The organism is Idiomarina sp. MD25a (genome assembly GCF_001870515.1).
In the GTDB taxonomy this organism is placed as follows: domain Bacteria; phylum Pseudomonadota; class Gammaproteobacteria; order Enterobacterales; family Alteromonadaceae; genus Idiomarina.
This window is the reverse complement of record NZ_MDGT01000003.1, coordinates 1-115,343: the sequence shown is the minus strand read 5'-3', so window position 1 is coordinate 115,343 and position 115,343 is coordinate 1. Positions and strand designations below refer to the sequence as shown.

At 46.8% G+C, this 115,343-nt stretch carries 109 protein-coding genes, 1 tRNA gene and 1 pseudogene (1 of these 111 running past the window's edge); 70 read left to right on the top strand and 41 right to left on the bottom strand.

Annotated features, from left to right (window positions below; translation table 11 throughout):
- From BFR57_RS04645 to BFR57_RS04635, 3 genes are all read left to right on the top strand, one after another.
- Positions 1–333 carry the 3' portion of a hypothetical protein gene (locus BFR57_RS04645; protein WP_071462877.1) on the top strand. 66 nt of this gene lie to the left of the window's left edge, so 333 of the gene's 399 nt are visible here — the last part of the coding sequence; its start codon lies beyond the left edge, outside the window; its stop codon occupies positions 331–333.
- A gap of 135 nt (positions 334–468) precedes the next feature.
- Positions 469–2,061, top strand: a complete 1,593-nt coding sequence (locus tag BFR57_RS04640) for an ABC-F family ATPase (protein ID WP_071462876.1) — start codon at positions 469–471, stop codon at positions 2,059–2,061.
- Between the two features lie 137 nt (positions 2,062–2,198).
- Positions 2,199–5,405: a S41 family peptidase gene (locus BFR57_RS04635; protein WP_071462875.1), complete on the top strand. Its 3,207-nt coding sequence runs from the start codon at positions 2,199–2,201 to the stop codon at positions 5,403–5,405.
- A gap of 64 nt (positions 5,406–5,469) precedes the next feature.
- On the opposite strand, the gene BFR57_RS04630 is transcribed toward BFR57_RS04635, so the two are convergent.
- The 4 genes from BFR57_RS04630 to BFR57_RS12975 form a co-directional block, all read right to left on the bottom strand.
- Complete coding sequence (locus BFR57_RS04630) at positions 5,470–6,225, bottom strand: hypothetical protein (protein ID WP_071462874.1); 756 nt, start codon at positions 6,223–6,225, stop codon at positions 5,470–5,472.
- A gap of 84 nt (positions 6,226–6,309) precedes the next feature.
- The gene (locus BFR57_RS04625) at positions 6,310–6,672 is read right to left on the bottom strand and encodes a DUF6768 family protein (RefSeq protein ID WP_071462873.1); all 363 of its coding nucleotides are present in this window, start codon (positions 6,670–6,672) and stop codon (positions 6,310–6,312) included.
- 5 nt (positions 6,673–6,677) lie between these two features.
- Entirely contained in the window at positions 6,678–7,214 is a 537-nt protein-coding gene (locus BFR57_RS04620) for an RNA polymerase sigma factor (RefSeq protein ID WP_071462872.1), read from the bottom strand.
- A 199-nt stretch (positions 7,215–7,413) separates the two neighbouring features.
- Entirely contained in the window at positions 7,414–7,605 is a 192-nt protein-coding gene (locus BFR57_RS12975; protein WP_083405037.1) for a DUF805 domain-containing protein, read from the bottom strand.
- Positions 7,606–7,696: 91 nt separating this feature from the next.
- Between BFR57_RS12975 and BFR57_RS12880 the strand changes: the two are divergent.
- The 6 genes and pseudogenes from BFR57_RS12880 to BFR57_RS04600 all read left to right on the top strand — a co-directional run.
- Positions 7,697–7,801 (top strand): annotated as a pseudogene (locus BFR57_RS12880) (ATP-binding protein); the annotation flags it as partial.
- Between the two features lie 41 nt (positions 7,802–7,842).
- On the top strand, positions 7,843–8,109 hold the full coding sequence (locus BFR57_RS04615) for a helix-turn-helix domain-containing protein (protein WP_071462871.1): 267 nt from the start codon (positions 7,843–7,845) through the stop codon (positions 8,107–8,109).
- 38 nt (positions 8,110–8,147) lie between these two features.
- Entirely contained in the window at positions 8,148–8,306 is a 159-nt protein-coding gene (locus BFR57_RS12970) for a HipA N-terminal domain-containing protein (protein WP_367158747.1), read from the top strand.
- Positions 8,307–8,395: 89 nt separating this feature from the next.
- Positions 8,396–8,743: a DUF3024 domain-containing protein gene (locus tag BFR57_RS04610; RefSeq protein ID WP_071462870.1), complete on the top strand. Its 348-nt coding sequence runs from the start codon at positions 8,396–8,398 to the stop codon at positions 8,741–8,743.
- A 123-nt stretch (positions 8,744–8,866) separates the two neighbouring features.
- A complete protein-coding gene (locus BFR57_RS04605; protein WP_071462869.1) occupies positions 8,867–9,637 on the top strand; it encodes a type IV toxin-antitoxin system AbiEi family antitoxin in 771 nt (256 codons plus the stop codon).
- Positions 9,634–10,533, top strand: coding sequence for a nucleotidyl transferase AbiEii/AbiGii toxin family protein (locus BFR57_RS04600; RefSeq protein ID WP_071462868.1), 900 nt, complete (start codon positions 9,634–9,636; stop codon positions 10,531–10,533). Before BFR57_RS04605 ends, BFR57_RS04600 begins: the two co-directional genes overlap by 4 nt.
- Positions 10,534–10,586: 53 nt before the next feature.
- Here BFR57_RS04600 and BFR57_RS04595 read toward each other — a convergent pair.
- Positions 10,587–10,663, bottom strand: a tRNA-Arg gene (locus BFR57_RS04595).
- A 216-nt stretch (positions 10,664–10,879) separates the two neighbouring features.
- Here BFR57_RS04595 and BFR57_RS04590 point away from each other — a divergent pair.
- On the top strand, positions 10,880–12,415 hold the full coding sequence (locus tag BFR57_RS04590) for a M17 family metallopeptidase (RefSeq protein ID WP_071462867.1): 1,536 nt from the start codon (positions 10,880–10,882) through the stop codon (positions 12,413–12,415).
- Positions 12,416–12,472: 57 nt separating this feature from the next.
- Here the strand turns inward: BFR57_RS04590 and BFR57_RS04585 are convergent, their stop codons facing one another.
- Complete coding sequence (locus BFR57_RS04585; protein ID WP_083405036.1) at positions 12,473–14,062, bottom strand: serine hydrolase; 1,590 nt, start codon at positions 14,060–14,062, stop codon at positions 12,473–12,475.
- Between the two features lie 214 nt (positions 14,063–14,276).
- Between BFR57_RS04585 and BFR57_RS04580 the strand changes: the two genes are divergently transcribed.
- Both BFR57_RS04580 and BFR57_RS04575 read left to right on the top strand, forming a co-directional pair.
- Positions 14,277–16,379, top strand: coding sequence for a TonB-dependent receptor (locus BFR57_RS04580; protein WP_071462866.1), 2,103 nt, complete (start codon positions 14,277–14,279; stop codon positions 16,377–16,379).
- 6 nt (positions 16,380–16,385) lie between these two features.
- The gene (locus BFR57_RS04575; protein ID WP_071462865.1) at positions 16,386–17,420 is read left to right on the top strand and encodes a PepSY domain-containing protein; all 1,035 of its coding nucleotides are present in this window, start codon (positions 16,386–16,388) and stop codon (positions 17,418–17,420) included.
- Here the strand turns inward: BFR57_RS04575 and alr are convergent.
- A complete protein-coding gene (gene alr / locus BFR57_RS04570; RefSeq protein ID WP_071463835.1) occupies positions 17,417–18,529 on the bottom strand; it encodes an alanine racemase in 1,113 nt (370 codons plus the stop codon). The genes BFR57_RS04575 and alr overlap by 4 nt on opposite strands.
- Before the next feature lie 147 nt (positions 18,530–18,676).
- Between alr and BFR57_RS04565 the strand changes: the two genes are divergently transcribed.
- From BFR57_RS04565 to BFR57_RS04555, 3 genes are read left to right on the top strand one after another with little or no spacing between them, the layout of a single operon-like run.
- The gene (locus tag BFR57_RS04565) at positions 18,677–20,716 is read left to right on the top strand and encodes a S9 family peptidase (protein ID WP_071462864.1); all 2,040 of its coding nucleotides are present in this window, start codon (positions 18,677–18,679) and stop codon (positions 20,714–20,716) included.
- 7 nt (positions 20,717–20,723) lie between these two features.
- The gene (locus BFR57_RS04560; RefSeq protein WP_071462863.1) at positions 20,724–21,542 is read left to right on the top strand and encodes a prephenate dehydratase domain-containing protein; all 819 of its coding nucleotides are present in this window, start codon (positions 20,724–20,726) and stop codon (positions 21,540–21,542) included.
- Between the two features lie 8 nt (positions 21,543–21,550).
- Positions 21,551–22,201 (top strand): dienelactone hydrolase family protein, encoded by a 651-nt coding sequence (locus BFR57_RS04555; protein ID WP_071462862.1) that lies wholly within the window; start codon positions 21,551–21,553, stop codon positions 22,199–22,201.
- On the opposite strand, the gene BFR57_RS04550 is transcribed toward BFR57_RS04555, so the two are convergent.
- The gene (locus tag BFR57_RS04550; protein WP_006954092.1) at positions 22,198–23,289 is read right to left on the bottom strand and encodes an ATP-grasp domain-containing protein; all 1,092 of its coding nucleotides are present in this window, start codon (positions 23,287–23,289) and stop codon (positions 22,198–22,200) included. The genes BFR57_RS04555 and BFR57_RS04550 overlap by 4 nt on opposite strands.
- Positions 23,286–23,777 (bottom strand): 5-(carboxyamino)imidazole ribonucleotide mutase, encoded by a 492-nt coding sequence (purE, locus tag BFR57_RS04545; RefSeq protein ID WP_006954093.1) that lies wholly within the window; start codon positions 23,775–23,777, stop codon positions 23,286–23,288. The genes BFR57_RS04550 and purE overlap by 4 nt, the downstream gene beginning before the upstream one ends.
- 181 nt (positions 23,778–23,958) lie before the next feature.
- On the opposite strand from purE, the gene BFR57_RS04540 reads away from it, so the two are divergent.
- From BFR57_RS04540 to BFR57_RS04530, 3 genes are all read left to right on the top strand, one after another.
- Complete coding sequence (locus BFR57_RS04540; RefSeq protein ID WP_071462861.1) at positions 23,959–24,504, top strand: hydrolase; 546 nt, start codon at positions 23,959–23,961, stop codon at positions 24,502–24,504.
- 177 nt (positions 24,505–24,681) lie between these two features.
- Entirely contained in the window at positions 24,682–24,888 is a 207-nt protein-coding gene (locus tag BFR57_RS04535; RefSeq protein ID WP_006954095.1) for a cold-shock protein, read from the top strand.
- 122 nt (positions 24,889–25,010) lie between these two features.
- On the top strand, positions 25,011–26,582 hold the full coding sequence (locus BFR57_RS04530) for a PAS domain-containing methyl-accepting chemotaxis protein (RefSeq protein WP_071462860.1): 1,572 nt from the start codon (positions 25,011–25,013) through the stop codon (positions 26,580–26,582).
- Here the strand turns inward: BFR57_RS04530 and cysE are convergent.
- The 5 genes from cysE to BFR57_RS04505 form a co-directional block, all read right to left on the bottom strand.
- Positions 26,579–27,394 carry a serine O-acetyltransferase gene (gene cysE / locus BFR57_RS04525; protein WP_071462859.1) on the bottom strand — a complete coding sequence of 272 codons (816 nt, stop codon included), beginning with the start codon at positions 27,392–27,394 and terminating at the stop codon, positions 26,579–26,581. The genes BFR57_RS04530 and cysE overlap by 4 nt on opposite strands.
- Before the next feature lie 12 nt (positions 27,395–27,406).
- A complete protein-coding gene (locus BFR57_RS04520; protein ID WP_071462858.1) occupies positions 27,407–27,862 on the bottom strand; it encodes a DUF2489 domain-containing protein in 456 nt (151 codons plus the stop codon).
- The gene (gene yihI, locus BFR57_RS04515; RefSeq protein ID WP_071462857.1) at positions 27,862–28,317 is read right to left on the bottom strand and encodes a Der GTPase-activating protein YihI; all 456 of its coding nucleotides are present in this window, start codon (positions 28,315–28,317) and stop codon (positions 27,862–27,864) included. The genes BFR57_RS04520 and yihI overlap by 1 nt, the downstream gene beginning before the upstream one ends.
- A gap of 55 nt (positions 28,318–28,372) precedes the next feature.
- Entirely contained in the window at positions 28,373–29,020 is a 648-nt protein-coding gene (locus tag BFR57_RS04510) for a class I SAM-dependent methyltransferase (protein WP_071463834.1), read from the bottom strand.
- Between the two features lie 493 nt (positions 29,021–29,513).
- Entirely contained in the window at positions 29,514–30,140 is a 627-nt protein-coding gene (locus tag BFR57_RS04505) for a c-type cytochrome (protein WP_071462856.1), read from the bottom strand.
- A 194-nt stretch (positions 30,141–30,334) separates the two neighbouring features.
- Here BFR57_RS04505 and yihA point away from each other — a divergent pair, with 194 nt between their 5' ends.
- Positions 30,335–30,982, top strand: a complete 648-nt coding sequence (gene yihA, locus BFR57_RS04500; protein WP_071463833.1) for a ribosome biogenesis GTP-binding protein YihA/YsxC — start codon at positions 30,335–30,337, stop codon at positions 30,980–30,982.
- Positions 30,972–31,895 carry an EamA family transporter gene (locus BFR57_RS04495; protein ID WP_071462855.1) on the top strand — a complete coding sequence of 308 codons (924 nt, stop codon included), beginning with the start codon at positions 30,972–30,974 and terminating at the stop codon, positions 31,893–31,895. The genes yihA and BFR57_RS04495 overlap by 11 nt, the downstream gene beginning before the upstream one ends.
- A gap of 124 nt (positions 31,896–32,019) precedes the next feature.
- On the opposite strand, the gene polA is transcribed toward BFR57_RS04495, so the two are convergent.
- Positions 32,020–34,794, bottom strand: a complete 2,775-nt coding sequence (gene polA, locus BFR57_RS04490) for a DNA polymerase I (protein WP_071462854.1) — start codon at positions 34,792–34,794, stop codon at positions 32,020–32,022.
- A 408-nt stretch (positions 34,795–35,202) separates the two neighbouring features.
- On the opposite strand from polA, the gene BFR57_RS04485 reads away from it, so the two are divergent.
- Positions 35,203–36,825, top strand: coding sequence for a VRR-NUC domain-containing protein (locus BFR57_RS04485; protein ID WP_071462853.1), 1,623 nt, complete (start codon positions 35,203–35,205; stop codon positions 36,823–36,825).
- Here BFR57_RS04485 and aroE read toward each other — a convergent pair.
- From aroE to dprA, 6 genes are read right to left on the bottom strand one after another with little or no spacing between them, the layout of a single operon-like run.
- Positions 36,808–37,629, bottom strand: a complete 822-nt coding sequence (gene aroE, locus BFR57_RS04480; RefSeq protein WP_143441045.1) for a shikimate dehydrogenase — start codon at positions 37,627–37,629, stop codon at positions 36,808–36,810. The two genes, BFR57_RS04485 and aroE, sit on opposite strands and share 18 nt — an antisense overlap.
- On the bottom strand, positions 37,622–38,551 hold the full coding sequence (gene hemF / locus BFR57_RS04475) for an oxygen-dependent coproporphyrinogen oxidase (protein WP_071463832.1): 930 nt from the start codon (positions 38,549–38,551) through the stop codon (positions 37,622–37,624). The genes aroE and hemF overlap by 8 nt, the downstream gene beginning before the upstream one ends.
- A 13-nt stretch (positions 38,552–38,564) precedes the next feature.
- Complete coding sequence (locus BFR57_RS04470; protein ID WP_071462851.1) at positions 38,565–39,119, bottom strand: Sua5/YciO/YrdC/YwlC family protein; 555 nt, start codon at positions 39,117–39,119, stop codon at positions 38,565–38,567.
- Positions 39,120–39,153: 34 nt separating this feature from the next.
- Positions 39,154–39,672 (bottom strand): topoisomerase DNA-binding C4 zinc finger domain-containing protein, encoded by a 519-nt coding sequence (locus BFR57_RS04465; protein ID WP_071462850.1) that lies wholly within the window; start codon positions 39,670–39,672, stop codon positions 39,154–39,156.
- A gap of 21 nt (positions 39,673–39,693) precedes the next feature.
- The gene (locus BFR57_RS04460) at positions 39,694–40,167 is read right to left on the bottom strand and encodes a DUF494 family protein (RefSeq protein ID WP_006954110.1); all 474 of its coding nucleotides are present in this window, start codon (positions 40,165–40,167) and stop codon (positions 39,694–39,696) included.
- 2 nt (positions 40,168–40,169) lie between these two features.
- Positions 40,170–41,213, bottom strand: a complete 1,044-nt coding sequence (gene dprA / locus BFR57_RS04455; RefSeq protein ID WP_083405033.1) for a DNA-processing protein DprA — start codon at positions 41,211–41,213, stop codon at positions 40,170–40,172.
- Between the two features lie 54 nt (positions 41,214–41,267).
- On the opposite strand from dprA, the gene def reads away from it, so the two are divergent.
- From def to trkA, 4 genes are read left to right on the top strand one after another with little or no spacing between them, the layout of a single operon-like run.
- A complete protein-coding gene (gene def / locus BFR57_RS04450; protein WP_071462849.1) occupies positions 41,268–41,789 on the top strand; it encodes a peptide deformylase in 522 nt (173 codons plus the stop codon).
- Between the two features lie 4 nt (positions 41,790–41,793).
- Complete coding sequence (fmt, locus tag BFR57_RS04445) at positions 41,794–42,768, top strand: methionyl-tRNA formyltransferase (protein ID WP_071462848.1); 975 nt, start codon at positions 41,794–41,796, stop codon at positions 42,766–42,768.
- Positions 42,758–44,071, top strand: a complete 1,314-nt coding sequence (rsmB, locus tag BFR57_RS04440; protein ID WP_071462847.1) for a 16S rRNA (cytosine(967)-C(5))-methyltransferase RsmB — start codon at positions 42,758–42,760, stop codon at positions 44,069–44,071. Before fmt ends, rsmB begins: the two co-directional genes overlap by 11 nt.
- Entirely contained in the window at positions 44,068–45,444 is a 1,377-nt protein-coding gene (gene trkA / locus BFR57_RS04435) for a Trk system potassium transporter TrkA (protein WP_071462846.1), read from the top strand. The genes rsmB and trkA overlap by 4 nt, the downstream gene beginning before the upstream one ends.
- Here trkA and BFR57_RS04430 read toward each other — a convergent pair.
- Together BFR57_RS04430 and BFR57_RS04425 are read right to left on the bottom strand one after the other, a co-directional pair.
- On the bottom strand, positions 45,415–46,047 hold the full coding sequence (locus tag BFR57_RS04430) for a YigZ family protein (RefSeq protein WP_071462845.1): 633 nt from the start codon (positions 46,045–46,047) through the stop codon (positions 45,415–45,417). The two genes, trkA and BFR57_RS04430, sit on opposite strands and share 30 nt — an antisense overlap.
- A 14-nt stretch (positions 46,048–46,061) precedes the next feature.
- Positions 46,062–48,023 (bottom strand): transglycosylase SLT domain-containing protein, encoded by a 1,962-nt coding sequence (locus BFR57_RS04425; protein WP_071462844.1) that lies wholly within the window; start codon positions 48,021–48,023, stop codon positions 46,062–46,064.
- A gap of 134 nt (positions 48,024–48,157) precedes the next feature.
- Here BFR57_RS04425 and fadB point away from each other — a divergent pair, with 134 nt between their 5' ends.
- The 3 genes from fadB to tusA all read left to right on the top strand — a co-directional run bounded on the left by fadB (position 48,158) and on the right by tusA (position 51,816).
- Complete coding sequence (gene fadB / locus BFR57_RS04420; RefSeq protein WP_071462843.1) at positions 48,158–50,314, top strand: fatty acid oxidation complex subunit alpha FadB; 2,157 nt, start codon at positions 48,158–48,160, stop codon at positions 50,312–50,314.
- A gap of 18 nt (positions 50,315–50,332) precedes the next feature.
- Complete coding sequence (gene fadA / locus BFR57_RS04415; RefSeq protein WP_006954125.1) at positions 50,333–51,496, top strand: acetyl-CoA C-acyltransferase FadA; 1,164 nt, start codon at positions 50,333–50,335, stop codon at positions 51,494–51,496.
- Between the two features lie 80 nt (positions 51,497–51,576).
- Positions 51,577–51,816, top strand: coding sequence for a sulfurtransferase TusA (gene tusA, locus BFR57_RS04410; protein ID WP_071462842.1), 240 nt, complete (start codon positions 51,577–51,579; stop codon positions 51,814–51,816).
- Between the two features lie 22 nt (positions 51,817–51,838).
- Here the strand turns inward: tusA and BFR57_RS04405 are convergent, their stop codons facing one another.
- Together BFR57_RS04405 and BFR57_RS04400 are read right to left on the bottom strand one after the other, a co-directional pair.
- Positions 51,839–52,318 carry a GNAT family N-acetyltransferase gene (locus tag BFR57_RS04405; protein WP_006954128.1) on the bottom strand — a complete coding sequence of 160 codons (480 nt, stop codon included), beginning with the start codon at positions 52,316–52,318 and terminating at the stop codon, positions 51,839–51,841.
- 1 nt (position 52,319) lies between these two features.
- The gene (locus BFR57_RS04400) at positions 52,320–52,934 is read right to left on the bottom strand and encodes a DNA-3-methyladenine glycosylase I (protein WP_071462841.1); all 615 of its coding nucleotides are present in this window, start codon (positions 52,932–52,934) and stop codon (positions 52,320–52,322) included.
- Between the two features lie 90 nt (positions 52,935–53,024).
- Here BFR57_RS04400 and glyQ point away from each other — a divergent pair, with 90 nt between their 5' ends.
- Together glyQ and glyS are read left to right on the top strand one after the other, a co-directional pair.
- Complete coding sequence (glyQ, locus tag BFR57_RS04395) at positions 53,025–53,945, top strand: glycine--tRNA ligase subunit alpha (protein ID WP_071463830.1); 921 nt, start codon at positions 53,025–53,027, stop codon at positions 53,943–53,945.
- A gap of 2 nt (positions 53,946–53,947) precedes the next feature.
- On the top strand, positions 53,948–56,014 hold the full coding sequence (gene glyS, locus BFR57_RS04390; RefSeq protein ID WP_071462840.1) for a glycine--tRNA ligase subunit beta: 2,067 nt from the start codon (positions 53,948–53,950) through the stop codon (positions 56,012–56,014).
- Positions 56,015–56,089: 75 nt separating this feature from the next.
- Here glyS and gyrB read toward each other — a convergent pair whose 3' ends face one another.
- Genes gyrB through dnaA form a run of 4 tightly spaced genes read right to left on the bottom strand, consistent with a single transcriptional unit; the run spans position 56,090 to position 62,109 of the window.
- Complete coding sequence (gene gyrB / locus BFR57_RS04385) at positions 56,090–58,510, bottom strand: DNA topoisomerase (ATP-hydrolyzing) subunit B (RefSeq protein WP_071462839.1); 2,421 nt, start codon at positions 58,508–58,510, stop codon at positions 56,090–56,092.
- Positions 58,511–58,512: 2 nt separating this feature from the next.
- A complete protein-coding gene (recF, locus tag BFR57_RS04380; protein ID WP_071462838.1) occupies positions 58,513–59,601 on the bottom strand; it encodes a DNA replication/repair protein RecF in 1,089 nt (362 codons plus the stop codon).
- A 7-nt stretch (positions 59,602–59,608) separates the two neighbouring features.
- Positions 59,609–60,712: a DNA polymerase III subunit beta gene (gene dnaN / locus BFR57_RS04375; protein ID WP_071462837.1), complete on the bottom strand. Its 1,104-nt coding sequence runs from the start codon at positions 60,710–60,712 to the stop codon at positions 59,609–59,611.
- 32 nt (positions 60,713–60,744) lie between these two features.
- A complete protein-coding gene (dnaA, locus tag BFR57_RS04370) occupies positions 60,745–62,109 on the bottom strand; it encodes a chromosomal replication initiator protein DnaA (RefSeq protein WP_071462836.1) in 1,365 nt (454 codons plus the stop codon).
- Between the two features lie 344 nt (positions 62,110–62,453).
- On the opposite strand from dnaA, the gene rpmH reads away from it, so the two are divergent.
- The 7 genes from rpmH (at position 62,454) to BFR57_RS04340 (ending at position 68,438) form a co-directional block, all read left to right on the top strand.
- Positions 62,454–62,588: a 50S ribosomal protein L34 gene (rpmH, locus tag BFR57_RS04365; protein ID WP_040487621.1), complete on the top strand. Its 135-nt coding sequence runs from the start codon at positions 62,454–62,456 to the stop codon at positions 62,586–62,588.
- A gap of 19 nt (positions 62,589–62,607) precedes the next feature.
- Positions 62,608–62,979, top strand: a complete 372-nt coding sequence (gene rnpA / locus BFR57_RS04360; RefSeq protein ID WP_071462835.1) for a ribonuclease P protein component — start codon at positions 62,608–62,610, stop codon at positions 62,977–62,979.
- A complete protein-coding gene (yidD, locus tag BFR57_RS12700) occupies positions 62,934–63,212 on the top strand; it encodes a membrane protein insertion efficiency factor YidD (protein WP_083405032.1) in 279 nt (92 codons plus the stop codon). Before rnpA ends, yidD begins: the two co-directional genes overlap by 46 nt.
- A 24-nt stretch (positions 63,213–63,236) precedes the next feature.
- Entirely contained in the window at positions 63,237–64,901 is a 1,665-nt protein-coding gene (yidC, locus tag BFR57_RS04355; protein ID WP_083405031.1) for a membrane protein insertase YidC, read from the top strand.
- 123 nt (positions 64,902–65,024) lie between these two features.
- A complete protein-coding gene (gene mnmE / locus BFR57_RS04350; RefSeq protein ID WP_071462834.1) occupies positions 65,025–66,428 on the top strand; it encodes a tRNA uridine-5-carboxymethylaminomethyl(34) synthesis GTPase MnmE in 1,404 nt (467 codons plus the stop codon).
- Between the two features lie 5 nt (positions 66,429–66,433).
- Entirely contained in the window at positions 66,434–68,149 is a 1,716-nt protein-coding gene (locus BFR57_RS04345) for an FUSC family protein (RefSeq protein ID WP_071462833.1), read from the top strand.
- The gene (locus BFR57_RS04340) at positions 68,112–68,438 is read left to right on the top strand and encodes a DUF2007 domain-containing protein (protein ID WP_071462832.1); all 327 of its coding nucleotides are present in this window, start codon (positions 68,112–68,114) and stop codon (positions 68,436–68,438) included. Before BFR57_RS04345 ends, BFR57_RS04340 begins: the two co-directional genes overlap by 38 nt.
- Here BFR57_RS04340 and BFR57_RS04335 read toward each other — a convergent pair.
- On the bottom strand, positions 68,428–68,733 hold the full coding sequence (locus tag BFR57_RS04335; RefSeq protein WP_083405030.1) for a GIY-YIG nuclease family protein: 306 nt from the start codon (positions 68,731–68,733) through the stop codon (positions 68,428–68,430). The two genes, BFR57_RS04340 and BFR57_RS04335, sit on opposite strands and share 11 nt — an antisense overlap.
- A gap of 20 nt (positions 68,734–68,753) precedes the next feature.
- Here BFR57_RS04335 and gloA point away from each other — a divergent pair, with 20 nt between their 5' ends.
- On the top strand, positions 68,754–69,305 hold the full coding sequence (gene gloA / locus BFR57_RS04330; protein WP_071462831.1) for a lactoylglutathione lyase: 552 nt from the start codon (positions 68,754–68,756) through the stop codon (positions 69,303–69,305).
- On the opposite strand, the gene BFR57_RS04325 is transcribed toward gloA, so the two are convergent.
- The gene (locus BFR57_RS04325) at positions 69,285–69,773 is read right to left on the bottom strand and encodes a sulfur transferase domain-containing protein (protein ID WP_171903938.1); all 489 of its coding nucleotides are present in this window, start codon (positions 69,771–69,773) and stop codon (positions 69,285–69,287) included. The genes gloA and BFR57_RS04325 overlap by 21 nt on opposite strands.
- Before the next feature lie 56 nt (positions 69,774–69,829).
- Between BFR57_RS04325 and BFR57_RS04320 the strand changes: the two genes are divergently transcribed.
- From BFR57_RS04320 to glmS, 16 genes are all read left to right on the top strand, one after another.
- Complete coding sequence (locus BFR57_RS04320; protein WP_071462829.1) at positions 69,830–70,291, top strand: flavodoxin domain-containing protein; 462 nt, start codon at positions 69,830–69,832, stop codon at positions 70,289–70,291.
- 454 nt (positions 70,292–70,745) lie between these two features.
- Positions 70,746–72,641, top strand: coding sequence for a tRNA uridine-5-carboxymethylaminomethyl(34) synthesis enzyme MnmG (gene mnmG / locus BFR57_RS04315; RefSeq protein ID WP_071462828.1), 1,896 nt, complete (start codon positions 70,746–70,748; stop codon positions 72,639–72,641).
- A 3-nt stretch (positions 72,642–72,644) separates the two neighbouring features.
- Complete coding sequence (gene rsmG / locus BFR57_RS04310) at positions 72,645–73,292, top strand: 16S rRNA (guanine(527)-N(7))-methyltransferase RsmG (protein ID WP_071462827.1); 648 nt, start codon at positions 72,645–72,647, stop codon at positions 73,290–73,292.
- 20 nt (positions 73,293–73,312) lie between these two features.
- Positions 73,313–74,110, top strand: a complete 798-nt coding sequence (locus tag BFR57_RS04305; protein WP_071462826.1) for a ParA family protein — start codon at positions 73,313–73,315, stop codon at positions 74,108–74,110.
- Between the two features lie 31 nt (positions 74,111–74,141).
- Positions 74,142–75,038 carry a ParB/RepB/Spo0J family partition protein gene (locus BFR57_RS04300; protein WP_071462825.1) on the top strand — a complete coding sequence of 299 codons (897 nt, stop codon included), beginning with the start codon at positions 74,142–74,144 and terminating at the stop codon, positions 75,036–75,038.
- A gap of 161 nt (positions 75,039–75,199) precedes the next feature.
- Positions 75,200–75,586 (top strand): ATP synthase subunit I, encoded by a 387-nt coding sequence (locus BFR57_RS04295; protein WP_071462824.1) that lies wholly within the window; start codon positions 75,200–75,202, stop codon positions 75,584–75,586.
- Between the two features lie 12 nt (positions 75,587–75,598).
- On the top strand, positions 75,599–76,396 hold the full coding sequence (gene atpB / locus BFR57_RS04290; protein WP_071462823.1) for a F0F1 ATP synthase subunit A: 798 nt from the start codon (positions 75,599–75,601) through the stop codon (positions 76,394–76,396).
- A gap of 54 nt (positions 76,397–76,450) precedes the next feature.
- Positions 76,451–76,708 (top strand): F0F1 ATP synthase subunit C, encoded by a 258-nt coding sequence (gene atpE / locus BFR57_RS04285; RefSeq protein ID WP_006954753.1) that lies wholly within the window; start codon positions 76,451–76,453, stop codon positions 76,706–76,708.
- A 37-nt stretch (positions 76,709–76,745) separates the two neighbouring features.
- A complete protein-coding gene (gene atpF, locus BFR57_RS04280; RefSeq protein WP_071462822.1) occupies positions 76,746–77,216 on the top strand; it encodes a F0F1 ATP synthase subunit B in 471 nt (156 codons plus the stop codon).
- 17 nt (positions 77,217–77,233) lie between these two features.
- On the top strand, positions 77,234–77,767 hold the full coding sequence (gene atpH, locus BFR57_RS04275; protein WP_071462821.1) for a F0F1 ATP synthase subunit delta: 534 nt from the start codon (positions 77,234–77,236) through the stop codon (positions 77,765–77,767).
- Positions 77,768–77,781: 14 nt separating this feature from the next.
- Positions 77,782–79,323 carry a F0F1 ATP synthase subunit alpha gene (atpA, locus tag BFR57_RS04270; protein ID WP_071462820.1) on the top strand — a complete coding sequence of 514 codons (1,542 nt, stop codon included), beginning with the start codon at positions 77,782–77,784 and terminating at the stop codon, positions 79,321–79,323.
- 55 nt (positions 79,324–79,378) lie between these two features.
- Positions 79,379–80,245, top strand: coding sequence for a F0F1 ATP synthase subunit gamma (gene atpG, locus BFR57_RS04265; RefSeq protein WP_071462819.1), 867 nt, complete (start codon positions 79,379–79,381; stop codon positions 80,243–80,245).
- Positions 80,246–80,286: 41 nt separating this feature from the next.
- Positions 80,287–81,672: a F0F1 ATP synthase subunit beta gene (atpD, locus tag BFR57_RS04260; protein WP_071462818.1), complete on the top strand. Its 1,386-nt coding sequence runs from the start codon at positions 80,287–80,289 to the stop codon at positions 81,670–81,672.
- Between the two features lie 17 nt (positions 81,673–81,689).
- On the top strand, positions 81,690–82,106 hold the full coding sequence (locus BFR57_RS04255) for a F0F1 ATP synthase subunit epsilon (protein WP_071462817.1): 417 nt from the start codon (positions 81,690–81,692) through the stop codon (positions 82,104–82,106).
- A gap of 112 nt (positions 82,107–82,218) precedes the next feature.
- Positions 82,219–83,586 (top strand): bifunctional UDP-N-acetylglucosamine diphosphorylase/glucosamine-1-phosphate N-acetyltransferase GlmU, encoded by a 1,368-nt coding sequence (gene glmU / locus BFR57_RS04250; protein WP_071462816.1) that lies wholly within the window; start codon positions 82,219–82,221, stop codon positions 83,584–83,586.
- A 2-nt stretch (positions 83,587–83,588) separates the two neighbouring features.
- Positions 83,589–85,421: a glutamine--fructose-6-phosphate transaminase (isomerizing) gene (gene glmS, locus BFR57_RS04245; RefSeq protein WP_071462815.1), complete on the top strand. Its 1,833-nt coding sequence runs from the start codon at positions 83,589–83,591 to the stop codon at positions 85,419–85,421.
- Between the two features lie 964 nt (positions 85,422–86,385).
- On the opposite strand, the gene BFR57_RS12790 is transcribed toward glmS, so the two are convergent.
- The gene (locus BFR57_RS12790; protein WP_143441043.1) at positions 86,386–86,793 is read right to left on the bottom strand and encodes a hypothetical protein; all 408 of its coding nucleotides are present in this window, start codon (positions 86,791–86,793) and stop codon (positions 86,386–86,388) included.
- 345 nt (positions 86,794–87,138) lie between these two features.
- On the bottom strand, positions 87,139–87,456 hold the full coding sequence (locus BFR57_RS04235; RefSeq protein ID WP_071462813.1) for a hypothetical protein: 318 nt from the start codon (positions 87,454–87,456) through the stop codon (positions 87,139–87,141).
- Between the two features lie 189 nt (positions 87,457–87,645).
- Here BFR57_RS04235 and BFR57_RS04230 point away from each other — a divergent pair, with 189 nt between their 5' ends.
- Positions 87,646–88,530, top strand: coding sequence for a cation diffusion facilitator family transporter (locus BFR57_RS04230; RefSeq protein ID WP_071462812.1), 885 nt, complete (start codon positions 87,646–87,648; stop codon positions 88,528–88,530).
- Between the two features lie 14 nt (positions 88,531–88,544).
- Positions 88,545–89,120, top strand: coding sequence for a glutathione S-transferase family protein (locus BFR57_RS04225; protein WP_071462811.1), 576 nt, complete (start codon positions 88,545–88,547; stop codon positions 89,118–89,120).
- Here BFR57_RS04225 and BFR57_RS04220 read toward each other — a convergent pair.
- Together BFR57_RS04220 and BFR57_RS04215 are read right to left on the bottom strand one after the other, a co-directional pair.
- Complete coding sequence (locus BFR57_RS04220; RefSeq protein ID WP_071462810.1) at positions 89,117–90,763, bottom strand: acetolactate synthase large subunit; 1,647 nt, start codon at positions 90,761–90,763, stop codon at positions 89,117–89,119. The two genes, BFR57_RS04225 and BFR57_RS04220, sit on opposite strands and share 4 nt — an antisense overlap.
- A 114-nt stretch (positions 90,764–90,877) precedes the next feature.
- The gene (locus BFR57_RS04215; RefSeq protein ID WP_071462809.1) at positions 90,878–91,264 is read right to left on the bottom strand and encodes a DUF4168 domain-containing protein; all 387 of its coding nucleotides are present in this window, start codon (positions 91,262–91,264) and stop codon (positions 90,878–90,880) included.
- A 163-nt stretch (positions 91,265–91,427) separates the two neighbouring features.
- Between BFR57_RS04215 and BFR57_RS04210 the strand changes: the two genes are divergently transcribed.
- Genes BFR57_RS04210 through BFR57_RS04200 form a run of 3 tightly spaced genes read left to right on the top strand, consistent with a single transcriptional unit; the run spans position 91,428 to position 94,974 of the window.
- Entirely contained in the window at positions 91,428–92,909 is a 1,482-nt protein-coding gene (locus BFR57_RS04210; protein WP_253183603.1) for an ATP-binding protein, read from the top strand.
- A complete protein-coding gene (locus BFR57_RS04205; RefSeq protein WP_071462808.1) occupies positions 92,899–94,245 on the top strand; it encodes a sigma-54 dependent transcriptional regulator in 1,347 nt (448 codons plus the stop codon). The genes BFR57_RS04210 and BFR57_RS04205 overlap by 11 nt, the downstream gene beginning before the upstream one ends.
- A gap of 42 nt (positions 94,246–94,287) precedes the next feature.
- Positions 94,288–94,974 (top strand): type 1 glutamine amidotransferase domain-containing protein, encoded by a 687-nt coding sequence (locus BFR57_RS04200; protein WP_071462807.1) that lies wholly within the window; start codon positions 94,288–94,290, stop codon positions 94,972–94,974.
- A gap of 22 nt (positions 94,975–94,996) precedes the next feature.
- On the opposite strand, the gene BFR57_RS04195 is transcribed toward BFR57_RS04200, so the two are convergent.
- Positions 94,997–97,012, bottom strand: coding sequence for a TonB-dependent receptor (locus tag BFR57_RS04195; RefSeq protein ID WP_071462806.1), 2,016 nt, complete (start codon positions 97,010–97,012; stop codon positions 94,997–94,999).
- A gap of 2 nt (positions 97,013–97,014) precedes the next feature.
- Entirely contained in the window at positions 97,015–98,148 is a 1,134-nt protein-coding gene (locus BFR57_RS04190) for a PQQ-dependent sugar dehydrogenase (RefSeq protein ID WP_071462805.1), read from the bottom strand.
- Between the two features lie 149 nt (positions 98,149–98,297).
- On the opposite strand from BFR57_RS04190, the gene BFR57_RS04185 reads away from it, so the two are divergent.
- Positions 98,298–98,723 carry a hypothetical protein gene (locus BFR57_RS04185; RefSeq protein ID WP_071462804.1) on the top strand — a complete coding sequence of 142 codons (426 nt, stop codon included), beginning with the start codon at positions 98,298–98,300 and terminating at the stop codon, positions 98,721–98,723.
- Positions 98,723–100,237, top strand: coding sequence for an FMN-binding glutamate synthase family protein (locus BFR57_RS04180; protein ID WP_071462803.1), 1,515 nt, complete (start codon positions 98,723–98,725; stop codon positions 100,235–100,237). Before BFR57_RS04185 ends, BFR57_RS04180 begins: the two co-directional genes overlap by 1 nt.
- Before the next feature lie 2 nt (positions 100,238–100,239).
- Here BFR57_RS04180 and BFR57_RS04175 read toward each other — a convergent pair whose 3' ends face one another.
- A complete protein-coding gene (locus BFR57_RS04175; protein WP_006954718.1) occupies positions 100,240–101,154 on the bottom strand; it encodes a hydrogen peroxide-inducible genes activator in 915 nt (304 codons plus the stop codon).
- Positions 101,155–101,281: 127 nt separating this feature from the next.
- Here BFR57_RS04175 and BFR57_RS04170 point away from each other — a divergent pair, with 127 nt between their 5' ends.
- The 6 genes from BFR57_RS04170 (at position 101,282) to BFR57_RS04145 (ending at position 106,918) form a co-directional block, all read left to right on the top strand.
- Positions 101,282–101,827 carry a peroxiredoxin gene (locus tag BFR57_RS04170; protein ID WP_006954714.1) on the top strand — a complete coding sequence of 182 codons (546 nt, stop codon included), beginning with the start codon at positions 101,282–101,284 and terminating at the stop codon, positions 101,825–101,827.
- Between the two features lie 62 nt (positions 101,828–101,889).
- The gene (locus tag BFR57_RS04165) at positions 101,890–102,420 is read left to right on the top strand and encodes a carboxymuconolactone decarboxylase family protein (protein WP_241971648.1); all 531 of its coding nucleotides are present in this window, start codon (positions 101,890–101,892) and stop codon (positions 102,418–102,420) included.
- A 140-nt stretch (positions 102,421–102,560) separates the two neighbouring features.
- A complete protein-coding gene (locus BFR57_RS04160; RefSeq protein ID WP_071462802.1) occupies positions 102,561–103,790 on the top strand; it encodes a Zn-dependent hydrolase in 1,230 nt (409 codons plus the stop codon).
- Between the two features lie 62 nt (positions 103,791–103,852).
- The gene (ccoG, locus tag BFR57_RS04155; RefSeq protein ID WP_071462801.1) at positions 103,853–105,277 is read left to right on the top strand and encodes a cytochrome c oxidase accessory protein CcoG; all 1,425 of its coding nucleotides are present in this window, start codon (positions 103,853–103,855) and stop codon (positions 105,275–105,277) included.
- 6 nt (positions 105,278–105,283) lie between these two features.
- Entirely contained in the window at positions 105,284–106,270 is a 987-nt protein-coding gene (locus BFR57_RS04150; RefSeq protein WP_071462800.1) for a serine/threonine protein kinase, read from the top strand.
- Positions 106,271–106,297: 27 nt separating this feature from the next.
- Positions 106,298–106,918 (top strand): thiol:disulfide interchange protein DsbA/DsbL, encoded by a 621-nt coding sequence (locus tag BFR57_RS04145; RefSeq protein WP_071462799.1) that lies wholly within the window; start codon positions 106,298–106,300, stop codon positions 106,916–106,918.
- A gap of 48 nt (positions 106,919–106,966) precedes the next feature.
- Here the strand turns inward: BFR57_RS04145 and BFR57_RS04140 are convergent, their stop codons facing one another.
- Positions 106,967–108,238 carry a mechanosensitive ion channel family protein gene (locus BFR57_RS04140; RefSeq protein ID WP_071462798.1) on the bottom strand — a complete coding sequence of 424 codons (1,272 nt, stop codon included), beginning with the start codon at positions 108,236–108,238 and terminating at the stop codon, positions 106,967–106,969.
- Positions 108,239–108,249: 11 nt separating this feature from the next.
- Positions 108,250–109,164, bottom strand: a complete 915-nt coding sequence (locus BFR57_RS04135; protein WP_071462797.1) for an acyltransferase — start codon at positions 109,162–109,164, stop codon at positions 108,250–108,252.
- Between the two features lie 125 nt (positions 109,165–109,289).
- Here BFR57_RS04135 and BFR57_RS04130 point away from each other — a divergent pair, with 125 nt between their 5' ends.
- From BFR57_RS04130 to BFR57_RS04120, 3 genes are read left to right on the top strand one after another with little or no spacing between them, the layout of a single operon-like run.
- Positions 109,290–109,886 (top strand): hypothetical protein, encoded by a 597-nt coding sequence (locus tag BFR57_RS04130; RefSeq protein WP_006954698.1) that lies wholly within the window; start codon positions 109,290–109,292, stop codon positions 109,884–109,886.
- Entirely contained in the window at positions 109,883–111,298 is a 1,416-nt protein-coding gene (locus BFR57_RS04125) for a DNA polymerase Y family protein (protein ID WP_083405029.1), read from the top strand. Before BFR57_RS04130 ends, BFR57_RS04125 begins: the two co-directional genes overlap by 4 nt.
- Positions 111,298–114,381 carry an error-prone DNA polymerase gene (locus BFR57_RS04120; RefSeq protein ID WP_071462796.1) on the top strand — a complete coding sequence of 1,028 codons (3,084 nt, stop codon included), beginning with the start codon at positions 111,298–111,300 and terminating at the stop codon, positions 114,379–114,381. The genes BFR57_RS04125 and BFR57_RS04120 overlap by 1 nt, the downstream gene beginning before the upstream one ends.
- A gap of 13 nt (positions 114,382–114,394) precedes the next feature.
- On the opposite strand, the gene BFR57_RS04115 is transcribed toward BFR57_RS04120, so the two are convergent.
- The gene (locus tag BFR57_RS04115) at positions 114,395–114,943 is read right to left on the bottom strand and encodes a gamma carbonic anhydrase family protein (protein ID WP_071462795.1); all 549 of its coding nucleotides are present in this window, start codon (positions 114,941–114,943) and stop codon (positions 114,395–114,397) included.
- Between the last annotated feature and the right edge of the window lie 400 nt (positions 114,944–115,343).

The following is a 115,343-nucleotide window of genomic DNA, read 5'->3' as shown; positions in this document are numbered from 1 at the left end:
GTGATGTTTATTTGGGCAGTTGATAAGCTGGTAAACCCAAGTCACGCGGTGGCCGTGTTCGAAGGCTTTTACGGCATTAGCGGATTATCAACAAACCTTACTAACGTCATGGGTGTCTTACAAATTGTGTTAACACTGGCGTTTTTGGTAGGACTTTGGAAAACACTCACATATGGTGTGATTCTGGTAATGCATGGCATGTCGACATTTTCTTCGTTTGCACAATACCTCGACGCCTTTAATAACTTGTTGTTCTTTGCCGCATGGCCAATGTTAGCGGCGTGTATCGCGCTATTTATGTTGCGCGAATACGATACGAAGCTGTCGTTTTGATACTATCAAAGGTCGCTCAAAACGCGCGACCTTTTTATTTTGTGTTATTTGTACGCCTTGTAATGCAATCTTCCTTTGTCATTTGCCGCCAAAACGCGTAGATTACGCGCCTATTTTTTATTCAGGTGCGTAAACGTGATTTCTGCTTCAAACATCACCATGCAATTTGGTGCAAAACCTCTATTCGAAAACATATCAGTGAAATTTGGCGAAGGTAACCGCTACGGTCTGATCGGCGCCAACGGCTGCGGTAAATCGACGTTTATGCGCATCCTCAGCGGCGACCAAGAGCCCTCGTCTGGCAATGTATCCACTGATCCAAACATGCGCGTCGGTAAATTGAGGCAGGATCAGTTCGCTTATGAGCAATTCAGTGTCGTTGATACCGTTATCATGGGTCACGAGGAACTGTGGCAAGTAAAATCAGAACGCGATCGTATTTACAGCTTATCTGAAATGAGCGAAGAAGACGGCATGCGTGTTGCTGACCTTGAAGTCGCATTTGCCGAAATGGACGGTTATACAGCAGAGTCACGCGCGGGCGAACTGTTACTCGGTGTCGGTATTCCGCTCGAAGCGCACTTTGGCTTGATGAGCGAACTTGCACCGGGTCTTAAATTGCGGGTTTTGCTCGCACAGGTCTTGTTTTCAGAACCTGATATTATGTTACTGGACGAACCGACCAACAACTTGGATATCAATACGATTCGTTGGCTAGAAACGGTACTCAATGAACGCCAAGCGACGATGATCATTATTTCGCACGATCGGCACTTCCTAAACAGCGTGTGCACCCACATGGCTGACATCGATTACGGCGAGTTACGCGTGTATCCAGGTAACTACGACCAGTACATGTTCGCCGCAACACAGGCACGCGAACAACTGCTGAATGAGAATGCGCGTAAAAAGGATAAAATCGCCGAACTGCAACAGTTTGTCAGCCGATTCTCTGCTAACGCATCAAAAGCCAAACAAGCGACCTCGCGGGCAAAACAGATCGAGAAGATTCAATTAGCCGAAGTCAAAGCATCGAGCCGAGTGAGCCCATACATTTGTTTCGAGCAAGAAAAGAAACTATATCGCTTAGCACTCGAGATCGAGGGACTCAATAAGTCCTTTGGTGACTTACACGTATTAAAAGATTTGAACGCCATGGTCGAAGTCGGCGAAAAGGTCGCCATACTCGGCGCTAACGGTATCGGCAAAACCACGCTGCTGAAGTGTTTGGTCGATCAATACGCAGCTGACGATGGCATCATTAAGTGGTCTGAAAACGTTAATATAGGTTACTATGCACAAGACCATGCCGACTGGTTCAAACAGGAAATGACCGTATTTGATTGGATGAGCCAGTGGAAGCAACCACACCATGATGAGCAAGCAATTCGCGGTGTATTGGGTCGCATGTTGTTCTCTCAGGACGATATCAAAAAGCCAGTGTCGATTTTATCGGGTGGTGAAAAAGGACGTATGATCTTCGGCAAGCTCATTATGCAGCGTCCCAACGTATTAGTGATGGATGAGCCGACCAACCACTTGGATATGGAATCAATTGAAGCACTCAACCTAGCACTCGAAAACTACGATGGAACAGTACTTTTCGTCAGTCATGACCGCGAATTTGTATCGTCACTGGCATCTCGTATTATTGAATTAACCGACAAAGGCATGCGTGACTTCTCGGGAAGTTACGACGACTATTTGAAACAACTTCAATCCGCTTAAGTTAATTAATTAAAAATGGTACGTCGCGCAAAATGCGCGACCTACCGAGTAATGAGCTGAACCTCCGTACCCGACCTCATATTTTTGCTACCATCAACAAAATTTTAATAATTCTAACTAAAATAGGTAGTTAAACTATGAAACGACTGGTAACCAGCCTGCTTGTTTCTGCGGCCTTTGGCGCCTCTGCGTCAAACGGAGCTCCAGAACGACCGCTAATCATGCAACCCGAAATCAGCCCCGATGGCACCCAAATCGCCTTCAGTTATCAAGGTGATATCTGGACCATGTCAACGTCGGGTACCCATCCCAACCGTTTAACCATCCACGAGGGCTATGAGAGCTCACCAAAGTGGTCAAAAGACGGTAAAACCATCGCATTCAGTAGTGACCGATTTGGTAATGACGATGTGTTTGTGATGCCTAGCCAAGGCGGTCGACCCGATCGTTTGACCTATCATAGTGCGCCTGATCGTGTGCTTGGGTTTGGTCACGACAACCAAGTGCTATTTAATACGCGTCGCTTATACGCTGAAGTTGAGCGTGAGTGGGAAGTTTACGGCGTTGCGCCCAGTGGCGATGCGACCGAAGCCCGCTTTATGGATGCGCTCGGTTTTGACGCGGTGGTATCGCCTGACGGCAAAAAAATTGCTTTTGTTCGAGGCACATGCCGTATTTCACGCGAAGATTATCGCGGTCCGGCAAACCGCAATATCTGGATTTACGATACCGAAACAGGTGAATACGAGCAATTGACCGACTTTGATGGCAACGACTTTATGCCACAATGGTCTAGTAACAATGAGCTGTATTTTATTTCATCGCGCGCGGGCAAATACAACGTGTTTAGGCAGAAGTTGGGTTCAAACCGCGCCGAGCAAATTACTGATGAGCGCGAGTTTGGCGTCGAGCACTTCAGCATCGATAAGCAGGCCAATCACCTCGTTTATCAAGCCGCCGATAAAGTACAGTTAATAGCCGGTAGCAAGCGCCAATCACTCGACCTATCGATTCCTACAGACTTTCGTTTTGACCCGGTCACCAACAAGTCAACCACCAACGCTTTGGATGAGTACAGTGTCTCACCCAACGGTAAATTGATTTCTTATGTTGTGCGCGGCGACGTATTTGTTAAGCGCAACGATAAAGAAGATAAGCGCTCGGTCAGACTCACCACGGGTGCCGCACGCGACAGAGATGTTGCTTGGTTAGACGACAACACCGTGTTGTTTGTTTCTGACCGCGATGGTCAAAATGATATTTTTGCAGTGACATCAGCGGATTCTGAAGAGCCAAACCTATTTAGGTCGTTAAAGCATTCAGTTAAACCGGTAACGCGCACAGATGCCGAAGAACATGAGCCTTTGGTCTCGCCGGATGGTAAAAAAGTGGCTTACCGTGAAGGTCGTGGAAAACTCATTGTCGCGGATGTAGCCGATGATCAGTCACTGACCAACCCCGTGGTGCTATTAGACGGCTGGGCAACACCGAGCGGTGTCAGCTGGTCGCCAGACAGCCAGTGGTTAGCCTACGCTAAATCTGACTTATCATTTAACAGCGAAATCTTTATTCATGCGGCGGATAACTCTCAAGAACCCGTTAACGTCAGCATGCATCCAAAAGGCGATTACAGCCCAGTCTGGTCTCCGGATGGCAGCAAGTTAGGCTTTAGTTCCATGCGGAACAATGGCGATTACGACATTTGGTTTGCATGGTTAAAAGAAAGCGATTGGCAACGCTCGCAAGAGGAGTGGAAACGCGACGAGTTTGTTGAGGAAACTGCGGATGCCAAAGAATCTGAAGACGATTCGGACGCTGCGGAAGACGCCGTTGAGCCTATGCAGATTGATTTGGACGGCATCTATAAACGGCTTGTTCAAGTAACACGTTTTGCAGGTAACGAATCCGGTTTAGCGTTCGACAAAGAAGGCGAGCACGTTTATTATACCATCGGTGGTGCCGGTCGCCAGAACTTCGAGATGGACCAAGACCTGTTCAAAATTAAGTGGAATGGCGAAGACAAAGAGCACATTATTAAAGGTGACCAAAGCCCTCGCAGCTTATCGCTAAGTACCGATGGCAAAAGCCTTTTTGCACTTGTCGAACGCGGCACTTTAGTCAAGGTAGATACCAAAAAGGACGAACCAGAAACCTTATCGACGGTATCTCAACAAACCATCGAGCATATGGCCGAACGGGCGCAGATCTTTGATGAGGCGTGGCAAGCGCTGAATGCAGGTTTCTATGACCCTGAATTTCACGGTAACGACTGGCAAGCGCTGAAAGAAAAATATCGTCCACTGGCGTTAAAAGCATCAACGAAAGAAGACTTTCAGTACATCTTTAACTTGATGCTTGGCCAAGTGAACGCAAGTCACATGGGCTTATATCGTGGTGAAAATCCGAAAGACACCCAAGAAACCCGCACCGGTTTGCTCGGTGTTGAAGTCGTGCCCACTGAAGATGGCTTAAAAGTAACGTCTGTCTTGGATAAAAGCCCTGCCGCCCGTGATGAGAGCCGCCTACAAGTGGGCGATGTCATCACACAGGTCAACCAACAGTCGGTTAAAAGCGCGAACTTTTATCAGTTGCTGAACGGTTATGCTAACCAACGCGTGTTGCTCGATATTAAGCGAGCCGACCAGCCAACCGAAGTGGTACTTTGGCCAACCACAAGTTTAAGTGACGAGAAGTACGACAACTGGGTCGAAACACGTCGTAAGCTAACCGAAGAGTATTCTAATGGTCGTCTGGGCTATTTGCATATTCGCGGTATGAACTGGACCAGCTTCGAACGTTTTGAGCGCGAACTAATGGCCGCCGGTTACGGCAAAGACGGTATCGTCATTGACGTACGCTACAACGGTGGTGGCTGGACAACCGACTACCTCATGGCCGTATTGAACGTAGAGCAACACGCTTACACGATCCCGCGCGGTGCGACTGACAATCTGGACAAAGACCAGAAGAAATTCAGAGATAAATACCCCTACTCTGAACGTTTACCTTTGTCAGCATGGACCAAACCATCGATTGCCATGAGCAACGAAAACAGCTACTCAAACGCTGAAATTTTCGCTCATGCGTATAAGTCATTAGATATTGGTAAGCTCGTTGGTCGCCCGACCTTTGGCGCGGTTATCAGTACCGGCGCTGAGCGCTTGGTCGATGGCTCCATTATCAGAATGCCGTTTAGAGGCTGGTGGGTAAAAGAGTCCGACGCCAACATGGACTTTACCCCAGCACAACCTGATATTGAGGTCTTTAATCCACCGGCGTATAAAGCTAAGAACGTGGATCCGCAATTAGAACGTGCCGTTGAAGAGTTGTTGAAGACGCTTTAAGCCGTTTTAAGGGTGGTTTAATAAAAGGCGGGCTCTGTTTGGAGCTCGCTTTTTTTGTGGGGTTTCACAGTTTTTTACAAAACTGTACCGCCTCCGGACACTCAATCATAATCGGCTCATGAACATCGGCCGGCATCTCAAACAAAAACCGGAGCTCCCGTTGGGGTTTGTATTTGTTCATCTTTATTAAGTACTTTGATATGCCTAACAAATCTGCATACTCAGAGGAAATTCTCGATCGGTCAATTACTCTTCTCGGGCGACCAATAATAGCTTTTCCGTTATGGTAGATACAACGACCAAAGTTATAAGAACGAGCATTTAATTTAGCCGCGATTGCCCTAGCGAATGCTTGTGGATTACTCACCTCAAATGCAGAGTCATAACCGAATGAATTGACTGTAGCTGGATTGACGTCACCGATAGCAGCACAGAATAGATAATAGTTATAACCGGTGCGGTATTTACCGATCATGGTGCCCCAGTTAGCTGTTACGACTAAAGTTACGAGTCCTTCCTCATGGTCACCTATTTCAGGATTTGGATGGTGCTGGTATTCGTGAAAAGTACCCAGTTTTAAGGTTCCTTTTTCGAAAAATTCGTCAACATATCGGCGTTGCGACAATTTAATAATTGGAGCTTGAGGAGGAACATCAATATAGAAGTCCTCTTCTTTAATAGGGGCAACGAGTTGATTAGGCATGACACTGCGTTCAAAGTCCAAGTCGTGGACCATGCTTCCGCAAACTCCTTTAATCTCAAAATCTGTAAGTTGGCGATCGATCCACATGTGCTTATACAGCTGAAATTTTCTGGGCATACTAACACCTAGTAATACTTAAATTGTTTGGTTGCTATAAAATTAAGTTATTCAATCTTATGCTCATGACTGAGAGAACTCAGATTATGCTTGTTCCCTGTCTTTCAGTCGTAGCTCCATCAAACGAATTTCTTTGGCGATAAAGTTGCGATTACTTTGTGAGAAAATCCACAGTTTGGTGGCAACTTGTGCATTGAAACTCAATATCAGGCAAACGCCCCAAAAGACTTGGCCATCGGGCATGGCGGTGAAGAATTTGTAGCCCGTAAAAAACATCAACAACGTCAGGACAATCGCTAGGGCATAACCTAACTTCACCAATTTGCCGGTAGAGGATTGAAACCCAAGCTTTAAATACCCTGTAATTCCTTCGTTTTCACTCATCAGTTCATCAAGTTCACGAGAGGCAGTATGCAGTTCTTTTTTGATTCGTTCATCATTTGTCATGGTCGTTACTCCGATTGTTCAAATAGTTGCTTTAGCTTCGAACTTGCCCTTGATAGGCGAGACTTTACTGTGCCTTCCGGTAACGTCATTGCCAGGGCTGTCTCGCTAAGAGTTAGGTCATTCAAGTAAAACAGCTCGACGACATCGCGCTCGTCTTCACTCAACTGCTTTATTAGTTTGGGTAAATCGCTTAATCCACTATCCGCTGGTTGCACTTCAGGCTCCGGTGGCGCTTGATAGGACAACTTCTGCTGTGCTCTCAGCCAGTCAGTTATCTCCCACCGCAATGCACGATAAAGCCAGCTTCGAAAAAGGCTGACATCTTTTAAATGAGCCAATCGTCGATCCACTTTTGTCCAGACATTCTGAACAAGATCCTCGGCTATCATCACATCACCCACACGCAATAAGGCGAATCGCTTCATCGGGCGATGAAACTCCTGATACAACTTAGAGAGCGCAGATGTCCGCCCCTCTTGGGCTGCCAAGACTAATAGCTCAACCAGTTCCGGTTTCATGCGGACGCCCTTTTGTTCTGCCATTCAACTGATTGTCCTTAATAGCCTACCGATTAATGCTGTGACGGCTGCAACACTGACAGCGCTCACTACAAGGGTAGCGCAAAGACAGGAAGTCGCTCGTAAAGTCGTCATGATGAAGCACAAGTTAGGAATTATGTAGAAAAGACGAGCGAAGTACGGGTTGGGTTCTCGGGAATGGAATTTTCTTCCTTTAACTGCTCTAACGTTTCGGGGACATTTCAGACCGCTTTAAACTTGGCATAGTCATCAAATACAGCACGACTAACACACCAAATGGCACTAGATACATCCATTGCCACCATATGCTTTGTCCTGCATCTCGCAACCGACGGGTGGAAACCGCCAAAAAAGGAACTAACAATATAATGACGACAATAGTGGCTAAGATCATGTGTATTGCTTCGACTCATTAAGTCGTTTGGCGATTATGACTTTGAGTTTGCCACCGGTGCACCCAGGCAGTAGCAAAAAGTCAGGGGCGGTTGGATAGGCTGCTACATCACTCGAATATTGTGCAAATCAGTGGTGAAGGTTATCGATTAAAAGGCAAGAAGACTGCAGGACTGGTCCCGATGATACAAATTTAGTATAAATTAATTTTATTCAATATTTTGTATAAAAAGCTGACATGAAAATAAATACGCCAAAAGATCTAAGCACCGTCATCAGGGACAATCGAAAACTCAAAGGCTGGACCCAAGCCGATTTGGCCAAACGTATCGGAGTATATCAAAGAGATATTTCTAACTGCGAAACCAAGCCTGAAAAGGTCTCTGTCGATATGCTCATCAAACTGTGTGCGGCACTCGAATTGGAGTTTAAGATCGCCAACCTGCCCAAGAATGAAGTGTCCACGCCGACTAATTCACTTGCGAAAAAATCATTGAGATTCTAGTGGGACGAAAATCGCATACCCGAACGCTTTATTGCTCCATGAACGGATTTCCAGTAGGTGAGTTGTACTTAAAAAAAGGCCGTATGAGCTTTAAGTACGCCACAGAGTGGTTAGAAGTAGACGGTGGCCGTGCTATATCCCTAAGCGTTCTATCAGACATTTATGAAAAACCTCGGTTTGAATGTCGCAAATTGTGAAATTGCGCAGTTTGAGGATCAGCTTCCTGTATAAATCGGGTATTTTTGGTTAAAATTCTGCTTCCTTTTCCAGCTTTAGGTAATCTGCCATGGCACTCAATGAGTTCGAAATTAAGAAATGTGAGAAAGAACTTGAATCGTTCATGGCGATACGAAGACCGCCCGTGCACATACGACCAGAGCTTGACCTTGGTTACCGAATTGAAAATCAGAGTATTGAGATTTTCGAGATCAGACCGCAATGGCAAAATCCTACTGAAACCATGGAACTGCCGGTAGCAAAAACAACCTACGTAAAAACGCAAAATTGCTGGAAAGTGTATTGGCAACGCGCTGATTTGAAATGGCATGCTTATGAGCCAAAGCCTAAAGTGAAGCGACTTAGTGAGTTCTTAGAGCTTGTGAAAGAAGATCGGTATGCTTGTTTCTTTGGTTGAGCATCAATCTACAACCAGCTCAGCAGTTTAAAATTTAATTTATTCAGGTACTAATAGCGCCAAAATATAAAATAATATAAACTAACGGTTAATTTGGTTTATAAATTACAGTAGGTTGGCACTATGAGTACCGAATCATCATCTAAATTAAACAAGCTGCTCAGAGCCCAACCCACCGGGGTTGTGCTTTGCTCGTCCTGGCTTGCTGATAATGGTTACAGCGTTAACTTGCAGCAACGTTATAAAAAAAGTCGTTGGTTTGAATCTGTCGGTACGGGTGCATTGATCCGCTTCGGCGACCAGGTCGATTATCTGGGGGCTGTATATGCACTGCAAACCCAACTGGGTCTATCCGTCCATCCAGGGGGTAAGACTGCATTAGCGTTGCAGGGCAAATCACACTACTTAGAGCTCTCTCCAAAACATGCGCAACTGTTTGGTGACCAGGGTGAGCATTTACCGCTTTGGTTTAAAAAGCGGGATTGGGGCGTGAACATAAAATGCACGCTCACCAACTTCTTACCCCCAGAGCTTGGCTTAACCGAACTATCGCATAAGCAATTTAAAGTGAAGGTATCCGACCCTGCACGCGCAATCATGGAATGTTTATACCTCGCACCAAAGTCACAATCATTAACGGAAGTCTTCGAGTTAATGGAGGGACTGAATAACCTGCGGCCGGCATCCGTGCAAAAACTGCTTGAGGCCTGCAAATCAATCAAAGTGAAACGCCTATTTCTTTATATAGCTGACAAAGCGAATCACGACTGGGTGCGTTACCTCAATTTAGACAACGTGGACCTGGGCTCCGGCAAGCGCTCGATAGTAGCTGATGGGGTTTATGTAGCGAAGTACCAAATCACTGTACCGAAAGCATTGGAGGCTATGGCATGAATGACGCTTATAAAAGGCAGGTAAAGCTGCTTCTGGATGTGTTGCCGGAGGTTGCTAAAGAGGAATGTTTTGCGATGCATGGCGGTACGGCCATCAATTTGTTTCTGCAGAACATGCCAAGATTGTCCGTAGACATCGACTTAACTTACGTCGAAATAGCTGAGCGAGCTGAAACGATGGATGCCATCAATGCCGCCCTTTTGCGCACAAAAGGGCGCATAGAAAACTTGAGCGGATCCATACGCATTCAGCATAAACCGAAGGTTTGTAAACTTCAGATTAGTCAGCACGGCGTTCAAATTAAGATTGAAGTGAATATGGTTGGGCGCGGTTTATTGGAACCAGCAACAAAAACGGCATTATGTGCATCTGCACAAGAGCAATACAACGTATTCTGTGCCATGCCGATAGTCCCGCTTGGTCAGCTTTATGGCGGCAAACTCTGTGCAGCGCTTGACCGCCAGCACCCAAGAGACCTTTTCGATACGAAGCTCTTGTTGGAAGGTACTGGCTTTACGGACGAAATAAAACGTGGCTTTATATTCGCCCTCATCAGCAGCAACCGACCCACGCATGAGATGCTCGAGCCAAACTTGCTTGACCAGCAAGCAGCCTTTGAAAACCAGTTCGAGGGAATGAGTGACCTTGCGTTCAGTTATGCCGACTATGAAGCCACCAGAGGCATCCTCATTGATACGATAAGAAGAAATTTGAACGAGTCGGATAAGCAGTTTTTGTTAAGCTTTAATAGACTAAAGCCTGACTGGTCTGTATACGACTATCAGCGCTTTCCATCCGTTAAGTGGAAACTGTTCAACTTGGCCAAATTCAAGGAAGACAATCCAGAGATCTATCAACGACAACTTCATCGACTTGAAGCGTTATTGGCAAGCTGACTTATCGCTCTGGCGAAAGAACATATTGTCGCGCAAAATGCGCGACCTACGAATGGCGCACCCTATAGGAGTCGAACCTATGACCTTTGCCTCCGGAGGGCAACGCTCTATCCAGCTGAGCTAAGGGTGCGCATGCGACAGAAAAGCGAGGGCATTATATGGATTTGGCCGCGCGCTGTCCAGCGCTGACCTTCGGTTCAAACTCCCACGCTTTTATTAATAGTTATTTTAGAACCTCTTAAACACATCTCTTTTTTTAGATAATTGGTCTTATACATGTTGTTGGCAGGGCCGGTCGAGATATAGTGCAGGTAGAACAATCTGTCTTTTAATAAAAGGAACAACTATGTCTCTACAACGAGCGATATCAACGCTTGCTATCTCAGCGGCGTTAGCTTTGCCGGCGGCGGCAAGCGACTATTTATCCACCAAAGTGCGTTTTACAAGTGATAACGCGCCGGCTTCAACGCGGGTTGTCTTTGTGCCTGAAAATCAATCGATTGCTATTGAGGGCTGGACTGCTGAACAAAATCAAGCGGTCGCGCGCGCAGCCGGCATTGAGGCGTTTACCGGTGCGGCGTCGCAGCACGTCACTTTGATTGCGCCAGAGGGTACGCAGGCGGATCACCTGATGCTGGCGGGCGTGGGAAATCCTGCTGAATTATCACGGTTTAATGCTGAAAAGTTAGGCGCGGCGATTGCGGCTGCATTAAAGCCTGAGCTAACGGATGTTGTTTTTGATACTCGGTTAATTTCTAACCCGGGTGTCGCAGCCGAAATCAGCGCACAGGTTGCGCATGGTATCGACCTGCGCAATTATCGCTTTGACCGTTACCAGTCAGAGCCCAAAGCACGTCCTGAGACCACTTATCACTGGGTGACACAGTCACCGCAGGTGGCTGAACGACACTATGAAGATTACCGTGCTATCGCCGAGGGCGTGTTTGTGGCGCGTGATATTACCGCGTTACCAGGCAGCGATGGCTACCCTGAGGCGATCGTTGAGCTTGCTAAGCAAGCCATGAGCGATTTAGATATTGAGCTCACCATTATCACGCCTGAGCAAGTCAAAGAAATGGGAATGGGCTTGCTTGAGAGTGTGAGTGCGGGCAGCCAACACGGTTCTTACCTGTTAGCGGCGCATTACAAAGGCAGTGATGAGGCGCCGATTGCACTGGTGGGCAAAGGTAACACCTTTGATACCGGCGGCTACAACCTTAAAACCAGCTCATCGTCGATTCTTCGCATGCAAACCGACAAAGCCGGTGCAGGTGCTGTCATTGGTGCGGTCATGGCACTTGCCAAGCAACAGGCGCCTGTTAACGTGGTCGCGATTGCCCCGCTTTCGCACAACCTAATTTCGGGTTCAGCAACATTACCGGGAGACGTGGTTAAAGCCGGTGACGGTACGCTGGTTGAAATCGCCAATACCGATGCGGAAGGTCGCTTAATTTTAGGTGACGCGAACTGGTATGCGAACGATGCGTTCAAACCACGCGCTATCGCTAATATTGCGACGTTAACAGGCTCTAAAGTCGGTGCGTTGGGTACCGGTTATGCGGCGATGTTTGCTTCGGCGGATGATCTTCGTGCCGCTATTATTGAAGCCGGCAAGGTCACGGATGAAAAGGTATGGGAACTCCCGTTAGAGGGTTACCCCGGCATTATCGACAGCCCTTTAGCCGATATCCGTAATATTGGTTCGCCAGGCACCCAAGCGGGTGCAGCGTTCTTAAAACACTTTGCGGGCGATACGCCGTGGATCCACATTGATATGGCCGCTGATGCAATGGTCAGCAGCCCAACCGGTATTCACCCGGCAGGTCCTACAGGCTTTGGTGTTCGCTTACTAACCGAGTGGGTACACCAACTGAATAAATAGCGCCCATAAAAAAGCACGGCCTCAGTGCCGTGCTTTTTTCACCTACTGCCTGTCACACTACTGACGCACCAGCGTCAGGTTATGAAAATCAAAACTGAAGTCGGTAAATGGCGCAACCGCTTTCATGGTTGCCTGTTTTACTGAGTCGTCCTCGTTCAATTCAAAACGCACATAGGCATCGGCTTCCAGCAAGGGTTCATCCCAATGTACGATAAACGTATCACCGTTGTAATGTTCTAAGGTGCCTTTGAGCATCGGGGTATGAGTGAAGTCCAAGCGTAACTCATCGCCCTGCATACGAATATCGATATCGCCATACCACGCATCGGTATAAGTACCGGCGTATGCTTGCTTAGCTAACGTGGCGTCTTCTTCAGTGTCGGGTTTGGGTATTTTAAAGTCCGTTTTGCGTTGCATAAACTGGCGATAATTCTCTGACTGCTCAGCAACCCAATCTTGGTCAGGTAGATTAAGTACTTGTTCAAGTGCTTCTTGCGTAATTGCTGTCAGACCGCCAAAAGCTTGTTGGTTACTCACCACGGTAATCCCAAAATTTTCTTCTGGGATGAGTGTGGTTAATGACAACATGCCCAAGATACCGCCACTATGATAAACCTGTTTAACACCGTGGTAGTCTTTTACGAACCAACCTAAGCCATAGCCTTGGAAGAACGTACCCTGCTCAGCGGCTTTATCCGAAACGCCAATGGGGGTGGTTAATTGCCACATTTGATGCTGTGACTCGGGCGAAAAGACCTGCTCGCCCGATGGGCTTTTACCATGCTGTAACTGTGTAATTAACCAGTTGCCCATGTCATCAACACTCGCGGCCGTTGCCCCCGCGCCGCCAAAGTCTTCAAGAAAATCGAGTGGAAAGCGATGTAATTCGCCGTCCTTCTCGATGGTACCGACCGCGACATTGTCGTTCGCTGCCGGAATGTTAGAGAAGCCAACAACGCTCTCGTCCATATTAAGCGGTTCGAAGAACGTCTGCTCAATGTAGTCAGAGTAAGGTATACCGGTTACCTGATGAATGAGTTCGCCTGCTGTTAAAAACATCAAGTTATTATAGGCAAATTGCGTTCTAAACCCGTGGTCCATCGGCACGTTAGCGAGGCCAGCAATAATCTCATCGACCGACTTATCAGTATTCGGCCAGATCATTAAGTCGCCGGCGCCTAAGCCCAAGCCAGAACGGTGGCTTAGTAAATCACGAATGGTGAGGCGATGAGTCAACTCCGGATCGGATAACTTAAACTCCGGTAGATATTCAGTGACTTTGTCATCCCAATCCAGTTTACCCTGGTCGACAAGGTGGGCAATCGCGGCAGCGGTAAACGCCTTGGTATGCGAGGCGATACCAAACAAGGTATTTTTGGTGACCGGTTCTTGGCTTTCGATATCACGGACGCCGAAGCCTTCGGCTAAAATCACTTTGCCATCTTTTACAGCGACAACGGCAAGTCCGGGAATGTTAAATGCCTTAAGCGTTTGCTGCGCTGTAGTGCGGATCTTTTCATCCAGTGCAACAGTTTGCTGTAGGCTTTGGCTTGTCGCTTCCTTTTTTGTCGTTGTTTGTGGTTCTGAGCAACCTGCAAGCAGCGCCACACTAATGACGGCACTTAACAAACTGATGCGTGTTTTCATATCTCGTTTCTCTCTCGGCTCGACGTTAATGTAGAGAACTCTATTAAGTACCATAATGCCGAGAAAACTTCTATTTCAGCCCTGTATGCCTGCCGTACAACAAATTGAACGATAGCCGATACGTTTTTCTTAAAAGAAAATTAAAATAAGTAGTTGACTATGTAATGAGAACAATTATCATCTGCGCCACTTATAGAAAATGATAAGGATTCTCATGTCCAAGAAGCTGCTATCTCTTTTAATTGCATCCATTGTATCCGGTCAGGCATTGGCCCAAGACGAAGTTAATCGTACAGGTGTCGATGAGACCATCGAAATTACCGCAACACGGACTAAAATCCCTCAAAGCGCGATTCCAGCTACGGTGACCGTCATTGATGGAGAGCAATTGCGCCAGCAAATGATGGTTGCAGAGTCGCTTTCTGATGTCCTCGGCAAGTTGATTCCTGCATTTTCTCCCTCGCGTCAAAAGTTAACCTCATCGGGCGAGACATTACGCGGCCGCCAACCACTTTACTTAATTGATGGCGTGCCTCAGTCCAACCCATTACGGGATGGTTCACGCGCGGCGTATACCATTGACCCGTTCATGATTGAACGTGTAGAAGTCATCCATGGCGCCAGCGCTATTCAAGGTTTAGGCGCAAGCGGCGGTATTATTAATATCGTGACTAAGCAGGCACAAGAAGGCACCACGCAAGAAGTAAACGCCGGTTTCACAGCACCCGATAGCGAAATCTCAGAAGGGCTCAGCTACGAAGCGGGCTATTTAGTACGTCACGCCGAGGGCGATTGGAAGTTTGTTGCTGGTGCACAATACCGCGATACCGGTATGTACGTGGATGGTAAGGGTCAGTTAATTGGTGTCGATACCACACAAGGCGACACCATGGACTCGAAGAGCTACGACGTGTTTTTCAAAGGTGAATACCGCATTGATAGCACTCAGTCACTGGCGTTAATGGTCAATCACTTTGATATGGCGGGTAATGGTGATTACTTTGCTACTGTAGGTAACCGCGAACTGGGCGTTCCTGCTCTATCGGTCGAAGGTGAATACCCAGGCGATGCACCAGAAAACGAAGTCACCACCAGTAGTTTGACATATAAAAACACCGATATTTTAGGTGCTGACCTCAACTGGCAGCTGTTCTTGCAAGACTTCTCCGCACTTTATGGTGGCGGCAACTATGCTACCTTCCAAGATCCGCAGTACGGCGATGATATCTTTGACCAGTCTCGCAATGACTCGCGTAAGTATGGTTCTCGCATTACCATGAACTGGGCAAAAGTTGCTGACCTGCCTGTTGATGTAACAGCAGGTGTCGACTTCATGAACGATAAGACGTTCCAAGAGCTCGCACAAACCGGTCGTAAGTGGGTACCGGAGACTGAATTTGAAAACTGGGCGCCGTACGCACAGTTGAGCTATCAAGCCAACGGACTCACACTGAGTGGTGGTTTACGTTACGAATACGGCAAGCTCAAAGCGGATAGCTTCACCACCCTCGCTTCTTACGGCAGTGTGTTTGTCGAAGGCGGCGAACCGAGCTTCAATGAATTGCTCACCAACTTAGGCGCAGTTTATGCGTTGAACGATAACTGGCGTGTATTCGCGAGTTACTCTGAAGGCTTTAGCATGCCAGACGTAGGGCGTGTGTTGCGCGGTATCTCAACACCGGGTTTAAGTGTGAGCAGCTTCTTAGACTTACAGCCAGTACTTGCTGATAACGAGGAAATCGGCGTCGAGTTCAACAACAACGCATGGCGCGCTTCAATCAGCTACTACCGTTCTGAATCGGATTTAGGCGCTCGTTTGCAAGCGGATGCTGATGGCATTTACTCGGTTAAACGTGAACGCACTGAAATCGACGGTATCGAGGCTAGTGCAGAATATGCGTTCTCAAACGATACGGCATTTGGTTTGAACTACGCTGATACTGACGGGGAGTTTGACAGTGATGGCGATAACCAAGTCGATACGCAGCTTGGTGGTCGTAATATCGCCCCAAAACGCGCGAACCTGTACTGGTCACAACAATGGACTGGACAAGTTTCGAGCCGGGTACAGTGGAACAAGTTCTTTGACCGCGACATCTACTCAGGTGCCGAAGCCATTAATAACTTTGATGGCTATAACACCATCGATGCATCGGTCTTGCTTGAAACTCGCGACTATGGTCAATTTGCACTCGGTATCGAGAACTTATTCGATGAGTACTACTTCACCTACTATGCACAAACCGTCGGTGGTGATAACCGTAACTTTACCGGTCGCGGACGTACTATCAGCTTAAACTGGAACTATGCTTGGTAGTCATACGTGAGGCGCATTAAGCTACCGTCACTGACACAGTGGCATCGCTGGCTTGGCCTTGTGCTGAGTGGTTGGGTACTGCTCATGGCAGTGACGGGCTCAATGCTGTTATTCAAAAATCAGTGGCTGATGTGGCAATACCCCAGTCTGCGACTCGACAATCCCGTGTCGCACGCGACATCAGCAACTATTGCCGATCGCTATACGGCAGGGTACGCGTATCTTCCTACTGACGACCGTCCCTGGTTTGAGCTGGTTGATGGTGACGGTAACCATCACTATTTTGGCCCTCAAGGTGAGCAACTGCTTACTCGAGCGCCCTACGCTGACACGGTGAGCTGGTTTGTCGAACTGCACCATCATCTTGCGCTTGATGAGTTCGGCAAGGACATCCTCGGAGTATTGTCGCTACTTGCCTTGGTATTGATTACCACCGGCCTAGTACGCTGGTGGCCTAAGCGACAATGGCGCTGGAAAAACCTCGCCGTACGCTTTTATAACCCGTTCTCGGCTAAAGGCATGCAAACCTTATGGCAATTGCACCGCAGCACCGGTGCTATCGTCTTTATCCCGGTGGCATTACTGATGCTTACTGGTAGTGCGATTATGTATGCGAGCACGGTCAAAGGCGGTTTAACCACCCTATTACCGATGACCGATTCACGGATACACCACTCAGTACCCGAACGCTCAGCAACACACTGGCAGGAACGCTTTGAAGTCGCCCGTACCGTCCTACCTAACGCCGATATTCGCTTAATTTATTTAGACTCAGGGCGCATGCGCTTAAAATGGCCTGATGAATGGCATCCGAATGGTCGTAATTACATTGCGTTTGATGAAACAGGGACACTTTCCAGCATTACGGATGTGCGGACACGCCCCTTAGGTGAGCAAGTGTCCCATATGATCTATCCGCTGCATGTGGCGGCTGTCGGTGGCACCGCCATGACCCTGGTTATTTTGGCAGGGGGGATTGCGCTATTACTACTACCTATGACCGGTGTTTGGTTTTACCTAAAACGTCGCAACAAACGTTAGTCTGCATAAACGCGTGGCACGCGACGTGTCACTTGAGCAAATAGCTCGTAAGTGATTGTCCGCGCTTGATCGGCAATCACTTGTATCGGTAGACGCTCACCCCAGAGTTCAACATTATCGCCGAGCTCAATACCCTCAATATCGGTCACATCGACCGTAATCATATCCATCGAAATACGACCGACTAAACAGCCTACTTGATCATTAATAATCATCGGTGTGCCATCGGGTAAGCTACGCGGGTAGCCATCGGCGTAACCTATTGCCACCGTCGCGATACGGCTCTCTCGTTGTGCTCGCCAGCGACTCCCATAACCTACGGTTTCACCTGGCTGAATTGTGCGTAACGCGATCACGGGCGCTTCAAGCACCATGGTTGGTTTGAGTAGTTCAGCATCGCTTAATTCAACCTGAGAGGGGTTTTGCCCATACAGCGCAATCCCAGCCCGAAACCATTTAGTCAGGCCCATCGCATCCAGTACATCGTCACCCAACATAAAGGCACTGTTTGCCACGCTAACACCATCTATTTTATCACGCACCGCATGGAGTACCGCGTAAAAGCGTTCTAACTGCATCGCGGTCAACGGGCTCTCAGGATTATCCGCCTCAGCAAAGTGAGTCATCAGCACAATGTGGTTGATCTGCGCATGCGCGCGAAGCTGTCCTACCGCCTCTTCGACGTCATCGGCAAAAAAGCCTAATCGGTGCATACCTGAGTCTTGCTTCAGCCAAACGTTAACCCGATTGGTTTCCGAAGTAATTTCGCTCAGAAACTCAATTTGCTGCGCGTTGTGTATCACGGGTTCAAAATGCTGCTCAGCGCATATCAACCAGTCTTCAGTGCTGTATACCCCCTGCAAAATGACGATGGGCTTGTCGATACCTGAGTCGCGTAACGCAATCGCTTCATCAATAAAAGCAACGGCGTATTTTTCGACGTAATCCGCGATGGCATGCGCCACTTCTGTCGCGCCATGACCGTATCCGTCCGCTTTTATAACGCCTAGCATCGGCTGCTGGTCGATATACGACTTTAATTGTTTGGCATTGTCCCGTAAATTTGTCAGTAAGATACGAGCGCGGGTTTGTCGATGCGGCTGAGACATGCAGGCGATCCAAAGCTCAAATAGGTAAATGATAGCGAACATTTAATCATGTTCGTGACTTGGCTTCGAGCGTTTTAGCGCGGTTTCAATGATGATTTTTCGAAGCGTTTACAGAACACCCGTTAGAATAAAAATTAAGGACGCATTATGTGGTTAAAAACATCCGCTCTGGTAATTGGGCTTGCAACGTTATCACCGTCTACTAACGCACAAACCAATGACTATTTTGCTATCGACGATATCTTTCAGCTCGAGTATGCGAATGATGTAAGCATCTCGCCTGATGGACGCTATATCGCCTACATTCGTAATCGCTTTAACGATATGAAGGACAACACCGAGCGTTCGGTCTGGATCCTTGATACGGCATCAAATCAACACTATCCACTCTTTGATGAGGGCGACGCCTACGGCAACTTAACGTGGTCACCTGACAGTCAACGGCTAGCATTAACATCCAATCGCAAGGACAGTTATCAGGTTCATGTGTATTGGCTTAATCAAGACAAGCACGCAGAGATTACCCATGTGCATGAATCGCCAAGTCAATTAGCTTGGTCACCTGATGGTGAGTCGATCGCTTTCTTAATGGATGTGCCGGCAGAAAAAACGGCCTTTGAAAAGAAAGTAAAACGTCCCACTAAACCGGAGGGCGCCGACTGGGGTGGGCAACCGATTGTTGTGCAAGAAGCTTATTATCAAAGCGATGGCCAAGGTGTGCTAAAACCCGCACATGCACAAATTTTTACTGTTCCAGCGACCGGTGGCAGTGTACAGCAATTAACCACGGGGGCGTTCCGCCATTCTGGGCCACTGACTTGGAGTCACGATGGCGAGTCGATCGTGTTTTCCGCTAACCGCGACAAAGACTGGGCCTATGAGGTGAATGACAGTGACCTTTATGCCGTTAATGTGAAAACTCAGCAGCTCACGCGCATCACTCAGGCGCCGGGTCAGGAATACGCGCCACAGTTTTCACCCGATGGTGAGCGTTTGGTTTATTTACACAGTAGCGATGAGCCGGTTCCTTATCACAAAGGTGAACTGTGGGTCATGGACTGGGCCTCGAAACAAAAACGCGAGCTGCAAAGCGAATTAGATCGCTCGTTTGCCAACCCACAGTGGAATGGCGAGGACGCGATTGCGGTGCAATTTGCAGACCGCGGTAAAACCGTGATTGCCAACGTCAGTCTAGACGATGAATTAACCCGCCGTGTTGATGATGTGTCAGGTACCTATGTCAGTCGCCCGTATACGATGGGCAGTTTCAGCGCATCGAACAATGGCGCTATCGCTTATACGCAAGGTACTCCTTACCGTCCTGCCGATGTCGGTTATCAAGCGTCTGGGGATGAAACACACACGTTGACTCAGCTTAACGAAGACGTGTTGGGCAACAAAAAGCTCGGCAAGGTACACGAAATCACATACAACTCGAGCTACGATGATCAGCCGATTCAGGGTTGGTATATCACCCCCCCGGACTTTGACGAAGATAAAGAGTATCCGCTGATCGTTGAAATTCATGGCGGTCCGCATCTTTCTTACGGTCCTCATTTTGCCGCCGAGCATCAGCGCTACGCAGCTGAAGGCTACGTCGTTCTGTACGTAAACTACCGTGGTAGCACCTCTTACGGAAAAGACTTCGCGATGCTACTCGATGGCAACTACGCTTCAGAGTATGACTTTGCTGATCATATGAGTGGTGTTGATGCGATGATTGATAAGGGCTTTGTTGATGCAGACAACTTATTTATTGCCGGCGGCTCGGCGGGCGGTATTGCCACAGCCTATGCGGTAGGCTTAACCGACCGATTTAATGCAGCAGCGGCCACTAACCCTGTGATTAACTGGGTCAGTAAAGTACTCACGGCAGATAGTTCCATTGGGCAAATTACCAATCAGTTTCCGGCGATGCCATGGGAGGATTTAGACCATTATTGGAAACGCTCACCATTGTCACTTGTAGGAAACGTCTCGACGCCTGTATTGTTATTTACTGGTGAAAATGATCGTCGCACGCCTATCTCAGAGACTGAACAGTTCTACCAAGCGCTGAAGTTGCGCCACGTCGATACTGCCATGGTCCGAGTGCCTGGCGCGTCTCACGGCGTAACCTACCGTCCTTCACATATGATTGCCAAGATCGAACACGCGTTGGCCTGGTTCGAACACTATAAGAAGTAATGGTTTTATGATTGAACAGTTAGTGACGCTTGGTCCTGCCGGCACGTTCTCGGAGCGTGCCGCGCAGCACTTTCAGCAACAGTTAGGCGACTCAGTGCCCATTGTGTTTAAAAGCACGTTGCCAGATGTCCTACACAGCGTAAATGACACACAACTTGCGGTCGTTCCTATCGAGAACCTAATTGATGGTTTCGTGTCGCCCGTTGTCGACCATTTTGCACACCATCCATTGTATATTCACGCAGAATATCGACTGCCCATTCAGTATCATTTGCTCGCTAACAGTCAGCATCCAGAGCAAGTATGGGCGCAATTTGTGGCTGCCGGGCAGTGTCATCACGCGTTAAATACCCTGTCATTACCGATTGTGCATACCGCAAGCAACACCGCTTCGTTGAATGAGTTAGTCGCTGCGGATAAACCGTCGGCCGCCGTTGTCCCGAGCCATATACCCTGCCCAGAACAGTTGCATTGTATTCAGCGTACTATCGCCGATAGCCACAAAAACCAAACCCGCTTTGTGTTACTATCCGCGCACGCCGAGCCCTTGCTGGCACTGCAAGATAGCCGTTGGAAAAGTAGTGTGATGCTGATCGACGATAATGACCACCCGGGCTTACTCGTTGATAGTTTAAAAGCGTTTGCCGAGCAAGGCATTAACTTAACCTCGATTGTTTCACGTCCGACCGGGGATGGTTTTGGCCAGTATCACTTTTTCATCGATTTTGATGGTCATGAACAGGATCTTTCGGTACAGAAGGCGCTCAAAAAGCTCGCTGAGTTGAATCAAATTAGCTGGTTGGGTTCGTATCCAGCCTTTAATTAGGAGATTTTATGCAGTTAGAAGTAATCAAACACGATCCAAGCGAACCCGCCGATGCGGTCATTATCTGGTTGCACGGACTGGGCGCCTCGGGAAACGACTTCGTCCCCATGGTTGAACACTTAAATTTAGCCCCGGCCCACGTACGTTTCTTATTCCCTCACGCGCCACGTATTCCGGTCACCATTAATCAAGGTATGGTGATGCCCGCTTGGTATGACATCACAGCGATGACCATTGATCGTGAGATTGATGCGACCCAATTACGCGCTTCTGCTGCCGCGATTCATCAAATGATCGATGAGCAAATAGAGCAAGGCATTGATAGCAAACGCATTATTATTGCTGGCTTTTCACAAGGCGGTGCAGTCAGCTATGAGGCCGCGTTAACCTACCCCAAACCCTTGGGTGGTTTGATGGCACACTCGACTTATTTCGCAACGCAAGGTGACATAAAACCTGCCGAGGCAAATCGTTCACTGCCGATTTTAGTACAACACGGTACGCAAGACCCCGTTGTTCCTGAAACGCTCGGTCAACGGGCTGTGGCGCAGTTAAAAGAGATGGGTTACGAAGTGACTTATCAAACCTACCCCATGCCGCATTCACTATGCATGGAGCAGGTTGAGGATATGCAGAAGTGGTTACTCGAGCGCCTTTAAGCGTCTTTTAACACTTGTAGCTCGTCGCACCATTGGTCGGCGAGCTTATGAGCACGCTCAGCACTGTCGACCATTAGGTTGACGTGGCCCACTTTACGACCGGGGCGCGCGTCTTTGCCGTACCAATGACAATCAGCGGCACCGGCTTCCCATAACACTTCCGGAAAACCGTCAATGCCAATGGCATTTAGCATTAATGTGGGAGCAACGAGTAAATCTGGTGTGGGTAACCCCGTAATTGCGCGCATGTGCAGATTAAACTGGTCACAATTCGAACCACTCATCGTCCAGTGACCCGAGTTATGAACACGCGGCGCAATTTCGTTGACCAATAATTGTTGGTCGTCACCCTCGCCCACCACAAAAAACTCGATAGCTAACACACCAATATAATCGAGTTCATCGGTCAGTTTTTGGTGATACGCCTGCGCCTGACGCTCCAGTGCTTCGGAAAAACTCTGTGCACCGGCAATGCTATAAGCCAGAATGCCTTTGCGATGGACATTCAACGTCAATGGATATCCGCGCTGTTCACCATGATGATCGCGTGCTGCGACAACTGAGACTTCATCGCTAAAGTCGATCATATCCTCGACGATACCCGGACGTTGTCCCGCCTCGGCGATAATGTCATCTTTTGCCTGACCGGGCTTCCAGCGCCACTGACCTTTACCATCATAGCCGCCCTTCGCTGATTTAATGACAACCGCGCGGTCACAGTCAGCCAAAATGCTCTCGAGCTCAGCAGCGTCATTAAAAGGTTGCCATTCAGACGTTGGAATCTCTAGCGTGTCACAAAGGGCTTTTTGCGTGCGACGGTCGGTTAGTTGACGGAATAGACTGGCTTTTAATAACCACTTATCTGCCGTCGCATCAATCAGATCATCGGCAAGGTGTTCATGTTCCCAAGTGACAACGTCAGCCCACTCTTTTGCTTCTTCCAAGGTTAAAGCCAGTGCTTGCTGGCTACCCAGTGCCTTCACTTGATGGTCGCGGTCGCTGTACAAAATACATTCATGACCTTGCTGGATAGCCGCTTTACCCAGCATCTGCCCCAACTGTCCGTTACCTAAAATCAGTACTTTCATTCTGGTAACTCCAAATCCGCGTTCGCCATTACTTTATCGCGCTGTTGGTTGCGAAACTCGGTCACACGCTGACGCACGGTCGCGTCGAATGAGCCGACAATTTGTGCTGCGAGTAAGCCGGCATTAGCCGCACCTGCGTCACCGATCGCCAAAGTACCTACCGCTACGCCTTTGGGCATTTGCACAATAGAAAGCAAACTATCAAGTCCTTTAAGCTGTTTGCTCGATACCGGTACACCCAGCACAGGAATCGACGTGTGTGCGGCAAGCATGCCGGGTAGGTGAGCGGCACCACCCGCACCTGCGATGACTACCTTTACGTCATCCTTTTCTGCTTGCTCCATAGACGATTTGAGCAAATCGGGCGTACGGTGTGCTGAAACCACTTTTGCTTCCCAGCTTACGCCCAAGTCTTTGAGCATATAGGCTGCTTTCTGCATGGTTGGCCAGTCAGATTGCGAACCCATTAAGATCAGTACGGTAGCCATGTATCACCTTTTTGAAAGAGAGGGGGCTGAAAAGGCCGAAATTGTAGCGATCAGGGGACAAAACTGCAAATATTCTGCGGTTTTTTTGACCGTTAGCAAACCCCGTTGCGACCAAAGCACTATGTACATAATACGCCTTTTCGGTAGTATGGTTATAAACGCTTAATTTAAGGTCAATCCTATGTTGTTAAAACGCGATGAATCCATCATTTTGGTTGTCGATGCACAAGAGCGTATTACGCCAGCCATTCATCAACGCGACATTGTTACCTCACGCATGCGTTGGCTCGGTGAAATAGCATTGCAGCTCGATGTACCGGTACTGATAACGGAGCAGTATCCTAAAGGGTTGGGTTATACCGTTTCGGCACTACAAGAAATTATTGAAGCTGCTCGTGTTGTTGAAAAAACCCATTTTAGTGCTTGGCGTGAGTCAACGTTCCAAGAAGTTGTTAAAGAATACGACAAAAAGCAAATCGTCATTATGGGTATGGAAACCCATGTGTGCGTGATGCAAACGGCGCTAGACCTTGTTGAGCAGGGGTATCAAGTGTTTTTGCCAACAGATACGGTTGGCTCTCGCCGCCCTAATGACAAAGACACCGCCGTTGCACGTATGCGAGAGGCCGGTGTGCAAATTGTAACGTCGGAAATGGTCGCTTTTGAGTGGCTTGAAAAGTCAGGCACTGACACGTTTCGCCACATTAGCAAAAACTGGTTAAAATAAGTCCGAGTTTAATTGACAGACCTAAACAAGGGTATATACTGATGATCGCTGATGAAATTCGGCTATTGTTTTGAGATTTGTGTACGAAGTCCTTCTTTGCTGTACCTCGTTTTGTAAGTCCAAGTAATACCAATTTCTGAGCATTTTTAATTCACATGCATTACGAGGAAGATCAGCATGTCTACTACTACTGGTAAAGTTAAGTTTTTCAACGAAGCTAAAGGCTTTGGTTTCATCGAACAAGAAAACGGCGCAGACGTTTTCGTTCACTTCAGTGCAATCCAAGCTGACGGTTTCAAAACTTTAGCTGAAGGCCAACAAGTTTCTTTCACCGTTGCTCAAGGTCCTAAAGGTCCTCAAGCAGAAAACGTAGTTCCTATGTAATCTACGTTTAAAAAGAATTCTAAACGCCGCTTTTTAGCGGCGTTTTTTATTTCTATTCAAAAATTTGGGGACACTGACGATATTCATATATCCTTGATATAAATCAAGAAGAGAAGGATAGTATGAAAGATAACGGAACCATCACCCAAAAAGAACGCAACATCCCCGATAATTATCGCCTGATCTCATCAACGGATCGCAAAGGCATTATTACTCACTGTAATGACGATTTCGTTGAAGTCAGTGGATATGATCGTAAAGAGCTTATCGGCTCACCACATAATATTCTGCGTCATCCAGATATGCCAGCAGCCGTATTTGAAGATATGTGGCGTACCATTAAACGTGGTCATCCCTGGATGGGCTTAGTTAAAAACCGTTGTAAAAATGGCGACCATTACTGGGTTAGCGCATATGTCACCCCAATTATGCATGATGGTAAGCCGGCAGGTTTTGAATCCGTTCGCGTAAAGACGTCGGATGAACGTAAAGCTCGTGCCTTTGCTATTTATCAACGAATGAACCAAGGCCGCAGTCCAATCTCCTTCTCTAAACGTGCTTTTTATGCCGCTCGTGACTTAACACCGGTATTAATACCCGGTCTTTCTGCTACAGCAGCCGCTGCGTTTTTGGGGTCGATAGAGGCTAGTTTAGCGGTGCTAGCAGGTACGGCTATTAGTTGCGTTTGGTACGGCCGTTATATTTCTTCTATGCTACAACGCATGCTACAAATACGACCCGAAGCTTTTGACAGCGAGTTGATCGGTAGCACCTACTTCAATGCTCAGGGAAGAGAAGCCCAATTGTCCTTGATGTTGTTGAGCGAGGGGGCGCGTAACCGCACTGCGTTGGCTCGTATCAAGGATGCCGTGGGTGGCTTATTGCGCGTCGCCGATGACACGAGTCAACAGGCTAAAACTTCGAATGAGCAGGTACAACGTCAAACACAAGCTACCGACCAAACAGCGGCGGCGATGAATCAGATGTCTACTACCATACAAGAAGTCGCGGCAACCGTTGAGCAAAATGCGGAGCAAGCTGATAGCGCGAAGCAAAACACCGATGAAAGTGTCAAACTCGCACGTCAGGCAAGCGAAGTCATTGTTGAGCTGCACGAAGCCGTTAAACAAATCGCTCAAACGGTCGAGGCGCTTGACTCTTCAACGGCAGAAATCGGTGAAGCGGCTGATTTGATATCCTCCATTGCAGAGCAAACTAACCTGCTCGCGCTTAATGCCGCAATTGAAGCAGCTCGAGCCGGGGAGCATGGGCGAGGGTTCTCGGTCGTTGCTGACGAGGTGAGGAATCTCGCACGCAGGACCTCAGAGTCAACTGACAGTATCCATAATGTAATTAATCAGTTGCGAGGACGTGCCAAAGAAGCGGTTACAGTGTCGCAACAAGGTGAAAAGTCGGCTGCCGAAGGAGTAGATAAAGTTAAGCGAGCCGATAGTGCGTTGTCACAAATCTCCGATGCGATTGAACAGATTGCTGACATGTCTACGCAAATGGCGTCGGCTGTTGAGCAACAATCGGGCGTAGCCGAGCATATTAATCAACAGCTATCTGAGATTGCGGAAATTGCCCGTCAGACCGAACAAACCTCTGACAATACGCAGAAATCGAGCGATGATTTGAAGCGCACATCGTATGAGTTATACGAACTTATTGAGCGCTTCAACCTGAAAAGTTAATCTGCTTCGTGCTTACTTTCGTGCTGCGCTTCTCGCTGTTGTGCAGCACGTTGCTTTTCTTCAAGAAAGGCAACGTCGTCCATCTCGACTTCGGGTAACTCACTACAGACATCCCCGCCCAACCGATTCACGGCTTGACATAAATCCGAGACTTTTTGATCCAATACATGAACATGATCAAGCATTCGACCAATGGCTGTTGCAACAGGATCAGGATTATCGGCTGAAATCGCATACGCGTCAAAACCATAGGCTTTGGCCATTCTGGCACGGCGCTCCGATGTTTCTTTGTCTTGGCCTGACTTAGCTACTCGCGCGGGAATTCCAACCATCGTGGCACCATCAGGCACATCACGAACCACAACTGCGTTAGATCCAATTCGTGCTTCAGTACCGACAGTCAATGGACCGAGTACCTTTGCACCTGCACCAATGACTACCCCATCCTTGAGCGTGGGATGACGCTTACCTTTATTCCATGACGTTCCACCCAGGGTAACGCCGTGATATAGGGTCACATCATCACCGATCTCGGCCGTTTCGCCGATCACGACCCCCATGCCATGATCGATAAAAAATCGGCGTCCAATCTTAGCGCCCGGATGTATCTCAACACCAGTTAACCAGCGGCCAATATTTGAAACGAAACGCGCTAACCAATACAGCTTAAGTTTCCAAAGACGATGACTAAAGCGATGGAGCCAAATCGCGTGTAAGCCTGGATAGTTAAAGAGTATTTCAAAGGCGTTGCGGGCCGCAGGGTCACGGCTATAGACGCTTTTTATATCTTCTCGAATGCCTTTAAATAACATCGGCGCTTCCTTTTACCGAGTGGGAAACTCACGCAATAACTTGTCGACGTCAGCTAAAATAACGTCTTTTAATTCAGCCTCGTAACCTTCACGCTCTTTATCGAGTTCTTTGATCTTCTGCTTTGGAAACTTTTTACGGTTTTCGTGCGTCGGCATGTGTTTAATGCGTTCGTACATGTCGTGCATTGCAGGATAATCTTTCGAGTAGTCATACTCCGTCGATTCAGGACGATGATCCAGCAGCACCACAATGCGCAAACATCCTTCAGATAATGGACACTGATCTTGCTGCATGCCTTTGGCAATGGTAATAATGCTTTCGTCGATACGGTCAACACGCTTTTGCACCGCTTGTTGACGTAACTGATTTTGATAGCGTAGGCGTTTAAGTAGTGTCATAGCATAAACGGCTAAACCTACGATAACGACGACTCCCAGAATGTATAAAACTATCGCTAATGTAGACATCAATACTCCTCGTCATCCCATTCATCGTCATCATCGTCAAGATCGAGACCTAACTGGCTTGCCAGCTTTTCGTAACGTTCAGATTGCTCGTCGAGATAACGCTGATCATCATTAGACAACACCTCACCCTGCTCAAAGCGCTCAACTAAATCCTGCAATTTTTCATCATTTTGCAACTGCTCGAGCTCTTGTTGCGGAGTCAGTGCCGCGACGGCTGCTGTTGAAACAACAGGGCCTAGGTCGATCTTACGCTTACTGCCCTTACGTGGATCCGTTTGGGTGTCATTGTTTTGTCCCGTCTGCTGATCACGTTTAGGCTCACTATGGCGTTTACCGGCAGGCTGGCCTTTACCTTTTTTCTTTCCACGGGTTAGGTTTTCTACTTGGCGTTTATCTTTTGGCGCTTTCGACGGCGCAAGAGGCCCCGTCTTACGTGTTTTTTTCTTACGAGTCATGTGGACTCCTTATTTCATAGAGTTAGTCCTATTGTAACGCATACAAGCATTGTAATCAGCAGGATTTAACACAACGAAAGAAGGTTACCTGATCGCTCACTCTGTCGACGCTGAAACCAAACCGTTGCGCGATATAACGATAGGTCTGGTCAGTAAAAAATGAAACATGGGTCAGGTCGTTTTTATAATGCCAATTCGGAAATAAGTCAGCCGATACATAAGGCTTTGTCATCGTCGCTAACGTACCGCCTGGCTTAACGAGCCGACGTAACTTTATAAATTCTCGTTGCGGATAATAAAAGTGTTCTATGACTTCAGTACAGGTCACTACATCGTAGGATTCGCTCAGTACCGTCTCATCGGGTGAGTAAATAGGGTCATAATGGTGAGCATCGATACCCGACTCTTGCATCATTAGATGCAGCGTGGGGCCAGGTCCCGAACCGAAATCGAGGGCTGTTCGGTAACTCAAATTTTGGCAAACTTGCTGCAGTGGCTGCCAAAGGCGGCTTAAGAAGTCACGATAGTGTGGGTCATGCGGATCGTTTTCGTGTGTCTCGTAAAGGCGCTTCTCCTCGTCACGGTCAACGTGCGTCGCTGGATCAGCAAAAACTAACTGACAATGAGAACATTGATGGAAGGCACGTCTTCTATCACGCGCATAAAACCGACTTGGTGAATCACACAGAGGACATAACAACATAAAGGGCTCAATAGAAAAGAAAAAAGGCGATGTTTCCATCGCCTCTGTTTCTCATATTCGGCAGCGCACTGCAACTATGAGAATGGTTGTCACTGCTTCCGAGTTTTTATCTCGGTCTTCCGTAACCTAATTTTCTAGTTGTTGTTATTATAGAAAGGAGCAACCAATACTACTTTTACTCCCTGGATCTCTATTCTATTATTATTGGTTTTGTGAACCGAAATCCAGAATCGATTTATTGTTATTTTTATGTATCGATTTTATTCGCTGCTTTGAGCAGTCTTGTTATTGTTTTATTGCCTCAGGAGAGGTCATCTCCCTCGGACGCTTTAAAGACTACGTATTAATGCGGATGAGTTCAATGATTTTATCGCTCTAAAAATCCATTTTTTTATAACATTTTTGTTTATAAGACGTAAAAAACGCATAAATCTATAACATATGATAAAAAAAGGGTGGCATTCGAGCCACCCTTCATGAATAAACTTTTTTCTTAATAAAGACCGTGCAGGTACTCAGCGAGTAATTTCATCTCTTCATCGGTCATTTTTTCAGCAACACCGCGCATCATGCCGTTTGGATCATTGGCGCGCTTACCGCTACGAAAATTTTCTAATTGAGAAATAACGTACGCCGGATGCTGGCCTGAAATATCAGGAAAAGCAGCAAGACCCATACCGTTACCGCGCGGTCCGTGACAACCTGCACATGACGGAATATTTGTCTCTGGGTTACCGCGACGGAATAGATCTGAGCCTTTAGCGATCAGGTCTTCTGGGGTATCGCCTTTTGCAGGATCTTGTGCTGCAAAATAAGCCGCTAAGTCTTTCATGTCTTGTTCGGACAAGTTAGCAACTTGGCCCATCATGATAGCATTGTTACGACCTTGCTCACCGCCAGTTTCAGAGGCGGTTTTGAAGTCCATCAACTGCTTATAGATGTACTTGGGGTGTTGACCCGCTAAGTTCGGATACATGTCTGTAGGAGAAACGCCGTTAGGTCCGTGACATGCTGCACATACCTGAGACTTTTGTTTCCCTGCTTCGACATCACCCTGTTGCGCCATCGCAACGCTGGTCGAACTAATAAACAATCCTAGAATGATCGCGAATTTTTTCATGTCTGCTTCTCTTGTCTCTGTGAGGCACCCTCGTGCCTGAACCGATCGCATCTAACGGTAGCTTATTTTACACAAAACAACGCACGATTAAACGTCTAATGCACATTGTTTATGCAATTCAGCGTTGGAGAAAGTGTACAGATGCTTCATAATACCGCGCAATAGTGAACATTTTACAAGCAAGTGAGCCTGTCGTGTCAGAAAAGCGCATCAATTATCAAACAGCTACCTTTATTACTAGTGCCCCCAATATACGCAAGTTACCGGAGGATAGTGGCATCGAGATCGCGTTCGCCGGCCGCTCAAACGCAGGTAAGTCCAGTGCGTTAAATACACTTACGCGCCAGCGCAACTTAGCGCGGACTAGTAAGACGCCGGGTCGGACGCAATTGATTAACGTTTTTGAAACCGCAACCGGCCAACGCCTAATCGATTTACCAGGTTACGGTTTTGCCAAAGTCCCAATGGAAGTAAAAGAGCAATGGCAACGGTCGTTGTCTGAGTATTTGGAAAAGCGCGACTCACTCAAAGGCCTCGTCGTACTCATGGATATTCGCCATCCGTTTCGTGAGACCGACCAAGAGCTGATCTATTGGGCGGTGGATTGCGGCATCCCAGTATTGGCGCTATTAACCAAGGCAGATAAACTCAAACAAGGCGCTCGCAAGTCAACGTTATTGAAAGCACGCCAAGCAGCGATTGCCTTCAATGGTGACGTACAAGTTGAAGTGTTCTCCTCGCTCAAGAAGTTTGGTATCGACCAACTCGAGCAAAAGCTCGATCAATGGTTTTTGGGCGAAAAACCGGCCACCGATGACTTTGTAGAAAGCGATGACACATAACAGCACGGAGACTCCACCATTAAAAGCGTGGCTGTTGCTAGGCCTACTCGCACTGATATGGGGTAGTTCGTTTTTATTAATTAAGAAAGGGTTGATCGCCTTTACAGCGCTCGAAGTCGGTGCGCTGCGGATTGCATCTGCAGGGATCGTATTAACACCTTTAATCTTGCCTAAACTGCGTCAAATTTCCCGTAAACATTGGCTTAAACTGGCATGTGTGGGTTTAGTAGGTAGTTTCATACCCGCCTTCATGTTTGCCATCGCACAGACTCAGCTACAAAGCGGTGTCACGGGTGTATTAAACGCATTAACGCCAATATCAACGTTAGTGACCGGGGTATTACTATTTAGTCAGTCTGCTCGCTGGGCGCAGTGGGTAGGTATCGTCATTGGCTTAGTCGGGACGGTATTACTCATTACCGCAACAGCGAATGGTTCGTTCACTTTTAATAGCTATGCCTTATTGGTCATGCTTGCAACCGTGTGCTACGGCATCAACCTAAATTTAATCAAACATAAAATTGCCGACTTAAAACCGCTCACCATTACTGGCGTATCACTGCTGATGGCCAGTATTCCAGCAGCGATTTTCTTATTTCTAGGCACCGACTTTTTAGCCCATGCACAACGACCTAACGCGCCACTTTCCCTTACCGCTGTACTGGTGCTAGGAATTGTAGGCACTGCCGGTGCATTGGTCATTTTCAATTATGTCGTACAGCTGACCAACACCGTGTTCACCAGCTCCGTCACTTACTTGATTCCCATCGTCGCCATGATGTTGGGTGTACTTGATGGCGAACCCTTCTTTCTGCAGCACGGTTTGGGAATGCTCGCTATTTTAATCGGTGTTTGGTTTGCTAACCGCCGAGGTCGAAGCGGACTTGCAGGCATTCCTCAAAGCAACAAATAAAAAAGCCCGACCAAAAGGCCGGGCTAAAAACAATCCAGGGAGAACAAATTTTTGAAGGCTTACCTCTCGCCTTCACTTATTCAGAGTCTCCCTATTTAAGAAAGTTCAAAATTTCTCAAAAAAGTTAATGCGCTTCGTCCCAGTTTGCGCCAAAGCCGTACTCAGCAAGCAATGGCACATCCAAGTCAGCCGCCTCACCCATCACATCAGCAAGGGCTTTGGCATAACTCTCGGCATGTTCTGTACGAATTTCAAAAACTAATTCATCGTGCACCTGCATCAGCATCCGAACATCTGGCTGACAGCCCTTTTCATCGATCCAGTCGCCGACTTTTATCATTGCTCGCTTAATGATATCGGCCGCGGTACCTTGCATCGGTGCGTTAATCGCAGCACGTTCAGCCGCTTTGCGACGAGCACCATTGGATGCTTTGATTTCTGGAAGCGGTAAGCGACGGCCAAAAAGCGTCGATACATAACCCTGCTTCTTCGCTGTTTCGCGAGTATTTTCCATATATTCTAAAACACCAGGGAAACGCTCAAAATACTTGTCCATGTAGGCTTGCGCTTCATGTCGAGGAATATCAAGTTGGCGCGATAACCCAAACGCAGACATACCGTATATCAAACCAAAGTTAACCGCTTTAGCTCGGCGGCGCTGTTCATCAGTGACTTCCTCTAAGCTACAACCAAACACTTCACTGGCCGTAGCACGGTGGATGTCCTGCCCTTGGGCAAAGGCTCTTAGCAACGAGGCATCTTGCGATAAATGCGCCATAATTCTGAGCTCTATCTGACTATAGTCGATAGCTACGACCGTAAAGCCTTCCTCAGCCACAAACGCTTGGCGAACACGGCGGCCTTCGGGCGTACGAATAGGGATATTCTGTAAGTTGGGTTCAGTCGATGACAACCGACCCGTCGCGGCGACAGCTTGCTGATACGAAGTATGCACACGCCCAGTATCTGGGTTAATCATACGCGGTAATTTATCGGTGTAGGTCGATTTCAATTTAGCCAAGCTACGATGCTGCAAAATCACATCCGGCAGTGGATAATCATGCGCCAGCTCCTGCAGGACTTCCTCGGCGGTCGACGGTGCGCCTTTCGGTGTTTTCTTGATGACCGGAAGCTCAAGCTTTTCAAACAAAATTTGCTGCAGTTGTTTCGGAGAACCGAGGTTGAACTCTTCACCGGCAATTTCAAAGGCCTTTTGCTCAAGTTCAAGAAGCTTGTTAGCAATCTCTTCACTCTGTTTACCGAGCATTTCAGCATCAACTTTTACGCCGTATTCTTCCATGTCGGTTAGAATACTGACCAGAGGCACCTCAATATCGGTTAACACAGAGGCGAGCTGCTCACCTGTCTGGTGGACTTTGTCCCATAAAATATGATGCAACCGCAACGTAATATCGGCATCTTCCGCAGCATAAGGTGCTGCCTGCGCCAGCTCAATTTGGTTAAAGGTAAGCTGTTTTGCTCCTTTCCCCGCAATCTCTTCGAACTTAATCGGCTTATGGTTCAAGTATTGCAGACTGAGCGTGTCCATGTCGTGACGCGAACCAACACTATTAAAAACGTACGACGCCAACATGGTGTCATTCTTGATACCACGAAGTTTAATACCGTAACGACGTAGAATGTGCGCATCGTACTTAAGATTCTGACCTACTTTAGCGATACTGGAATCTTCGAGTAGTGGTTTTAAGACTTTTAACAACCAGTCACGATCGACTTGCTTTTCGACCCCGACGTAATCATGCGCCACCGGTATGTAAACCGCTTCGCATTCCGCTATTGAAAACGAAACGCCGACGAGTTGCGCTTCCATGTAGTTAAGGCTCGTTGTCTCGGTATCAAACGCAATGACCTCAGCTGATTTTAATTGCTCAATATAATCAGAGACTTCTTCTTCATTAAATAACGTCTTGTACGCGTCGCGGTTAACACTGAACTGTTCGCTTTGCTCTTCGGCAGGACTCGCTTCGCCTAAGGCTTGATCCGTTGCCGCGCCGGTTTCTAACAGCTCATTCAGCCAACGACGGAATTCCATTTTGCCATACAGCGTTTGTAGCTGATCCGTGTCAGCCGGTTCAATCGTTAACGCATCGGGTGCACATTCGAGCTCAACATCACACTTGATAGTCGCCAACTCGCGTGACATTAGCAATTGGTCTTTGAATTCTTCTAGTTTCTTCGGCATTGATTTAGCGCCGCGGAACCCTAATTCTGTCACCGCATTTATATCTTCGTAAATCTTATCGATACTCGGAATACCTTGAAGCATCGCCTGCGCTGTTTTCTCACCGACCTTGGGTAAACCAGGAATATTATCCGAGCTATCACCCATCAATGCTAAGTAATCAATAATTTGACTAGGCTTAACACCAAACTTTTCAACCACCCCAGACTCGTCTAGCAGTGTGTCTGTCATGGTATTAATCAACATGACATGATCATTAACTAGTTGCGCCATGTCCTTGTCACCGGTGCTGATCAAGGTAAACCGGCCCTTATCGCCGGCTTGCTTTGCCAGCGTACCAATTACGTCATCCGCTTCGACGCCATCAACACACAGTAATGGCAATCCCATTGCCTTAACAATGGCATGTAAGGGTTCAATTTGCGTGCGCAAGTCGTCGGGCATGGGTGGTCGATGAGCTTTATATTCATCGTAAATATCGCTACGAAACGTCTTACCTTTGGCATCGAATACCACTGCCATGTGCGAAGGTTTATAGCGTTTAAGCAAACTGCGCAACATATTAACGACCCCATAAACCGCACCCGTAGGTTCTCCGGCCGAGTTGGTTAAGTGTGGCGGAGCATGAAAAGCTCGAAATAAGTACGAGGAGCCATCGACTAAAATGAAAGGATTTTCAGGTACTGTCTGCGCCATGAATGCGGTCTCGCTGGTCAAAAAACTAATGTGCTAAGGATGCCATAGGCGCTGAAACAAGGCTAGTCGATAAATGTGGATACGCTGTGGATAATTCTGTTGACAATAGTAAACCCCACGAACAAACAAAAAGAGTTATCGTGTATGGGATAAATTTTAACAGCTTGATTTTAAAAGGGATTTTTAAACGGCGGGCTACCCTAAGTGCCCTACTTCTTATTATTTGTTTCGTTGTGGAAACTTATTTTTGCTACCCGACGTTTTGATACCAGAGCGCACCGAATCGAGCAGACTAAGTAGACTACCACAAAATGAGACAAGGTCTAGTCAGACTGTCGGTTTTTTTATACTCTTTTCTTCCATATTAAGCGTACCTTTATAATAGGTTATTTTTTTATCGAGAATTCAATGCGTTGGGAACCCGCTGATGTTGATCAGCCCGATTACTATTGGCAAAACTTCAACACTATCTTGCGTTGGGTGCGGCATCATCACGACACGCTGTTAGATGATGAGACTCGACTGACACTCGCACGTTATGAGTCACTTAACACCGACGCACAAAAGCTATGGATTCGATTATCCAGTCGTCGCGGTCAGCAATTTCGAGTCGATGGCTTGAATTACTCGGAAATCAACCTCGCTCAAGCGGTCAACACGCTTGAGGGTGAGGGCTGGCTGACCGTACACCATGCGATCAATAGCCCTGAAGGAGTTGAACTATTAAAGCGCGCCGAACTACTACATGTGGCGCGAGAAAACGGCTGCATGCTCTCTACTTCGGCAAAAAAAGCCGACATTCTCGAGGCACTATTGGCGCTTCCAACACCATGGCCAGTCGCCGCTCAACTGCAATGGTATGCGTTAACACAACAAGCAAACTTTGACCGCTTGTCATTGTTGTTTTTTGGAAATGCACATCAAGATCTCACCGAGTTTATAAAGACAGCACTCGGTCATGTTCGTTATGAAACCTACACAATTCGACCTAAAAGCTTATTCAGTAGTCCTGAGGATGTTGCTAACTACCATGCGATGAGTACGTTTCGCCAACGTTACTCGGACACAGAAGGCTTACCTGAGCGTATACATATTATCCGCGACTGGTATAAACGCGCAGCAAACCATCAAGGATGGAAGAAATTTCGAGGTGCCTATAGCCGGCTCTGCAATAAGCTCGCGCGAGACTGTGAACGAGCCGATGCACTCGACGATGCTCTAATGATTTATCAGCAGTCATTCCGCCCCCCTGCGCGCGAACGAATGGCAAGAATTTACAGAAAGCAAGGTGATAATAAGCAGGCTTACTCCACCCTGAATGAAATGGCAGAGGAGCCGTGGAACGACCCGGAGCACGCCATTGCTGAGCAATTATTGTCACGTTGGTTTGCTGAACCTACGGCACAGCAAACCGAGCCTGAAACTCACCATTTAAGCTTTGCATCGAGAGGAGCCTCAATAGAAGCAGAGAGCTTAGCTCACTTTGAGCAGCAAGGTTGGCGGGGAGCACACTACGAAAACACAATTCCACAAACACTGTTTGGCATTATTTTTTGGGATATCGTATTCGAAGATGTCGAGGGGGCCTTTGTTCACCCGTTTCAGCGAGGGCCAAGAGATCTCAATAGCCATGAGTTTTATCATCGTCGCGAAGCGTTAATAAAAAAACGCCTTGATGAAATCAAGCACTGCCCCGACACCGTAACGCAACGTATTACTCAGGTTATCGATGAAAAAACAGGCCTCGCGAATCCGTTTATTTACTGGCCCGGAGTTGATAAGGGTGTACTCCTAGATTGGTGGCTACGACTCAAAGGTCAGCAGTGGGCGGCTATTTTTGAGCGTATTGCTCGCGACGTACACAACAATCGCGCCGGCTTTCCCGACTTATGGTTGTATCGCGATAAACAGGTCATGCTGGTCGAAGTTAAAGGTCCAGGCGACACATTACGCCCCAACCAAATCCGTTGGCTGAGAGCACTTAACGAGGTCGGTGTGAATGCCAACCTCGCATTAGTCAAGCTTGGTTAACTCATTACGCAACTGATGATAGATGGCTTCGGTTTTAGGTTTGTCGCAGGAAAACCAAAGGCTAAAGCTGACTGCCGCTTGTTCCACGAGCATTCTTAAACCATCAAAACAAACACCCCCACCGGATGCTTTAAACCGACTTTGAAAAGCTGTCGCATCACGACTGTAAACCATGTCATAGCCAACGGTATCGGTATCAAGCAGATGCTCAGGAAGTGCTAACGACTCGCCAAACAAACTGGCACTGGTCGCATTAATAATGAGATCAGGTTTACGCGCATCAGACCAATGCCGTAACACCTGCGCCGAATGAAATAGCGAAGCAAGTTGCTCGGCACGTTCCACTGTGCGGTTCCACACCCAAATCACATCTGGCTTCTCGGCATTAAGCGCTGGCATGACACCGCGACTCGCGCCGCCGGCCCCGAGCAAGAGAATACGCCGCCCCGCCAAACTGACACCTTTCGACTTGAGCGCGGCGACTAGCCCGTCGCCATCGGTATTGGCACCGATCAGGCCACCATGAGGCGCGCTAATTAATGTATTAACGGCGCCACTATGAGCAGCTGAGCCTAGGTGTCGAGTCACAAGCTGATACGCTACCTGTTTAAATGGTACTGTTACATTGGCGCCAGCTAAACCTTGCGAAAATTGCCGAGCTACCGCTTTCGGAAAACCTTGAGGACTCACTAATAGACGCTGGTAATCAACACTGCGCCCGGTTTGCTCAGCAAATAAGCTGTGTATTCTCGGTGACAGACTGTGCTTAATTGGATTACCGAAAACGGCTAACTGATTACTCATTAACATAGTCCATGGCGGCCCAGTCCCGCGGTAACAAATAGTATTCCGTCAGAGCAGCCTCTACTGATTCAGGCTGTGGTTGCCAGTCATATTCCCACCGCACTAACGGCGGCATCGACATCAGAATTGACTCGGTTCGCCCGCCGGTTTGCAAGCCAAACAAGGTGCCTCGATCCCAGACTAGATTAAATTCAACATAACGACCGCGGCGATACAATTGAAATTGACGTTGATGCTCTGAGTATTCAGTTTTTTTGCGACGTTCTACGATAGGCACGTAAGCTTCACAAAAGGCATCGCCAACCGCTTTGATTACATCAAACGCCTCGTCAAACGATCGGTCATTCAAGTCGTCAAAGAAAATACCACCGATGCCACGCGCTTCATTTCGGTGTTTCAAATAAAAGTAATCATCACACCAAACTTTGTATTTGTCATAGAGTGCAGGGTCTACTTTATCGAGCGATGCTTTGGCTTTTTTATGCCACTCAATGCAATCGTTGGTGTAGGGGTAATAAGGTGTTAAGTCAAAGCCTCCACCAAACCACCAAACGGGGTCTTCACCTTCCTTTTCGGCAATAAAGAACCGGACGTTAAGATGAACGGTCGGTACATGGGGGTTACGTGGATGAATGACCAAAGACACGCCGCAGGCATTGAAGTCACGACCTTCAAGTTCGGGCCGGTGCGCCGTTGCACTCTTAGGCAGCTGTTCACCGTATACATGCGAGAAGCCCACGCCGGCCTGTTCAAACGTTTCGCCCTCTTTCATCACTCGAGAACGACCGCCACCACCTTGCTCCCGTTGCCACTCATCCTGTTGGAAGTGTCCACTACCATCAACGGCTTCCAATTGTTGGCAAATACTATCTTGCAAGCTGAGCAGGTAATTCAATACCGGCTGCAACATAGTCTGTTCCATCATGACAAAAACCTTACCTCAATACGGTGTTATTAAATGGATCGATGATTTTAGAGGGTTGCTCTGCGCCACCTGTTTTTTCATCCCAAACCCAATCGACTTCATCACCGAAGTAATCACTCACTTCTTGAGCTGTTCTAGCCGGCTCTTCACCGCTTGGGTTGGCGCTAGTAGATACTAATGCAGTACCTAGCTTGCGACAAAGCTCTCGCACGGGCTCATAGGCTGTAACACGCACTGCAATGGTATCTCGTCCACCGGTCAGCAGTGGTGAAACCGTATCGCGTGCGGGAAGAATCAATGTCACCGGGCCAGGCCAATGTGATAGCACGCTAAAGCGCTTATCCTGACCTATTGCGGAATCTTTAACATAAGGTGTCAATTGGCTATAGTCAGCGGCGATTAGAATAAGCCCTTTGTCCTCAGGGCGTTCTTTCAAGGTTAGAATCTTGCGGATCGCTTCCTCGTTACGTGGATCGCAACCTAAACCGAATACTGCTTCGGTTGGGTATGCGATTACACCGTTTAATAGCGCCGAACGCGCTGATTCAATATCAAGTGCTGACACTGGAGTTCCTCTCTAAAACTAAAAACTGGACTTATTATAGCGGCTTGGAGCGGTAGTCGCAGTGCTTTTGCGGACAAACAAGGCGCTCGGAACCCTGACTACGCTTTCGCATTAACAAGGGGAAGTCACACTCGGGACAGGCTTCATTAACGGGAGGTAAAGGCAACGAAAAATCGCAGGTGGGAAATTGATCACAAGAGAAAAACTGTTTACCCGAACGACCTGTCTTTGCAACAACTCGACCTGTTCGACCAGCCTTTTCACACTCCGGACACGGAACCGAATCCTGTTCTCGTTGAGTTGGATCTTCTGCAATAAAGTCACAGTCTGGATAATTGCTGCAACCAACAAAAAGCCCAAACCGTCCGCTTTTTAACTGCAAGTCATTGCCGCACTGGGGACAAGGCACACCCAAGCTCTCCGGCTCAATCTCTGATTGCTCGCGAAGCCCCTGGGTATACTCACAACCGGGATAGCCACTGCACCCCAAAAAACTCTGCTGACCTTTGTGCTTTAAAACCAGCTCACGACCGCATTTCGGACACGCCTGCATGACTCTATATCCTTAAGTAGATTAGTGCAGCGGCCCCTCCGGCTCCTCAAATAGCAAACCTTCCATCTTATCGTAAGCCGCTTCACGCCCTGGTAGGTTAAATAATACCATAAGCACGACCCACTTGAGATCGTCGAGACTAAATCGACTGGTTTCGAGCTCCATCACTCTATCAACGACCATTTCTCGAGTGCTAAAGTCCAATACGCCAAGATTTTCGAGATAGGTTAAGAACCCACGACACTGAGTATCTAACCGACTGCACTCAATTTCCGTATAGACCCGCATTGAAGCAACAGGTGTGACGTTGAGATAGGTCTTAGCCTCTGTTTCCTGTAAATCCGCCAAGCGTTCAAGCCAAGCTAACGCTTTTTGAATTTCTTGCCGATGGAATCCGGCCCGGGCGAGTTCGTCCGTCAACTCATCGTGGTCAACCACAACTTCTGAGTCGGAATGTATATAGTTCTCAAACAAGTACATGAGGATATCAAACATGGTTAGCGCCTCCCCACTTTTATGTAACCACCCGGAATTGCTGTAATCAGTCCTTCAAGCTCAAGTAATAATAATTGTTCGCTTACCTCAGCAACCGATAACCCCGTTCGTTCAACCAGCTCATCTAAACTTACTGGGTCATTACTCACATTAGCGAACAATGGATTGTTTGCCAAGTGTTTAGGAATTGTACATTGTGTTTGCTGACTCGGTTCATTCGCACTGATGTCAAACCAAGACAAGATATCGTTTGCACACGTGATCACGTGTGCGCCTTCTTTCAGCAACCAGTGACACCCTTCCTGTGACTTAGCAAAAATGCTGTTAGGCACTGCGCCCACTTCGCGCCCCTCTCGTAACGCCGACAAGGCGGTAGAAATGGATCCACTGCGTCGTGCAGCTTCGATAACAACAACGCCTTTCGACATTCCACTTATAATACGGTTGCGACGCGGAAAATGATCCATGCGTGCCGGGGTACCTGGTGAAAATTCGCTGATGATTAACCCCTGATGACTCATCAGCTCATAGAGCTCACGATTTCTACGCGGATAGATCTGATCGATACCGGTGCCTAATACCGCAATGGTCGCACCATAGTCGAGAGCCGCGCGGTGTGCAGCTGCATCGATGCCCATCGCTAAGCCACTCACAACAGCTAACCCTGATTGCGCGCATTCCTGAGCCAGCTGGTCGGTAACCTGAATACCATAGTGACTCGCCTTTCGACTACCGACCATGGCGACACTCGCTTGGGATAGTAGTTCAGTACGCCCTTTATAAAATAACACCATAGGCGGGCGCTCTATGGTTCTTAACAGTGCGGGATATTCGTCATTAAACCAGCCCACGACACCACAGTTATCGTTTTCCAACCAATGCATTGCCTGAAGTATGTAAGCTCTCTGGACCGACTTAATAGATTGCAGACATCGATCTTCAATCGCTTCTAGCTCAGCGAACTCTCTACATTCCCGCTGTACAGCGATTGGCGCTTTGTTGAGGCTCATTAATAAAGCAAGTTCATGATACTGCACGGCTGTCATTCCTCCCCCAATTTAAGGTAAAATAAAAGTAGTTAAAGCGAAGGAGATTTTGGAATGACTAAGTTAACGGTACTTAAGTACCCCGATGAGCGCTTACGCACTGTTGCGCAACCTATCGAACAGGTTGACGATGCGCTACGCGCTACAATTGACGATATGTTTGAGACGATGTATGAATCTCAAGGCGTCGGTTTGGCGGCTACTCAAGTAGATGTTCATCAACGTTTATTCGTCGCTGACTGTAGTGAAAGTCAGAACGAGCCCTTAGTATTTATTAACCCTGAGATTACACGCGCTGAGGGTCATTTCACCAATGAAGAGGGTTGCCTATCGTTTCCGAACGTTTTTGCTAAAGTTGAGCGTGCCGAACATATTACCGTGCAAGCGTTGGACAAAAATGGCGAGCGATTTTCAATGGATGCGGAAGGCCTATTAGCCATCTGTGTGCAACACGAAATTGATCACCTAGATGGCAAACTATTCGTTGATTATTTGTCACCGCTTAAACGCGAGCGTATTCGTAAGAAACTTGAGAAAGAACAACGTTTGCAAGAAAAATTAAGCACTGGAGCCTAATCGATTGAGCACACACAGACCATTACGTATTGTTTTTGCGGGTACTCCTGAATTTGCAGCCGACCATTTAGCGGCGCTACTTAATACTGATCATGAAGTCGTTGCGGTGTATACCCAACCGGACCGCAGAGCCGGACGAGGGAAAAAGCTGCAGCCTAGTGCTGTCAAGCAGCTAGCTCTTGAACACACGATCGCAGTGGAGCAGCCCGAAAAACTAAACACAACGTCGGCTCAGCAGCAACTCGCGGAGTATCGCCCTGACGTGATGGTCGTCGTCGCCTATGGCTTATTATTGCCTGAGCCTATTTTGACCACGCCCAAGTATGGATGTATTAACGTGCATGGTTCGCTACTACCACGCTGGCGTGGAGCGGCGCCTATCCAACGCGCAATTTGGGCGGGCGATGAGGCTTCCGGTGTTGCCGTTATGCAAATGGAAAAAGGACTCGACACGGGTCCAGTCCTACACGTTGAGCGTTGTGCCATTGATGCACAAGAGACATCCGCTTCGCTTTATAAAAAACTTGCTCAACTCGGTCCCCGTGCACTCGTAACCACATTGAACGATATTGAAAGCTACCGTGAACGCGCAGAAGTTCAAAACCACGATGCCGCGACTTACGCAAAAAAACTGAGTAAGGACGAAGGCAAAATTGATTGGTCGGACGCGACCCAGCTCGAGAGAAATGTACGTGCATTTAATCCCTGGCCTTTTGCTTGGTTTGAGCTTCCCGGCGGTAAACCTGGCCAACGCACTGTTAAGGTTCATCAAGCCAGCGTTAGCAAAACTGATCACCGCTCAGCGCCAGGCACCATTATCGACTGTTCACCTGCGGGTGTTACTGTTGCCTGCTCCCAAGGCGCTTTAACCCTTCACTCATTGCAGTTACCGGGCAAAAAGCCGTTACCCGTGAGTGACTTACTGAATGGGTATGCCACCACCTTTGCAATTGGGGTAAATTTAACCGATGTCGACTAACACATCGACGGGCGCACACAGTCGCGCTGCCGCCGCTCAAGCTATCCACGCAGTGCTGGAACAAGGCCAGTCGCTGACTCAAGCATTAACCACGTATAGTGAGCAGTTATCCGCGGAAGATAAGCGTCTCGCGCAAGCCATTAGCTATGGTGTCATGCGCTACTTACCGGTGTTGACTGAAAAAGTCAGCGGCAAGTTGGATAAACCGTTGAAAGGCAAAAATCAAATTATCCAGTCGCTACTGTTAGTGGGTACTTACCAACTGTTTAAGTTGCGTACTAAAGACCACGCAGCGGTGAGCGCTACCGTTGAGGCAAGCAAATTATTAAAACGCAAAGCATTGAGCGGTTTGGTAAATGGGGTTTTACGCCAAGTCTTACGTGAAGCGCCCGCGCGTAACGATGATGGCGAACGCGACCTGCCAAGCGCCGAGGGTGTTAACCATCCGCGTTGGCTCAGAGAGAGAATTAAGGCCGCCTACGGTGTGAAAGCGGAAGCCGTTTTCACAGCAAATGATACTCAGCCGCCACTCTGGCTTCGCGCAAACCGACGTCACACGACCGTGACTGACTACACTGCACTGTTAGCTGAAAACGGTATTGAAGCCGTTGCCGACAGTCAGGCAAGCGATGCGATTCGACTTGTCAAACCGGTGCCGGTGACTAAACTCCCGCATTTTGAAGCCGGCTGGGTGTCAGTTCAGGACCGTTCAGCACAACTAGCAGCGGATATGGTAGACGCCCAACCGGAGCACAGAGTGCTTGATTGCTGTGCAGCACCCGGCGGAAAGACGGTTCACCTGCTTGAACGTACCGAGTTTCAAACGCCCTTGATCGCTATTGACGTTGATGAACAGCGCCTTGAACGCGTTAGTGAAAACTTATATCGCGCGGAGCTCTCTTGCGAAGTGGTTTGTGCCGACGTTTTAGATCTTGATAGTTGGTGGGATAAGCAGCCTTTTGACCGTATTTTATTAGATGCCCCCTGCTCCGCTACGGGTGTCATTCGTCGTCATCCAGATATCAAATGGTTGCGTCGTTCATCAGATATCGATCAGCTTGTTGAGTTACAGCAAAGCATGCTCGAGCGTCTTTGGCCTACATTAAAGCCTGGAGGCCAGCTCATATATGCCACGTGCTCGATCTTGCCCGAGGAAAATAGTGAGCAAATATCGCACTTCCTCGGTCAGCATTCCGATGCTAACCTTATAGCTATTGAGGCGAACCGTCCCATGTTACAGCTATTACCTGGCGAACATGATGGTGACGGATTCTTTTACGCGAAGATAGAAAAACTGCCATGAAAATAATTATATTGGGTGTAGGTCAGGTTGGCGGAACGCTTGCTGAGAACCTTGTCGGCGAACGTAACGACATTACACTCGTCGATACTAATGCCGAACTGTTAGAGTCGTTTCAAGATAAATACGATTTACGTATCGTGGTAGGTCATGGCTCACACCCAGACACGCTGCGTCGCGCTGGCGCCGAAGATGCCGATTTATTAATCGCCGTAACAAGCAGTGATGAAACCAACATGATTGCGTGCCAGGTCGCCTACTCAATCTTTAATACGCCGACTAAAATCGCTCGTATTCGCTCTGAAGAGTACATTCGTTACCGTGATCAATTGTTTCACAAAAACGACGCACCAGTAGATTACATCATTTCACCTGAGCAACTCGTCACTAACTATATTCGTAAGTTGATTGACTACCCGGGTGCACTGCAGGTCATGGAGTTTGCCTCAGGCAAAGCCAGTTTGGTGGCCGTAAAAGCGTATTACGGAGGCAAGCTGGTCGGTCATGCTATCTCAACACTTAAAGAGCACATGCCCAATATCGATACGCGGGTGGCGGCTATTTATCGCCAAGGTAAGCCGATTCGTCCTACCGGTACTACCGTCATTGAAGCCGATGACGAAGTGTTTTTCATTGCCGATACACGCCATGTAAACCGCGTCATGGAAGAGTTGCAAAAACTCGAAAATCGATACCGCCGAATTATGATTGTGGGCGGTGGTAATATTGGTGCCGGCCTTGCCAAACAGCTTGAGGCAGATCATCGCGTTAAGCTGATCGAGCGGTCTGAAACACGTGCTGAGGCCCTATCGCAGCAACTTGAACACACATTAGTGTTCAAAGGTGATGCTTCCGATCAAAAGCTTTTAGAAGAAGAACACGTTGAAGATACGGATGTCTTTATTGCCGTAACCAACGATGATGAAGCTAATATCATGTCGGCGATGCTGGCAAAGCGTATGGGCGCCCGCAAAACTATGGTACTTATCCAACGCAGTGCCTATGTCGATTTAGTTCAAGGGGGTGAGATTGATATTGCTATATCACCACAGCGGGCAACGATTTCGGCCTTGTTAACGCACGTGCGCCGCGGCGATATCGTCAACGTTTACTCGTTACGCAAAGGTGCGGCTGAGGCGATTGAGGCGATTGCGCATGGAGATGAATCAACGTCAAAAGTGGTCGGTAAAGCCATTAAAGATATTAAGCTTCCCCCAGGAACGACTATCGGCGCGGTTGTGCGAGGAAGCGAAGTACTTATGGCTCATAGCGAGACCATCATTCAATCCGATGACCATGTGATGCTGTTCTTGCTGGACAAGAAGTACATCGATCAGGTCGAACGATTATTCCAACCCAGCGCGATGTTCTTCTAACAGCTTTACGCGCCCTTGTGTTTGAGCCTGAAACTGCTTGTCGAGTTGAGCGCGGTATTCAGGCTCAATAGCTATGATTTGATGCACTGTCTCAGTGTATGTTTGCTCAATGACTTTATATTCGCAGCTGCTCAAAATGCTCTCAACAGCGCCCTGATCCCCGTATTCATAGACTAAACTGTAGTATTCACGGTATTTACGCTCCGCCGTTTTGATGAACGGGAGCGCTTCCGCTACGGCTTGGCTGTAAGCACGCTGTAAGCCTCCTGTACCTAGCTTGATCCCCCCAAAGTAACGCACTACAACGGCAGAAACCTCACCTAACGGGTGATGGGTTAATACGTTAAGCATTGGTCGCCCTGCGGTACCACTGGGCTCGCCATCATCGCTGCTTGCATAACAGGTATCATCGAAGGGGCTACCTGCGACGGACGCGGTGCAATAGTGATTGGCTTTAGTCCAACGTTGCTTAACGTCGGCAATATGGTTCGCCACATCGTCTGCGCTCGTTACAGGCGCTAACGACGCGATGAAACGACTGTTTTTAATTTCAATCTCGTGCTCAACAGCTTCCGTCAAGCGCAAGTAATTACCTTTTTTCACGTACTTCTGAACCGTTAGTCATCTTTCACTCTCATGGTAGCAAAAGCATCAAATAAATTAACCTCTTTACCATTGAGAAGTTCATAAATCTGTTGATAACTAAGCACCGCTTTTACATAGTCCCGCGTTTCGTAATAAGGGATCATCTCGACCCATTCATCGAGCGCGGTCGACTCAGAGGGCAGCCAATCTTTGACCTTATAATAACCCGCGTTGTAGGCCGCGGTAGCCAGCACATGATTACCATCAAAGCGTTCTTTCAGTCGACTCAAATAATAAGTACCGAGCGCGACATTAACTTCCGGTGTATTGAGACGTTTAAAGCTATCATCATTGCGTAGCAACTTCGCGGTACCAGGCAAGATCTGCATAAGACCGCGCGCGCCTGCTCCTGAGTAGGCATCGGCTCTAAAACTACTCTCACGTCGAGTTATTGCCATCGCCCACGCTGGGTCGATACCGTATTTTTCGGACGAGAGATTGATGATTTCGCTATAAGCCATGGGGAATCTTATCTCTACAGCATCAAAGTGACCAATTTGGGCCAATGTCCAAATGGCTTGATCATGCCAGCCCCAATCACTGGCTATCACGGCGGCGGTCTTGAATGCCTCACCGTCGATGTCACTGAGTAGATGATTCCACTCGCGACGGGCATCGACATCGCGCCCTAATTGAAGAAACTCATATGCGCGTTTAACATCATCGCGCTCTAATAAGGTGGTTATCTGTGTCTGCGTTGCCTTGACCGGGTCCTTCTCTAAACTCACCGGTGCGCCAATACGCGCCGCAGCCAAAAAGCCATAGTAATGGCGCTCTTTGGCCAGCGCCGTATAAATTCGATTAGCATTCAACTTGTCGCCGGTTTCCTCCATCGCCCGAGCCAGCCAATATTGCCATTGGTTACCACCCGAGATAGCGGGTGGCAGTGTTTGAATAGTCATCTTAAGTGCAGCGAAGTCATGATCGCGCAGGTATGCCGCAAGACGCCACTGTAATACACGCTCATCAAGCTCAGAGGGCGGTACTTTTTGATGCCAAACTCGCGCTTCAGGGTGCTCTTTCAAGCTCAACGCAACGGCAAACTCCTCAGCTATTCTGTGCCGCTGCGCTGCGGTAAATGGCAAACGTGATACGAGACGCTCATAGGCTTTAAGTGCGAGCTCTTCTGCTCGCCAAATCAATTTGGTCAACGCAAACGTTGCTATTTGTGCCTCTTTGGCAGGATCGACACCGCGGAGTCTGGAAAGTTGTCCAATCGCTGCTGGCGAGTAGCGCACCTTGTGGTAGAGCTCGCCTAAGTATTGCTCTCGATTCGGTAATAAGCTGGTAAGGTAAGGGATTAAGGTTGGGTTTCCCTCTTCTGCCGCAAGCACTATCCTGTGCCAAACTTTTTCTTTGGTACGTGCGTCGAGCTCTGCCCACTCGTTTAAAATCGCATCGCAGGCCGTCGGCACAGAAAAACCGTGACGCCAAATAGCATCCACCTTACGAATGAAAGGGCCATCCTCTAAGCCACCGGCTCGCTCAGCCTCAATTAAATAACACTGGTGAGTCAGTGTACCCGGATGTCGGAAGTCGCGAATAAAACGCTGGTATTCACCTTGCTGCGCTAAATAATCTAACCAAGGCTGGCGTAATTGCCAGTCTAACGGCGTACCTTTATATTGCTCAAGAAAGCTCACGACACGATCTTCGTTGGCTAAGTAGCCCACTTGCTGTAATCGCTCAAGTTCAAGATAAGGTTTAAGCGGATAGTTTTCCAACTGGGCTAAAAGTTGGTTATATTCAGCAATGCGACCACGACGGGCAGCGTATTCAGCTTTCTTAAACAACTCACGCTGTTGGCTAACATCCGCCGATTGCTGAGGAGCATTGGCTACGGATTGTCCACCCGGCTGTGCAGCGATAGCGTGCGCTGTGCTGAGAAAACAAGCCAATAAGCTGTAACGAATGATAGACGTCAGTTTATTCATTGATTCAAACGCATGTTTAAATAACCGTTGAAAATTTAGCGCTTTCGCGCCACACTCTTCTTACTTTAACTTAACTACTTTCCAAATAAAGTATTGGAAACGTAAAAATTTAATGATGTCTTGGGAGACCCAACATGATTTATCAAGGCGAAAGCATCCGGGTTGATTTTATAGAGCCGGGTTTTGCAGAGCTTCAGTTTGATGCCAAAGGCTCGGTTAATAAATTTGACCAAAAAACCTTACAAGAGTTTAGTGACGCCCTTACTCAATTAGCACAAACCGACGACTTGCGTGGTGTGATTGTCACTAGTTCTAAACCAACGTTCATCGTTGGTGCTGATATCACCGAATTCTTAAACATGTTTGCAGATCCTGAGAATACTCGCGAATGGGTCGCAAAAGCTTCACGCGTATTCGATCAGCTAGAAGATCTTCCGGTGCCGACTGTTGGCGCCGTGAAAGGTTTTGCACTCGGTGGCGGCTGTGAAGCACTACTTGCATGTGATTATCGTGTTGCTGATAGCACTGCCACAATTGGTTTGCCTGAGGTGAAGTTAGGTCTGATTCCAGGCTTCGGTGGCACCATGCGTTTGCCGCGTGTAATCGGCCCTGACAACGCGCTTGAATGGATTACTACAGGTAAGAACAACTCTGCTTTAGACGCATTAAAAGTGGGTGCCGTTGATGCCGTTGTTGAACCGGACAACCTCACTGAAGCGGCTTTGAATCTTGCTAAAGCAGCAGCTGCAGGTGAACAAGACTGGAAAGCTAAGCGCCAACCGAAGTTGGAACCGCTTAAAGCGAACGATACTGAGTTAACCATGACGCTAGTGACCGCTAAAGGTATGGTCGCAGCTAAAGCGGGTAAACACTACCCAGCGCCTCATAAAGCGATTGAGGCTATTGAAAATGGTGCCCGCGAGGCGCGCGAAGGTGCGTTAAATGCTGAGAACCAGGCATTCTTTGATTTAACCCAGACCGATGCATGCCACGCACAAGTGGGTATTTTCCTTGCCGACCAAGCAGTCAAAGGAAAGTCGAAGAAATACGCCAAATCCGCAAGTAAAGAGATTAAAACCGCTGCGGTACTGGGCGCCGGCATCATGGGCGGTGGTATTGCTTACCAATCAGCGCTCAAAGGCGTTCCTGCAGTGATGAAAGACATCAAACAAGATGCGCTTGATCTGGGAATGAAAGAAGCTGGCAAAATCCTTAAGAAAGGTGTTGAACGCGGCAAAGTATCTAGCGAAAAAATGATTAAGGTACTTTCTTCTATCACACCCACGTTGCTTAATGACGCAGTTAAAGACGTTGATATTGTTGTTGAGGCGGTTGTCGAGAATCCAAAAGTCAAAGGCTCAGTGTTAGCAGAAGTCGAAGACGTGATCAGCGACGATGCTATTTTAACGTCAAACACATCGACTATTTCTATCACGGAACTGGCGAAAAACCTCAAGCGTCCCGAGAAATTCTGCGGTATGCACTTCTTCAATCCAGTGCATAAAATGCCATTGGTTGAAATTATCCGTGGCGAAAAAACCTCCGACGAAACCGTTGCCGCAGTTGTCGCTTACGCACTGAAGTTGGGTAAAACACCGATTGTTGTTAACGACTGCCCTGGTTTCTACGTTAACCGTGTACTTTTCCCTTACTTAGCTGGTTTTGCTGGCATGGTCGACGAAGGCATCGACTTTGTTGGTATTGATAAGGTCATGGAGAAGATGTTCGGTTGGCCAATGGGCCCTGCTTACTTGAGCGACGTTGTCGGCATTGATACCGCTGATCATTGTACCGTGGTCATGGCTGATGGCTTCCCATCGCGCATGGCTCGCAACGAAAGCAGCGCAATTGCCCAGTTAGCAAAGGCAGAGCGCTATGGTCAGAAAAACGGCAAAGGTTTCTATGTTTATGGCACCGATAAGAAAGGCAAGCCAACGAAAGAAGCCGATCCTGAAACCTATAAACTCATTGGTGCAGAACCTGGTAAGCAAGCAGATAAAGATGAAGTTATCGCTCGCTGCATGATCCCAATGGTGAACGAGGTAGTTCGTTGTCTTGAGGAAGGCATTATTGGTTCAGCTGCAGAAGCAGACATTGCCTTACTTTACGGTCTTGGCTTCCCTCCTTTCCGTGGCGGACCTTTCCGTTACTTAGAAACCGTGGGTATCGAGAATTTTGTGAAGCTCGCTGATAAATACGCACACTTAGGTGAAATCTACCAAGTGACTGACGGAATGCGCGAAATGGCGAAAGCGGGCAAATCTTACTTCGACACAACTAGCGCGAAGTAAGGCGAGGAGGATTTTATAATGAAAGACGTAGTAATCGTAGACTGTATTCGCACCCCAATGGGACGTTCTAAGAATGGCGTTTTTCGCCATACGCGCGCCGAGGACCTGTCGGCCGCATTGATGAAAGGCCTACTTGAGCGTAACCCCGAAGTGGATGTCAATGAACTAGAAGACATCTATTGGGGTTGTGTTCAGCAAACACTTGAACAAGGCTTTAATATTGCCCGTAACTCAGCGCTTATCGCAGGCATTCCACATTCGGTCGCTGGCGTTACCGTAAACCGCTTATGTGGCTCATCGATGCAAGCGCTGCATGATGCAACACGCGCAATCATGAATGGCGACGGTGACATCTTTATGGCGGGCGGTGTTGAACATATGGGTCATGTGCCTATGACTCATGGTATCGACTTTCATCCAGGTATGAATAAATCCGTGGCACGCGCTGCGGGTAGTATGGGTATGACGGCAGAACTGTTGTCGCGCAAGTTTGGTATCTCTCGCGAACAACAAGATGCCTTTGGTGCACGCTCTCACCAACGTGCACACCAAGCAACGGTTGAGGGACGCTTCGCTAAAGAAATCTACGCGATTAATGGCCACAACGAAAAAGGCGAACTGGTTCGTGTTACAACCGATGAAGTCATTCGTCCGGAAACCACAGCGGAGTCTCTTGCTCAGCTGCGCCCAGTATTTGACCCTGCTAACGGTACAGTGACCGCAGGCACTTCATCAGCGCTATCTGACGGTGCTGCGGCAATGCTAGTCATGTCTGCAGAAAAAGCAAAAGCCTTAGGTTTAACGCCGCGTGTCAAAATCCGTTCGATGGCTGTCGCTGGTTGCGATCCAAGCATCATGGGCTATGGCCCGGTGCCGGCGACCGAAAAGGCACTGAAACGTGCAGGCGTAAGCATGGATGACATCGATGTCGTTGAGCTTAACGAAGCGTTTGCCGCTCAATCACTCCCTGTGCTTAAAGGTCTTAAACTATTCGATCAAATGGAAGACAAGGTCAACCTGAACGGCGGTGCCATTGCCTTAGGCCATCCACTCGGTTGTTCTGGGGCGCGTATCTCTACGACGCTGATTAACTTAATGGAAGAAAAAGACGCTAAACTCGGCTTAGCAACGATGTGCATTGGCCTAGGTCAGGGTATAGCAACGGTCTTCGAGCGCGTTTAAACGCTCTTAGATAGATAAAAGCCCATGGTACCTATGGTATCATGGGCTTTTTTATGACTCTCTTATACGAGCGATGAGCGATGCAAATCAAAGCCGACAAAGAATTAGATACCCTAGGTCTGAGATGCCCAGAGCCCGTCATGTTGGTGCGTGCCACGATCCGCAAGTTAACGGTGGGTCAGGTACTGATGGTGATAGCCGATGACCCTGCCACGCGACGCGACATTCCACAATTCTGTGAGTTCATGGAGCACAAGTTAGTGCAGCAATCTGTTGCAGACACACCATTCAGATATTGGATAGAGAAGTCGCACGATTAGACGTGCGACTCTGGCAATCAATTCAGTTTAAATAACACTCCCAGAACTCTGCTTGGCCAACATCGCCCAGCTCATAAGGCTTGAAGCCAAAGTTCTCGTAAGCTTTTTTAGCACGGTCGTTGTGAGTGAGTACTTCCAATGTCAATTTTACGCAACCACGAAACTGCGCCAAGGTCTTAACTTCTTCAAGTAGCTTTTGTGCAACACCCTGGCCACGATACTCATCGACCACTGCAATGTCGTGGATATTCATTAATGGTTTTGCCGCAAAAGTTGAGAAACCTTCTACACAATTCACAACGCCGACGGGTTGGTCACCGTCGAATGCAAGTAAGGAAAATACATTATCCCGTTTGGCCATCTCTTTAATGAGGTTATCCTTTACCTCTTCCGATATTCCTTCTCCGCCCCCCATTGGGTCTTTTGCATACATGTCGAGCATATTTACCACTGCTTGGGCATGTGCTGGGTTGGCGTAGTCAGCCAAGGTAATTTCTATCATATCACTTCCAATTAGTGCTCAGTCTAAATGTTTCCATCGCTGTCTTGCATGGTTGATAACAATGGCAGTCAACGAGATGGTCGTTTACCATACCCACAGCTTCCATAAAAGCATAACAGATTGTCGGACCGACAAACTTAAAACCTTCCTTTTTTAAGGCTTTTGCCATCTGACGTGATGCTTCAGTTTCTGTTGGTACTTCAGATAATGCCTGATACGCATTAATTGTGGGTTCAAAATCGACGAATTTCCACAAAAATTCGCTAAAGTTTTGTCCCCTATCACGCAATTTAAGGTATGCACGCGCATTAGTAAATATTGCATCTATTTTCGCTTTACTGCGAATAATGGCAGGGTTGCTATACAGTGCTTCACGCTCTGCATTTGGCATCGCTAATAGCGCATCCGGGTCAAAGTTGTGAAACAACTCATGGTAGGCGTCCCATTTTCTCAAAATGGTCAGCCAACTCAGTCCAGCTTGCTGACCATCAAGGCACAATTTTGCGAACAGCTCCTGGGAGTCGTCCACTGGTCGGCCCCATAAAGTATCGTGATAGTGCTCGTATTCACCGTCCCCTTCACACCAACCACAACGAACGAGTTGTTGATTTGTCATTTTATCCCCTATAACCGAGGCTTATCAAAGGGTATAATCTAGGCATATATGATTATCTTTGGTCAACCAAAAAATAGGTTGCAGACATTTATGGCAAAATACGACGTTAATACTTTTCAAGGGCTCATTCTCGCCCTGCAAGATTATTGGGCTCAACAAGGTTGTGCGGTAGTACAACCATTGGACATGGAAGTCGGTGCGGGTACGTTCCACCCCATGACCTTTTTACGCTCTCTCGGTCCAGAGCCGGCAAGCTTTGCTTATGTGCAGCCTTGTCGTCGACCAACTGATGGGCGCTACGGTGAGAACCCCAATCGGTTGCAACATTACTATCAGTTTCAAGTCATCATGAAGCCTTCGCCGAAAGATATTCAAGAACTGTATTTAGGCTCATTAAAATTGCTTGGTTTTGACCCTCTCACGCACGATATTCGCTTTGTTGAGGACAACTGGGAAAGCCCGACGTTGGGCGCTTGGGGCCTAGGTTGGGAAGTCTGGTTAAATGGCATGGAAGTGACGCAGTTCACTTACTTCCAGCAAGTCGGTGGCATTGAATGTAAACCTGTTGCTGGTGAAATCACTTACGGTCTTGAACGTCTAGCCATGTATATTCAGGGTGTCGACAGCATCTATGACTTGGTGTGGGCTGATGGTCCACGTGGCAAGATCTATTATCGCGATGTGTTCCATCAAAATGAAGTGGAGCAATCAACATATAACTTTGAAATCGCCGATACCGACACTCTTTTTCGCCGCTTTGATGAGTGCGAGCAAGAGTGCAATGTGCTCATTGAGCGCGGCTTATCACTCCCGGCCTATGAGCAGGTGATGAAAGCGTCACATGCTTTTAACTTACTTGATGCACGTCACGCAATCTCTGTGACGGAACGCCAACGCTATATCCTGCGCGTCAGAACCATGGCCAAGGCGTGTGCTGAAGTTTATTACCAAGCGCGTGAGGCACTTGGCTTTCCTTTATGTGAAACCTCATCGGAAGCGAAAGGAGCTTAATTGTGAAGCAAGATACTTTACTCGTAGAATTAGGAACCGAAGAGCTTCCACCAAAAGCACTTAAGCAGTTAAGTGAGAGCTTTAAGCAAGGCATTGAAGAGGGTTTGACCAATGCTGAATTAGCATTCAATGGTGTTAAAGCCCTTGCGACGCCTCGTCGCTTAGCCGTTGTAGTTGATGCGTTGCAAGGTCAGCAGCAAGATAAAGTCGTGGAAAAGCGCGGCCCTTCAATCGACGTGGCTTTTGATGAATCCGGTCAACCCACTAAAGCAGCGCAAGGCTGGGCACGCTCTAATGGTATTGAGGTCAACGAAGCAGAGCGACTAGAGACAGATAAAGGTGCTTGGCTGTTACACAAAGCCGAGGTTAAAGGCAAAGCGCTTGCGCAATTACTGCCTGGTATCGTCGAGGATGCTTTAAAGAGACTTCCTATTCCAAAGCCGATGCGTTGGGGTGATTCCGATGCACAATTCATTCGTCCTGTGCATACCCTAACCTTACTGTTTGGTGATGAACTCATTGATGCGAGCTTGCTTGGAATTAAAAGCGGTCGGCACATTAATGCGCACCGTTTCCACGCACCCGATGGCTTTGATATACAGCATGCAGACGATTACGAATCACAACTCTATAAACATCACGTGATCGCCGACCAGACGAAACGCATGGAATTAATCCGCAGTTCAATCAACGACTTAGCTTCACAGCTAGGTGGCAAAGTCGAAGCGGATGAAGACCTAGTCGAAGAAGTATCAGCGCTTGTCGAGTGGCCTGTTGCGCTATCAGCGAGTTTTGAAGAACAATTTTTAACAGTGCCTAAAGAAGCGCTGATCGTGACTATGAAAGATGATCAGCGTTACTTTCCTGTCGAGGACAATGAAGGTGGATTAAAGCCAGTATTCATTTTTATCACCAATATCGATAGTAAAGACCCCGCGCAAGTCATCAAAGGCAACGAACGTGTCGTGCGCCCTCGCCTAGCTGATGCGCAGTTCTTCTTCGAGTCGGATAAAAAGAAAACGCTCAAGTCGCGCCTAGATAAGCTAGCGACCGTGTTATTTCAAAAGCAGCTAGGTACGATGAAGGACAAGTCTGAGCGTATTGCTACGCTCGGTGCGAAGATTGCTAAATCGCTTAACGCTGATGAGCAACTAGCGCATCAAGCGGGTGAACTGTGTAAAGCGGACTTAGTTACCGATATGGTGTCGGAATTTCCGGAAACCCAAGGTGTTATGGGTCGCCATTATGCACTTAACGATGGTTTAGCTGCAGAAGTTGCTGATGCCATTGAACAACACTATTGGCCACGCTTTGCGGGCGATAACTTACCCACTTCTGATGTTAGCCGCGCCGTTGCTCTGGCCGATAAACTTGATTCGTTAGTGGGTATCTTTGGTATTGGTCAAACACCTAAAGGCGACCGTGACCCATTTGCTCTACGTCGAGCCGCTTTGGGCTTAATTCGCATTATTGTTGAGTCTAATTTAAATCTCGACCTATACGATTTAATTGACGCAGCGATTGAAGGATTCGGTACTCGCATCAGCAACGCAAATGTTCGCGAGAACGTATTCGAATTCATCGTGGGTCGCTTCCGTCCTTGGTATCAAGAGCAAGGTGTTGCTGTAGATGTTATTCAAGCAGTGTTAGCACGCGCTCCTTCACGCCCTGCTGACTTTAACCTGCGCATACATGCGGTAACTGCATTTAAACAACATGAGGCGGCAGAGAGCCTCTCAGCGGCTAATAAGCGTGTTAGCAATATTCTTTCTAAATCTGATATTGCGCTTACAGGCCAGGTCGACCACGACTTGCTTAAGGCAGCCGAAGAAAAGACGTTAGCAGCACAGATTTCGGAGACGGAAACAAGCGCCGAGCCTGAGTTAGCTGCGGGCAACTATGAGGGAGCGCTGACACGAATGGCTGCGCTGAAGTCACCTATCGATGACTTTTTCGAGAACGTTATGGTTAATGACGACGATCTCGCAGTTCGCCAAAATCGTTTAAACCTTTTGTATCAGCTTCGCGCTATGTTCTTGCGAGTTGCCGATATCTCGTTATTGCAATAACTGCAATTGCGGTAATAAAAAACCCGCTCATTGAGCGGGTTTTTTTATGCTTGTTTAGTAGTAGCTGGCTGTACTTTAGACGTCTAGGTTTGCCACTTTCAATGCGTTCGATTCAATGAAGTTTCGACGAGGTTCGACATCATCACCCATCAATGTAGAGAACAACTGATCCGCACCGATTGCATCTTCAATTGTAACTTGAAGCATTCGACGAGTCTCTGGGTCCATCGTAGTTTCCCACAATTGCTCTGGATTCATCTCACCCAAACCTTTATAACGCTGTACATAAAGACCGCGCTTAGATTCAGAAATTAGCCACTCAACTGCTTCTACAAAGTGAGAAACTGGCTGGCGCTTTTCACCGCGTGTGACATAGCCACCCTCTTCGACCAGTGCGTGTATCTCCTTACCGACTGTGACGATTTGCTCGTAATCTTTCGACATCAAGAATTCATAATTAAGAGGATAATCGGTATCAACACCATGTTGACGAATACGCGTGGTAGGAAGCCACATCTTACGTTCATTATCCTCATGCAAAGATATTGTATAAGTTGCTGAATCTACTTCGCGTGCAGTGAGGTCATCGTTTAATTGCTGAGCCCACTCTTCCATGTATGCCTTATCGCGCAACGCATCATCAGTTAGGCGCGGTGCGTAGAAGAGACGTTGTAAGAACTTCTCAGGAATACGACGAGATAAACGTTTAATCGTTTCTTGCGCCAATTGATAGCCGTTCACCAAGTTTTCAAGATGCTCACCACCGATTCCAGGGGCTTCTGCGGTTGGGTGTAGCGATGCATTGTCTAGCGCCAAACTTGTTAAATAACGAATTAAAGCGGGATCATCTTTAATATAGGTTTCCTGCTTACCTTTTTTGACCTTATATAGCGGTGGCTGAGCAATATAAATATAGCCACGCTCAATAATTTCCGGCATTTGACGGTAAAAGAAAGTCAGAAGCAACGTACGAATGTGTGACCCATCCACGTCAGCATCGGTCATAATAATGATGCGGTGATAACGGGTTTTGTCTGGATCGTACTCGTCACGACCGATGCCACAGCCCATCGCAGTAATTAGCGTACCGACTTCTTGAGATGAAAGCATCTTATCGAAGCGTGCCTTCTCAACATTGAGAATTTTACCTTTTAGTGGAAGTATCGCCTGGTTCTTACGGTTGCGGCCTTGCTTAGCAGAACCACCCGCAGAGTCACCCTCCACAATGTAAAGTTCAGATAGTGCCGGATCTTTCTCTTGGCAGTCGGCAAGTTTTCCTGGCAAACCAGCGATATCAAGCGCCCCTTTACGTCGAGTCATTTCACGTGCTTTACGCGCTGCCTCTCGGGCTCGTGCTGCATCCACGATTTTGTTAACGATGAGTTTGGCATCTTGAGGATTCTCTAATAAAAAGTCCGCTAAACGCTCGTTCATTGCTTGCTCGACAGCTGACTTAACTTCAGATGAAACCAATTTGTCTTTCGTCTGCGACGAAAATTTGGGGTCAGGTACCTTAACGGAAATAACGGCTGTTAAACCTTCACGCGCATCGTCCCCTGTCGCTGCGGTCTTAGTTTTTTTGGTAAAGCCTTCTTTTTCCATATAGCTGTTTAATGTACGCGTTAACGCGGCACGAAAACCAGCCAAATGCGTACCACCATCTCGTTGAGGAATATTGTTGGTATAACAATAGATATTCTCTTGGAATGAATCGTTCCACTGCATGCTCACTTCAACAGAAATTCCGTCTTCCTCTCGTTCGCAAGTAAAGTGGAAAGGATTTGGGTGAATCGCTGTTTTAGCCTTATTAAGATAAGAAACGAATGCAGATATACCGCCCTCGTATTTAAACTCATCAGAACGGTCATCACGCTCGTCTGATAACCGTATTGCAACGCCTGAGTTCAAGAACGACAACTCACGTAAACGCTTTGCTAAAATATCATAGTGAAACTCGGTATCAGAGAAGATGCCAGCGCTTGGCCAGAATCGCAGTTCCGTACCTGTCTGATCCGTATCACCGATTTGTTGTACATCAGTTTCAGGTTCACCAAGATGATAGGTCTGTTCATAAACGTGACCCTGACGTCTAATCGTCAGTTTCAATTTATCAGACAATGCGTTTACAACAGATACACCAACACCGTGCAAACCACCCGAGACTTTATAAGAATTGTCATCAAACTTACCGCCCGCGTGCAATACAGTCATGATGACTTGAGCCGCTGATACACCCTCTTCTTCGTGAAGATCAACAGGGATACCTCGACCATCATCACGGACAGATACTGAGCCGTCGGAGTGGATGCGCACGTCTACGCCGGTACAATGGCCTGCGAGTGCTTCATCGATTGAGTTATCCACTACCTCAAACACCATATGGTGTAAACCCGTTCCATCATCGGTATCGCCGATATACATTCCCGGGCGCTTTCTTACCGCATCAAGTCCTTTAAGAACTTTAATACTCGAGGAGCCGTAATTGTTATCTGACATAATTAATTCTCAGTTTGTTGTTTCAATATCCCGTGTTCCACGTGGAACACTCTCGGATTTTGTTTAAACAGTCGAGCAACCGGCGACGAATCAATCGCGGTGATAAAGCTTTGACATCCCAATTGCTCCAGAGCTGTTATAAATTTTTCCTGATTTGCCTCATCTAGCTCAGAGGTAATATCATCCACTAAAAAAATGCAGCTGCTATCTTTCTTAGCATTATAATGCGCAGCCTGCGCTAGCTTTAGACTCGCGACTAATAGTTTTAATTGGCCTCTCGATAGCACGAGCTTAGCGTCAACTCCATCGACGGTTAATTTCAGATCTGCCTTGTGAGGGCCAACTGACGTGTGCCCATATCGACGGTCACGTTCAGTATGTTTTTCTAGTGCTTCCGCAAGGCTGGAACTTTGGTCCCAGCCCTGCTTTAAACCAACTTCCAGTTTAACATCCGGCAGAAAGAATGTTGCACTGTTTGTAATGAAATTTTCAATTTCTTGTATATAAACGCTGCGTAACTCAGTAATCTCATGCCCCAAACGAGCAATCTGGGCGCGCCAAAAACTGTCTTGTCGCATGTCACCTTTTGAACGAAGTAAGTGATTTCGCTGCTTCAGTGACTTAGTGTAAGCGACCCAAAGATCATAAAACGCATGTTCCACGTGGAACACCCCCCAATCCATAAACTGCCGCCTAAGGCTTGGACCACTTAAAATCAGTTCAACAGATTCTGGAGTAAATAGCTGGACGGGGATGTGGCGCGCTATTTCTGACAACTTATGAACCGTATCACCGTTTAAGCGAAGCTGTATCTCACCTTCGCTTGTTCGACGTAAGCCGATCTTGATGACGTCACCCGTATCGGACAATGCTTCGCAAAAAACGGTAAATTCTGTCTCGTTGTGATTAATAAGCTGCTTATAGCCTCCTGGACGAAAGCTACGCCCAAACCCGAGCAAATATATAGCTTCAATGAGTGACGTCTTTCCAGAGCCGTTCAAACCACCAATCAGGTTGGCGTTTGGAGAAGCCGCTAAGTCAAAGCGCTTAAAATTTCTAAAGCTAATTGTCTTAAGCGCGTTCAGCCGCATATACTAATTACAGCCTCATTGGCATTACAACGTAGCAGCAAGAGTCGTCGTCCTTCGGCTCAACTAATGCACTGCTATTGGCGTCAGATAAGATAAAGCAGACTTCCTCAGTTTCAATGTTATTTAAAACATCCAACAAGTAGCTGACATTAAAGCCAATTTCAATAGCTTCGCCATCATAGCCAACTTCGATGACCTCTTCTGCTTGCTCCTGCTCTGGGTTTGTCGCTGTGATGCATAATTCATTCGCACCAATATTTAAGCGAACTCCACGAAACTTTTCATTCGATAAGATTGATGCCCGACTAAACGCTTGGCGAAGTAAATCACGATCTGCGAAGATTTGCTTATCGCCACCTTGCGGTACAACACGACGATAATCAGGAAAACGGCCATCGACGAGTTTACTGGTAAATACAATATCCGTTGTCTCTACACGAATATGATTGTTACCAATCGCCACCGCTACTTCTGAATCATCGTCACTAAGCAAACGAAGTAACTCCACCACGCCTTTTCTAGGAACAATAACTTGGCGTTGACTTAATCCTGGCTGTTCAATGTAGCAATTGCTCATTGCTAATCGGTGACCATCTGTCGCAACAGAACGCAACATATTTGCGTCTGTCTCAAATAGCATACCGTTGAGGTAATAACGAACATCTTGATTAGCCATGGAAAAGTGTGTTTTTTCCATGAGTCGTTTCAACGTATCCTGTGACGTAACAAAATTAACTTCACTGGACCAGTCTTCGATATTGGGAAAGTCATCAGCGCTGAGAGAGCTAAGTTTAAATTTACTGCGACCCGAGCGAACACGAACCCCCTCTTCATCACCCACTAATTCAATAGGCGACTCATCAGGCAAACTACGTACAATATCCAATAACTTTTTCGCCGGAACCGTAACCATACCATCACCACCCGACGACTCAACGTTGACCGATGAGATTAACTCCACCTCAAGATCGGTACCTGTAAGGCGTAATGTATCGCCCTCAACCTTAAGTAATAAGTTCGACAGAATTGGCAGCGTATGTCTACGTTCAACTGCTCCGCTCACAATTTGTAGAGGTTTTAAAAATGCATCTCGGCTTACCGTAAATTTCATTGATGAGTCCCCTGTTGAGAGTGCCGTTCCAATTAAGAGGATAGCGTCCTAATCAGATTGCGATAGTCTTCTTTAATGTCGTGTTGTTCTTCTTTTAATTCCTGAATTTTACGGCACGCATGCAATACCGTCGTGTGGTCGCGACCACCAAACGCATCACCTATTTCAGGAAGACTGTGGTTCGTTAGCTCTTTTGCCAACGCCATTGCCAATTGACGCGGACGAGCAACCGAACGACTTCTACGTTTAGATAATATATCAGCTAATTTAATGTTGTAATATTCAGCCACGGTTTTCTGAATATTATCAATAGTTACGAGCTTTTCCTGTGCAGCTATTAAGTCACGCAATGCTTCTCGAACAAAGTCGATGGTAATCGGTCGACCTGTTAGAGACACATTTGCAACAACTCGGTTGAGTGCGCCCTCGAGCTCACGAACGTTTGAACGTAGTCGTTTTGCGATAAAAAACGCCACTTCGTGTGGCATGTGCAAGCCACGTTCTTCGGCTTTCCTTATAAGAATAGCTACGCGCGTTTCAAGTTCAGGTGGCTCTATTGCTATCGTTAACCCCCAGCCAAAACGCGATTTGAGTCGATCTTCAACACCATCGATTTCTTTGGGATAAAGATCGCTGGTCATGATGATTTGTTGATTGCCTTCTAGCAACGCATTGAAAGTATGGAAAAACTCTTCTTGCGAGCCTTTTTTATTGGCAAAGAAATGAATATCGTCAATTAACAATGCATCTACCGAACGGTAGTACTTTTTAAATTCATTGGTCGAACTATTACGTATCGAATTAACCATGTCCTGTACGAACCGCTCTGCACGAATATAAAACACCTTCGCATCTTTTTTATGCTGCATAATGCCGTTACCCACGGCGTGCAACAGATGCGTTTTACCAAGCCCCGTGCCACCGTATACAAACAACGGGTTATAAACACCGCCCGGGTTTTCGGCGACTTGGATGGCAGCGGCTCGCGCCAATTGGTTACTTTTACCTTCTACAAAGTTATCAAACGTATATTCCGGGTGAATGTTGCTCTCGAAAGACTCAGACCGTAATGAATTATCTGAGCCACGATTTGTTTGACTTCGACGTTGGTTCGCTCTTGGCTGATTCGTACTACGCGCAGGTGCTGCACTACTTACATTACCAACTTCCAACACCACATCAGGCGCTTTGTCGTCGGTCAGTGAACTGAGGTAACTGTTGATTGTATTTAGGTACTTATCGCGCACCCAATCAAGGGAGTAAATATTCGGAGCATAAAGAGTCAGTGTGTCGCCGGTCAGCTCAGACTGCAAAGGCCTGATCCAGGTATTGAACTGCTGCAACGGCAATTCTGCTTGCAGTCGCTCAACACATTGTTGCCAAAGCGAATTATTCACACTACCTACTCCCTTTTAGTTATAATTTTAATGTCTATAAGTTTACTCTAGATTAGCTAAAATCGCTACCTATAAAAGCGCTACAGCGATAGAAAGTTGATTTTTTAAGCAAACTGTTAAAGTTGGATAACTTGTTTCTTATCCACAATGCCTTACCGCCCTAACCGACTAATTGTGGATGAAATGATTCATCTTTAAACTGATTTTTTGACCTAAATACATTGACTATAGCCCAGAGGATCGAGTAAGATCCGCGCTCACAATTTTTTACCTTCACGTTTGGTGACTCAGAAGATTTTCGGCCAGCGTGGGAAAGTAACAATCTGACCGATGGAATTAATGTTATGAAAAGAACTTTTCAACCAAGCGTATTAAAACGCAAGCGCACCCACGGTTTCCGTGCTCGTATGGCAACCAAAAATGGCCGTAAGGTTATTGCACGTCGTCGTGCACGTGGTCGTAAAGTATTAAGCGCATAAGATAGATAGTGTCCATTCAGTGACGCACTATCATTATGGACGGGAGTTAAGGCTCTTAACTCCCTCGCACTTCCAGACGGTTTTCGATAATCCTCCCGTTAAAGCTGTCACAGCGCATATCACCATGCTTGCCTGCCCTAACCAACTTGGGCATCCCAGAATTGGCGTTACTATCAGTAAAAAACGTGCTAAAACAGCTGTCGCTCGGAATCGATTCAAGCGTCAAGTGCGCGAAACATTCAGACTTAAGCAGCATGATATTCCAGCGTTCGATATTGTCATCATTGCTAAACACGGCATTGATACGCTCGATAATGCTCAAATGGCTGATACGTTAAATTATCTATGGCGAAAATTAGCAAAGCGTTGCAAGCAATACCAATCGGCCTGATAAAGTTTTATCAGCTGGTTATTTCGCCGTTAATCGGCCCTCGATGTCGTTTTTATCCGTCATGTTCACATTATGCCTGTGAGGCAATACAGAAACACGGTACAATACGCGGCATTGGGTTGGCAGCAAAAAGGCTTAGCCGCTGTCATCCGGGTTCCGAAGGTGGTTTCGATCCTGTGCCGGAAGTTTCTTCTGATAACATCGAACCGAATCATTCACAGTCAAAGAAATAGACAAGTAATAGAGACGAAATCATTATGAATTCGCCACGCTCGATACTATTGGTTGCGTTTATTGTTGTGTCGTTCTTCTTGTTCCAGCAATGGACAATCGACACTGCCCCAGGCACGAAAGCGCCTCAGCAAACACAACAAACCGCGCAGCAAGATCAAAGTCAAAATAACTCCACTGTTCCTCAAGCAGGTTCAAATACAGCTGACAACGCTGTTCCTGAGAGTAACAGTCCCAATGCGATTACCAGTAATGGTCGCCTTATTACCGTTGTAACCGATGAACTCGAATTAAAAATCGATTTGAATGGCGGTGATATTGTTTCAGCAAAATTACTAGAGTTTGCTGCAACACTGGATTCCGAAGAACGCTTCCAATTACTAAAGCGTAATAGTAACCACATTTATATCGCTCAATCCGGACTCATTGGTCCTCAGGGCATCGATTCAAATAACGGTCGCGCTCATTATCAAGCGACTCAGGAGCGTTACCGCTTAGAAGGCGATACCCTTGAAGTGCCTTTAACCACACAAACCGAGTCGGGCCTTAACGTTACTAAAACCTTCATTATCAAGCGCGGGCACTACGATATCGGTGTCAACTATGCGATTGAAAACCAAGGCTCAGAGGCCGCTCAGTTACAGTTCTACGGGCAGCTGCAGCAAACAATGACTGCAGGTGAGAGCGGTAGCATGATCATGCCGACCTATTTTGGTGCCGCGTATTCTCAAGATGAAGATAAGTTTGAGAAGTATCCGTTTGATGACATGCGCGAGAAAAAGCTGAACGTCACAACCCAGACGGGTTGGGTCAGTATGCTTCAGCATTACTTTGTTGCCGCATGGGTGCCGACTCAAACTCAGCAGAATAAATTTTACTCGCAAGTCACTCGCTCAAATCAAGCTGTTATTGGGGTTTTATATCCATCAACAACGGTTCAACCGGGTAGCTCACAAACCATCGACTCAACCCTGTTTGTTGGTCCCAAAGACCAAGACGCGATGGCGAAAGTTGCACCTTACCTTGATTTGACAGTTGATTACGGCTTCCTGTGGTGGTTAGCGCAACCCATATTCAAGCTACTGCAATTCTTGCAAAGCTTTGTGATTAACTGGGGTCTGGCGATTATCCTCGTTACCGTTATTATCAAAGCCCTCTTGTTCCCACTGACGAAAGCACAATACGTCTCTATGGCGAAAATGCGCTTGCTTCAACCTAAGATGAAGTCACTGCGTGAACGCTATGGCGATGACCGCCAGAAAATGGGTCAAGCAATGATGAAGCTGTACAAAGAGGAGAAGGTGAACCCTCTTGGCGGCTGCTTACCTATGTTATTGCAGTTACCGATTTTCTTATCGCTTTACTGGGTGCTGCTAGAAAGTGTGGAACTACGTCACTCGTCGTTCATATTCTGGATTCAAGATCTATCAACTAAGGATCCATATTACATCCTGCCTATTTTAATGGGTGCCAGCATGTTCTTTATGCAGCGTCTTCAACCGACGCCGGCAACTGATCCAATGCAACAGAAGCTATTCCAGTATATGCCTGTCATATTTACGGTATTCTTCTTATGGTTCCCGTCAGGTTTGGTACTTTATTGGTTAGTCAGTAACCTGATTACCATTGCTCAAATGCTCATTATTTATAACGGGCTAGAGAAGAAAGGCATTAACGTTCGCGGTAAATAACTGCACAACGTAACTATAAAAAGCCCGGTTTCGACCGGGCTTTGCTTTTTCTAAACGACTAGTCGCGATTTTCTTGTAAACTAGTCTGTAGTTTCATTTATTTTTAGCGTTGAGGTCCGATTTATGAACCCTTCAGTACATGAACCAACGATTACCGACGATGAGTTTAGTAATGACAGTATCGTCGCACAAGCAACTCCACCCGGTCGCGGTGGCGTCGGTATTGTTCGTGTTAGCGGTCCTCAAGCGCAACAAGTAGCCGAGGCGCTGATTGGCCACTGCCCACCTCCACGAAAAGCGGAGTATGTCCCTTTTTACGACAAAGAAGGTCATTTGTTAGACGAAGGCATTGCACTATTTTTCAAAGGTCCGAACTCATTCACTGGTGAGGATGTGCTGGAGCTTCAAGGACACGGTGGGCCTGTTCTTATTGATATGATTATCAAGGCGATTCTTGAGTTACCCGATATCCGCCCTGCGCGGCCTGGCGAGTTCAGCGAGCGCGCATTTTTAAATGATAAACTCGATTTAACCCAAGCCGAAGCCATAGCCGATCTCATTGATACTAATTCTGAGCAAGCTGCAAAGGCTGCATTGCAAAGTTTGAAAGGTGAGTTTTCTCACAAAATAGACGTCCTGGTCGACGCTGTTATTCACTTACGCATGTACGTTGAAGCAGCTATCGATTTTCCAGATGAAGAAATCGACTTTCTCTCTGATGGCAAGGTCGCCAATGATTTGGCTGAAATCGTTGATCAACTGTTCCATATAGAACAACAAGCCAAGCAAGGCACTTTAATGCGTGAAGGGATGCGTATTGTGATTGCGGGACGTCCAAATGCCGGTAAATCAAGCTTATTGAACGCTTTAGCCGGTCGCGAATCCGCAATTGTCACTGAAATTGCAGGCACAACTCGCGACGTACTTCGCGAGCATATTCAAATTGACGGTATGCCACTTCATATTATTGATACCGCGGGTTTACGAGATTCACCCGACCAAGTCGAACGTATTGGTATTGAACGCGCATGGGATGAGATTCGCCAAGCCGACCGCGTGCTGTTTATGGTTGATAGTCAGGAGACCAGCGCGATTCATCCAGACGATATTTGGCCAGAGTTCTTTGCACAACTCCCAGACGACATGCCCTTTACTGTCATACGCAATAAAATCGATCTAACACAGGAAAGCACGGGGTTAACCGAACATAATGGTATTCCAGTGATTCAATTGTCGGCTAAAACAGGACATGGTATTGAACAACTGCGTGAACACCTAAAACATTGTGTGGGTTATAGCGCCACCTCGGAAGGAAGCTTTATGGCGCGTCGCCGGCATCTTGATGCGTTAGAAAAAGCCAAATCTCATTTGCTACTCGGACAAGAGCACCTGGAACTAAACCTTGCCGGAGAGCTACTCGCTGAAGAGCTTCGTTTGACCCAACAACATTTAAACGAGATCACGGGCGAATTTACCTCAGATGATCTGTTGGGCCAGATCTTTGGTTCATTCTGTATTGGTAAATAACACCCATGCAGCTTCTAAGGCAGCCGCTCGCTAAACTCGGTTTCGACTATATTCGTTTCCGTTTTGGGTTGCGGACTGCGTTAGCTGCCTGCTTATCACTTATCATAGCCTGGGCGTTGGGATTGGAACACCCACAATGGTCTGCTATGACCGTTTGGGCTGTTTCGCAACCCACCCGCGGTCTGCTATTAGAAAAAGGCGCATATCGCGCGCTAGGCACCTTAATCGGAACATTGTTTGGAATGATTTTGGTGGTGACAGCGGATCATCAAATACTGCCTGTCGCGATAGGTCTCACGTTTTGGGTCGCTCTCTGTGTTTATCTTGGTAACTTGATCCACGGGTTAGTATCTTATGGCACTATTTTGGCGGGTTATTCCGCTTCTATGGTCGCCTTGCTCAGTCGCAGCCCTGATGCGCTCTTGCCTTTGGGCATCGATAGACTATTAACCGTGTTTGTTGGTGTCATGATGGCACTTGTAGTTGGTTGGTTATTTACGTACAAACGAGCCGAGCAAAGTCTCATAAACCAAATGCGTCGCGAGACCATTATTTCTTTAGAAAATGTAGCACAATCAATCAGTAAGCAAGACAAAACATCGCTAAATTTTGATGACCGACTATCAAAACTGGCACAGATTGAAGCGCAATTGCTCGAACATGGGACAGGTTCTCCTGCTGCGCACGAGTCAGCAAGGTTGGTCAGAAAGGTGATTAATAGTCAACTCGAGTGGCTATCTCAGGTTTACTTCTCCCCAATTAAAGAGAATGAAAACGTAAGTAAACACTTACTCACGGCAGCTGATCTACTCCGACAAAACGCTAAACGGTTAGATATTCTCACCGCATTAAAGCAGGCCACTCTGGATATAAAACAACCTCAATTACGCGTTGCGTTTGATGAATTTATCGAAGCCTGTGATGAACGCCTGTCATTTCGTGACTCCGGTCGCGCGGCCTCATCAACCCGTCGCTCATTATCTTTGCTACATCGTGATTGGACAGGCGCACGCGAGGCCAGTATTCGAACCATGGTCATCATGGGTTTAATTAGTGCTCTCTGGTGGTATACGGAGTGGTTTCAAATCGCATTTTTGCTGCTGGGCGCAAGTATCATGCTAACGCTGTTTTCTACCACCGATAATCCAGCTAAGACAATGAAAACGGTATTCATTGGCCAATGTGCGGGAGCAATACTCTCGATAGTCATTCATGCCACAATATGGCCTTATCTCGAAAGTACAGGCGCCTTGGTAATGTCACTTCTTCCTGTTATGTTTATCGCCGCATTTCCTTTATCACATCACCGCACGATTAACGGTAGTATGGACTTTATTCTGGTCTTTTTATTGTTGATGCAGCCTGTAATACCTTACAACTTTGATGCATTTAATTCGGTGAGTATCGCGCTTGCCGTGGTACTAGCCCCTATTACAGCCATGCTCGGATACAAACTGCTCTATCCAACGAATCTTGCTCGGCGTGAACATGCATTGAATATAGCGATCGCTCAGGAACTTGAAGCCTTTACCCAAACATCCGTATCCCCTTCGCGACGTCGTCGCTATCGGGCACGATTTTATCATCGATTATTTAAACTCATACAAATTGCTGACAAAACTCACGCCTCGTATAAAAGCGTGATAAATTGGTTATCCCGTTATCAACAAGTCATGGTGTCTCATGAGCGATCAATGGATAAAGATTTACCGCGCCAGTAGCCCTATAGAAGCCGAATTACTCGGCGGATTGTTGCGTGCTGAGGGGATTCAGGTTCACGTTCCCAATAATCCCAGTGCCGGCGGTGTTGGTGAGTTACCGGCTGATGCCATCGAAACTGCGATTTACGTCATGCCAGACGCTTCCGATGCGGCTAAACAGATCCTCAACCTCTACGAACAAAATAGCGCTAATAATGCAGAGTGGTATTGTTCTGGTTGTGGTGAGCTCAACCCCGGGTCATTTGAAGAATGTTGGCAGTGCCAAAAAGAACGACCCATCAAAGACTAATCAACTTTCGTTTTTGTGATCGTGAGAGCTGCTTCAATTGAGCTTCGAGCTGACACGCACGGCGCTTAGAAAATGGGCCCTGACTCCAAGTCAGCGAGACAGGTCGACGACTTTGTGTATAGCGAGCCCCACCACTTAACTCGCCGTTATGCTGACGAATGCGTCGCTCGAGACATGTAGTGACTCCCGTATAAAGTGATCGATCACCACATTCAACCATGTATACATACCAACAAGCTTCAGGCTCTGGCTTGAAATTTAATGTCTTATTCCCAATTTCTAGTAATTCACACATTGTTGTCTTAGGAGCATTCCATGAGTCGTCACTTTGACCAAGCTAAAGGGCTATCAGAACATCACGATCCCGCAACCCATAAATTTGTATTCAATCAGACGATGTTTCGGATTAAAGACCCCGAGCGCACTTTAAAGTTTTATTCAGAAGTACTCGGTATGACGCTTATCAAGCGATTAGACTTTCCTGAGATGAAGTTCACACTTTATTTCATGGCTTCGATCTCACCCGAGGAGCGCAGTCATTGGTCGACTGATCATGATGAACGCATCGTCCAAACATTCGGCCGTCCAGCAATGCTGGAACTCACGCATAACTGGGGGGACGAGAATGATGATGACGTGTCCTACCATAACGGTAACCAAGAGCCCAAAGGCTTTGGTCATATCGGCTTTGCTGTACCCGATATTGACTCGGCGTGCGAGCGCTTTGAGGAACTCGGTGTTGAATTCCAGAAAAAGCCCAATGATGGCAATATGAAAGGCATCGCATTTATAAAAGACCCCGATGGTTATTGGATCGAGATCTTTACCCCGAATCGCCAACCTGATTTATTGCGCGATCATCTCTGATACCGTTTTTTCGAGCGAGGTTAATCCTCGCTCACGCCCGATTTTGAGCGCTACCTCTTTATCCTTTCCGTCGAGCCATGCTGCGCGTAAAGCAAACAAAGCACCAACACGATTACCCGACGCGCAATGAACCAGCACGTTTTTTTCTTTATGCTCGAGCAACACTTTATCTAATAGGCGCACCTTCGCAAACGTCAAACCCTCAGCGCCTGGTATCGCGATGTGATAGAACGCCATGCCATGGTGTGTGACCCATGTTGACTCAGCAGTTTGGGATTGCTCCGACACCGATAACAAGCTGACCACTATATCACCGCCTTGCTCGGCGAAACGCTCAATGTCGGCGTTAGTGGGCATTCCCATAACCCAAAGATTTTGTTCAACCTGCTTTGCAGTCTCAATACCTTTAGCCGTGGCTAGTAAAGGGAAACTGAATATAACAACTAAGCATAGATAAATTACACGCACGATATTTCACTCCTGTACAATAGTGGTATCTGTTACAACTATTTAAGCATTTAACCATGACGAATACGATACATATATTGGTCGGCACCACCTCGGGTAACACCGAAGCGCTAGCCGATCATGTTCAAGAAATTCTAGAAAGTCATGAGCTTTCCACCGAGATGCATTACGAACCGACTTTCGACAGCCTACCCAAATCAGGCGTTTGGCTGATCTTCCTAGCCACTCATGGTGCAGGCGACTATGCCGACTCAATGCTCGACTTTTATGATGTTATTGCTGAGGCCAACGCCCCTTTGTTACCCGACCTCAGCTATGCAGTCTGTGCCATTGGTGAATCCTGTTACGACACCTTTTGTGAAGCGGGCCGACATTGCGATGAACAGCTCAGCATTTTGAATGCTACCCGACTATTTGAGCGATTAGAGATAGATATGATGCACGACGATCCAGAACAAAAAGCAACATATTGGATAAATCAATCGATCGATAAACTGCGATCATACCCACACCAGTGATCGCGGGTTTAAAGGACTTTGCACGCCGATCGGGTGATCGTATCCACAGTTCTATTCACAATTTTTTTTACTTGTGATCAAAATAAGGATAAGCGCCCATAAGGGCTGTCACTCAATTGGGTATAACTATGGGGATAAACCGAGCTGTGTATAAACACCCTAGTTATCCACGATCTATGATCGCAGTTTAAGGGATCTTTTTCACATGTTTTGATCGCCTGTTAAAGCCCGTTAAATAAGGGGTACAGCGATCTATTCACAGAAAACGCGATCCTAATAGAAACAATAATAAAGATCTAAATAAAGATCCTTTACTGATCTTTATTGATCGAGCAAAGCTTTACAGTCTGAATAAAAAATAACCGTTTCGATCACAAGCAAAACGCGTTAAAATACGCGGTTCACTGATGATGATCAGTTTTATTTTTATCTCCTTTCATCGAGGTTGTTCTGAATGTTGAAAAATAACGCCCAAACCTATGACGTCATTGTCGTCGGTGGTGGACACGCAGGTACCGAAGCAGCGCTTGCAGCAGCACGTATGGGATCGCGTACTTTATTGCTGACACACAACATTGATACTTTGGGACAAATGTCTTGTAACCCAGCAATCGGTGGTATCGGCAAAGGGCATTTGGTTAAAGAGATCGATGCGCTAGGCGGTGTCATGGCAAAAGCTGCTGATAAAGCAGGTATTCAATTCAGAACGTTGAACTCATCGAAAGGTCCAGCCGTGCGTGCTACAAGAGCGCAAGCCGACCGCCAGTTGTATAAACAGGCCATTCGTTATGCGCTAGAAACGCAACCGAATTTAACCTTATTTCAGCAAGGCTGTGACGATCTGATCGTAGAAAATGATCAGGTAACGGGCGTAGTCACTCAAATGGGTTTAAAATTCTATGCTCGCTCAGTTGTATTGACCGTAGGCACCTTTCTTGGTGGGCGTATTCATATTGGTTTAGACAATTACCAAGGCGGTCGTGCAGGCGATCCACCGGCAAATGCCCTATCACAACGTTTACGTGCGTTACCGCTTCGCGTTGATCGCTTAAAGACAGGTACTCCACCTCGAATCGCAAGTCATTCAATTGACTTTTCAGTCATGCAAGAACAACCCGGTGATACACCAACTCCCGTATTTTCATACTTGGGAAGTCGTGCCGATCACCCTCAGCAGATTCCTTGCTATATCACACATACCAATGAACAAACCCATGATGTGATTCGTTCAGGGCTTGATCGTTCACCCATGTATTCAGGTGAGATTGAAGGTGTTGGGCCGCGTTACTGTCCTTCAATTGAAGATAAAATTGTTCGTTTTGCGGACAAAGCTTCGCATCAAATATTTGTAGAACCTGAAGGTCTCAATACATTTGAGGTGTATCCCAATGGGATTTCAACGAGTTTGCCTTTTGATGTTCAACAACAATTGGTTCAGTCAATTCGTGGCTTTGAAAATGCTGTTATTACGCGCCCTGGCTATGCGATCGAATATGATTATTTTGATCCGCGTGATCTTAAGCAATCGTTGGAAACCAAAGTGATTAATGGTTTGTTCTTTGCGGGGCAAATTAATGGCACCACTGGCTACGAAGAAGCGGGCGCACAGGGTTTAATTGCTGGCTTGAATGCAGCGCGCTTAGCTCAAGACAAAGAGACATGGTCGCCTCGTCGAGATCAAGCATATATGGGTGTACTCATTGACGATCTATCGACCTTGGGTACACAAGAGCCTTACCGTATGTTTACATCGCGTGCCGAATATCGCTTGTTACTACGTGAAGATAACGCAGATATCCGTTTGACTGAAAAAGGCCGTGAACTTGGTCTCGTTGATGACGACCGTTGGCAAGCGTTTAACTTAAAAATGGAAGCCATCGAGCAAGAAAAGCAGCGTTTACGCAGCACTTGGGTTCACAAAGATCATCCAGAAATCGATAGTATTAATGCGTTTGTAAAAAGTCCGATAACCAAAGAGGTTAGTGGCGAGGAGCTATTACGTCGCCCTGAGGTAAACTATCAACAATTGGTAAAAACGCCTTTCTTCGAACCGGGTTTAAGCGATTTAGCTGCCGCTGAACAGGTTGAGATCCAAACTAAATATGCAGGCTATATTTCACGGCAGCAAGATGAGATTGCTAAGCAACAACGCCATGAAAATACGCGTTTACCTAATCAGTTTGATTATACGAGCATTAAAGGTTTATCAAACGAAGTTATAGCTAAATTGAATCAGCACCAACCAGAGACGGTAGGCAAAGCTGCTCGTATTTCAGGTATTACACCTGCAGCGATTTCAATGTTGCTTGTACACCTTAAAAAACAAGGCTTACTCAGAAAAAGCGCTTAAGGGATGAGTTTGAAAGCAAAATTAGAAAGTTTATTGGCACGCACTGATGAGTCGGTGCGTGCATCAATTTCGGATGAGCAAGTGGGCAAACTCATCAAATTGGTTGAATTGCTCGACAAATGGAACAAGGCGTATAATCTCACCTCAGTACGCGATCCAAACGAAATGCTCGCGAAACATATCGTCGATAGCTTGGTCGCCTTGCCCCACCTGAAAGGTGAACAATTTATCGATGTGGGTACCGGTCCTGGTTTGCCTGGCTTGCCATTAGCGATTTGTATGCCACACTGTGAGTTCGTTCTGTTGGATAGCTTGGGCAAACGGATACGCTTCATCAGACAAGTGTGCCACGAGCTCAATATTAATAATGTAACAGCTGTGCAAAGCCGTGTTGAGGCTTATCAAACACGCTTACATGATTTTGACGGTGTGTTAAGTAGAGCCTTTGCGTCGCTTAATGATATGCTTGCATGGTGTCATCATTTACCAAAACCTTCAGGTTGCTTTTACGCGCTTAAAGGCACGTATCCTGAGCAAGAGATCACCGATCTTGATCCGCAATTTGGTATTGATGACGTGCACCGATTATCGGTGCCTGGTTTGGAAGGCGAGCGACACATGGTTATTATCCGTCCTATTAACGCCCATTAATAATAAGAGGTGATGCACCCGTGGCTACAACTATTGCGATAGCTAATCAAAAAGGCGGCGTGGGCAAAACGACCACCGCAGTGAACTTGGCCGCATCAATGGCTGCAACCAAACGCAAAGTGTTATTAATTGACCTCGATCCGCAAGGCAACGCGACCATGGGTAGCGGTGTCGATAAATATGAAGTCGATAACACCGTATATGAGCTATTGGTAGACGAAAAACCCGTTAAAGAAGTAGTTGTTACCGATACCAACGGTAAATATCACCTAATTGCCGCAAACTCAGATGTTACCGCTGCCGAAATTAAATTGATGGAGTTTTTTGCACGAGAAGTTCGCCTTCGTAATGCACTGAAAACTGTCCAAGATGACTACGACTATATTTTCATCGATTGTCCACCCTCTTTGAATATGTTGACAGTTAATGCAATGGCGGCGGCCGACTCCATTTTAGTTCCTATGCAATGCGAGTATTATGCCTTAGAGGGTCTTACTGCATTAATGGATACCATCAGACAACTCGCTGAAGTGGTCAATCCAAGCCTGACAATTGAAGGGATTCTCCGTACTATGTACGATCCGCGTAATCGCTTGGCCAATGACGTATCAGAACAGCTTAAACAGCATTTCGGTGAAAAAGTGTATCGTACTGTCATTCCGCGCAATGTGCGTCTAGCTGAAGCGCCGTCATTTGGTGCACCTGCAATGTATTACGATAAGTCATCCACTGGTGCTAAAGCGTATCTCTCACTTGCGGGTGAGATTATTCGTCGTGCGGAAAAACGCGATAAAGAAGAACAAGCAGTCAATTCATAACAACGATTAGTAGGGTTTGGGGAAACAGAGTATGTCGCCGAAAAAACGTGGTTTAGGTCGAGGATTAGACGCTTTATTGACAAGCAATTCGGCGAGTCAACAACGCTCAGATGATCATCAGGCGCAAGTCGATGATGATGCCAATGCGTTAGTTAAAGGAGAACTACAAAAGCTACCTATAGAACACCTCAAACCCGGACGTTATCAACCACGTAAAGATATGTCGCCCGAAGCGCTTGAGGATCTAGCAGCCTCAGTGAAGGCACAAGGCATCATTCAGCCCATCGTTGTTCGTATTATAGCCGATGATGAGTATGAAATTATCGCCGGTGAACGGCGCTGGCGTGCTGCACAACTCGCTAAACTAGAGTTAGTTCCATGTTTGGTTAAGGACGTTCCGGATGAAGCTGCCGTTGCCATTGCGTTAATCGAGAATATTCAGCGTGAAGATCTGAATGCGATGGAAGAGGCAACTGCACTACAACGATTACTTGATGAGTTTAATATGACACATCAAGACGTCGCACAAGCGGTTGGTAAATCGCGTACCACAGTAACTAATTTACTCCGTCTCAATAACCTAGAAGCCAGCGTCAAACTGTTACTTGAACGCGGTGATATTGAGCTAGGCCATGCCAAACTTCTATTAGCGCTTGAAGGTGAGCAACAAGCCAGTGTCGCACAACATATTGCTGCGAAAGATATGACAGTGCGCGAAGCTGAAAAACTGGTTCGTAAAACCATCGAGCCCCCTAAGCAACAAGACAAACCTGAACCAGATGCCGATATCGAGCGATTAGAGACTTCTTTATCCGAGCGTCTTGGTGCCAAGGTATCTATAAACCATGGACGCAAAGGCAAAGGTAAAGTCGTTATCAATTACACTAACTTGGATGAGTTAGACGGCATATTAGCCCACATAAAATAGTCCTGTTGTCACATTTGTAACGGGTATGTTAAGTAGCATTAAACTCAAAGGCTGTAGGCAAATTTGTTTGCATTTAACAGGCAGATCTTTATACTAGCGCGAGTTTATTTGCGCCTGTTTAAAAATAGGTCAACAACCAAATTTTGAGAAAAGGTTCAATAGTGACTCAGCCACTTGCTTTGGCAGGAAAAAAACTAGCACGAAAAACGGTTTTGAGTCAGTTAGTTGTGTCAGTAGGCACAGCCATTTTAGCCTTTTTAGTTGGTCAAACTGATGCTGCAATGGCAGCTTTCTTGGGTAGCCTATCAGCAATACTACCCAATGCATTGTTTGGCTGGATAGCGTTTAGATATGCGGGCGCACGAGCAAACCAACAAGTGGTAAAGAGCTTTTTTGTTGGTGAAGGCGTCAAGCTAATACTTACAGCAGTGCTGCTTAGTTTAGTTTTACTGCTTACAGATTCTAATGCATTGTGGTTATTAACCGGCTTTATTTTAGCCGTTGTTGCACAGTGGATTGCACCGATTTTGTTTTTAAAATCAACGTAACTGGGAAACAACATGGTAAGTGGAGAGCAAACTCCGACTCAGTATATTCAACACCACCTTCAAAACTGGACGGTTGGTGAAGGATTCTGGGCGGTAAATGTCGATACTATCTTCTGGTCCGTGTTACTAGGTGTGCTATTTCTGTGGAGTTTCCGCAGAGTAGCCAAAAAATCCTCTGCGGGGGTACCTGGTAAGTGGCAATGCTTTGTCGAAATGGTTGTCGAGTTTGTCGACAACAGCGTCAAAGAGTCATTCCACGGCAAAGATAAACTCATTGCACCTTTAGCCTTAACCATCTTCGTCTGGATCTTCCTGATGAACTTGATGGACTTGGTACCGGTCGATTGGTTGCCTACGGCAGCTATGTACACGGGCTATTGGCTAGGGTTTGTTAATGATCCTCATGACGTGTATTTCAAAGTGGTGCCAACCACCGACTTGAATACTACATTCGCACTGAGCTTAAGTGTTTTTGCTTTGATCATTATCTATTCGATCAAATACAAAGGCATCAAGGGCTTTGCCAAAGAAATGACGTTTACGCCATTTAATCACTGGGCGCTTGTGCCTGTGAACTTTGTGCTCGAGAGTATCACGCTACTCGCTAAGCCGGCGTCGCTGGCACTGCGTTTGTTTGGTAACCTCTACGCGGGTGAATTGATCTTTATTCTTATTGCGATGATTGGATTCTTCCAGTTGCCAGCGCACTTCGCCTGGGCTGTATTCCATATCCTCGTTATCGTGCTACAAGCGTTTATTTTCATGATGTTGACCATCGTTTACTTAAGCATGGCATCATCTGAACACTAAGTTTTGTTTTACTTTTATTTTTTAACTTTAATCTACTGAAAATTGGAGATATCAATGGAAACTGTAGTTGCTTTTACCGCTATCGCTGTATCAATCATGATCGGTCTTGCTGCGTTGGGTACAGCGCTTGGCTTCGGTATGTTGGGTGGCAAATTCTTGGAAGCGGCCGCTCGTCAACCAGAACTAGCGCCTCAATTACAAGTTAAAATGTTCATCGTTGCAGGTCTTATCGATGCTATCGCTATGATCGGTGTTGCGGTTGCTTTGCTATTCACATTCGCAAACCCGTTCTTAACTCAGGTAGCAGGCTAAGCGCGATTCGACGGTCACCAAATAAAGGAGGTCCGTTGTGGATATCAACGCTACTATAATTGGACAATCGATCGCGTTCGCCGTGTTCGTGTGGTTCTGCATGAAGTTCGTGTGGCCACCGATCATCAACGCAATTGAAGAGCGTCAGAAGAAAATTGCTGATGGTCTCAATGCTGGTGAACGTGCTCAAAAAGATTTAGAGAAAGCCCAGGAAGACATCGCTGAACAGCTTAAAGAGGCTAAACAGCAAGCGGCTGAAATCATTGAACAGGCTAAAAAGCGTGGCGCTAAAATCGTCGAAGACGAGACTCAGCGTGGACACGAAGAGCGCGAGAAAATCGTCGCGTCTGGTCATGAAGAAGTCGAAGCTGAACGCCATCGCGCTCGTGAAGAGTTGCGTAAGCAAGTCGCTGTACTGGCTGTTACTGGTGCTCAGAAAATTATTGAGCGTGAAATTGATGAGAACGCTCATCGCGACATCGTTGAAAAACTCGTCGCTGAACTTTAATCAAGGGGTTTGAGCTTATGTCAGAACTGACTACTGTCGCTCGCCCCTACGCAAAAGCAGCTTTTGATTTTGCTTTGCAACAAGGAGCGCTCGATAAGTGGGCCGAGATGTTGTCTTTCGCCGCTTCAGTGGCAAAAGATGACCGTATGGCGAGCTTTTTGAGCAGCTCTGCTACCGTTGGTCGCACGAGTGAAGTGTTTATCGGAGTATGCGGTGACGCATTAACCGAACAAGCACAGAATCTTATTAAGGTAATGGCAGAAAACGAACGTTTAACTGCCCTGCCAGCGGTGTTGGAACAATTTAACGTGCTCCGTGCAGATTACGAAAAGGAAATTGTCGTAGATGTAACGGGTGCGGTAGAGATGTCGGATGCTCAGCAAGCTGAGCTTTCTAAGGCACTCGAAGCACGTTTGCAACGCAAAATTAAGCTGAACTGCAGTGTAGATGCGTCAATGATTGGCGGATTAACTATTCAAGCAGGCGATACCGTCATTGACGGCTCTCTGCGTGGCAAGCTTGAACGGCTTGCCTATGCACTGCAATCCTAATTGGGGACTTGAGCATGCAACTGAATTCAAATGAAATCGCAGAACTAATCAAAGAGCGTATTGAGAAGTTCGAAGTCACCAGCGAAGCGCGTAACGAAGGTACCATCATGTCTGTACAAGACGGTATCATTCGCGTTCACGGCCTTGCAGACTGCTTGCAAGGTGAGATGATTGAGCTTCCTGGAAACCGCTACGCTATCGCATTGAACCTTGAGCGCGACTCTGTTGGTGCGGTTGTAATGGGCCCTTATGCTGATTTGCAAGAGGGTGTAAAAGTTAAGTCTACAGGTCGTATCCTTGAAGTACCTGTGGGTAATCAACTGCTTGGACGTGTCGTTAACACGCTCGGTCAACCTATCGACGGTAAAGGCCCTATCGAAGCAGAAGCTTACGAGCCTGTAGAGAAAATCGCACCGGGCGTTATCGATCGTCAATCTGTTGATGAGCCTGTTCAAACAGGTTACAAATCAATTGACTCGATGATCCCAGTTGGTCGTGGTCAGCGTGAGTTGATCATCGGTGACCGTCAAACAGGTAAAACTGCCCTAGCAGTCGACGCAATCATCAACCAGAAAAACTCTGGTATCAAATGTGTTTACGTCGCAATTGGTCAGAAAAACTCAACTATCTCTGCAGTTGTTCGTAAATTAGAAGAGCACGGCGCAATGGAAAACACCATTGTTGTAGCAGCCTCTGCTTCTGAATCTGCGGCGCTTCAGTACTTGTCAGCATACTCTGGCTGTACTATGGGTGAGTTCTTCCGTGACCGCGGTGAAGACGCGCTAATTATTTATGATGACTTGTCGAAGCAAGCAGTTGCTTATCGTCAAATCTCATTGCTACTGCGTCGTCCACCAGGTCGTGAAGCATTCCCTGGTGACGTATTCTATCTACACTCGCGTCTACTTGAGCGTGCTGCTCGTGTTAACGCTGACTATGTAGAAAAGCACACCAACGGTGAAGTGAAAGGTAAAACAGGTTCTTTGACCGCATTACCTATCATTGAAACACAAGCGGGCGACGTATCTGCGTTCGTACCGACTAACGTGATTTCAATCACTGACGGTCAGATCTTCCTTGAAACTGACCTATTCAATTCAGGTATTCGCCCAGCGGTTAACGCGGGTATCTCAGTTTCTCGTGTCGGTGGTGCTGCACAGACTAAGATCATCAAGAAGTTGGGCGGCGGTATCCGTCTTGCCTTGGCTCAGTACCGTGAATTGGCAGCCTTTGCTCAGTTCGCATCTGATCTTGATGAGTCGACTCGTGCTCAACTTGAGCACGGTCAGCGCGTCACCGAGTTGATGAAGCAGAAGCAATATAAGCCTATGAGCGTAGCTCAAATGGCTGTATCAATTTACGCCGTTGAGAAAGGCTTCCTGAAAGATGTGGCTATCGACAAAATCATGGATTTTGAAGAATCTCTGCAATCATTCATGGCGAGCGAATACTCTGAGCTGATGGCTGAAATTGATAAAACCGGAAACTATAACGACGACATCGATAGCCAATTGAAAGCGGCACTTGAGAAATTCAAGCAAACGCAATCATGGTAATTGGCGGTGGCCGCTAACAAGCGGCCACTTGTCGTTGAGTTAAAGGAGAATCATCATGGCCAGCGGTAAAGAGATAAAGACACAGATCTCGAGTATCGGTAATACTCAGAAGATCACTAGCGCTATGGAGATGGTGGCTGCGTCAAAAATGAAAAAGGCGCAGGAACGTATGGACGAAAGCCGTCCATATGCCGACACCATTCGCAAAGTGATTGGTCATGTCGCACGCGGAAACATTGAGTACCGTCATCCATTTATGGAAGAACGTGAAGTGAAGCGTGTGGGCTACATTGTGATTTCTACGGATCGTGGTTTATGTGGTGGCCTTAACTCTAACGAGTTTAAAGCTGTCGTAAAACACGCAAACGAGTGGAAAGAGCAAGGCGTTGAGGCTGATTTTGCAGCTATCGGAAGCAAAGCAACCGGCTTTTTCAAACGTTTTGGTGGTAAGTTGCAAGCCCAAGTATCGGGTTTAGGTGACAAGCCAGAACTCAAAGAAATTACGGGTTCTGTCCAAATTATGTTGGACGCTTTCGAAGAAGGCAAAATCGACCGCTTGTACGTGGTGTACAACAAATTTGTTAACACCATGACACAAGAGCCGACCATTCACCAATTGCTGCCATTGCCGCAAGCGGAAAAGGACGAAAATGTCCAAACGGGTAGCTGGGACTACTTGTACGAGCCAAACCCTGAAAGCATTCTCGACACGCTTATTCGTCGATATGTTGAGACCCAGGTGTATCAGGGTGTTGTAGATAACTTCGCCAGTGAGCAAGCTGCTCGTATGATTGCGATGAAAGCTGCAACTGACAATGCTGAAGACCTTATTGATAAGCTTCAGCTGCAGTACAACAAAGCTCGTCAGGCAGCGATTACGCAAGAAATTTCGGAAATCGTCTCCGGCGCCGAAGCGGTATAACGCGGCAACGGTAAAAGAATTGAAGAGTTAGAGGAATAGTCATGAGTCAAGGTAAAGTCGTACAGATTATCGGCGCCGTTGTGGACTTTGAGTTTCCACAAGACGCAGTGCCAAAAGTATACGACGCATTGAAAGTGACCGAAGGTAACCTTGAAGGCCTAGTGCTAGAAGTTCAGCAGCAACTAGGTGGTGGTATTGTTCGTGCCATCGCAATGGGTACTACCGACGGTTTGCGTCGCGGCATCATCGCTGAAAACACCGGTGAGCCGATCATGGTTCCAGTGGGTAAGAAAACCCTGGGCCGTATTATGAACGTATTAGGTCAGCCTATCGATGAAGCGGGCCCTATCGGTGAAGAAGAGCGTATGTCTATTCACCGTGCAGCACCTACGTACGAAGAGCAGTCAAATACTAGCGATTTGCTTGAGACAGGTATCAAAGTTATCGACTTGATCTGTCCTTTCGCGAAAGGTGGTAAAGTTGGCTTGTTCGGTGGTGCGGGTGTTGGTAAAACCGTAAACATGATGGAGCTTATCCGTAACATCGCTATCGAGCACAGCGGTTACTCAGTATTCGCTGGTGTTGGTGAGCGTACTCGTGAGGGTAATGACTTCTATCACGAGATGAACGATTCAAACGTTCTCGACAAAGTATCATTGGTATATGGTCAGATGAACGAGCCACCGGGCAACCGTTTACGTGTTGCATTGACCGGTTTGACCATCGCGGAGAAATTCCGTGACGAAGGTCGCGATGTATTGTTCTTCGTCGATAACATCTATCGTTACACCCTAGCGGGTACTGAAGTATCTGCATTGTTGGGTCGTATGCCATCAGCAGTAGGTTACCAGCCTACATTGGCTGAGGAGATGGGTGTACTTCAGGAACGTATCACGTCAACTAAAACAGGTTCAATTACCTCGGTTCAAGCCGTTTACGTACCTGCGGATGACTTGACGGATCCATCACCAGCAACAACCTTTGCTCACTTGGACGCAACTGTTGTACTTAACCGTGATATCGCGTCATTGGGTATCTACCCTGCGGTTGATCCATTGGATTCAACCTCGCGTCAGCTTGATCCGCTGGTTATCGGTGATGAGCACTATGATACTGCGATGGGTGTGCAAGAAGTACTTCAACGTTATAAAGAGTTGAAAGACATCATCGCCATCTTGGGTATGGATGAGTTATCTGAAGAAGATAAACGTACCGTTGCTCGTGCACGTAAGATCCAGCGTTTCTTGTCTCAGCCGTTCTTCGTAGCTGAAGTATTTACAGGTGCGCCTGGTAAGTATGTATCGCTCAAAGATACAATCGCTGGCTTCAAGGGTATCCTTGAAGGTGAGTACGATGATCTTCCAGAGCAAGCTTTCTACATGGTAGGTACCATCGAAGAAGCGATTGAAAAAGCCAAAAACCTGTAACCAACTGGGAGGTTTAAATGGCGACACAAACGTTAAATCTGGAAATCGTGAGTGCAGAACGTCGGTTATTTACCGGCGTTGTGCAAACGGTCCAGGTGTCGGGTAGCGAAGGTGAGTTGGGTATTTACCCAGGTCACGCGCCTTTACTGACCAAAATCAAGCCAGGTATGGTTCGATTCGTGAGTGAGGAAGGTCAAGAAGAACTGCTGTATGTTGCCGGTGGTGTTCTTGAAGTGCAGCCAGGTCAGGTGATTGTACTTGCTGACGTTGCCGTACGTGGTGATGAATTGGACGAGCAAGAAGCGGAAGCGGCACGCAAGCGTGCTGAAGAGGCGATTGCGGATTCAGGTTCAGACATGACGTATGCTGAGGCGATTGCAGAATTATCACGCGCGATGGCGCAGCTTGAGGTTATTCGTAAGCTTAGACGTTAAAAATTAGCAAAAAAGCTTTTAAAAGGCCTTGTTGTTGGTACAACAAGGCCTTTTTTGTATGTAGAATATGGGCGAATTTCAACAAAAGAATAACAGTAAGGATGCATTGCTTATGAAGCTTCGCGTAATCATTTTGGCAGCAGGTAAAGGAACACGGATGCGTTCGAACCTTCCAAAAGTGTTACATACGGTTGCTCACAAACCCATGGTGCAACATGTTATTGATTGCGCCAAAGCACTTAATCCCCATGCGATTAATTTAGTTTATGGGCATGGCGGTGAGTTGCTAAAAGAAGCGATCAACGATGCATCATTGCTCTGGAATGAACAAAAGGAGCAACTGGGCACCGGTCATGCCGTACAACAAGTCATGGGTGACCTTCAGGCCGACGAGAAAGTGGCTATTCTCTATGGTGATGTGCCGTTGCTGATGCCAGAAACACTCAGCAAATTGCTTGAAGCAAGTCAACAAACCGATTTGGGTTTGTTAACAATGAAGCTCGATGATCCCACTGGTTATGGTCGTATAATTCGGAACGACATGGGTCATGTAACGGGCATCGTTGAACAGAAAGACGCTAACCCCGAACAACTGCGTGTCAACGAGGTCAATACTGGGATTATGGTTGCTTCAGGCGATGCGCTCAAGCGTTGGCTCGGCGCGTTATCTAATGACAATGCGCAAGGTGAATACTACCTAACCGATATCGTGGCAATGGCGGCAGAGGAAGGTGTTAACATTGCATCGACGCATCCAAGCGCAACTACTGAAGTTGAAGGTGCAAATAATCGCGTTCAGCTCGCATCACTCGAGCGCGCATATCAACGGCGTATGGCTGAGCGACTGATGACCGAAGGCGTCACATTGATGGATCCGAATCGATTTGATTGTCGTGGAACGATTAAAGTCGGAAGCGATGTCATTATTGATGTCAACGTGGTGCTTGAGGGTGATGTTGAACTTGAAGACGGCGTTGTCATCGAACCTAATACGGTCATCAGAAATAGTCGAATTGGCAAAGGCACGCGTATCAAAGCCAACAGTCATATTGAAGACGCGCAAATAAAAGCAGGCTGCCAAGTGGGTCCTTTCGCGCGCTTGCGACCCGGCGCTATCCTTGAGAATGGCGCACAAGTGGGTAACTTTGTTGAAATGAAAAAATCACGTTTAGGTGAAGGCTCAAAAGCCGGCCACCTAACTTATTTGGGTGATACTGAGGTCGGACGTCATGCAAACATTGGCGCCGGCACTATCACCTGCAACTATGATGGTGTTAATAAGTCTAAAACCATCATTGGCGATGGCGCGTTTATCGGCTCAAACAGTTCATTAGTGGCACCGGTAACGATTAGCAAGGAAGCAACGGTAGGCGCTGGCTCGGTGATTACACGGGATGTAGGTGATAAAGAATTGGCGGTCGCTCGTGGAAAACAGCGAAATATTGAGGGCTGGCAACGACCTCAAAAGAAGGAACAGTAATTATGTGCGGTATTGTAGGAGCGACGTCGGAACGACGTGTAAGCGGAATTTTATTAGAGGGCCTGAAGCGGCTTGAGTATCGTGGTTATGATTCAGCGGGTATCGCTGTTATCGATAAGTCTCAGCACTTACAAACCATAAAACGCACAGGTAAAGTGCAAGCGTTAGCGGATGCGATTGAAGAGACACCAGTGGATGGAACCATTGGAATTGCACATACGCGTTGGGCGACCCATGGTGGCGTGACTGAACGCAATGCTCACCCTCACCTGTCAGAACACGAAATTGCAGTGGTGCATAATGGCATCATCGAAAACCATGAGACTTTGCGCGAGCAACTGCAAGCGTTGGGTTACGAGTTTGTAAGCCAGACTGACACAGAAGTAATTGCTCACCTTATCCACCATGAACGCAAGACTCACAATGACCTACTCGATGCACTGAAAGCCGCTGTAAGGCAGCTTGAGGGTGCTTATGGCACTGTGGTAATGGATACAAAAGATCCTGAACGATTAGTTGTTGCGCGTTCAGGTAGTCCGCTTGTTATCGGTGTTGGTATCGGTGAAAACTTTGTGGCGTCTGATCAATTGGCGCTATTACCAGTTACCCGCAAGTTCATTTATCTCGAGGAAGGTGACGTAGCGGATATTAATCGCACCGATATCAAAATTTACGATAGCGCTGATGAGTCGGTTGAGCGCGAAGTGGTCGATTCTGATGTCAATTACGACGCAGGTGGTAAAGGTCAGTATCGACATTTCATGTTAAAAGAAATTCATGAACAGCCTATTGCCGTTCGTAACGCACTCGAGGGCCGATTATCCGAGACTACGGTACTTGACGATGCGTTTGGCGAAGGCGCAGCTGATTTGTTTAAAACCATTGAACACGTACAAATCATCGCCTGTGGTACCAGTTATCATGCAGGGATGGTGGCAAAATACTGGCTCGAATCGATGGCGAACATCTCATGTAATGTAGAGATCGCCTCGGAGTTCAGATACCGCCAATCGTTTGTACGCCCTAATAGCTTACTTGTGACCATCTCGCAAAGTGGCGAAACTGCCGACACATTGGCCGCGCTTCGTCTTTCAAAAGAAATGGGCTATCGAGGCAGTCTGACGATTTGTAACGTGGCAACGTCGTCCATGGTGCGCGAATCAGACCTTGCCTTTATGACGCGCGCTGGTGCAGAAATTGGTGTGGCATCGACCAAGGCATTTACTACTCAGCTTACTGGGTTATTGATGTTGACGGTTGCCATTGGTAAGTATCGCGGCATGAATGAGCAACAGCAGGCCGCCATCGTAAAAGCGTTACAAACGTTGCCAGCTAAACTCGAAGAAGCGGTTGAACTCGATGCTGAAATTGAAGCACTTGCACCCGATTTTGCGAGCAAAGACCACAGCCTTTTCCTTGGTCGTGGCAACCAATATCCAATTGCGATGGAAGGTGCATTAAAGCTCAAGGAGATCTCGTATATTCACGCGGAAGCATACGCAGCTGGCGAGCTTAAGCATGGTCCATTAGCGTTAATCGACGAAGAAATGCCGGTTATTGTCGTTGCACCTAACAACGAGCTGCTCGAGAAGCTTAAATCAAACGTTGAAGAAGTGCGCGCCCGTGGCGGCATTATGTATGTGTTCTCTGATAAAAACGCACGCTTTACCAGTGATGACACGATGAACGTATTAAATGTCTGTCACTGCGATGAAGTTATTGCGCCTATCGTGTACACCATTCCTCTGCAGTTGTTGTCGTACTACGTGGCCATCATTAAAGGCACCGATGTAGACCAACCAAGAAACCTTGCGAAGTCAGTGACGGTTGAATAACCGTCACTGCGTTTTAAACAACGGCTAATAAGGACATAAAATGTATCTTTTGAGTAACATTAGATGTCCTTTTTTTGCTGGATGACACTAAACTTTCACCTCTAAGTTACCCTGTTCCGTTATATCTACTTCTGTTTTTAAATACTCATAATCTTTTTCAGAAAGGTAAAATCCTGACGGTATTCTGTAACGCTTGTCATTATAGTAAAATAGCATATATGGTGCGCCAAAAAACCTTGTCCATAATGGTTTCCGAAGCACATAAACCATTTTACTAAGTGGAACCTCTTTAGTTTTTCCAAACTTTTTTATGAAAAGACTATTATTTTCTAACCAATACGAAAAAATGGTTCAGTAATCATTCGAAATGGCATATAAATAAAAACTGCAAAAATCATAAGTGTCATGCCAATGGTCACTTTTGCTTCAAACTGAGTGCCGTCGCCCGTCTCATAAAAATTGATGACTAGATCTTTGTCTGGCCAAAAAAAATAGAGGCTACTTAAAAAAAACAACAAAAGAAAAACAAACCAAAAATGATTGAACTTAAATTTAATCACTTGCACAACCTACTTCAATTTTTTAATTAGATTAAAACGATAGTCATTAGGCTTGATATAAAACCCCGAATTTTCCCACTGATAACCTTTTATAACGCTAACCGCATTTTATTAAAGAGAAACCAAAATCCGCCGCATAATATTGTATAAAGAGGAGGCCAAATAAAGAAAACTATGTTTGAAAGACCGTCCGGTTGGCTGTTACTGATTATCCAATAAAAATAAGTAAAGGATAGAATTAACGTGATAAGCATAGGTACCCACACTTTCATTTTTATACAGAGTAGTGTGATGAGAGCTATGATTGCAACGTGGACTAGTATTAAGGGCATAATGTAGCCTCTGGTAAATTGAACAATTTGTCGTCGTCAGACGAAAGATAGAAGCCTTTCGGAATTCTATAGCTAGCGGCTATCAACGGTATCAGCTCCATTCGACATCAAGCTACAGGTTGCGCCTAAAATCATTCTACGAGTATCGCCTTGCGCGCCATAGATGTATGCGCATAAATGTGGATTATCGGGATTAACATTAGCTACAAGTGTAGGCTCTTTCTGTGTTTGTCTAATTGTTTGAGGTGTTTGATAGTTATTCATTGCCGCAACAGCACATGGTGACACTTCTCCGCCAAAGTCCTCGAAAAGACTCAGGTTCTTGTTGCCTAGTCGTGTTAACGACGCAATAGGGTTAATAGTCAGGGTATCGCCCTCTAATGTCAGGAGAAAAGTCGCTTTCGCAGAGTTTTGTGGGTCCTCTGGATTGGCAAAGTTTAACGATATTGTCGACTTATGAAGCGCCTTTCGCTTAACCAAGTAAATAGACGATTGGTTGAGAGTGCCCTTAATAAAGCGAGACTGGTTGGCTACCTTTATCGTCGCTGGTTCGCTGTTGAAGTCGGTTTTGCTAAACAGTTGGATCGCTTGTTGTTGTAACTGTTTACGTGCGTCAACCGAAAAGAAAGACGTTAATCCGAGATATTGAGGGTCGTTTGTGCAGACGTGGTTATTAGCTTGCGTGCTGTTTGAATTGAGCCATTGCTGGAAGTCATCCGCAGCTTTAAACGAACGACTTAATTGGTCACTGATATGACCTAATTGTTTATCGACTTGCTTTGCATAGGCAAACAGCTGCTTCGCGAGATAGGTTTCACTGTTCGTTTAAGAGGTCTCTGAAAAATTAAAGGTTTCCGGTTTAATATCGCCTTGCATTAAGCGTGTTACGGGTGCGATTACTTTAAACGCATCGTATCTAGAAGACTCAGGTCGATGTACGATGATGCGGTACTGTGAATAGATATTTTGATGTTCTTTTTCGGGACTTTCATTTGTATTAAGAACGATAGTGTTAAAGAACCAGTCACGTAGCTGATCGGTCGTGCAATCTTGGCATTGGATAAGATAAGTCGGTGTTTCAAGCGTTTTACCAAGGGTGTTCAAGCTCGCTAAAAGCAATCCGAGTATAAGAAGTTTGCGCACTGTATTTTCTCATTTTTTTTAACATTGTTATTACATTACGGTAGTAATGCTGTTTTGTCAGCCCAAAAGGACGAAATCAGTGCGACTGAAATCGCGATATGCTTCGCATATACATTTTATCGTGTCATAGTAGTTGCTAAGTCAACATACACTCTGTTGTCCGTGTCACTGAATCAAGAAGTGGAGTTTATGAGTCACGATCACCATCATCACCATCACGATATGTCTTCGAATAGGATTGGTTGGGCATTTTTTCTCAATTTGGGTTTCACTATTATTGAGTTTATCGGTGGAGTCTTGACGAACAGTACGGCTATCCTTGCGGATGCGGTGCATGACTTAGGTGATAGCTTATCTATTGGTCTAGCTTGGTTACTCAACAAATTCAGTAAGCGAGACCCATCTCGCACCTTCACGTATGGGTATCAGCGGCTCTCATTGGTTGGGGCATTTATTAATGCGGTTATTTTAATTGCCGGCTCTGTTTGGGTGCTTTATACCGCTATTCCTAGGTTACTTGACCCCGTGATGCCGGTTGTTGAGGGCATGATTGGTTTGGCTGTGTTTGGCGTTGCCGTTAATGGGTATGCGGCGTTTAAACTAAGCGCAGGCGAAACACTTAATGAACGTGTATTAAACTGGCACTTGATCGAAGATGTACTGGGCTGGGTCGCAGTATTGATAGTCTCAGTCGTACTGTATTTTGTCGACTGGCCTATTCTTGATCCTTTATTGTCTATCGGCTTTACCTTATTTATCTTACTTAATGTTATTCGTACTCTGGCATCTACAGTGAAGCTATTTGTGCAAGCAGCGCCTAGCGAAGAAGCCTATATCGCCATTCAAGAAAAACTGATAAAACTAGATGATGTGCAAGATGCTCATCATATTCACTTTTGGTCGCTTGATGGCGAGCGTCATGTATTAACCGCGCATATTGTGGTTGCGCGCGAGCTGACTGCGGAGCAACGAGGAAAGCTCAAACTTAATATTTCCGATGCGCTACAAGGCTTTAATTTGGCGCATACTACAATTGAACTTGAGTATCCCGACGAGCCTTGTCGAGACCATTAATAGGAGAGCGGTTTATGGAACTGTTTGGTAGTTATACTTCACCGTATGTACGGCACTGTCGTATTGCGTTTAAAGAAACGGGCTTAGCGTATTCGCTTACCGAGACTGATCACGATATGAGTGCAAAGTTGAGTCCTGCTAAAAAGGTACCTTTTTTACACCACAATGACCTGCGTTTTTTTGATTCTTCGAGCATATTAAAATATGTGCGCGAAAAGAACGGTGAGCGTTTTTTCGCGGATACCACTGATTTTGACCAGTATTGTTTGGTGAATACAGCGATGGACGCCACCATCAATTTATTCTTGTTGAGCAAGGAAGGTGTCACGCCGGAAAACAATGGTTACATGAAGCGTCAGCATGAGCGCGTGCATGAAATTCTCGCTTTAATGGAAAGTCGCGACCATGCTGTTGCTTATGAGGGGCCGCATCCGTTCAGCGATGGTGAGCTGCGCTTAGGTTGTTTCCTGAGCTGGGGGCTCTTTCGTTCACTGATTTCGTTAAATGAATTCCCCAAGCTACAGGCATTTCTAGACAAAATTAACGACTACCCTATTTTTGCAGATACGCATCCAAGCCTAAAAGATTAGGCTTGGATTGCTTTCGCACGTTTAGGGATTTCCTCGTTGAGCAGCTCAACATTACGCGAGTAATCAACCGGAACATCAATGATATGTACACCACCCTGCTCCATGCAGTCACGCATCAGTGGCTGCAGTTCTTCCGTTGCAGCTAATCGATAGCCTTTGGCACCGTAAGCTTCTGCATATTTTATAAAATCAGGATTTTTAAAGTCTAAACCAAAGTCATGCAAGCCCATGTGCTCTTGTTTCCACTTGATCATCCCGTAAGCACTATCGTTTAGAATAAGCACAACCAAGTCGAGGTTCATACGGACAGCGGTTTCGATTTCTTGCGAATTCATCATAAAGCCACCGTCGCCGCAGATAGAAACCACCTTGCGATTTGGGTGAACCAATTTAGCGGCCATCGCGGAAGGTAAACCTGCACCCATCGATGCCAACGCGTTATCGAGCAAGACTGTATTTGGCTGGCGCGCTGGATAATTGCGAGCGAACCAGATTTTGTAGATACCATTGTCCAACGCAATGATACCGTCGTCTGGCATGACTTCTCTCACTTCTTCTACTAGGCGCTGAGGTAACATAGGGAAAGCCTCATCATGTGCACCTTCATCGGTATGATCACGCATATGCTCGCGTACTTTAAGCATGAACTCAAAATCCCAATGAGACTGCGGCTCGATACCTTCTTTAAGCTGCCAAATGCTATTACCAATATCGCCAATCATACTGGCATGTGGGAAATAAACAGAATCGACTTGGGCACCCTGGAAGTTGATATGAACCACCTTGCGTTGATCAGGTTTCATCATAAATGGCGGTTTCTCAACGACGTCGTGACCGACGTTGAGGATCAAGTCAGCTTGTTCTATGGCACGATGTGGATAGTCGCCGTCGGATACCGCGGCATTGCCCAACCAACGTGGATGATCTTCATTAATGACGCCTTTACCCATTTGCGTTGTGATAAACGGAATACCTGTCTTATCGACGAACGCACGGAGCATCTTCGCGGTAATTTTACGGTTGGCAGCAGCACCGATCACAATCAACGGGTGCTTGGCCTCCTTCAACAGTTTTAATACGTAATCGACAGACTTATGCTCAGTAATCGGACGACGCGAGTAACTCGGTGTAATTGGGGTTGCATCAACCTCTTCAGCGGCAATATCGTCTGATAGCTCAAGGTGCGCTGCACCTGGCCGTTCATCTTCGGCACGACGGAAAGCCTCTCGCACGTGCGAAGGTATCGTCTTAGCACTAATAATTGGTTGAGTGTACTTAGTGATTGGCGTCATCATATCGATAACATCAATGATCTGGAATTGACCTTGCGGGCGGTCTTTAATCGGTTTTTGTCCCGTGATGACTACCATCGGCATTGCACCCAGTTGGGCATAAGCAACTGAAGTGACTAAGTTGGTTGCACCGGGTCCAAGAGTAGACAAGCAGACGCCGGGTTTTCCTGTCAACCTTCCGTAGGTTGCCGCCATAAAACCTGCCGCCTGTTCGTGACGAGTTAATACGAGTTCGATGGATGAATTTGAGAGAGACTCGAGCAGATCGAGATTCTCCTCTCCTGGGATTCCAAACACATATTCTACACCCTCATTCTCGAGAGCTTTTACCATGAGGTCCGCCGCTTTCACTTAGACACTCCTTTTAAATTCACATGAATACTAAGGTGCTACGTTATGACAGGCGATTATGATCAAAAAAGGGCGGTACTAAGACCGCCCTTTTAACTAAGTTTTGCGCCTCAATTACGAGTTGCCTTCACCTGATGTCATATCTTGAAGACGTGTACGCAGCTCTTCATCGCTTTGTGCACGCTGAATGATCATGTTGTACTGCTGTGGCGTCAGACCTGAATCTTCCACAGCTGCGATCATTTCTTTTTGTGCTTCTTGCTGGATGCTACGCGCTTGCTCTTGATTTTCAGCATTTTGGAACTTGTCACGATATTTTGTCGTCACTTTTTGTACGTCTTCCATTGCTGCAACAAATTTCACTAACATACCTTCAGTGATTTTTTGTTGAGCTTGCTGTTGAGCCATCTGATTCTGCATTGCGTTATCTTGAGTTTGCGCTGCTGCAGCAGTCGTGGCTAAAGTCATTGCTGATGCTAATGCAATCATTGTCTTTTTCATGATGAACTCCTGTTGTTCGAAAAAACGTGTCGATATTACTTAAGCGAAGATCATGCCAAATTTATAACACCATGAAATATAAAGGAAAAATAAATATCGAAAATGATACGAAGAAAATTTACAGTTTCTTATGTATCATTTTGATACACACCAAGGAGGTAATGTGACAAAAAGATACACCTTACCGCTTTCAAGTATTCAGCGCCGCCTGTTGCTGTACGTGGTCATTCCGATGCTCCTAATTTCTGGGGCTGCCATAACCTTTGGGTTGAATATTGCGGGTCAACAAGAAGAAGAGCGGCTTAAAACCGATCTTAAATTGATAGGTCGGGCAATCAGTCTGCCTATCAGTGATGCGTTGTTAAACAATGATTTGACCACTGTGCAAGCCAACCTTGATTCAGTATTCAATATTGGTCGTGTGTACGGCGCCTCAGTTTACGACGTGAACGGTCAACAAGTGGCGGAAGCTGGCGTGACAGAAACCGACTTATCCGATAGCTGGTTAGCGCGACAAACAGTTCAAACGGGCGTGTCACAAGATGATTATCGTCAAGTTGAGGGTCGTGAAGTCTTCTCACAGTTTCTCCCGATTGTTGATCGTGGCGGCCGTATTATTGGCCTTCTGCAAATCAATCGACGCGCCAGCGATTTTGATGAACGGTTTGAGCAACTAAGCCAAGTCGCGTGGATTAGTTGGTTTATTTTTGCGGTGGTGACTATCGCGGTACTGGTCTTTGGTCATTATCGCGGTGTAGGGCGTCATGTTCTGTATCTTCGAAATATTATGCAACAAGTCGCGCAAGGTCGTCGCGACGTGCGGGTAGACACCCAAGGGCCGAGCGAAATTGTAGCAATTAGCCAGGGCTTGAATGAAATGCTTGAGGCGGTGACGCGAGCCGAGCACGAAATCCGTGACAGAAGACAAGAAGAGCAGCGCTTGAACGAAGCCCTGCGCGCGCAAGAAAAAATGGCCGCGATCGGTTCAGTATCGAGTGGTGTTGCGCACGAGCTTGGTGCACCGCTCACGGTGATCGATAACCGTGCTAAAAAGCTGTTGAAACATGCGACTAGCGATGACGATAAGCGCCAACTGCAAGCCATTCGGGGTCAAGTTCATCGGTTAACAAGATTAGTCAATCAACTACTCGCCTTTTCTCGCACGCCTGTGAGCGAACGCCAACAAGTGCCGATAAAAGCGCTGATAGAGCGCGCCTGCACTAGTGTGGGATTTGAGCTCGAGAATGATGATATCCAATGTGTCATTGAGTATCAGGGCGATGAAGTTTTTAAGGTTGATGTATCCCGTATGGAGCTGGCATTAGTGAACGTGCTACGAAACGCGTATCAAGCGGCTAAATCAGAGGTGCGTATTGCTGTGAGTCAAACACCAAGCGCGACCGCCATTATGATTATGGATGATGGTGACGGACTTACTCAAAGCGCTCAGACGCATGCCACTTCACCTTTTTACAGCAGTAAAACGACGGGTGAAGGGACAGGGTTGGGATTGACCATCGTGCAACACATCATGAACGATCATGACGGCCAATTGAAGCTTGAAAACCGCTCTCAGGGCGGTTGTTGCGCGACTTTATCACTTCCTCACTCAGGACTCAGATCAGGAGATTCAAATGACAGCTAATACAGCGCAAATCGCAGTTGTTGAAGATGACTCAGCGCTACGTGAGCTACTTGTTGAGGAGCTTGAAGCAGAGGCCTATAAAGTTTTTGCCTTTCCATCAACCGAGGACTATCAAGCTGAGCTGCCTTCGGTTGATGTCGTTGTCAGTGATATTCGCCTACCCGGTTCTTCAGGTTTGTCACTACTTGAGCATGTCAGAGAGGCGGGCGCGCCCGCACTCATCCTGATTACCGCGTTTGCCACCGTCGATCAGGCGGTTGATGCGCTAAAACAAGGAGCGGCTGACTTCTTGACTAAGCCACTTGATGTTGAGCATCTGCTTCTGAGTGTGCAACGAGTGTTAGAGCATCGCTTATTAAAGCAAGAGTTGACTCGTTTTAAGTCGCAGCAAAAAGGACCCGCAGGACTTATCGGTCAAAGTCCCGCAATGCGTAAGTTGTATCATCAAATTGAGCGACTCGGCACAGCCGATGGCAGTGTACTTATTACCGGCGAATCTGGCACCGGTAAAGAGCTGGTTGCGCGCGCAATCCATGAGCTTAGCGAGCGGCGCGACAAACCTTTTCAAGCAGTGAACTGCGCGGGCATTCCCTCAGAACTGATGGAAAGTGAGTTTTTTGGTCATACGCAAGGGGCATTCACTGGCGCTCAAGGCAAACGCTTGGGGCTGTTCAAACAGGTTGATGGTGGCACCCTACTGCTTGATGAAATCGGTGAAATGCCGTTGGCACTTCAAGCTAAATTGCTCCGGGTGTTACAAGAAGGAACCTTGCGCGCGGTGGGCAGTGATGAGGAAGAAAAAGTTGATGTACGTATTATTGCTGCAACCCATCAAAATTTAGAGCAGCGTGTGCGGGATGGCGAGTTTCGTGAAGATCTGTTTTATCGATTAGAAACCTTCAGTGTGACGGTACCTGCGTTACGTGAACGAGGCGAGGACGTTGAGCGTTTAGCGCATCACTTTATTAGTATTTATGCAGAAAAGGCGGGTAAGCGTATCACTGACATTGATACCGATGCACTGGACATACTCTATCGTTATCGTTTTCCTGGCAACGTACGAGAACTGCAAAACGCGATTGAGCGCGCGGTGACTTTCGCGCAGTCGCACCATTTACAAGTCGATGATCTACCCGAGCGCATGCTGGAAGTGCGTGATCCAACAGCCGATAAACAGCCACACTGGCATACCTTGCAAGCCCATCAAGATGCATATATTCAGGACGTTATGAATCATGTGGGTGGCAATAAGAAAAAGGCGGCAGAAATTTTAGGCGTTACGCGGCGCACACTTTATCGTTGGTTAGAGGGTCAAACTGATCAATCTGAAAGCTGAAAACGTATTAAGGGCACGAGTACAAACGCTAAGGAGTAAACCGTGAAGATTTTAATGGTTATGACGTCTCACGATGAGTTAGGTGATACAGGTAACAAAACTGGATTTTGGCTGGAAGAGTTCGCGGCACCGTTTTACACGTTTGTCGATGCTGGCGCTGAGGTAACGATTGCTTCACCCAAAGGAGGACAACCGCCTATTGACCCAAACAGTGAAGCGGAAGATGCTCAAACAGAAGCGACTAAACGTTTTAATGAAGATCAGGATGCACAGAAAAAACTTAGTAGTACGTGCAAGCTTGATGAAGTCTGTGTTGATGATTTTGATGCTATCTTTTACCCAGGTGGACATGGTCCATTGTGGGATCTCACTAACGATGAACAATCGATTGATTTGATTGAGAAGTTTTGGTCGAAAGGTAAGCCTGTCGCTGCAGTGTGTCATGCCCCTGCGGTACTGCTTAATGCGAAGACACCGGGCGGAGACCCTCTAGTCCAAGGTCGCACGGTCACTGGATTTAGTAACTCCGAAGAGGATGGCGTCGGGTTATCTGACGTGGTTCCTTTCCTCCTCGAAGATGAGTTATCGGCAAAAGGCGGTCACTATCGTAAGGTTGATGACTGGCAGTCTTATGCTGTACAGGACGGTATGTTGATTACGGGTCAAAACCCCGCATCATCTGAACAAACGGCTGAGCGTTTGCTCGATGTGTTACGGGCGATGTTATAACCGTATGATGTTAGAGCTGGCATCAAAATAGATGATGCCAGCTCACACCGATACTTGCCGAACGGCCGATTCCGGGTTCAAATGAACGACCACTGCCTTGATTAACAACGACCGCTCCCACGTAGTTTCTATCCAACAAATTATCCACTCGAAGCCAAGCTTCAAACTCATTCTCGGCTATCTGCCACTGCTGGGTTATTGCCAAATCCCATTTTACGTAGCTCGGTGATTTTACTGCATTACTATCGTCGGCATAAGTTTCACCGCGATACTGGCCGAGTAATTGAACTTTAGTGGCTTGCATGGGTTGCCAAGTGAGTCGTGTAAACCATTGGCTGTCAGCGACCCCAGGTAGCTGATTACCGTTATATAAGCCGCCTTGGTAGTTGGCATTGATATAACTGTAGGATACAAAGCTATCTAATTGCTCAGTTAGCTGCACGTTAAGCTGCCACTCGATACCTTGACGCTCAGTCTCGCCCGCGTTGCGGTAGGTTGTGCGTCCGTCGTTCGATTGATCAATAACAATGTCGTCCTCAGACTGAATATCGAAAATTGCCAATTGCGAGGAAAACCGCCCTGATGAATTAAATTTTAAGCCCCACTCGGTTTGTCGATATTGACTGGGCGATAGTTCGGTATTTAGACCACTGCCATTATTACGATAAGCCAATTCAGTTAAGGTGGGTGTTTCGAAGCCTGACCCCAGGCTGATATAGGTTGACCAGCGCGGCGCAAACGCCCATGTAAGACCGACCGCTCCAGAGTTATCACTCAGCTCATTTTGACCGCTGTCATCGGGATCGCCTGGCATAATAAACTGGTCGTCTACCGAGAAGTCAAAGCGGCTATGCCGAGCGCCAGCGGTTATTCGCCATTGTTCATTAAACTGATGCGTAAGCCGAGTATAGACGGCTTGCTTTCTAACATAGTTAAACTCGCTGCGGCGCAAGTCACCCTTTTCACCTTCATCGTTCACAAAACCGAATCGATGGTCTTGCTGGCGCTCGTATCGCAAACCAAAACCGATATCTGTTTGCGCTGTGGCTTGCCACTCTACATAAGCTGAGCTGCCTTCGAACTGGCGCGACAAATCGATGACGGCACCCGAGCTACCAATGGCATCTCCTGCAAAGGGTAAGAACTGGATAACGTCGCGATCACCCTGCCAAGCCGCAATACGTGCGCGATAACCGTCGGCGTCGAGCTTCCATGTCAGAGAACCTTGCCGATGATGAATGGATTTTCGGGTGTTGAAATCAATGGCTCGACCGACGGTTTGCTCCGGATCTTGACGCCAAGCACTGGGGGTTAGCGCACTTGGGTCTTCTAACAATGGGGCGTTGTTGTTGTCGTACCGTAGGATAAGTTGTTGTTGGTCGTTGATATCAAAGTAGTACCTCAACCCTTGTTGCTGACGCTTTGCCGTATTGTGAGGGCGAGGTCCTGCGGTGTACAAGTCGGTGGCAATGAAGCGCAATTTGTGGGCATCATTGACCCAGTCAAATTGGCCTTTGGCGCGGGTAAGATCGTTGGCACCTGCGGCTACAGCAATCTCACTCGTGGTTCGCTGTGGTGCACGCGTGTTCCATTCGACCACGCCTCCGCCCGTGTTACCGTATAGAACAGCGAGTGGACCGCGGAACACTTCGACTGTTTCTGCTTCGTCTAAAATGATACTTGAGGTTTGCGCTTGGCCATCAGGCATGGACAGCGGTACACCATCGACATTCAACTGCAAGCCACGCACACCGAATGCTGCGCGTGCACCGAATCCACGCACGACGAGACGCGTGTCCTGGGCATAGTTGTAGCGTGTATCCGCCTGAATACCCGGAATGGCGCGAAGTGTATCTCCCGCATCAATATTCAAAGATGGCAGTTGCTGGTTGATATCGATAAGGTCAACGCTACCGGGGGTCATGCGCCATTCGCTACCGGACTGCTGCGCATTCACCTCGATGATTTCATTAATTTCTTGGCTAAAACAAAGGGCTGGCGCAAGAGCCAGCCCTGTTATTGTGCGTAAATACTTCATAATTATTTTACGGGTGACAGTTTAATAAGTTGGCCACTATCGGCATCGGTTAGGATATATAGAAACCCTTCAGGACCTTGTTCAATATCACGGATACGGAAACTGGTTGCGTCTTCTAACATCCGTTCTTCGTGCAGAACACGACCTTCTTCAAGATCTAATCGTGCAATCGTTTGTCCGCGTAAAGCGGTCACCAGTAAATCACCTTTCCACTTGGGAAATTTGTCGCCGGTATAGAAGATTGAGCCGGCCGTGGCAATTGAAGGAAGCCAGTAGTAAAAAGGCTGCTCCATGCCTTCCTTATGTGTGCCAATACCGATTTCACCACCGCCGTAGTCCTCACCATAAGTGATGGTCGGCCAGCCGTAGTTTTTACCTGCTTCAGGAATGTTAACCTCGTCACCGCCCTGCGGACCGTGCTCAATCGTCCATAGCTCACCCGTATCGGGATGGATAGCAGCACCTTGGACGTTACGGTGACCATAAGACCAGATCTCCTCTAGGGCGTTAGCTTGACCAACAAATGGGTTATCTTCAGGGATAGAGCCGTCTGGCCAGATACGTATTACTTTACCATGATGGTTATCAAGTGTTTGTGCGTCTTCCATACGCGAATAGCGATCGCCTAGGGTAATGAATAAGTGTCCTTCGGGAGAGAATACAAGACGGGATCCGAAGTGGGCGTTACTTTCATACTTTGGCGCTTGGCGGAAAATAACCTCGCCTTGAGTCCATTTATCTCCGTCGATTTTACCGCGCATGACCGCGGTACTATTTCCCTTCCCGCCGCCTGGGTCGAGCTCTGAATAACTGATGTAAACCCAGCCGTTGTCTGCATAATTGGGGTCGATGTTGACGTCAAGTAGACCCCCCTGGCTTTTTGCAACCACCTCAGGCGTACCTTGTATGGGTGTTTTTTTACCGTCCTGCGTAATGATATTTAGCGTGCCTGAACGCTCGGTAACCAGCATATCGCCCGATGGTAAAAAGGCGATGCCCCAGGGGTGGTTAAGTCCTTCGCTAATAGTCTCCAGCGACAGCGTATGACGTTCTGTCTGGACTTCTTGCGCGAGAACCGAGGTACTCATCGTCGCTGACAACAGCGCAGCCGCTACTGCAGAGAGGTTGTTTTTCATGGAGCCTCCATAATTAACTTGTATAGTTTTTAATATTTTTAGTATACGTATTAATTTCAGATTTTGATGACTTTTCTTGATCTCTTTATAGATCACAGCCTTACTTAATGATGTTGTTAATTATAAATTACAAAACTAAAGGAATGCTTATGAAATCCAAGTCATTGTTAAAAGCCGCTGTCAGTGTCACACTGATTCTCCACTTAACAGCGTGTGGAACCTTACTGTATCCAGAGCGTAAGGGACAAACCGGTGGACGCATCGATGCGGGTGTCGCAGCACTTAATGGTGTTGGTCTGCTACTTTTCGTTATCCCTGGTCTAATTGCATACGCTGTGGACTTTAATAACGGCACTATCTATTTGCCGAACTCTGCTAATGCGGATACACATGAGGGCGATGGCTTGTACACAATTAAAGTGGATGGTCCTCTCACCAAGGACGAAAGCCGTCGATTGATTGAAGATCATGTCGGTGGGCCAGTCGATTGGAGTCAATTGCAAACACGCTCAATGGAAGGTGTTAATGCAGATTCCATCACAGCTTCACTGAATAAGGTACAAGAAGCTCGATAATGGAAAGTCAATCTTGGTTTGATAACTCAGCGCTGCTAACCGTCGCACAATGGTTAGCGGCGCTTTTTGTTTTAGGTATTATTGCGCTCGTCGTCAGTGTGGGTGTGATGTATGTTGTTGATAAGATACAAACGCGTCACACTATCCGGCGTAACTACCCCGTTGTGGGACGATTTCGCTACATATTTGAACGCATGGGCGAATTTATGCGGCAGTATTTCTTCGCTATGGATCGTGAAGAAATGCCTTTTAATCGTGCGCAACGAAGTTGGGTTTATCGTGCCGCTAAAAACGCCGATCGCAATGTTGCCTTTGGTTCGACCCGAGATTTGACCCGTACTGGAACCATTATTTTTAGTAATGCACCTTACCCGCCGCTTGCTGAGCAATCAGTGAGTCCTCAGCCCGTAAAAATTGGACCGTACTGCAGCAAACCCTACTCGCCCACTTCGTATTTTCATATTTCGGGTATGAGTTATGGCGCGTTGTCGCCGGTTGCGGTTAAAGCATTATCTGCCGGTGCTAAAAAGGCAGGTTGCTGGCTTAATACCGGTGAAGGCGGACTGTCGCCCTATCACTTATCGGGTCACTGCGATGTGGTTTTTCAAATGGGCACTGCAAAGTTCGGTGTGCGCACGCAAGACGGTAAACTCGATGAGTCACGTTTAGCTGAATTAGGTCGTCATGATTCGGTTAAAATGTTCGAAATTAAATTAAGTCAGGGTGCCAAACCAGGTAAAGGCGGTATTCTTCCGGGCATTAAGGTCAACCAAGAAATTGCTGAAATCCGCGGTATTAAAGTGGGTGAAGATGCGATCAGTCCTAACCGCCACCTTGAAATTAGCAATAATGAAGAGCTACTCGATTTCATCGATAAAGTACGCACAATTACTGGTAAGCCGACAGGCTTTAAGTTTGTCATGGGTGACCCAAGCTGGATTGACGAGTTAGTCGATAGCATACTCAGCCGCGGTGAAGAAGCGGCCCCAGATTTTATTACGCTCGATAGTGCGGATGGTGGTACAGGAGCGGCACCGCAGCCACTGATTGATTATGTGGGTTTAAAGCTTTCAGAGAGCTTACCTATCTTGGTCGATAAACTAACAGAAGCAGGTTTACACAAACGTATTCGTATCATTTGCTCTGGCAAAATGATCTCGCCTGCGGATGTTGCTTGGGCGATTGCGATGGGAGCTGACTTTGTTGTCTCAGCCCGTGGTTTTATGTTTTCGCTCGGTTGTATTCAAGCCATGCAGTGTAATAAAAACACTTGCCCGACCGGTGTGACGACCGATGACCCGAAATTGCAACGTGGTTTAGATCCACAAGATAAATCGGAACGCGTCGCCAATTACCATAAATACCTCGAGTATGGCGTTAATATAATTGCTCATTCGTGTGGAGTGACCGATCCGCGCCAGCTTAATCGTCGCCATGCGCGTGTTATTAAACCGGATGGCGAAAGTATCAGTCTGGCGGAGCGTTATCCGCTACCGCCAGCACGTCGGCGATAGACTTAGTTCAGCGTATTTACTGGCAGTAACGGAGCAATGAGTTCTGCCAGCTTACGAAAGGTTTGGCGTCGACTTGTGGTAGGCCGATAAACCATACCTATATCACGGAACGCCTCCTGACCTGCTGGCTTCAATGGCTTGAGGTCGGTGTTATCGAGGATGCCGCGGTCGATGGCCATTTGTGACATAAACGTCGCACCTTTCTTAGCATCGGCCATCTGAACTAGGCTGTGTAAGCTCGTCGCCGTAAACGGGTTGACTTTAACCGTATCGGTTAATTGGCATGCCGATACCGCATGCCCCGTTAAACAGTGCTCTTTCTCGAGCAAGAAAATACTACCATCGGGTAGCTTATCGTAGTCAACGGGCTCTCCAAGCTGATCAGCTATTTCTTTGTGCGCAACCAACTTGAACGGATCGCGCCCGAGTAACCACTTCTGGTTGCCATGGATATCCATCGGTAGCGCTAACAGCAATATATCCAGCTCGCCATCGCGCAAAGCGCTCAATAAATTGGCCGTGGTATCTTCCGATATCTGTAGGTCGAGTTTGGTAAACTTAGCCTGAACGCGACGACTTAGTTCAGCGACGACGAAGGGCGCAATGGTAGGGATAATACCTAGGCGTACAGGGCCTTCCATAATATTGCCATGGCCTTTGGCATAGTGCATCAGCTCTTCGGTCGAGGTGATAATCTTTCTCGCTTGTTCAACGACCTCTTCACCGAGCGCGGTAAATAAAAAGGACTTATGATCACGCTCGATCAATTGGCAGCCCAATTGCTCTTCTAGGTTCTGAATGCCGCTACTCAGAGTCGACTGACTGACGTTACAGGCGGCTGCGGCGCGATTAAAGTTTTGCTGCTGATGTAATGCAATCAGGTAGTTAAGATTCTTCAAACTCGGTAATTTGCTCATTGTTCACCTGTGGTTATTGCTTTTTCGATTATCTTAATAGGTTTTATTCGTTTTATCCAATCAATAAATTTCCCTACTATGCTCCTCGAAACGTTAAGACACTACTCAATGATTAGGAGACAACATTATGTTGACAGTAGGCGATAAATTACCAGATTTCAGTGTAGTTGCTGCGAAGCCAAAATTTAATATGCCAGAGGAAAATGGTGAGAGCGCATTCGAAACAGTGACGCAAGACAGCTTTACAGGTAAATGGAAAATTATTTTCTTTTATCCAAAAGATTTCACCTTTGTATGCCCCACTGAAATCGTTGAATTCGCTAAGTTGAACGAAGAATTTGCTGACCGCGATGCTGTGGTTTTAGGTGGCAGCACGGATAACGAGTTCGTTAAGTTGGCATGGCGTCGTGAGCATCCTGACCTTGACCGTTTGAACCAGTATTCATTCGCTGACAATGGTTCACTCGTTGATGGTTTAGGTGTACGTGACAAAGAAGAAAACGTGGCTTTACGTGCGACCTTTGTTGTGGACCCACACAACGTTATCCAACACGTGTCGGTTAATAACTTAAACGTCGGCCGGAACCCTGCTGAGATATTACGTATCTTAGATGGTTTACAAACTGACGAGCTGTGCCCATGTAACCGTGCTGTCGGTGGTGACACTCTGTAAGTGATGATTGGTTGGGGGCTCACTCGAGTCCCCTTAATAAATGACTCGTCGAGGTAGAGGTAATGATGGCGATTGCAGATTACAAACAGTTGTTAGGTGACCACGGCAAAGATACTAAGCTGAATTTGTCGAGTCTGTTTAACAGTGTCGATACATCCGGTCTAACGACCGATCAATTCTACGGTACTGCTTTATCCTTGGCGTATAGCTTAGGCGATGAAGAACTCATTCAGACGATTGAGAACGAAACTGGTGACAAAGTCGAAGATAACGTGAAGCAGGCGGCAAAGTTAGCGGCAACGCTGATGGCGATGAACAATGTTTATTATCGTTTTCTTCACTTATCGAGTGATAAACAGTTTTCTAAGATGCCAGCGGGTCTGCGGATGAATGCGATGGCAAATCCCGGTGTCGATAAAGCGGATTTTGAGTTGTTCTCGCTCGCTGTTTCAGCGTTAAATGGTTGTGGTTTATGTATTGATTCGCACGTGAAGACACTCGTTCAACATGATGTCACAGCACAAGCGATTCAAACATCAATTAAGTTGGCGGCGGTACTTAATGCAGCATTGACTGCACGTAAACTGTCGTAATCCCCCTAGGAGCTGTGCTCCGATCCCTGTCTAGAGCAGCCCCAACTGCTCACAACGCTTTGCCCACCGCTTGTCGGTGGGCTTTTTTTATCTTTTTACTGATGTGTCCTAAGCTTATTAATACAATGAGTGGAGGAACTATGAATATCAATGCTGAACGCTTGAAATCAACGTTACGTGAGCTTTCTCAAATTGGTTATAACGAGTCGGATCATGGTGTATATCGATGGGGTTTTACCGATGCTGACATGGAAGCTCGTCGTTGGTTTCTGAACTTGGCTGAGCAAGAAGGTTTTAAATGCCACATGGATGGCGCGGGTAATGTGTTCGCTGGTATCGGCGATTACCATGAGACACCCGCCGTTTTAACAGGATCTCATCTTGATACAGTGCCGGCAGGCGGTATGTTTGATGGTGCGCTCGGAGTACTAGCTGGATTTGAAGTATTGCGCACGTTGAAAGAAAACGATGTAAAGCTGAAACATCCTGTATGGGTCGTTGGTACCGCAGAAGAGGAAGGTCGTTTCGGCGGTATGATGGGTTCGCAAGCGCTCGCAGGCGTCGTTAACATGGATTGGCTGATGTCCGCGCATGATGCCGACGGTGTATACCTGAAAGATGCAATGGCAAAGCATAACCTTGATGTGATGGATGTGCTTGATGCGGCATGGCCACCGAGTCGACTCAAGGCGTTTTACGAGCTACACATCGAGCAAGGTCCGGTGCTCTTTAATGAAGAAGTGAGTATCGGTGCCGTTGAGGGGATTTCAGGCGTGTTTAAATGGATTGTGCATTTAAAGGGTAAGGCTGATCATGCGGGTACCGCGCCCATGAATATGCGTAGCGATGCGTTTATGGGATTAGCTGATTTTGCACATGAAATCGAACGCATTATTGCCGAGGATGGCACCGATAAGACGCGCATCACAGTAGGTAAGGTTGAGCTCAAACCTGGCAGTCCACATACTGTGCCGGGTGAGGCCATATTTACGATTGTCGGACGTGATATGAGTAATGAGGTGATGACTGATCTTGCTGATGCGTGTCGCAAGGCGTTATCTGCAATCGCTCGTAAACACCGGCTGATGTTTGAGTATGAACAAGTCAGTTGGTTAAAGCCTCAGTCCTGTTCAGATAAGTTGACGCAGATCATAGAAAAAAGCGCCAAAGCGCGTAACTTAAGCTGCATCAGAATGCCCAGTGGTGCGGGTCACGACACACAGTTTTTTTCAGAGATTACGCAGGCCGGACTCATATTTATCCCCTCGGTCAATGGTGTGAGCCATGCGCCTGACGAGTGGTCTCACTGGCATGATGTCGAAGCGGGTGCAAACATACTTTTAGATTGCATCTTAAATTCAGCAGAGTAATGCGGCTTTATATGATAACTGGTATACTGTCCGCACAATGACCTGTTTCTAGTGGTAACGTCATGGAACAAAAAGTCACAGTTCAATCGGCCGATAAGGTCAAGATCCAGCGTCCTTCCAAAAAAGGCGGCTCAAACACGGCTCGCAATCGTATCTATGTTCGTGATGTCAAAGGCGGGATGGAATACTTTCGACGCTCTTGGGGCTTCATTCTACTTGCGATTTTTGCACTCATCCCTTGGTTAACTTATAACGGCCAGCAGGCAGTTTTGCTGGATATCATGGAACAACGCTTCCGGATCTATGGCCTCACATTATGGCCACAAGACTTCACGGTGTTGGCGTGGTTCGCGATTGTTGCAGCTGTAGCATTGTTTTTTGTGACCACAATCTGGGGACGTGTCTGGTGTGGCTTTATGTGTCCGCAGACCACTTGGACCTTTATTTTCATGTGGTTTGAGAAGAAGTTTGAAGGGCCGCGCAACAAGCGTATTAAACTGGACGAACGCAAAATGGACTTTGATAAGTTCTGGCGTAAGACTGGTAAACAACTGGGCTGGATTTCAGTTGCGCTACTCACGTCATTGACCTTTGTCGGCTACTTCACCGATGTGCGCCAACTTTTTGCTGACTTCTTCACCTTAGACGCCGGTTTCTGGGCAACATTTTCCGTTTTGTTCTTCGCGTTTTGTACCTACGGTAATGCGGGCTATATGCGCGAGATCATGTGTACTCACATGTGTCCGTATGCGCGTTTTCAATCAGCGATGTTTGATAAAGACACCTATACGGTCAGTTATGATGCGAACCGCGGCGAACCGCGCGGACCACGTTCACGCAAAGCGGATCCGGCAGAAAAAGGGCTCGGGCACTGTATTGATTGCTATATGTGTGTTCAGGTCTGTCCAACAGGTATTGATATTCGTAACGGCCTACAATATGAGTGCATTGATTGCGGTGCATGTATTGATGCCTGTAATGATGTGATGGATAAGATGAATTATCCACGCGGCCTGATTCGGTTTACTACTGAACGCAACTTGAATACCACCGATAAAGCTCAGAAAACCAATCCGTGGCGAATGAAAACGATTGGCTACTTCGTCATCATGTTAGTTGTCACTTCGGTGATGATTTGGGATGTCGCAACACGAGTTCCGCTTGAGGTGGATGTATTGCGCGATCGTAACTCTCTGTACCAAGAAAATATTCAGGGCGAGATAGAAAACGTGTATACCCTGAAAATTGTCAACAAGTCGCAGATTGATCAAACGTATAAGATTGATGTAGAAGGCTTATCGCAGTATCGCTTGATTGGCAATGCTAAGAAATCAGTGGGTGCAGGGGAAGTGGGGAGTTTACCCATAACCTTGGCGGTACCGCCCAACGAATTGAGTGATTCAATTACCGAATTTAACTTTGTTGTGACCTCGGAGACATCAGAAGGTGTTACTATAAAGCAAGAATCTCGCTTTATTTATCAATAGGTCACTATGGTTAATGACAAGGACTTTGCATTCGCAGGTCTGTTGCCCGATGTAGTTATCAATGCTATCGAGAGCTTGGGTATTTTCCCAAGCTCGGGTTTGCTTCCCCTCAATAGCTACGAAAATAGGGTCTATCAATTTCGCTGTGACGAGGGCATGCGCTATGTCGCTAAATTTTATCGGCCGTACCGTTGGAGCAACGCTCAAATAGAAGAAGAGCATCTGTTTTCCCAGCAACTGCTCGATGACGAAGTCCCCGTTGTAGCGCCGTTAAAAGTGTCAGGCCAATCTTTACATGAATATGAAGGTTACCGCTTTGCGGTGTTTCCAAGCATTGGTGGGCGCGCTTTTGAACCAAATGACTTAGATGATTTGGAACGACTAGGGCGTCAAATTGGCCGTTTACATCAAGTTGGAAAGAAAGACGTATTTAAGGCACGCGAATCATTCGACATTCAACGGTTGTTATCGGAATCTATTGATGAGCTGCGTCATTCACAACTATTACCTCAAGAGCTAGAAGCTGCATTCTGGGCCATTTTATCGCCGTTAGCAGAAAAACTACAAACCTTTGCATGGGATAGTTTAGCTTATCAAAGGTTACACGGAGACTGTCATATTGGTAATGTATTGCAGTATGATACAGAACTAACCTTCGTCGATTTAGATGATTGTCGTATGGGTCCAGCGATACAGGACCTTTGGATGATGCTTAATGGCTCGCGAGAAGATCAAACGTGTCAGCTCGACGCGTTGATTGAAGGCTATCAAGATTTCTGTGATTTTGATAAAAAAGAGATTGCGTTTATTGAACCTTTACGTGGGTTTAGACTCATTCATTATATGGCATGGCTTTCTAAGCGCTGGCAAGATAGTGCTTTTCAACGTGCGTTTCCATGGTTTAGCGAAGCTCGCTACTGGGAGTCACAAATATTAGCGCTTAAAGAACAACGGGCTGCATTAGACGAGGCACCCATTAAACTCGGTTATTAATAAAGCGAATTAAATAGGTAAGAGCATATGAAAAACTGGTTGTTAGGATTAGCGAGCGCGTTACTGTTGGTAACGGGCATGGTGCAAGCTCAAGAGTTTGAGGAAGGCACCCATTACGAAGTGATTTCTGATGCAGCGACAAGTGACGCACAAATACTCGAGTTTTTCTCGTTTTATTGTGTTCACTGCTATCGCTTTGAGCCTATTGCTGAGCGTTTGAAAAAAGAACACCCAGATGCTTTTGAGAAAATGCACGTGTCATTTTTGAGCCCCAAAGATGATGTTGGTGAAACGATGACAAAAGCCTTTGTTGTTGCTCAGAAACTCGGTATTGAGGAAAAAATTATTCCAGCAATATTCGATTACAACTTTGCTCAGCGCAATATGCTGACTAGCGAAGATGATATTCGCAATGTATTCATTTTAAATGGCGTTTCTGGTGAAGAGTTTGATAAAGCTATGTCGAGCTTCGCGGTACGCGCAGCGGCGAGTAAAATGGATCGGACAGCGGCTGATATGGAAGTGCGTGCAACACCTACGTTTATTGTGAACGGTAAATATAAAATGTTGCCCCAAGGCTTCCGTGACAGTGATGACTTTGCTGCCGACTTTAGTAAGCTCGCAGGTTACTTACTTGATAAGTCTTAATAAGGCTCAGAACGAGAGCCCCGCCCAAATGGCGGGGCTTTTTTCTATCTATTGATCGTCTTTATCATTACCATCCTTGCCATCTTCGTCATCATTAGGTTCTGTTTGTTGCTCAGAAGGCTGCTTTTTGATGGTCTGTGTTTTGGGGAAGTACTGATAGTAGCTCAGTTTAAAGTCACCCATAATGGTGTAGAGATATTCGAAGAGAATGGACTGGATTTTTTCGTAGTCTGTCCAACTGGTTTGCTTAGAGAATGCATAGATTTCTAGAGGCAGCCCAGACGCGGTAGGCTCAAGTAAGCGCACCATGAGCGTCATATCCTCATGAATCTGTTGATGACTACTCACATAGTCTTGCACGTAACATCTAAACGCCGTTAAGTTGGAAACAGGCTTCTGAATCTGATGGCGGTTGAGCCACTCATCGAGTGATTCATTAAAGTAGCTCGATGCCAACGACTCAAGGGTATCGTCATCAAGTATCTGGGCACTGTCGAGATCGAGCATCAGCGATCGTTTGATGCGACGGCCTCCGGAGTTAATCATGCCCTGCCAGTTTTTGAATGATTGATGAATGAGCACATAGGTGGGTAAGTAAACCGTTGTTTTATCCCAGTTTTCCACTTTTACAGTGATAAGGCCGACTTCTTGAACGGTGCCGTCGACGTCCGAGTCGGGGACTTGAATCCAGTCACCAATACCAACCATACGGTTAGTTGCAAGCTGTACCCCTGCAACAAACCCCATCAAGGTGTCACGAAAGACCACCATCAGTATGGCCGTCATGGCGCCGAAACCACTTAATAAATACATAGGGGATTTATTCATCACAATAGCGACTGAGATGATAATTGCCATGAGTACTAATATGAGCTTGGCGACTTGAATGACCCCGGTAATGGGGACCTCTTTGGCCTTGCTTGAATACTCGTAAGCAATTGAAATGACGTTCGCTAGTGCCAATAAAATACTGGTTATCACCCACGTTAAATAGATACCAACGGCGGTTTGTAGAGGACCTTGCCATTTTTCGAAGTCATCAACGAAGACTACGGGAATAAATAGATTAATAAGTAGAACAGGGGCGAGATTGGCGCACCGTTTAAAAAAACCACTGTTTACGAGAGAGTTATACCATCGCTCAGGGGCTTTTCTGAGCATGCGATGAATGGTTTTATTGATGATTAAGCGGGTGACTTGATAAATAATATAACCCGCGATGATGACGAGTACGGATTGTATGCCGAGCACTGCGTAGGTCAGTAAGTCGCCTTCAAGTCCGAGCTGGCTCAACCATTCGTTGATGAAGTTTAAATCCATACGGTTTGTCCTTATTGGTTATCTCGCTCCGCCTTTGCTTTTAAGCGACTGATAGTGGCATCTTTCTCCTGCCAACGTTCATTGAGCCAAGTTTGAAACGACGCCTTAAACTCGGGATCATTTTGATAGTCACCGATTAATTCAGGTGTAATAGGTCGTGTTTTTATGTCAACGTACACATCACGTAGTTGACCACTCAGTAAGTGCCATACGACCGGGCGATCATCGTTACCTGGGTATACGATGGTTATATCAAGAATAGCCTCAAATTGATCACCCATGATTTGTAAAGCAAAGGCAGTACCACCCGCCTTGGGTGTGAGTAAATGTTGGTAAGGGCTCGACTTTTTGGCGTGCTTTTCAGGTGTAAAGCGTGTGCCTTCACAGAAATTCACTACCGTGGTGGGGATATGTTTAAACTTTGCGCAAGAGCGCGCGGTGGTTTCGATATCCTTGCCTTTTAAGTGCGGCTTTTTCTGTAGTTTCTCTTTTGAGTAGCGGCGCATAAACGGCATATCAAGCGTCCAACAGCCCATTCCTACAATGGGAACCCAAAGTAACTGATACTTTAAGAAAAACCGAGGCATAGGTACGTTACGGCGCGTTAGATGCATGAGTACCAGAATATCAACCCAGCTCATATGGTTGGCCATAATTAAATACCAACCCTTTTTGTGAATATTTAAGTCCCCCTCGATATGCCAAGTCATTCGCTGAGTGAGTTGAAAGGTGACTGACATACAGTAGCCCCAGATACGAAATACTGAGTTGGCTAGGTGAGAGAAAAACCGAGTGAGTGGCGGAATAGGAAGTAACAGTTTAAATACACCCACCAAGATCACCATTAACCCGACAATCGCCGTCGTCAGTGCTGCCCACGTGAAGTTGATAAGGACGCGAAACGGAATTAAGAGTGTACGGATCATGATGGTGGCATTCCCTTCCCTTTGTTTAAAACAACAATCATAACGGAACAAATAAAGGTTGTCTGTTGCGAAATTCACCATTTTTAATATACTGTACATATATACAGTATTGCGAGGGTGACACAATGCAACCGAAATTAAAGCAATTGGTGAATAAAGGACTGCTCTGGCAAGGACGGCAAACACATTACCAAGAGCAGCGTTTTCTCAGTACAGGACATCCGTCATTAAATGAGTTGTTAGGTGGTGGTTGGCAGTTTGATGCGGTGCATGAGTGGCAGCTCGACTCTCCTTTTATAGAGCAAAAGTTACTTTGGCCGTTACTCGAACAATTACACGAGATGAACCAGCCTATATTTTGGTTAAACCCCCCAGCTTTACTATCGGCTGCGGGTTTACGCTGGCGCTTGAAGCAGGCCGATAGCTTGCATATTGTGCTGAACACCTCGGCTAACGAAGCGGCGTGGGCTTTTGAACAAATTCTACAAAGCGGCGCGGGTGTTGCGTTTTTATGGCAACCCGAGTCCGAAAATCAGTCGAGTTATGTTCGGCGTTGGCAAAAGGCAGTGCAGCAAGGCCATCAAATGGGCTTTGTCTTAACAGCACTTGAGAAAACAGTGGAAGCGCGTGCCTATACTAACCGGCTGCATTTGCATCCAAATCACACAGTGGATGTTGTTAAGCGTCGTTATGGTTGGCCAGTTAATAATATCAGTTTATGAAACTGTGGCTTTATTTACATTTTCCTCGGCTATTGCTCGACAACATACAGCGTTTGCAACCGCAGATTCAGCAGTTGCCCGTAGCGCTGGTTTATCATGAGCATCAAAAAGAGTGGCTTGTACAGTGTAATGAGACTGCGCTTAGCCAAGGTTTAGAAGTGGGTCACAGTACGGTTTTAGCCCATACATTAGTCAACGATGCCGTATTTATGCCCTACTCTGAAGAAAAAGAGTCGCGGGTGTTAACGCGACTGGCTGAGCGATTATATTTATCCGTTGATAAACAAGTACTATTTAAGCCGCAAGGTATTGCTATCGAGCTTGATAGCCTGCTGAAGCTCTATCAAGGTACTCAGCCTTTAATCGATCACTTAAAAGAAGAGCTCGATACGCTAGGGGTGAGTTATCAGATGAGTTTAGGGTTTAGTGCCCGCTCGGCACAATGTTTGGCGTGTGCAGGTATTGAACAACTCAGTACGGATCGATGTGTGATTGAATATGAGCTGGGGCACTTACCTATCAAGCAGTTGTTACTTTCTTCTCAAATTGAAAAGCGCCTGCTCAGCACAGGTATTCATCAACTTAAGCAGCTTTGGTCATTATCTGCAGCCGATATCGGTAAGCGCTTTGGCGCAGGTATGGTGGATGATACTCAGCGTTTAAAAGGCAATGAGTCACAAGCGTTTGACTTTTTCCGTCCTCGCGATGCGTTTATTACGCAGCTAGACTTAGTGACAGAAATACAGCATTGGCAAGGCATGCTGTTTCCTCTCAAGCGACTCTTACAAGAGTTAGAGCAATTTTTATATCAGCGGCAAAAAGTGATTCGTCAGTTAATCATTGAGTTACAGCACCGTGATATTGAACCAACATCTGTACCGCTTAAGTTAGCTTCGGATAGTTGGCGAGCATCAGAGTTTCTTAATTTATTGCAGTTACAAATGAATCGCTATCCGCTTACAGCGCCGGTTATCGCTATTGAGATGAGAGCGCTTGAATTATTTGAGTTGACGCGTGATTCCGGGTCCTTATTAACAAAGGGCGTTGCACATCAGCAAACGGTCACAGAGTTAGTCAGCCGATTACAAGCTCGACTCGGAGAAAAAGCGGTTTATAGTCCGCAGCTATCGAGTGATCCCCGCCCTTTAATCAATGAACAGCGCGCCGCTCAAATGACGACACTCACAGTTCAGCGGCATGCACCGCGACGCCCTCTTTGGTTATTAACGGAGCCCGAGTTAGTACAGGTTGAGCATTGGCAGTTACTAGAAGGACCCGAGCGAATCCAGTCGGGTTGGTGGTCAACGTCTGAAGTCTGCAGAGATTATTGGCTCGCTAAAGATGAGCAACAGCGACTAGGCTGGCTTTTCTTTGAAAACAGTCACTGGTTTTTACAGGGGTGGTTTAGCTGATGCGTTATGCAGAACTGCACTGTTTGTCGAACTATAGTTTTTTGCGTTCAGCCTCTCACCCTAGTGAGTTTGTTGATCGAGCAACAGAGCTCGGTTACGAGGCGATTGCAGTAACCGATGAATGCTCAGTCGCTGGTGTGGTACGCGCCTATGAAGCGGCTCGCGAGCGACCTATTAAACTCATTGTAGGGAGTGAGTTTATGGTGCCTGGAGCGGGGGTTTTTGTTGTGCTGTGCCCTACTCGCAGCGCTTATGCAGCCTTGTGTGAGAAAATTACTTTATTTCGACAACGTTCCGAGAAAGGTTCATATGCCGTTCAGCTTGATGACTTTTTGCATGGGTTCGATGAAGCGCTGTTGTTATGGTGGCCACAGTGCGACACCGAGGGTCTTTCTTACGCAAAAGCTTTAAATTTGGGGCATCAACTCAAGCGTCACTGGCGCGATCGTATATGGCTACTCTACGAAAGACACTACCAACATAATGACAAAGCCTTATTTCGGATGGTCTGTCGCTTAAGTCAACAGGTTAAATTACCTGTTACAGCATCTAATGGCGCGGTTATGCATGATGAAAATCGGCAACCATTACTGGATATTCTGAGTGCGACTAACGCTAACCAGTCGCTGGTGCAGCATCCGGAGGTCTGTGCACTAAACAGCGAACGTCGGTTACGTGATCTAAAGGCATTACAGGCGTGTTACCCAGCCAACTGGTTAACGGAGTCTGCAAAAATAGCTGACCGCTGCACTTTTTGTTTGTCAGAGTTACGTTACGAATACCCTGCCGAATTGGTGCCTAAAGGTATGACGGCACAGCAGTATTTACGGCACCTTACAGAACAGGGTGCTCAGCAACGTTATCCAGAAGGCGTTCCAGAGTCAGTTGTGAGTCAGTATGAGAAAGAGCTGAAGCTGATAGCCGAGCAACACTATGAGTATTTCTTTCTTACCATTTATGACCTAGTCGAGTTTGCTCAGTCTCAGGGGATTTTCTATCAAGGGCGAGGCTCTGCGGCAAACTCGGTGGTTTGTTACTGCCTTAAGATTACCGCGGTTAACCCCGCTCAGTTCGATGTGTTGTTTGAGCGTTTTATATCCAAAGAGCGAGATGAACCCCCTGATATTGATGTGGACTTTGAGCATGAGCGACGTGAGGAGGTGATTCAGTATATTTATAAAAAGTACGGTCGTAAGCGTGCGGCATTAGCGGCAACCGTTATTCGCTATCGTTTTAAAAGTGCTTTTAGAGATGTAGGTAAAGCACTCGGTTTTAGTGAACAACAACTACAAACATATCGACAAAACCTCGATCGTCGAGATAAAACACAGAACTGGAAGGAGCAACTTGCTGAGCAATACCCTGCTCTCGTTCAGTCTAAACGAGGACAGCACTTAGTATCTTTAACTGAACAGCTAATGGGATTTCCACGCCATCTTTCTCAACATGTGGGTGGTTTTGTTATCGCAGCCAATGAACTGACTCAACTCGTACCCATTGAAAATGCCAGTATGCGTGATCGTACCGTTATCCAGTGGGATAAAGACGATCTTGAAGTACTTAAGCTATTGAAAGTGGACGTGCTGGCGCTAGGTATGCTGACTGCATTACGCAAGTCGCTTGGGTTATTAAAAGAAAAACGCAATCTAACGCTTGGGTTGGCCGATATTCCTCAAGAAGACCCCGTTGTTTATCGCGCTTTGCAGCAGGGTGATTCGGTGGGTGTGTTTCAAATTGAATCCCGCGCACAAATGAATATGTTACCGCGCCTCAAACCCAACACTTTTTATGATTTAGTCATACAAATTGCGATTGTCCGGCCAGGACCTATTCAAGGCGATATGGTGCATCCCTATTTACGCCGAAGAGCCGGTAAAGAAAAAGTGGATTATCCCAGCAACGAAGTGAAACAAGTTCTACAACGAACACTGGGTGTGCCTATCTTTCAAGAACAAGCAATTAAGCTGGCGATGGTGGCGGCGGGCTTTAGTGGGGGTGAAGCCGATCAGTTAAGGCGCGCCATGGCGGCCTGGAAGAGTACAGGTAAATTGCAACAGTTTGAGCATAAACTGATTTCCGGCATGCGAGCGCGAGGCTACAGTGAATCTTTTGCGCAACGACTATTCCACCAGATTTGTGGTTTTGGTCAGTATGGTTTTCCAGAATCACACTCGGCGAGCTTTGCTAATTTAGCGTATGCCTCGGCTTGGCTAAAAGTGCACTATCCGGCGGCATTTTTTGTAGGCTTATTAAATAGCTTGCCTATGGGTTTTTATTCACCTTCCCAATTAATTCAAGATGCAAAGCGCCATGGTGTTCGGTTTCTACCTGCGGATGTTAATCATAGTCAGTGGGATTACCAGTGGCTTGCTGATCAAGGAAACTGTGTGCGTATTGGTTTACGGCAGATCTTCGGGCTATCTCGCTCACGAACTGAGTTGTTGTTGAACTCGCGTATGGATACGTTGTTTGCTAACACTGAGCAGTTACGCCGAGGGGGCTTACATGAATCAGATATTCAAGCCCTAGCAAAAGCTGATGCACTCACATCTTTATCAGGACATCGTTATCAAGCCCAATGGGATGCTTTGTCACTCAGCGATCAGCAAATGCCACTTTTTAGTGAAGTGGCTGATAATAAGAGTGAGATCTCAATTAAGCCGACTGAGACTGAGGATATAAAAGCAGACTATGCGAGCACCGGACTTAGCTTACGTCGCCATCCGATGGCGCTTATACGCAACCATCCTGAAGTGATTAAGTGTATTGCTGCCGAGGCTTTAGCAGGATGTCGTTCTGGACAAGTGATTGAGGTTATCGGTCTTGTGACTTGTCGGCAAAGGCCAGGAACTAAAAGTGGTGTCACTTTTTTAACTTTAGAAGATGAAACGGGCAATATGAATGTTGTAGTTTGGGCCAACACAGCGACTCTATATAGAAAGGCTTTTTTATCGGCTCAACTATTATGGGTTAAGGGGGTTATTGAGATGAGTGAAGGTGTGATTCATGTTGTAGCAGGTCGCTTAGAAGATAAAAGTGATCTGCTACAACTAAATAAACTCGCCTCGCGACGTTTTCATTAATTACGAATATGATTCACGATATTGGCTTAACGTCGATCAGGTACTCATCTTTTAAGCGAACATAGTTTTCTGCTGATGCGCTTAGGAATGACATTTCCTTATCGTTCAGTGGTCTTTTCTTTTCTACTGGACTACCAACATAAAGAAAGCCAGACTCTAATACTTTACCCGGTGGAACTAAACTACCCGCACCGATGATGACGTCATCTTGTATTTCTACGCCGTCCATAACGATAGCGGACATTCCTACTAATACACGGTTACCAATACGACAACCATGTAACATGCATTGATGTCCTACAGTGACGTCTTCTCCTATAATGAGTGGATCGCCATCCGGTTTACCTGCGCTGGCGCGACTCACGTGAAGAATAGAACCGTCCTGTACATTACTCCGGGCGCCAATATGGATATAGTTAACGTCGCCTCGGGCTGCGACGAGAGGCCAGATGCTTGCATCGTCACCTATAGTGACCTCACCAACGATGACTGAGCTATCATCTATATAGACGCGCTCGCCTAATTGAGGCTCCTTTTCATGGTAGCTACGGATATCAGCCATAACCCTACTCCTATCATCTTTTGCTATTTAGTATCGTGTTTCTAACTATAGCTGTTTTGCCCGAAAGCGCATAGTTTGTACAGTCTACTGGCAAAATAGGTCATAAAAGAAACGAACTGATTTAACTTTGACCGAATAGCAAAAAAATCAATTAAAATTGATAATTAGCCCTTGACCCGCGAAGATAAATGTCTAAAATACGCCCCACGTTTGAGGCAGACAACGAAGTCGCCGAAAACATAAGTTTTCTAAAAAATCTTTTTTCAAAAAAGTGTTGACAGAAAACTGACGGTGTGTAGAATACGCACCTCTCGCAGCAAGGCTGCTGAGAAACGCTCTTTAACAAATTATCAAGCCAAGCAAACTGTGTGGGCACTTGCAAAAGTAAGCAACAAAAAAT

Excerpts from the sequence above, each read along its gene's own strand:
- BFR57_RS04635 (WP_071462875.1), top strand. The coding sequence starts at position 2,199 with ATGAAACGACTGGTAACCAGCCTGCTTGTTTCTGCGGCCTTTGGCGCC.
- BFR57_RS04630 (WP_071462874.1), bottom strand. The coding sequence starts at position 6,225 with ATGCCCAGAAAATTTCAGCTGTATAAGCACATGTGGATCGATCGCCAA.
- BFR57_RS04625 (WP_071462873.1), bottom strand. The coding sequence starts at position 6,672 with ATGACAAATGATGAACGAATCAAAAAAGAACTGCATACTGCCTCTCGT.
- BFR57_RS04620 (WP_071462872.1), bottom strand. The coding sequence starts at position 7,214 with ATGGCAGAACAAAAGGGCGTCCGCATGAAACCGGAACTGGTTGAGCTA.
- BFR57_RS12975 (WP_083405037.1), bottom strand. The coding sequence starts at position 7,605 with ATGATCTTAGCCACTATTGTCGTCATTATATTGTTAGTTCCTTTTTTG.
- BFR57_RS04615 (WP_071462871.1), top strand. The coding sequence starts at position 7,843 with ATGAAAATAAATACGCCAAAAGATCTAAGCACCGTCATCAGGGACAAT.
- BFR57_RS12970 (WP_367158747.1), top strand. The coding sequence starts at position 8,148 with ATGAACGGATTTCCAGTAGGTGAGTTGTACTTAAAAAAAGGCCGTATG.
- BFR57_RS04610 (WP_071462870.1), top strand. The coding sequence starts at position 8,396 with ATGGCACTCAATGAGTTCGAAATTAAGAAATGTGAGAAAGAACTTGAA.
- BFR57_RS04605 (WP_071462869.1), top strand. The coding sequence starts at position 8,867 with ATGAGTACCGAATCATCATCTAAATTAAACAAGCTGCTCAGAGCCCAA.
- BFR57_RS04600 (WP_071462868.1), top strand. The coding sequence starts at position 9,634 with ATGAATGACGCTTATAAAAGGCAGGTAAAGCTGCTTCTGGATGTGTTG.
- BFR57_RS04590 (WP_071462867.1), top strand. The coding sequence starts at position 10,880 with ATGTCTCTACAACGAGCGATATCAACGCTTGCTATCTCAGCGGCGTTA.
- BFR57_RS04585 (WP_083405036.1), bottom strand. The coding sequence starts at position 14,062 with ATGAAAACACGCATCAGTTTGTTAAGTGCCGTCATTAGTGTGGCGCTG.
- BFR57_RS04580 (WP_071462866.1), top strand. The coding sequence starts at position 14,277 with ATGTCCAAGAAGCTGCTATCTCTTTTAATTGCATCCATTGTATCCGGT.
- alr (WP_071463835.1), bottom strand. The coding sequence starts at position 18,529 with ATGTCTCAGCCGCATCGACAAACCCGCGCTCGTATCTTACTGACAAAT.
- BFR57_RS04565 (WP_071462864.1), top strand. The coding sequence starts at position 18,677 with ATGTGGTTAAAAACATCCGCTCTGGTAATTGGGCTTGCAACGTTATCA.
- BFR57_RS04560 (WP_071462863.1), top strand. The coding sequence starts at position 20,724 with ATGATTGAACAGTTAGTGACGCTTGGTCCTGCCGGCACGTTCTCGGAG.
- BFR57_RS04555 (WP_071462862.1), top strand. The coding sequence starts at position 21,551 with ATGCAGTTAGAAGTAATCAAACACGATCCAAGCGAACCCGCCGATGCG.
- BFR57_RS04550 (WP_006954092.1), bottom strand. The coding sequence starts at position 23,289 with ATGAAAGTACTGATTTTAGGTAACGGACAGTTGGGGCAGATGCTGGGT.
- purE (WP_006954093.1), bottom strand. The coding sequence starts at position 23,777 with ATGGCTACCGTACTGATCTTAATGGGTTCGCAATCTGACTGGCCAACC.
- BFR57_RS04540 (WP_071462861.1), top strand. The coding sequence starts at position 23,959 with ATGTTGTTAAAACGCGATGAATCCATCATTTTGGTTGTCGATGCACAA.
- BFR57_RS04535 (WP_006954095.1), top strand. The coding sequence starts at position 24,682 with ATGTCTACTACTACTGGTAAAGTTAAGTTTTTCAACGAAGCTAAAGGC.
- BFR57_RS04530 (WP_071462860.1), top strand. The coding sequence starts at position 25,011 with ATGAAAGATAACGGAACCATCACCCAAAAAGAACGCAACATCCCCGAT.
- cysE (WP_071462859.1), bottom strand. The coding sequence starts at position 27,394 with ATGTTATTTAAAGGCATTCGAGAAGATATAAAAAGCGTCTATAGCCGT.
- BFR57_RS04520 (WP_071462858.1), bottom strand. The coding sequence starts at position 27,862 with ATGTCTACATTAGCGATAGTTTTATACATTCTGGGAGTCGTCGTTATC.
- yihI (WP_071462857.1), bottom strand. The coding sequence starts at position 28,317 with ATGACTCGTAAGAAAAAAACACGTAAGACGGGGCCTCTTGCGCCGTCG.
- BFR57_RS04510 (WP_071463834.1), bottom strand. The coding sequence starts at position 29,020 with ATGTTGTTATGTCCTCTGTGTGATTCACCAAGTCGGTTTTATGCGCGT.
- BFR57_RS04505 (WP_071462856.1), bottom strand. The coding sequence starts at position 30,140 with ATGAAAAAATTCGCGATCATTCTAGGATTGTTTATTAGTTCGACCAGC.
- BFR57_RS04495 (WP_071462855.1), top strand. The coding sequence starts at position 30,972 with ATGACACATAACAGCACGGAGACTCCACCATTAAAAGCGTGGCTGTTG.
- polA (WP_071462854.1), bottom strand. The coding sequence starts at position 34,794 with ATGGCGCAGACAGTACCTGAAAATCCTTTCATTTTAGTCGATGGCTCC.
- BFR57_RS04485 (WP_071462853.1), top strand. The coding sequence starts at position 35,203 with ATGCGTTGGGAACCCGCTGATGTTGATCAGCCCGATTACTATTGGCAA.
- aroE (WP_143441045.1), bottom strand. The coding sequence starts at position 37,629 with ATGAGTAATCAGTTAGCCGTTTTCGGTAATCCAATTAAGCACAGTCTG.
- hemF (WP_071463832.1), bottom strand. The coding sequence starts at position 38,551 with ATGGAACAGACTATGTTGCAGCCGGTATTGAATTACCTGCTCAGCTTG.
- BFR57_RS04465 (WP_071462850.1), bottom strand. The coding sequence starts at position 39,672 with ATGCAGGCGTGTCCGAAATGCGGTCGTGAGCTGGTTTTAAAGCACAAA.
- BFR57_RS04460 (WP_006954110.1), bottom strand. The coding sequence starts at position 40,167 with ATGTTTGATATCCTCATGTACTTGTTTGAGAACTATATACATTCCGAC.
- dprA (WP_083405033.1), bottom strand. The coding sequence starts at position 41,213 with ATGACAGCCGTGCAGTATCATGAACTTGCTTTATTAATGAGCCTCAAC.
- def (WP_071462849.1), top strand. The coding sequence starts at position 41,268 with ATGACTAAGTTAACGGTACTTAAGTACCCCGATGAGCGCTTACGCACT.
- rsmB (WP_071462847.1), top strand. The coding sequence starts at position 42,758 with ATGTCGACTAACACATCGACGGGCGCACACAGTCGCGCTGCCGCCGCT.
- trkA (WP_071462846.1), top strand. The coding sequence starts at position 44,068 with ATGAAAATAATTATATTGGGTGTAGGTCAGGTTGGCGGAACGCTTGCT.
- BFR57_RS04425 (WP_071462844.1), bottom strand. The coding sequence starts at position 48,023 with ATGAATAAACTGACGTCTATCATTCGTTACAGCTTATTGGCTTGTTTT.
- fadB (WP_071462843.1), top strand. The coding sequence starts at position 48,158 with ATGATTTATCAAGGCGAAAGCATCCGGGTTGATTTTATAGAGCCGGGT.
- fadA (WP_006954125.1), top strand. The coding sequence starts at position 50,333 with ATGAAAGACGTAGTAATCGTAGACTGTATTCGCACCCCAATGGGACGT.
- tusA (WP_071462842.1), top strand. The coding sequence starts at position 51,577 with ATGCAAATCAAAGCCGACAAAGAATTAGATACCCTAGGTCTGAGATGC.
- BFR57_RS04405 (WP_006954128.1), bottom strand. The coding sequence starts at position 52,318 with ATGATAGAAATTACCTTGGCTGACTACGCCAACCCAGCACATGCCCAA.
- BFR57_RS04400 (WP_071462841.1), bottom strand. The coding sequence starts at position 52,934 with ATGACAAATCAACAACTCGTTCGTTGTGGTTGGTGTGAAGGGGACGGT.
- glyQ (WP_071463830.1), top strand. The coding sequence starts at position 53,025 with ATGGCAAAATACGACGTTAATACTTTTCAAGGGCTCATTCTCGCCCTG.
- gyrB (WP_071462839.1), bottom strand. The coding sequence starts at position 58,510 with ATGTCAGATAACAATTACGGCTCCTCGAGTATTAAAGTTCTTAAAGGA.
- recF (WP_071462838.1), bottom strand. The coding sequence starts at position 59,601 with ATGCGGCTGAACGCGCTTAAGACAATTAGCTTTAGAAATTTTAAGCGC.
- dnaN (WP_071462837.1), bottom strand. The coding sequence starts at position 60,712 with ATGAAATTTACGGTAAGCCGAGATGCATTTTTAAAACCTCTACAAATT.
- rpmH (WP_040487621.1), top strand. The coding sequence starts at position 62,454 with ATGAAAAGAACTTTTCAACCAAGCGTATTAAAACGCAAGCGCACCCAC.
- yidD (WP_083405032.1), top strand. The coding sequence starts at position 62,934 with ATGGCGAAAATTAGCAAAGCGTTGCAAGCAATACCAATCGGCCTGATA.
- yidC (WP_083405031.1), top strand. The coding sequence starts at position 63,237 with ATGAATTCGCCACGCTCGATACTATTGGTTGCGTTTATTGTTGTGTCG.
- mnmE (WP_071462834.1), top strand. The coding sequence starts at position 65,025 with ATGAACCCTTCAGTACATGAACCAACGATTACCGACGATGAGTTTAGT.
- BFR57_RS04345 (WP_071462833.1), top strand. The coding sequence starts at position 66,434 with ATGCAGCTTCTAAGGCAGCCGCTCGCTAAACTCGGTTTCGACTATATT.
- BFR57_RS04340 (WP_071462832.1), top strand. The coding sequence starts at position 68,112 with ATGAGCGATCAATGGATAAAGATTTACCGCGCCAGTAGCCCTATAGAA.
- BFR57_RS04335 (WP_083405030.1), bottom strand. The coding sequence starts at position 68,733 with ATGTGTGAATTACTAGAAATTGGGAATAAGACATTAAATTTCAAGCCA.
- gloA (WP_071462831.1), top strand. The coding sequence starts at position 68,754 with ATGAGTCGTCACTTTGACCAAGCTAAAGGGCTATCAGAACATCACGAT.
- BFR57_RS04320 (WP_071462829.1), top strand. The coding sequence starts at position 69,830 with ATGACGAATACGATACATATATTGGTCGGCACCACCTCGGGTAACACC.
- mnmG (WP_071462828.1), top strand. The coding sequence starts at position 70,746 with ATGTTGAAAAATAACGCCCAAACCTATGACGTCATTGTCGTCGGTGGT.
- rsmG (WP_071462827.1), top strand. The coding sequence starts at position 72,645 with ATGAGTTTGAAAGCAAAATTAGAAAGTTTATTGGCACGCACTGATGAG.
- BFR57_RS04300 (WP_071462825.1), top strand. The coding sequence starts at position 74,142 with ATGTCGCCGAAAAAACGTGGTTTAGGTCGAGGATTAGACGCTTTATTG.
- atpB (WP_071462823.1), top strand. The coding sequence starts at position 75,599 with ATGGTAAGTGGAGAGCAAACTCCGACTCAGTATATTCAACACCACCTT.
- atpE (WP_006954753.1), top strand. The coding sequence starts at position 76,451 with ATGGAAACTGTAGTTGCTTTTACCGCTATCGCTGTATCAATCATGATC.
- atpH (WP_071462821.1), top strand. The coding sequence starts at position 77,234 with ATGTCAGAACTGACTACTGTCGCTCGCCCCTACGCAAAAGCAGCTTTT.
- atpA (WP_071462820.1), top strand. The coding sequence starts at position 77,782 with ATGCAACTGAATTCAAATGAAATCGCAGAACTAATCAAAGAGCGTATT.
- atpG (WP_071462819.1), top strand. The coding sequence starts at position 79,379 with ATGGCCAGCGGTAAAGAGATAAAGACACAGATCTCGAGTATCGGTAAT.
- atpD (WP_071462818.1), top strand. The coding sequence starts at position 80,287 with ATGAGTCAAGGTAAAGTCGTACAGATTATCGGCGCCGTTGTGGACTTT.
- BFR57_RS04255 (WP_071462817.1), top strand. The coding sequence starts at position 81,690 with ATGGCGACACAAACGTTAAATCTGGAAATCGTGAGTGCAGAACGTCGG.
- glmU (WP_071462816.1), top strand. The coding sequence starts at position 82,219 with ATGAAGCTTCGCGTAATCATTTTGGCAGCAGGTAAAGGAACACGGATG.
- glmS (WP_071462815.1), top strand. The coding sequence starts at position 83,589 with ATGTGCGGTATTGTAGGAGCGACGTCGGAACGACGTGTAAGCGGAATT.
- BFR57_RS04230 (WP_071462812.1), top strand. The coding sequence starts at position 87,646 with ATGAGTCACGATCACCATCATCACCATCACGATATGTCTTCGAATAGG.
- BFR57_RS04225 (WP_071462811.1), top strand. The coding sequence starts at position 88,545 with ATGGAACTGTTTGGTAGTTATACTTCACCGTATGTACGGCACTGTCGT.
- BFR57_RS04215 (WP_071462809.1), bottom strand. The coding sequence starts at position 91,264 with ATGAAAAAGACAATGATTGCATTAGCATCAGCAATGACTTTAGCCACG.
- BFR57_RS04205 (WP_071462808.1), top strand. The coding sequence starts at position 92,899 with ATGACAGCTAATACAGCGCAAATCGCAGTTGTTGAAGATGACTCAGCG.
- BFR57_RS04195 (WP_071462806.1), bottom strand. The coding sequence starts at position 97,012 with ATGAAGTATTTACGCACAATAACAGGGCTGGCTCTTGCGCCAGCCCTT.
- BFR57_RS04190 (WP_071462805.1), bottom strand. The coding sequence starts at position 98,148 with ATGAAAAACAACCTCTCTGCAGTAGCGGCTGCGCTGTTGTCAGCGACG.
- BFR57_RS04185 (WP_071462804.1), top strand. The coding sequence starts at position 98,298 with ATGAAATCCAAGTCATTGTTAAAAGCCGCTGTCAGTGTCACACTGATT.
- BFR57_RS04180 (WP_071462803.1), top strand. The coding sequence starts at position 98,723 with ATGGAAAGTCAATCTTGGTTTGATAACTCAGCGCTGCTAACCGTCGCA.
- BFR57_RS04175 (WP_006954718.1), bottom strand. The coding sequence starts at position 101,154 with ATGAGCAAATTACCGAGTTTGAAGAATCTTAACTACCTGATTGCATTA.
- BFR57_RS04170 (WP_006954714.1), top strand. The coding sequence starts at position 101,282 with ATGTTGACAGTAGGCGATAAATTACCAGATTTCAGTGTAGTTGCTGCG.
- BFR57_RS04165 (WP_241971648.1), top strand. The coding sequence starts at position 101,890 with ATGATGGCGATTGCAGATTACAAACAGTTGTTAGGTGACCACGGCAAA.
- BFR57_RS04160 (WP_071462802.1), top strand. The coding sequence starts at position 102,561 with ATGAATATCAATGCTGAACGCTTGAAATCAACGTTACGTGAGCTTTCT.
- ccoG (WP_071462801.1), top strand. The coding sequence starts at position 103,853 with ATGGAACAAAAAGTCACAGTTCAATCGGCCGATAAGGTCAAGATCCAG.
- BFR57_RS04150 (WP_071462800.1), top strand. The coding sequence starts at position 105,284 with ATGGTTAATGACAAGGACTTTGCATTCGCAGGTCTGTTGCCCGATGTA.
- BFR57_RS04145 (WP_071462799.1), top strand. The coding sequence starts at position 106,298 with ATGAAAAACTGGTTGTTAGGATTAGCGAGCGCGTTACTGTTGGTAACG.
- BFR57_RS04140 (WP_071462798.1), bottom strand. The coding sequence starts at position 108,238 with ATGGATTTAAACTTCATCAACGAATGGTTGAGCCAGCTCGGACTTGAA.
- BFR57_RS04135 (WP_071462797.1), bottom strand. The coding sequence starts at position 109,164 with ATGATCCGTACACTCTTAATTCCGTTTCGCGTCCTTATCAACTTCACG.
- BFR57_RS04130 (WP_006954698.1), top strand. The coding sequence starts at position 109,290 with ATGCAACCGAAATTAAAGCAATTGGTGAATAAAGGACTGCTCTGGCAA.
- BFR57_RS04125 (WP_083405029.1), top strand. The coding sequence starts at position 109,883 with ATGAAACTGTGGCTTTATTTACATTTTCCTCGGCTATTGCTCGACAAC.
- BFR57_RS04120 (WP_071462796.1), top strand. The coding sequence starts at position 111,298 with ATGCGTTATGCAGAACTGCACTGTTTGTCGAACTATAGTTTTTTGCGT.
- BFR57_RS04115 (WP_071462795.1), bottom strand. The coding sequence starts at position 114,943 with ATGGCTGATATCCGTAGCTACCATGAAAAGGAGCCTCAATTAGGCGAG.